This window comes from Sphingomonas sp., from assembly GCF_036402235.1.
Taxonomy (GTDB): Bacteria; Pseudomonadota; Alphaproteobacteria; order Sphingomonadales; family Sphingomonadaceae; genus Sphingomonas.
In genome coordinates, this window is record NZ_DASWTG010000068.1 from 1 (window position 1) to 96,256 (window position 96,256).

The following is a 96,256-nucleotide window of genomic DNA, read 5'->3' on the forward strand; positions in this document are numbered from 1 at the left end:
AGGTCGAAGCGGCGAGACGGCCGCAGGAGCGTGAGCGGCTCAATGCGCTGGCTGCTTTCGTCGAGGCCGCCACCTGTCGTCGGGCGATCCTGCTACGCCATTTCGGTGAGGACCCGCCCGAGGCTTGCGGCAATTGCGACAAGTGCCTGAACGCGCCGGGCGTGCGTGACGCGACCGAGACGGCGCGCAAGCTGCTCTCCGCGGTCTATCGTACCGGGCAGCGCTTCGGCGTCGGGCATCTGGAGAAGGTGCTGAGCGGCGCGCGCGACGAGCGAATTGAGAAATGGGGCCACGACCGGCTCACGGTGTTCGGGATCGCCGATGCCGAGGACATGGCGCTGGTCAAGCCGGTGGCGCGGGCGTTGCAGGCGCGCGGGGTGCTGGTCGCCAACGAGCATGGCGGGCTGGCGCTGGCCGGCGACGCACGCGCGATCCTGCGCGGCGAGGCCAAGGTCGAGGTGGTGCTCGCCGCCGAGCCGGAGCGCGGCCGCAAGCGCCGCAGCGACGCCGCCGCTTCGCTCGCACCCGAGGATGCGCCGCTGTTTGAAGCCCTCCGCGCCAAGCGCCGCGAGCTCGCCGAGGCAGCGAGCGTGCCGCCCTATGTTATCTTCCACGATTCGGTGCTGCGCGAGATGGCCGCGCGCCGCCCGCAGGATCGCGCCACCCTCGCCACCTTCTCCGGCATCGGCGAGCGCAAGCTGGATGCCTATGGCGACGCCTTCCTCCAGGTGATACGCGAGCAGGCCTGAGGAGATAGTTCATGGCCAGCATCCGCCGCATCAACGATCAGGTCTCGGTCGCCCCGCAACTCGACCCCGCCGATATTGTCGAGGCCGCGCGCGCCGGCTTCACCACCATCGTCAACAACCGGCCTGACGATGAGGAGGCCGGTCAGCCTGCCGGCGAAGCGATCCGTGCCGTCGCCGAGACGCTGAACCTCGCCTATCACGCCATCCCGATCACCCATGCCGGATTCTCGGCCCCGCAGGTCGATGCGATGCGCGCGGTGCTAGCCGACGCTGAAGGGCCGGTGCTCGCCTATTGCCGCTCGGGCACGCGTTCGGCGAACCTGTGGGCACTGGCCGAGGCAAGCCGCGGTGAGCATCCCGCTGGCCTGATCGAGGCGGCGGCGGGCGCGGGCTACGACCTCAACGGCCTTCGCCCGCTGCTCGACCAGCTTTCCGGGAAGGCATGAACTGGTGGCTGGCCGCAGGGTCGCTCGCGGCGGTGTTGGCACTGGCGAGCATTGCCTGGCTGCTCAGGCTTGGCGGCACGCAGAAGCTCGAAAGTGGCGACGACGCCATCGCCCTGGCCGAGGCGCTGAGCAGCGGCTTTGAAGGCAAGGCAGGCGTGGTGTCGGCCAGCGGCGAGCTTGGCGCCGCAGCCGGAGGACCGGGCGACCTCGTGCTGATCGAGCCGATGGGCGCACGGCACCGGGCGCGGCGGATCATGGGCGCGCGCGTCGCGATGCTGAGCGACGGCCAGGGCGGGACCGCGATCACGCTCCAGCTGTCGCCGGAGGAGATGTTCCGGATCACCGTCGCCGATGCCGCCGCGGCGCGCGTCTTCGCGCAGATTCTGGGCGACTGATCGCCCATTGCGCTTTCCTGCCCTGCGCGCTTATTTACAAGCGTGTAAGGAGAGTGATGCCCGACCTGCCCGATCCCGTCGATCTGGCCGTTCCCGCCTTCGTCGCACTGGTGCTGGCGGAGATGCTGGTCGCTCGCCTCAAGGATCGCAGCCGCTATTGCCCGCGCGACACGTTGACCTCGCTGATGCTCGGCTTCGGCAGCACGATCGCGGGAGTCCTCGCCGGGGGGATGGTATTCGGCCTCGCCACCTGGGTGCATCAGTTCCGGCTCTTCGACATCTCCTATGCCTGGTACTGGTTCGTGCTCGCCTTCGTGCTCGACGATCTCGCTTATTACGTCTTCCACCGCTCGGCGCATCGCGTGCGGTGGTTCTGGGCGAGCCATGTCATCCACCATTCGAGCCAGCACTATAATCTGTCGACCGCGCTCAGGCAGACTTGGACCGGCTTCTTCAGCCTCGGCTTCATCTTCCGCCTGCCGTTGTTCCTGATCGGCTTTCCGCCGGCGATGGTGTTCTTCTGCGCCGGTGTGAACCTGGTCTACCAATTCTGGATCCATACCGAGGTGATCGGGCGGATGCCGCGCTGGTTCGAGGCGGTGATGAACACGCCCTCGCACCACCGCGTCCATCACGCGACCAACGCGCGCTATCTCGACAAGAACTATGCGGGGGTGTTCATCGTCTGGGATCGCATGTTCGGGACGTTCGAGCCCGAGCGCGACGATGACCGGCCTCGCTACGGCATCGTCCACAACCTGCCCGACTTCAGCATTTTGCGCGCGGCGTTCCATGAGTGGTGGGGCATCGCCAGGGACGTCTGGGCGGCGCCGGGGATGAGGGCACGGCTCGGCTATATGTTCGGCCCGCCGGGGTGGAGCCACGACGGCAGCCGCGATACATCCGAGAGCATCAAGGCCCGCTGGCTGAAGCGGCAGAAACAGGGGGAGCAGTGGAAGAAGCCGACATCGTCGTCATCGGCGCCGGATCCGGAGGCAGCGCCGCCGCGGGCCGCCTGAGCGAGGACGACAAGTACAAAGTCGCCGTGCTCGAGGCGGGCGGCCGCAACGCCGGTTTCCGCACGCTGATGCCCGGCGCGATCGCGATGCAGACGCCCGCGACCAACTGGTCATACGAAACGGTGCCCCAGCCCGGCCTCAATGGCCGCCGCGGCTATCAGCCGCGCGGCAAGGGCCTGGGCGGATCGAGCGCGATCAATGCGATGCTCTACATCCGCGGGCATCCGTGGGATTACGACAATTGGGAAGCGCTCGGTGCCACCGGCTGGAGCTGGGCCGACGTCCTCCCCGTGTTCAAGCGCAGCGAGACAAACCAGCGCGGCGCGAGCCAGTGGCATGGCGGCGATGGCCCGCTGCAGGTGAGCGACCAGAGCTTCGTCCACCCGGGGAGCCAGGCCTTTGTCGATGCCGCGGCGTCGCTCCAGATCCCGCGCAACGACGATTTCAACGGCGTCCGTCAGGAAGGCGCCGGCATCTATCAAGTGACGCAGAAGGGCGGGGAGCGCTGGACCGCGGCCCGCGGCTATCTGACCCCGCGCGCCAATCTCGAGATCCTGTGCGACACCGCCGTCGAGCGCGTTCTGTTCGAGGACGGCCGCGCCTGGGGAGTCGCCTATTCGCGCGACGGCCAGTCGAAAGTGATCCGCGCGCGCCGCGCGGTAATTCTCGCGGGTGGGGTGTTCGGGACTGCGCAGCTGCTGATGCTTTCGGGCATCGGGCCGGGCGCGCATCTGCAGGAGCACGGGCTGACGGTACGCATCGATCGCGGCGAGGTGGGTGGAAATCTACAGGACCATCTCGACTATGTGGCGGCGTTCGAGACCAAGGGCAGCCTCTTCCTCGGCCGATCGCTGATCGGTTCGCTCAAAGGGCTTGGCGCGATGGCGCGCTGGTTCCGCACCCGCAGCGGACCCATGACGTCACCTTTCGCGGAGGCGGGCGCGTTCCTGCGCACCGATCCCGGCCTTCCCGCGCCCGACATCCAGCTACATTTCCTCGTCGCGATCGTCGAGGATCACGGGCGGGCCAAGGTCAAGGCGCACGGCTATAGCTGCCATGCTTGCGTGCTGCGCCCCGAGAGCCGCGGGACGGTGCGCCTCGGCTCCCCCGATCCCTCCGCGGCGCCGCTGATCGATCCCGGCTTCCTGACCGACCAGCGCGACGTCGACCTGCTGATCAAGGGCGTGCGGGCGATGTACCGCATCCTCGACGCGGAGCCGCTGACGGCGTTCGGCGGGCGCGACCGCTACCCGATCGACCGCAATGACGATGAAGCGCTCGAACGGCTGATCCGCGCACGCGCCGACACCATCTACCATCCCGTCGGGACCGCGCGGATGGGATCGGACGACGCGGCGGTGTGCGACCCCAAGCTGCGGGTACGCGGTGTTGAAGGCCTCTACGTCGCCGACGCGTCGGTGATGCCGCGGCTGATCGGGGGCAATACGAACGCGCCCAGCATCATGATCGGCGAACGCTGCGCCGATTTCATCCGAGCCGATCTGCTCTGAGCAAAAAAGGGCCGGTGGTCTTGCCACCGGCCCAGTCGTCCGCAGGAGGAACGAATTGAGGGGCCGCGCCGCAGCGCAGCCCCGATCTCATCAATAGTTGTAGGCGCGTTCGCCGTGCTCGTTGATGTCCAGACCTTCGGTCTCGACTTCCTTGCTCGGGCGAAGGCCGATCGTGTGCTTGAGCGCGAGGAACAGCACCAGGCTGACCACACCGGTCCACAGCACGGTGGTGCCGACCGCCCAGAGCTGGGTGATCACCTGTCCGACCATGTCGTATTCGCCGGCTTTGGCGACGGGCGCGGTATAGTCGATCCAGCCCTGACCGCCGAGCGCCGGATCGGCGACGATGCCGGTGCCGATCGCACCGACGATGCCGCCCACGCAGTGGATGCCGAACACGTCGAGCGTATCGTCATACTTCAGCTTGTTCTTCACCGTGGTGACGAAGAAGAAGCAGATCGCCGATGCAACCGCGCCGAGCAGGATCGCGGTGCCGGGGTGGGCGAAGCCCGCCGCCGGGGTGATCGCGACCAGGCCGGCGACGACGCCCGAGGCGGCGCCGAGCAGCGACGGCTTCTTGTGGATGACCTGCTCGATCACCGCCCAGGCAACGCCCGCCGCCGCGGTGGCGGTGAAGGTGTTGATGAAGGCCAGCGCGCCGAATGCGTTGGCCTCGAGGCCCGAGCCGGCGTTGAAGCCGAACCAGCCGATCCACAGCAGCGACGCGCCGATCATCGTCATGACCAGCGAGTGGGGCGGCATCGGCTCGCTCTTGTAGCCAAGGCGCGGGCCGATCACGAGGCAGCCGATCAGGCCGGCGATGCCCGCGTTGATGTGGACCACGGTGCCGCCCGCGAAGTCGAGCGCCCCCCAGCCCCACAGCAGGCCGCTGTCGTCCGGCGCCGCATGCAGGAAGTCCGGGCCAGCCCAGTACCAGACCATGTGCGCGATCGGGAAATAGGCGAGCGTCAGCCACGCGACCACGAAGATGATCAGCGGAGTGAACTTCACGCGCTCCGCAAAAGCGCCGACGATCAGCGCCGGCGTGATGCAGGCGAAGGTCATCTGGAAGATCACGAAGATATATTCGGGCAGATAGACCCCGTTGGAGAAGGTCGCTGCGAAGGTGGTCGGATCGACACCGGCGAGGAATGCCTTGTCGAGACCGCCGAACAGCTTCGGGAACGGCGTTCCGGTCGAGGTGAAGGCCATCGAATAACCCCAGGCGAACCACACCAGCGCCGCGACGCAGACGATGGTCAGCACCTGCATCAGCACCGACAACATGTTCTTGGTGCGGACAAGGCCGCCATAGAAAAGCGCGAGCGCCGGGACCGACATCATCAGCACGAAGGCCGACGCGACGAGCATCCAGGCGACATCGCCCTTGTTGACCATTTCGGCCGTGGGCGTGAACGCCGCGGCAGCGGTGGGCGCCGCATCGGTTGCGGCCTCGGCGACGTTGCCCGCCGCTTCCTGTGCCCAGGCGGGCAAAGCCGCGAGCAGCGTGGCACCCACGCCGGCGGCCAGTTTCAAGCCATTCTTCATCGATACCCCCTTCATCGGAGCTCCTGACATCACAGGGCGGTCTGATCGGTCTCGCCGGTGCGGATGCGCACCGCCTGGCCGACGTCGAGCACGAAGATCTTGCCGTCGCCGATCGCGCCGGTGTTGGCAGCGGCCTGGATGGCCTCGACCACGCGGCCGGCGAGATCGCTAGCGCAGACCACCTCGATCTTGATCTTGGGCACCATGTTGGTGCTGTATTCCGCGCCGCGGTAAATCTCGGTCTGGCCCTTCTGGCGGCCAAACCCCTTCACCTCGGTCACGGTCATGCCCGCAACGCCCAGCTCGGTGAGCGCTTCGCGGACGTCATCGAGCTTGAACGGCTTGATGATGGCGATGACGAGTTTCATTCCGCCCCCTTTCGCAGTTGACCGGAAGGCCATCAGCAAAGGGCGTGCCAGAGTCGGAATCGGGAGGAATCCGGCGCAGTTGGCGGCGGCCCGGGGTTACCCAAAGGTAAAAATTGTGCAGCCGCGAAGGATTGCCTAATTTTTAGGCTGCGCCCATCGCTGCCTGCGCAATAAGCAGATCGTCCTCATCGACCATTACCCGCACGGGGATCAGCGCAGCGATGCTGCCCTCCACGATGCTCGATCCGGCATCGAAGGCGATTGCGGGTATGCCTTCGGCTCCGAGCAGGCCGATGATGATATGCGCCTCGGGCGGCGGGTAGCGGCCGAGCTCGACCAGCGCCATTCAGGCGGCAGCCTGGCCGAGCCGCGCCAGCAACGCCGGGCGGTCCGGGACGCGGATGCCGAACTCGCGCTCGATGATCGAGACGATTTGCTCGGAATCCGTCAGGCTGCGGCGCTCGGTCGTGCCGTCGGACGAATGGGTCGCAAACTCGGCGCCGCGCAGGCTGATGCGCCGCCCCGGCAGCGCGCGTGCCAGCGTCAGTCCGTGGCGGAAATGCGAGCTGGGGTGAGTCGAGGTGTACCAGTTGGCTACAGCGTAATCGATCTCATGCTGGGGCGTCTGGTCCAGCCGATAGGTGGTGCGCCAGTCTTCACCAATGCGGATCTGCGCGCGCCATTCCTCACCCCGGCGGACGAAACGGAAGGGCTCGTGCGGCGTGGCCTGCTCGATATCCGGGATCAGATCGAGCGCGGCGGTCGGCACCGCGCTGCCGAAGCCGCTATCGATCAGCACCGGCCCTTCGGCCAGATCGACGCGCAGCACCATGTGCGTGCGTGCGGTGACCGTCTCGGGGTCCAGGTTCCACACCACCCGCCCCGACAGCGGCGTTACCGCGAACCCAATCTCCTCGAGCACCAGCCGCAGCAGCCCGTTCTGCTCGAAGCAATAGCCGCCGCGCCCGCCGCGAACCAACTTCGCGACCAGCGCTTCTGGCGTGAGATCGACGGGGCGATCGAGATAGGGGTCGAGATTCTCGAACGGGATCGCCGCCGGATGATGCGCGGCGATGGCGTTCAACGTCGCACGGTCCGGCGCCACCGGTCCGGACCAGCCGATTCGCGCAAAATAGGCGTCGATATCGGCGCCAGGCAGCGTCACGCCGCGGTGCCGCCCACCGTCAGCCCCTCGACCAGCAGGGTCGGCTGGCCGACGCCCGCGGGCACGCTCTGCCCGCCCTTGCCGCACATGCCGATGCCTTCGTCCAGGGCGAAATCGTTGCCGATCCCGGTCACCTTGGTGAGGCAGGTCGGCCCATCGCCGATCAATGTCGCGCCCTTGATCGGCGCGCCGAGCTTGCCGTCCTCGATCCGGTAGGCCTCGGTGCAGGAGAAGACGAATTTTCCGGATACGATATCGACCTGGCCGCCGCCGAAGCTCTTGGCGAAGATACCTTTCTTGACGCGACTGAGCAGTTCGGCGGGATCATCCTTGCCGCCCTTCATGAAGGTGTTGGTCATGCGCGGCATCGGCGCGTGCTGGAAGCTCTCGCGGCGGCCGTTGCCGGTCGGCTCGACCCCCATCAGCCGCGCGTTGAGCCGGTCCTGCATATAGCCCTTGAGGATGCCATCCTCGATCAGCACGGTCTCGCGCGTCGGCGTGCCCTCGTCGTCGATCGACAGCGAGCCGCGCCGGTCGAGGATCGAGCCGTCGTCGACCACGGTGACCCCCGGCGCCGCGACGCGCTCGCCGATCCGGCCGGAAAAGGCGCTGGTGCCCTTGCGGTTGAAGTCGCCTTCGAGGCCGTGACCGACCGCTTCGTGCAGCAGCACGCCGGGCCAGCCCGGGCCGAGCAGCACGGTCATCTCGCCGGCCGGGGCATCGACCGCTTCGAGATTGACCAGCGCCTGTTTGAGCGCCTCGTCGATCGCGCGATTCCAGGTCGCCGGCTCGAACAGCCGGTCGTAGAGCGCGCGGCCGCCGGTGCCGAAGCTGCCGGTCTCGCGCCGCCCATTCGCCTCGACCACGATCGAGACGTTGAGCCGCACCAGCGGGCGCACATCGGTGGCGACGAAGCCGTCGGGGCGGACGATCTCGACCACGCTCCACGATCCCAGCAGACTCGCCGAGACCTGCACCACGCGCGGATCACGCGCGCGGGCGGCGGCGTCGATCGCCTGGCAGAGGTTCACCTTGTCCGCGAACGGAACCAGATCGAGCGGATCGGCGTCGGTGTAAAGGTGCCGGTTGGTGCGGGCGGGCGGGCCGGCCTTCAGCCCTGCGGCGGGGTCAATCAGCGCCATCGTCTCGCCCGCGCGGCGGATCGCCGCTTCGCTGATCTCGTTGGCATGGGCGAAGGCGGTGGTCTCGCCGCTCACCGCGCGCAGGCCGAAGCCCGAATCGGTGTTGTACGACGCGGTCTTCAATCGCCCGTCGTCGAACCCGAACGCCTCGGACTTGCGATATTGCAGGTAGAGCTCGCCATCCTCGGCCTTGCCGAGAATGCTTGCGGTCAGGCGCTGGGCGGCGTCGGCATCGAAGCCGTCACGATAGAGGAAGCCACGGGGATCGCTGTACATGCGATCCGATATAGTGGCCTCAGACGCTCGCGCCAGCCGGGTGGTCCGGCAATTCGCTCTGGTCCGCGCCATCGGCGGGGCCGCCCGCCAGCACGAAGCGGCGGTCGCAATAGCCGCAATCGACATAGCCATGCTCGTCGATCTCGAGGAACACGCGCGGATGGCCGAGCGCGGCCGGGATGCCAGCATGCGCGCCGTCGCAGGCGACGCGGCGATGGGTGACGCGGGTGACTTCCGGAGGGGCGATCATGGGCGTGCGGTTAGCAAAGACGCGCAAGCGCGGCAATCGTTTCACTTGCCAAGCCGCGACCACGGTTCCAGATCAGCGCGCATGAGCGACGCGGCGATCGAGATCGAGGGCCTTTCCAAGGTCTACCAAGGCGGCAAGCAGGCGCTGGACGACGTCAGCTTCAGCGTGCCGCGCGGGCAGATCTTCGGGCTGCTCGGGCCGAACGGCGCGGGCAAGTCGACGCTGATCAACATCCTCGCCGGCCTGGTCAACAAGACCGGCGGGCGCGCGAGCGTCTGGGGATTCGACATCGACCAGCATCCGCGCAACGCCAAGCGCGCGATCGGCATCGTCAATCAGGAGATATTGTTCGACCCCTTCTTCACCCCGGTCGAGACGCTTGAGATCCAGGCCGGCCTGTACGGCGTGCCCAAGGCCGAGCGCCGATCGCTCGAGCTGCTGCGCGCGGTGCATCTGGAGGACAAGGCGCACGCCTATTCGCGCACCCTGTCGGGGGGCATGAAGCGGCGGCTGATGGTCGCCAAGGCGATGGTCCATTCGCCGCCGGTGCTGGTACTCGACGAGCCGACCGCTGGCGTCGACATCGAGCTTCGCCAGCAGCTCTGGGCCTATGTCCGCATGCTCAACGAGCGCGGCGTGACGGTGGTGCTGACCACCCACTATCTCGAGGAAGCCGAGGAGCTGTGCGACCGGATCGCGATCATCAACCATGGCAGGCTGATCGCCAACGAGCCGACGCGCGAGCTGGTCGGCAAGACGCAGGAGAAGGCGGTCGAGGTCACCGTCGATCGCGACATCGCCGCGGTGCCCGACAATCGCTGCTTCCAGAAGATCGAGGCCAAGGGCGAGCGCACGCTCGTCATCACCTATGCCAAGGACCGGACCAATGCCGGCGAGGTGCTGGGCGCGGTGCAGGCCGCGGGGTTCGGGATCGTTGATGTCTCGACCCGCGAGGCGGACCTGGAGGACGTGTTCCTGAGCCTGACAAGGGCGGCGAACACGGCGTGACGCGGAAGTTTACACTAGCTTGACACTATCGGCGCCGTTTCGCGCTTCGCGGCTGACCGCGCACGGTGTCGATGGATCGGAGAAAGGGCGCCCGAATCTCGCACCGGACCATCCACATATGCCGGATGGGGGCCTGTAGGAAAGTGCTAAATGATGCCGGCGCGGCCGGGCGTGCGCTGCCTAGCGCCGGTGCTGCGACAGGAAGCGCCACATCGCCTCATTGTCGGCGGTCCAGACATGGCCCGCGCCGCGGGTGATGTGGCCAGCGACTTCGGCCCGGACCCGGCATTGCGTATAGAGCTGCTCGTAGCGATCGGCGGCAAGATCCCTGCGTAGCGGCCCGGCGCGGCAGCCGTTAAGCTCGCTCCAGCGCGCCAGCGCGGCATCCATCGTATATTGCCAATAGCCCGCGCCGCCGCCCTGGACCGGGTTGGTGCCGTCCGCGTCGCCGGCAAAGGCGATCACCGGCATCGGCTTGGCGGGGCGGCAAGTCGCCGGATCGGGGCGCTGCGGATCGGCGGCGAGCGGATTGCCGGCGCGCAGCCCCACCACCGGCGCGATCGCCGCGAACCTGTCCGCGGCGACGCAACCCAGCCATGACGTCATCCGCCCGCCGCCCGACAGGCCGGTCGAATAGACGCGCGACCGGTCGGCGCAGCCCTGCGCGGCCAGCCAGTCGATCGCGGCGCGGATGAAGGCGACGTCGTCCGCGTCGCCCGGACCCGGCACCTTGCCGGTCACGGTCGGCACGCCCGGGATGTTCCAGACGAAGCCGCGCTCCAGCGGGATGCCGGCATCGGGCGCGGCGAGCAGGAAGCCGTGGCGGTCGCTGGTCGCCTCCAGCTTCGACTGGGCGAGGATCGCCGCGCCGTCGCCGCCGCTGCCGTGCAGTGCGAACAGCAAGGGCAGCGGCTTCCCCGCGCGATCGCCCGCGGGCACATGGAGCAGCATCGTCCGCCCCGTCTGACCGACCGTCACCCGCTGCGTGGTGCCCGGCGTCCCCAGCGCGCAGCGGGGCGCGGCACTGGCGGCGGGGACGAGCGCGGCGAATGCCAGCAACAAGGCGGGGAGGATCGTGAGGCGACGCATGGCGGGGCTTCTAGCGCGGCGACAAAAGCTTGGCGACCGCGGCGTTTGATTTCGGGCGCGTTTGCCGCATAGCGGGAGCCGCGCGCGAGAGGAGCGACGAGTGGCGAGTGAATCCAGGCAATCCGACGTGCTGATCATCGGCTCGGGCGCGGCGGGGCTGACCGCGGCGATCAACCTGGCCGACCGGTTCAAGGTGACCGTGCTGGCCAAGGGCGCGCTCGACGAGGGATCGACCGCCTGGGCCCAGGGCGGCATCGCAGCGGTGCTCGAGCCCGGCGACACGTTCGAGGCGCATATTGCCGACACGATGATCGCGGGCGCCGGCCTCAACGATCGCGCCACGGTGGAGTTCGTGGTCGGGAACGCGCCTGCTGCGATCGAGCGGCTCGCGCGGCTCGGCGTGCCGTTCAACGTCGATGGCGATGGCGACGGCTGGCACCTGACCCGCGAGGGCGGGCACAGCGCGCGCCGCATCGTCCATGTCGACGACGCGACCGGCTGGGCCGTGCAGGAAGCGCTGATCCGTGCCGCACGCGCGAACCCCAACATCACGCTGGTGCCGGACATGGTCGCGATCGACCTTGCCACCAGCCGGCACGAGGAACGCTATTCGGGCGCGGGCAATGTGTGGGGCGTCTATGCCGTCAACCGCGCCACCGGCCATGTCGAGCTGTTCACCGCCAACGCCACGATCCTCGCGACCGGCGGCGCGGGGCGCACCTATCTCTTCTCCACCGCGCCCAAGGGCGCGACAGGCGACGGCATCGCGATGGCGTGGCGCGCGGGCTGCCGCATCTCCAACATGGAGATGATGCAGTTCCACCCGACCTGCCTCTACAATCTCGAGGTCAAGAACTTCCTGATCACCGAGGCGGTGCGCGGCGAGGGCGGGCGGCTGATCAACCCGCAGACCGGCAAGCGCTTCATGACCTATTACGATGCCGAGCGGATGGAGCTGGCCCCGCGCGACGTGGTGGCGCGCGCGATCGACGCGGAGATCAAGCGCTACGGCCTCGACTATGTCCATCTCGACATCAGCCATATGCCCGCGCAGTTCGTGAAGGGGCATTTCCCCAACATCCATGAGAAGCTGATCGGCCTCGGCATCGACATGACCAAGGGCCCGATCCCGGTGGTGCCCGCGCAGCATTATACCTGCGGCGGGGTGGTCATCGATCTCGACGGGCGGACCGACCTGCCCGGCCTCTATGCCGCGGGCGAATGCACCGAGAGCGGGCTGCACGGCGCCAACCGCCTGGCCAGCAACTCGCTGCTCGAATGTTTCGTGTTCGGCGAGGCGGCGGCGAAGCATATCGCGGCGAACTGGGACAAGCTGCCCCCGCCCCCCGCGATCCGGCCGTGGGACGAGAGCCGCGTCACCGATTCCGACGAGGAAGTGGTGATCAAGCAGAACTGGACCGAGATCCGCCGCTTCATGTGGAACTATGTCGGCATCGTGCGCACGACCAAGCGGCTCGAGCGCGCCGCGCACCGCATCAAGATGCTGAACGACGAGGTCGCCGACTATTATGGCCATTTCCGCGTGACGCCGGACCTGATCGAGCTGCGCAACCTGCTGCAGGCGGCCGAGCTGATCGTGCGGTCCGCGCTCCACCGGCATGAAAGCCGCGGATTGCACTATACGCTCGACTATCCCGAAACCGCGGCGCAAGCGATCGACACGGTGCTGGTTCCCTAAGTCCTTACCGTCATGTTCACGCTTTGCCGCCATATTCGCGGCATTCGTCGCAGCTTCGCATCAAAGCGCTTGAACCGGACCGGCCCGAAGCGACATGATCACATTGGGCAAGGGGCGTTGGTAGCGTGTTGGTAATTCAGGATTTCACAGGTCTTCAACGGGCGTTGATGCTGGGCGGGATTGCGCCTGCATTGCTGGTCGGCGCCGCGGTGCATTCCCAGGACGGGCCGCAGAACCTTGTGCCGCCCAGCTATCGCGTCACGATCGGCGTGCCGCCTGCGCCACGGCCTTTCCCGGTATCCCCCGCCCCCGCCCCGCTCCAGAGCAATATCGCCGCGCTGACGCGCAATTTCGGCGGCGTGGTCGGCGTGTCGGTGCGCAGCCTCGACGACGGGTGGCAGATCGACGCCAACGGCACGCGCCGGATGCCGCAGCAGAGCGTGAGCAAATTGTGGGTCGCGATGACGGTGCTCGATGCACGCGATCGCGGCAAGCTGACGCTCGACGATCCGGTGACCCTGACGCGCGAGAATTTGACCGTGTTCCACCAGCCGATCGCGGCTTTGGTGGCCAAGAACGGCGTCTATCGCACGACGGTGCGCGAGCTGCTGCTGCGCGCGATGCAGCAGAGCGACAACACCGCCAACGACCGGCTGCTTCACCTGGTCGGCGGTCCCGAAGCGGTGCGGGCCATGATCCGTGACAAGGGGCTGGGCGATATCCGCTTCGGCCCGGGCGAGCGGTTGCTGCAGGCGGGGACTGCCGGCCTTGCCTGGAAGCCCGAATATTCGATGGGCCGCGCCTTCCAGCAGGCGCGCGCCGCGCTGTCGCCGGCCGTGCGGCGCGCGGCGTTCAACGCCTATGTCGCCGATCCGGTCGATGGCGCCGCCCCGGCGGCGATCGCGCTGGCGCTGGCGCGGCTCAAGGCCGGCGAGATCCTCTCGCCTTCCTCCACCCGCTGGCTGATGACCGTGATGGAAGCCTCGCGCACCGGGAAATACCGGCTGCGCGGCGCAGTGCCGCCGGGCTGGAGCTTCGGGCACAAGACCGGCACCGGACAGGATCTGGGCGGGCGCACGGCGGGCTATAACGATGTCGGCATCCTCACCGCGCCGGACGGCAAGGCCTATTCGATCGCGGTGATGATCGGCGACACGCCGCGCCCGATCAAGGAGCGCCAGGAGCTGATGCAGGGCGTGGTCGCCGCGATCGTCGCCAACCACCGCTGAATTCGAGCGCAAGCACCGGGAAGCCTGAAGCGCTGCCGCCCGCTAGGCGCCGGGCATGACCTGCACCCCCGCCCGCCACGACTGGATCGCCATCGAAGCCGCGCTCGACCGCGAAGGCTGGGCCGTGCTGCCCGGCCTGCTCGCGCCCGGCACCTGCGCGACTCTCGCCGCACTCTATGACGCGGATGCGCCGTTCCGCAGCACGGTGACGATGGCGCGGCACGGCTTCGGGCGGGGCGAGTATCGCTACTTCGCCTATCCGCTGCCGCCGCTGGTGTCGGCGCTGCGGAGCGCGCTCTATCCGCATCTCGCGGGGATCGCGAACCGCTGGCAGGCGCGGATGGGATTGGATCGCCGCTTCCCCGCGGCGCATGACGCGTTCCTGGCCGAATGCCATGCCGGTGGCCAGACGCGCCCGACGCCGCTGCTGCTGCGCTACGGCCCCGGCGACTATAACTGCCTGCATCAGGACCTGTATGGCGAGCATGTCTTCCCGCTCCAGGTCGCAGTGCTGCTCTCGGCGCCGGACGAGGAGTTCGAGGGCGGGGAGCTGGTGCTGACCGAGCAGCGCCCGCGGATGCAGTCGCGCGCGGCGGTGGTGCCGCTGGCTCAGGGCGACGCGGTGGTGTTCGCGGTCAACCAGCGGCCGGTGCGCGGCAGCCGCGGCGACTATCGCGTGACGATGCGGCATGGCGTCAGCACGATCCGGCGCGGGCAGCGGCACACGCTCGGCATCATCTTCCACGACGCGAAATAGGGTCCAGGGGCAATTGGATTTTCAATCCTCCCCCGCTAGGGGGAGGTGTCAGCGAAGCTGACGGAGGGGGCGGGCGGCGAAACATCGGCGGCTCGTGTCCTCCCCCTCCGTCGCGCTTCGCGCGCCACCTCCCCCTGGCGGGGGAGGATTTTTGACTCCCGCAGGTCGAGCCTGGTCCGCATATCGCCACCGCACCGCAAAACAGTTTGTCCACCCGCCGGCATGGGCTATCCCGTCGCCCATGCCCCATCTCTATCTCGTCGACGGCTCCGGCTACATCTTCCGCGCCTATCACCGGCTGCCGCCGCTCACCAACAAGCATGGCGAGCCGGTCGGCGCGGTCTATGGCTATACGACGATGCTGTGGAAGCTCGCCGACGAGCTCAACAAGGCCGATGGGCCGACGCACATGGCGGTGATCCTCGACAAGAGCGAGCATACCTTCCGCAACGAGCTGTACGACCAGTACAAGGCGCACCGCCCGCCCGCGCCCGAGGATCTCATCCCCCAGTTCCCGATGATCCGCGACGCGACGCGCGCCTTCAGCCTGCCGTGCATCGAGGAGCTGGGCTGGGAAGCCGACGACCTGATCGCAAGCTATACCAAGGCGGCGCTGGCACAGGGCTGGCAGGTTACCATCGTCAGCTCCGACAAGGACCTGATGCAGCTGATGACCGATCCCTCGGTCGATATGCTCGACACGATGAACAACCGCCGGCTGGGGCCGGAGGCGACGTTCGAGAAGTTCGGCGTCTATCCCGACAAGCTCGGCGAGGTGCTGGCGCTGATGGGCGACAGCGTCGACAACGTCCCCGGGGTCAAGGGCATCGGCCCCAAGACCGCGGCCAAGCTGATCCAGGAATTCGGCACGGTCGAGGGGGTGCTGGAAGCCGCACCGTCGATGAAGCCATCCAAGATGCGCGACAATCTGATCGAATATGCCGACATGGCGCGCCTGTCGCGCAAGCTGGTCGAGCTGTCGTGCGACGTGCCGCTGCCCGACCCGCTCGAGGAGCTGGAACTCAAGGGCATCCCCGACGCGCCGCTGCGCGCATTCCTCGAGCATCACGGATTCAAGACGCTGCTGTCGCGGCTCGGCAATGCCGGCACCAGCGTCGCCGACGCGCCGGTCGAGAGTCCCGAGCCGGTGCCGCTGCCCGACGATCCGCCGTGCGATCACGACAATTACGAGACCGTGGTCGACGAAGCGGCGCTCGACCGCTGGATCATCGCCGCCAGGCATCAGGGCTGGGTCGCGATCGACACCGAGACGACCGGAGTCGACGCCACCCGCGCCGAGCTGGTCGGCGTGAGCATGGCGCTTCACCCCAACCTCGCCTGCTACATCCCCGTCGGCCATGGCGGCACCGACATGTTCGCAGAGAAGCCGGTTCAGCTCGATCGCGGCCAAGTGATCGCCAAATTGAAGCCGCTGCTCGAGGACCCGGCGGTGCTCAAGATCGGGCACAACATCAAATACGACCTGATCGTGCTGTCGCGCGCAGGGATCGACGTCGCGCCCTATGACGACACGATCGTGATGAGCTTCGACCTCGATGCGGGCCTGCACGGGCATGGCATGGACGAGCTGGCCGCGACGCACCTGTCGCACAGCTGCATCGCGTACAAGGACGTGGTCGGCACGGGGAAGAAGCAGCTGGGCTTCCAGGAAGTCGATCTGAAAGCCGCCACCCGCTATGCCGCCGAAGATGCCGACGTCACGCTGCGGCTGTGGCGCCGCCTCAAGCCGCGCCTGCCGTTCGAGGGCGCGACGCGCGTCTATGAAATGGTCGACCGGCCGCTCGCCCGGGTGATCGCCGACATGGAGATCGCCGGGGTCAAGGTCGATGCCGGCGTGCTGGCCAGGCTCTCCGACGACTTCTCGAAGCAGATCGCGAGCCTCGAGGAGGAGATCCACGGCATCGCCGGGTTCAAGTTCACCATCGGCAGCCCCAAGCAGCTGGGCGACGTGCTGTTCGACAAGATGGGGATCAAGGGCGGACGCAAGGGCAAGTCGGGGGTCTATTCGACCGACGTCAACGAGCTCGAGCGGATCGCCGCGGACAAGGACTCCCCGGGGCGGGAGATGGTGGTGAAGGTGCTCGACTGGCGCCAGCTGACCAAGCTCAAATCCACCTATACCGACGCGCTGCAGGCGCAGATCAACCCGGCGACGGGCCGCGTGCACACCAGCTATTCGCTGACCGGCGCGCAGACCGGGCGCCTCTCCTCGACCGATCCCAATCTCCAGAACATCCCGGTGCGCACCGAGGTCGGGCGGCAGATCCGTGATGCCTTCGTCGCCGAGCCGGGCAACGTCATCCTCTCCGCCGACTATTCGCAGATCGAGCTGCGCCTCGCCGCGCACATCGCCGACGTGCCGCAGCTGCGCGAGGCGTTCGAGCGCGGCGACGACATCCACAACATGACCGCGACCGAGCTGTTCGGCGAGGTCAACCGCGACACGCGCGGCCGTGCCAAGACGATCAACTTCGCGATCCTCTACGGCATCTCGCGCTGGGGCCTGGCGGGCCGGCTCGACGTGACGCCGGACGAGGCGCAGGCGATGATCGACCGCTATTTCGAGCGCTTCCCCGGGATCAGCCGCTACATCGCCGACACGCTCAACGACGCCAAGGCGCGCGGCTATACCGAGACCTTGTTCGGCCGGAAGACGCACTTCCCGCGCCTCAAGTCCGCGACCCAGCATGAGCGCGCGGGCAGCGAGCGCGCCGCGATCAACGCGCCGATCCAGGGCACCAGCGCCGACATCATCAAGCGCGCGATGGCGCGGATGGGGCCGGCGCTGCGGGAAGCGGGGCTGCACGACGTCCGGATGCTGATGCAGGTGCATGACGAATTGGTGTTCGAGCTGCCCGCGGGCGACGTGGACGCGGCGACCTCGGTGATCCGGCACGTGATGGAGACCGCAGCCGAGCCGGCGGTCAAGCTGACCGTGCCGCTGGGTGTCGAGATCGGCACGGGTCCGAGCTGGGGCGCGGCGCATTGACGGTGGAAATTCCGTTCGTTTCGGGCGAAACCGGTAGCAGCATGGGGAGAGGAGAAACTTCGCGACGCGGCGTTGCGCGCTCGAACGGAGCATGCGCGTGACCTCCGACGCGCGCCCTGCGACTTCCGACGACATCGCCGCGCTCGCCAAGGGCGGGCGCACCAACATCCTCGGGTTCGTCCTGCGGCTCGCCGCGCGGCTGCCCTTCCTGTTCATCGCCGGCCGCCTGTACGGCCCGGAGATCGTCGGGCGCTTCGCGCTCGCGGTCGTGGTGGTCGAGCTGGCGGCGCTGCTCGCGACGCTCGGCCTCAAGCGCGGGCTGGCGCAGGCGCTGGCTTCGACCGACCGTCCGCACAGCCATGTCGTGTGGGACGGGATGGTCGTCGCGCTGGTGGTATCGATGATCACCAGCGCGGTGCTCTTCACCTTCCCGCAGATCATGTACGCCAACAGCCGGGTGACGGGGCTCGAGGGGCTGCTGCCGGTGATCGTCTTCGCGATCGCCTGGTCCGATGTCAGCCTCGCGGCGCTCGCCTATCGCGGCAACGTGAAGGCGGCGGTGACCGCGCGCGCGATCGTCGAGCCGTGGACGATCAGCATCGCCGCCTGGGCGCTCTACTACGCCTCGCCGCGCGACGGCCTGATCATCGCCTATGTCCTGTCGATGGCGGCCGCATTGATCGCCAGCCTGATCCCCTTCATCCGCAGCTATGGCCTGCCGCACGGCTGGTCGCCGCATGTGACGCCATTGCTTCAGCTCGCGCGGCGCAACGTGCCGCTGGCGGGGGCGGACGCGATCGAATGGGGCACGAGGAACATCGACCGCTTCATCCTCGGCCTGCTGTTCCCGCCGGCGATCGTCGGCATCTACTATATGGCGCAGCAGGTCGCCTCGATCCCGCAGAAGCTCAAGACCAGCTTCGACCCGATCCTGGGGCCGGTGATCGCGCGCAACCTGGCGGCCGGGAATCGCGCCGCGATCGCGCATCAGGTCAAGCAGGTCGCCTTCTGGATCATCACCGCGCAGGCCGCGCTGCTGCTGATGGGCGGGATACCGGCGGAGGGCGTGATGGGCGTGGTCGGCCCGCAATTCGTCGCCGGTGCCGGCGCGCTGTGCTTCCTGCTCGCCGCCGAAATGTTCGCTTCGCCGGGCGCAGTCGCCGAAGCGGGCCTCGTCTACATGGCGCGGCACCGCAATCTGATGGTTTCGATGCTGCTGCTCGGTTTCCAGGCGGCGCTGAGCTTCGCGCTGGTCTTCATCATGCGCGACCTAGGCTGGGACGTGAACCATCAGGCGGCCGGGCCAGCAGTGGCGCTCGCCGTCACGCTGGCGCTCGGCTCGACCATCAAATGCTGGATGCTGTCGCGCATGACCAGGGCATCGGTGTTCAGCCTGCGTCCCGGCTTCGTCGCCGCGGTCGCTGCGGGCGGGCTGGTCGGCTGGGGGTTCACCTCGCTTCCCCACCACCTCGAATGGGTCGAGCTGTCGATCGGCATCCCGGCGATCTTCGCCGTCTATTTCGCCGTGATCGGGAAATGGGCGTTCGGCGAGGAAGACCGCAAGCTGTTCAAGAAGCTGCCCAAGGAAAGCTGACCGTCACGCCAGCAAAAGCCGGGGCCTTCGTCCGCGGGCGCATTGCATGCGGCGCGAGGCCCCAACGCTGGCTTACGCCGCTCTTCCGGTCGCTGGGGTGACGATGGCAAGTCAGTGCCGGAAATGCCGCATTCCGGTGAACACCATCGCCAGGCCGGCTTCGTCTGCAGCGGCGATCACCTCGTCGTCGCGGATCGAGCCGCCGGGCTGGATCACCGCCGTGGCGCCGGCCTCGACCGCTGCGAGCAGGCCGTCGGCAAAGGGGAAGAAGGCGTCGGAGGCGACCGCCGAGCCGATCGTGCGCGGCTGTGACCAGCCGGCCTTGTCGGCCGCGTCCTTCGCCTTCCATGCGGCGATGCGCGCGGATTCGAGCCGGTTCATCTGCCCCGCGCCGATGCCCGCCGTGCTGCCGCCTTTGGCATAGACGATCGCGTTCGACTTGACGTGCTTGGCGACGGTCCAGGCGAAGCGGCAATCGGCCAGTTCCTGCGCCGTCGGCGCGCGCTTCGTCACCACCTTGAGCTCGCCGAGCTGGCCCCCGTCGCGCGACTGGACCAGCGCGCCGCCCGCGATCGTCTTGAGCATCAGTCCGGGTCGCGCGGGATCGGGCAGCGCATCGCAGATCAGCAGGCGCAGATTCTTCTTGGCCGCGAAGATCGCCTTCGCCTCGTCGCTCGCGCCCGGCGCGACCACGACCTCGGTGAAGATCTCGGTGATCGCCTTCGCCGTCTCGGCATCGAGCGGGCGGTTGAGCGCGATGATCCCGCCGAACGCCGATACCGAATCGCAGGCGAGCGCGGCCTTGTACGCCTCTACCAGCGTATCCGCAGTGGCGACGCCACAGGGATTGGCGTGCTTGACGATCACCACGGTCGGCGGGCCGTCGCGGAATTCGCTGACCAGCTCGAGCGCGGCATCGGCGTCGTTGTAATTGTTGTAGCTCAGCTCCTTGCCCTGGAGCTGCTCGGCCTGCGCGATGCCCGAAGCGGCAGGGCCGGCGGGAAGGTAGAGCGCAGCCGACTGGTGCGGGTTCTCGCCATAGCGCAGCGCCTCGCCGCGCTTGAAGACGAGCGGGAGGGTCGCCGGGAAGCGCTCGCCCTGGTCGGCGAAAGCGAACCAGTTAGCGATGGCAGCGTCATATTGCGCGGTCAGCGCATAAGCCTTGGCGGCAAAGCGGCGGCGGTCCTCGAGGCTGGTCTCCCCTTTGGCGACCACGTCATAGTCGGCCGGATCGGTGACGATCGCGACATAGGCGTGGTTCTTGGCGGCCGAGCGCACCATCGACGGGCCGCCGATATCGATATTCTCGATGATCTCTTCGCGGCTCGCGCCCTTCGCCACGGTCTGGGCGAAGGGATAGAGATTGACGACCACCAGATCGATCATGCCGATCGCATGTTCACCAGCCGAGGCCATGTGCCCGGCATCGTCGCGCACCGCGAGCAGGCCGCCATGCACCACGGGATGCAGCGTCTTGACGCGGCCGTCCATCATCTCGGGAAAGCCGGTGAGGTCGGAAATGTCGCGCACCTCCAGCCCCGCGTCGCGCAGCGCCCTGGCGGTGCCCCCGGTGGAGACCAGCTCGACTCCCCTGGCGGCGAGCGCGGTCCCGAGTTCGACGATGCCGGTCTTGTCGGAGACCGAGAGGAGGGCGCGGCGGATGGGGATGCTGGTCATGGGCGGGGCTTTAGTGTGCGGAGCTTGCGCTGCAAGCCCCGAGTTGCGGCACCGGCCCGCCCGATGCCGCCGGTTCAGCCTCGCTGGGCCGCCAAGCTAACGCGCCCTGTGGAAGAGCCAGGAGACGCTGGTGCCGCCCGCGGGCGACTCGCCGGTGAGCACAAGCTGCTGGGTTTCCCGCGGAATCCCGCGGCCGTCGACCCACACGCTCTCCTCGATCCCGAGCGCGGCACCATTGGCGCGGAATTGCCAGGCCGCGCCCGAAGGCGTGCGCAACAGTGCGCCCGCACCATCGGCGGTCGGCGAGACCTGTACGCCCGGATGCAGGTGGAAGCGGACGGCGAAGGGGATCGCCCCGGCCTTCTTGCGCCGCCCGGCCGGGGTCAGGCTGTCCTCGCCGCGCACGTCGCGCCCATCGGCACCGAGCGCGATGCGGCGGCGATGGACCACGCCGTGGCGGCGGACATAGCCGTCATGGCTGGCCTCGATCCGGCTGGCGGTGTCGGTCTCCTGCCGGCTCAGCTCCATTTCGCCGACCCCGCGGCCGAGCGTGCCGTCGGGATGGATCGCGGTCGAATTGCTGTTGTCCACCACCAGCGTCGAATGGGCAGCGGTGGTGCGAAGCCCCTCGGCGAGGTTGGCGGGCAGGCGCAGGTCCGCGCCGCGCGCGCCCCCGCAGCTGACCACGATCCGGTCGGGACCGTCGGAGAACTCGAAGGCGAGCGTCGAGGCGCAGCCGCCCTCCATCACCCGCGCGATCGGCGGGGGCGCCGCGTCCATGATCACGACGGTGCGCTGCTGGGCGAGGCGCTGATAACCCCATTCCAGCGCCTGGCGCAGCGGGCGGACCCGCGCGCCGGTCGCGGCGACGATCTCGCCCAGCGTATCCCCATCGACCGGCACGCCGCCCTGCCAGCTCGCGAGCCCGCGATCGCCATGGCACACGCCGAGCAGCGCCGAGACCATCCGGGTGAGCGCACGGCTCTGCACCTCGGGCGGATCGAGCCGGCGTGCGGCATAGGTCTCGCGCAGCAGCGTGAGCAGCATGATCGCATCGAGCAGCGCCGCCGGCGAACGGCCGCTGATCCCGCCATCCTCGCTCGTCGAAATCGCGAGCGCGCGGGCAAGGCCGGCCTCGCCAAAGGCGCGGCGCGGATCGCCGCCGGGGATCATCAGCCCGGCTGCGAGCACCCCGCACCACGCGGCGATGCGCGGCGCGCCGGGGGCAACGCGATCGGCATTGCGATCGAGATGCCGCGCGCCGCGCGCCAGCGTATGCAGCACCTTCGAGCGATAGACGAGGTCGGTGCTGGAGAGGATCAGCGGCGCATGCGCGGTCCAGAACAGGATCCGGCGGCCCCACAGGTCCGCGCGCCATGCCGGATCGGTGACCTTGTCGGCATGCACGTCCAGCCATTTGCGCATCAGCGCCTCGGCAACCGGCGCAGCCCCGGCGCGGGTGGTGACGGTCGAGAGGTCGCGCAGCCAGGCGAAGCTGTGGAAATAGTCGCCGAACGGCCTGGACCATGCGGGCCTGGCCGGATCGAGCGCGGCCAAGGCGTGGTTCTCGCCGCGGAACGAGAGCCTGCCGTCGAGCAGCGCGTTGCCGCGCGCCGGATCGCCGAGAAAGGGATCGTCGGCGACCGCGATCAGCTTGAGCGGATAGCGTCCCTTGAGCCGCAGCCCGTAGAGCGGGGTGCGCCAGGTGAGGCGGTGGAAATGCTCGGACAGCCGGTCGGCGAGCGAGAGGCCGCGGTCGCCGCCGATCCGGATCAGCCGCCGTCCCTGCTCGACTTCGCCGGCGTCAGGCGCTTCGGCGGCGCGATCGTCGTCGGGCGCCTTCACCCCGCGCGCAGTGCCCGGATATTGTCGGCATAGGCCGCCGGGCCGCCCTTGAACGCCGCGGTGCCGGCGACCAGCACGTCCGCGCCGGCGGCGATGACGCGCGCCGCATTGCCCTGATCGACCCCGCCATCGACCTCGAGGTCGATGTGGCGGCCGCTGGCATCGATCCTGGCGCGCAATGCCGAGATCTTGGCAAGCTGGCTCTCGATGAACTTCTGCCCGCCGAAACCGGGATTGACGCTCATCACCAGGATCAGGTCGACCAGATCCATGACATGATCGACCGTGTCGACCGGCGTGGCGGGATTGAGCACCACCCCGGCGCGCTTGCCGAGGCCCTTGATCGTCTGGAGCGTGCGGTGGAGATGCGGCCCGCTCTCCGGGTGCACCGACAGGCAATCGGCGCCGGCGTCGGCGAACGCCTGGAGCATCGGATCGACCGGCGCGATCATCAGATGGACGTCGAACGGCTTGGCACTATGCGGGCGAAGCGCCTTGATCACCGCCGGGCCGATCGTGATGTTGGGCACGAAATGCCCGTCCATCACGTCGATATGGATCCAGTCGGCACCTGCTTCGTCGATCGCGCGCACCTCCTCCCCCAGTCTGGCGAAGTCGGCGGACAGGATCGAGGGCGCGATGCGGACGGCGGTCATGCCAAGCCTTTATCACCTCCCGAATCGCCCGCAACCCGCATCAGGAAACGCGCATGAGCCTGGCCATGAAAAAGCCGTCGAGGCCGCCTTGTTCCACGAGCATGCCGGGAAGCGTGCGCAACCAGCCGCGCTCATGGGCAACCAGCCCCTCGGGAAGCTCGTCGGCGAGAACGCGGTCGATCGCGAACTCGGGATGCTCGGCCAGGAAGCGCTCGATCTGGCGCTCGCCCTCCTCGGGCTCGAGCGAGCAGGTGGCGTAGACCAGCAGCCCGCCGGGGCGCACCCAGCGCGCGGCGCGGGGGAGAAGCTGCGCCTGGAGCTCGGCCATCTCGGCGATGACGCGCGGGCGGACGCGGTGGAGCACGTCGGGGTGTCGGCGGAAGATGCCGGTGGCGCTGCACGGTGCATCGAGCAGCACGGCATCGGCCTCGAACCCCGGCTCCCATGTCAGCAGGTCGGCGGTGACGATCGTGGCCGGCAGGCCGGTGCGGGCAAGATTCTCCGAAAGTCGCGCCAGACGACTTTCCGAGATGTCGATCGCGGTGACGTCCCATCCCGACGCCGCCAGCTGGAGCGTCTTGCCCCCGGGCGCGGCGCACAGGTCGAGCGCGCGGCCGGTCCCGCCGGCGAGCAGGCGCGCCGGAAGCGAGGCAGCGAGATCCTGCACCCACCATGCGCCCTCGGCATAGCCGGGAAGCTCCGGAACAGGCGTGTGGCCGGTGACGCGCAGATGGCCGGGGAGCAGGCTTTCGCCGCGCAGGCCGGCGACTTCGGCGTGCAGCGTCAGGTCGAGCGGCGGCGGCGCGGCGATGGCGGCCGCGGCGGCAGCGGCGACACGCTCGCCCCAATTGCCGGCGATGCGGGCATGGACGTGATCCGGGAGCGAGGGGCTATCGGGCAGCGTCGCGCCCTTGCGGCTGAGCGCACCGAACACGCCATGGACCAGCTTGCGCGGTCCGCCGTCGACCAGCGGCAGCGCGGTGGAGATCGCCGCATGCGGCGGGGTGCCGAGGCGAAGCGCCTGAGCGAGGGCAATGCGCAGCACGAAGCGCGCCTTGGCGTCATCGGGCAGGCGCTGGCGCGTGGCGCTGTCGATCAGTTCATCGAGATCGGCGAGCCAGCGCAGCACCTCAGCGGCAATGGCATGGGCAAGGCCGCGATCGGGCGGCGCGAGCCCGGCCGTGGAGGCGTCGAGCGCCTGCTCGACGGCGAGGCCGCGGCGCAGCACCGCGTCGAGCAGGCGCAGCGCGGCGCGGCGTGCCGGGACGCCGGGCGGATCGGACGGAGGACGGCCCACTAGCTGCGCCGGTTCGGATCGAGCGCGCTGGAACGGCGCGGCACTGGCTTGATGCCGAGCGCCGATGGGCGAGCGGCTGACGAAGTTGACAGATTCGCAGGGTTTTCGCCGAACCTGTCAAGCGGGGCGCTCTGGCCCATTTCCTTGGCAATCGCTTCCAGCGCCGCGATACGATTGCCGGTGTCCGGGTGAGTCGAGAACAGGCTGTCGCCGCGGCGGGCGAGGCCGGGGACGATATAGAGCTGCGCCGCCGCCGGCACGCGCTCGGCGACCGGATTGGGCACCGCCGCCGCGCCGCGCGCGAGCTTGGCGAGGGCCGAGGCGAGCGCACGCGGGTTGCCGGAGATCTCCGCGCCGCCGCGGTCGGCGCCATATTCCCGCGTTCGGCTGATCGCCATCTGCACGATCATCGCGGCAAAGGGCGCGACGATCACCGCCAGCAGCGTCGCCACCATCGCGCCGCGATTATCGCCATTGCCGCGGAAGAACATGCCGAAATTGGCGAGCATCGAGATGGCGCCGGCGATCGTCGCGACCATCGTCATGATCAGCGTGTCGCGGTTGCGGACATGCGCCAGCTCATGCGCCATCACGCCGGCGATCTCGTCGCGGTTCAGCATGTCGAGCAGCCCGGTGGTCGCCGCGACCGCCGCATTCTCCGGGTTGCGGCCAGTGGCGAAGGCGTTGGGATGGGGCGAATCGATCACATAGACCTTGGGCATCGGCAGCGCGGCGCGCTGGGCGAGGCCGGCGACGAGGCTGTAGAATTCGGGCGCGCTCGCCGCATCGACCTGGCGAGCGCCATGCATCGACAGCACGATCTTGTCGGCGTTCCAGTAGGTGAAGAGGTTCATCCCCACCGCGACCAGCAGCGCGATGATCATCCCGCCGCGCCCGCCGATGGTGAAGCCCAGCGCCATGAACAGCGCCGTCAGCGCCGCCAGCAGCATCGTCGTCTTGAAACCGTTCACTTGATCCGCTCCTTCGCAGGCACAATGTGGGGGATCAGCGCCGTTGCTTCAATCAAGGATCGACCCATGGGCAAGCGCCCCGATCATGTGAAACCGCCCGCCTATCTCTCAAAGAGCCCGCCGGTGCCCAGGCCCGAGCCGGGCAAGAAGGCGGAAACCGATCCGCTGGGCGAGGATCCCACGCGCTATGGCGACTGGGAGCGCAAGGGGATCGCGGTCGACTTCTAAAGCGCGTCGCGTATCTTGAGCACCGTGTTCCAGTTGCGCGCGGTGTTGACCGGATCGAGCTTGGCCTTGCTCATCGCCGGGTGAAGGGTCGAGCGTCCCTGGCCGTCGGGAAAATCGATATAGAGCTCGCGTCCCTCGGCGTGCATCCGCTCGGGGCCGTCATGGCTCGCCGCGAGGCTCGCCACCGCCGCGGAGTCGACGGGCTTGCGATGGAAGCTGACGACGACGAAGCTGGGGCGCTCGGCCGTCGCATCAGGGAAGGGGTCGGCAGCAGCCACCGCCTTCATCTCCTCGGGCGAGCGCACGAAGATCTCGGACTTGAGGCCGGTCGCCTTGAAGAGGGCGTCGTGGAGCTTGCGTTCGAGCGCCGAAGCATCCGTCTCATCCGCAGTGAAGACGACATTGCCCGAGGCGAGCAGGGTCTTGACGTCCGTGAAGCCCAGGCCCTCGACCGCCGCCTTCAGCTCGGCCGATTTGAGCTGCCGCTTGCCGAGGTTGATCCCGCGCAGCATCGCCGCCCATCTCATGCATGCTCCTCCCGCAGCGGACGGCTGAGCAGCGCATCCACCACCTTGCCGACCGGCGTGCCCTCGAGCAACGCGCAGACTGCGTCCGTGACCGGCATATCGACCCCCGCGGCACGCGCCGCCTCGCGCAGCACCGGCGCAGTGGCAGCCCCTTCCGCAACGGTGCGGCGGTCGGCGAGCAGTTCGGCGGCGCTGCGGCCCTGGCCCAGCCCGACGCCAAGCGAAAAATTGCGCGAGTTGGTCGAGGAGCAGGTCAAGACGAGATCGCCCAGCCCCGACAGGCCCGCCAGCGTCTCCGGCCGTCCGCCGCGCGCGACGCCGAAGCGCGTCATTTCGGCAAAGCCGCGCGCGATCAGCGCGGCGCGGGCGTTGAGGCCGAGCCCCGCGCCCTCGACCACGCCACAGGCGATGGCGAGCACGTTCTTGACCGCGCCGCCGATCTCCGCGCCGGCCACGTCGGACGAGCCATAGGTGCGGAAGGCCGGGCCGGCGAGCCGCTCGGCGAGGCGATCGCGCAATCCTTCCTCTTCGCAGGCGAGGGTCACAGCAGTGGGGAGGCCCTTGGCCACCTCATGCGCGAAGGTCGGCCCGGACAGCACGGCAACGGGGGCATCGGGATGCAGCTCGCGCGCGACTTCCGCCACCAGCTTCTGCGTGCCCGCCTCGATCCCCTTGGCGCACAGCACCAGCGGGCGGCCCGCAACGGGGGTTCGGGTGAGGACCGAGCGGAGGAACTGGGCGGGAACGACAATCAGCAGCGCCTCGGCGTCCGCCAGATCGGCGAGATCGCCGGTGGCGCGGATCGAACGGGAGAGCGGCACGCCGGGGAGGAACAGGCTGTTCTCATGGGCGGCGTTGACCGACGCCGTGACGTCATCCTCACGCGCCCACAGCGTGACCGGCTCGCCGCCGCGCGCGGCGACCTGCGCCAGAGCGGTGCCCCATGCGCCGCCGCCGATGACTGCCAATCTCATGCCTTCACCCCCGCTCCCCTGACCTTTTCCGCATCCGGATCGAGCGGCCAGCGCGGGCGCGCGGGCAGATCGAGCGGATCGGTGAGCCCGAGCGCGAACCGCTCGGCCCCGGCCCAGGCGATCATGGCGGCATTGTCGGTGCAGAGCCAGAGGGGCGGGGCGATGAACGGCAGGCCCTGCTCCGCCGCCAGCGCGGTGAGAGCGGTGCGCACCGCGCTATTGGCGGCGACCCCGCCCGCGACGACGAGCGCCGTCGCCTGCGGCGCCTTGGCGAGCGCGATGCGCGTGCGATCGATCAGGCAATCGACCACCGCCTGCTGAAACGAGGCGGCGAGATCGGCGGGAGCGAACTTGCCGACTTTCCGCGCGACGTCGCTTTTCAGGCCGGCGAATGAGAAATGCGGCTCGCCGGAGCCGACCAATGGCCGCGGCAGCGGAACGGCGCGGGGATCACCCGCCAACGCTGCGCGCTCGACCGCCGGGCCGCCGGGGAAGCCGAGGCCCAGGAGCTTGGCGGTCTTGTCGAACGCCTCGCCTGCGGCGTCATCGATCGTGGTGGCGAGGCGGCGATAGCGGCCCACGCCCTCGACCAGCAGCAGCTGACAATGCCCGCCCGAGACGAGCAGCAGCAGATAGGGGAAGGCGAGGTCCGGCTCGGCGAGCCGCGGCGAGAGCGCGTGCCCTTCGAGATGATTGACCGCCACCAGCGGCTTGTTCGCGGCATGCGCCAGCGCCTTGCCGGTGACCAGCCCCACCATCACCCCGCCGATCAGCCCGGGACCCGCGGTGGCGGCGATGGCATCGACATCGGCGAGGCGCACCTTCGCCTCGTCCAGCGCCGCTTCGATCAGCGGGCCGAGCGCCTCGACATGCGCGCGCGCAGCGATTTCGGGCACCACGCCACCATAGGGGCGATGCGCCTCATCCTGGCGGGCGAGGCGGTGCGCGAGGATCTCACGATCGCCCGTCACCAGCGCGGCGGCGGTTTCGTCACAACTCGATTCGAGGCCGAGGATCAGCATGGGGCCGATCTAGGGAGTCGCGAGCAGCTTGTCGAAGGCTCAGCGATTCGCGTCCTTTCTGGAAACCAGGGCTAGCTTCTCGACGAGCGCGTCCGGGATCGGGCGGCTCGGCGAGAAGGTGACGCCGGTCTTGGTCGACTTGAGCCCGGCAGCGGCGATATCGTCGGCATGCGACGCGATGGCCGAAGGCGGGAGATAGAGGCCGCATTGCCTGCTGAACGCGGCATAGCCCGCGACGAGGGATTGTCCGATCCTGAAGCCCGGCATGTTATAGGCGATGACCTCCTCCGCGTCAGGCAGCGCGTGCGCAAGTTGCGCGCGCAATCGCACCAGCAGCGGGCGGAGGTCTTCAGGCGCCTCGGCGATATAGGCATCGTGGTCAGCAACCATGGCCGAAGCTCAAGACTGGGCGACCGCCGCCGCCACCTTCGCCTCCGACTGCACGTGGAGCGCCCAGAAGTCGCGCACCGGCTCGCCCTTGAGCAGGCCTTCGAGCACGGCGAGGTGCGAGTGCCAGCCGCCGCCGAAATTGGCCATCGGGCCAGGGCCGGTGATGCCGCTATGCGTGAGGACGAGCCGCGTCTTGCCGTTCCCGGCATCAGACAGTTCGAAGCGCGCCACGCCCTCCTTGCCCTCGTCCCAGCTGATCGCGAAGACGCGCGGCGGGTCGAACTCGACCACCTTCTCGCGCCCGACCGCGCCTTTGTATTTCGCATATTGCTCGGGATAGGGGACATCGTCGGCGGAGAGCTCGTCATGGTCGAACACCAGCTCGACCGTCTCTCCTGCGGCCGTGGCGTCAGTTCCGGCGGAGAACCATTTGCGGCGCAGCTCCGCCTTGGTGAGGTAGCGCCACACGGTTTCGGGGTCGGCGTCGAGGATGCGCACCATGCGCAGCGTGTCGGGGGCGAGGACTTCCATATCGCACATCGGATTCACTCCGTGATGCAAGGGGCCGGGGAGGAGTGGGCTATTGCAGGTTGAGCTGCCAGGAGATGCCGAAGCGGTCGCTGACCCAGCCGAAACGCGTGCTCCAGCCGTAATTGTCCGCGGGCATCAGCACGCTTCCGCCTTCGGACAGCGTCTCGAACAGCCGATCGAACTCGGCCGCGTTCGCACATTCGACGAAGAAGGACCAGGAAGGGGTGAAATCGAAGCCGTGCGTGACGAAACTGTCGTGCACCATCACGCTCTGGCCGGCGATCGTCGCATAGCCGCGCAGCACGGTGTCTTCGGGGCCTGGGCCTTCGGCACCGAACCGCTCGAGCGTGTTGATGCGGCTGTCGGGGACATGCTCGGCGTAGAAGCTCAAGGCCGCTTCGGCCTTGCCGCCCTGGAACATGAGGAAGGGGGTCGCCTTCGCCATCGGTCAGGCTCCCCTCTCGTCGACGATCGGCGTGAAACCGCCGTAGATCATGCGTTTGGGGTCCATGAGGTTCATCTCCTCGGGCACCTGCTCCATCCGCGGATCGGCGGCGACGGCATCGTTGCCCTTGTCGCGCGCTTCCTTCGACGGCCATTCGATGAAGGAGAAGACGACGGTCTCGTCCTCCTTGGCCTGCACCGCGCGGTAGAAATCGGTGACCTCGCCCTTGGGCACGTCGTCGCCCCAATTCTCGATCACGCGAAGCGCGCCGTGATCGGCGAAGATCTTCGCCACGCGCGACGCCATCGCACGGAACCGCTCGCGGTTCGCGGTGGGAACGGCGAGCACGAAGCCGTCGATATAGGTCATTGCGCCTCTCCTTTGGGGATGCTGCGAAGCAGGACTTCGAGATGGTCGAGCCGGGCGTTCCAGAGGCGCGCCCATTGCTGCAGCCATTGATTGGCCTCGGCGAGCGGTTCGGGCCGAAGCGTGCAGATCTGGGTGCGGCCGGCCTTGCGCCGCGCGATCAGGCCGGCGCGCTCGAGCACATGGACGTGCTTCGCGGCGCCCGCGAAGCTCATCGCATAGGGCTGGGCAAGCTCGCCGATCGATTTCTCGCCGAGCGCGAGGCTGGCGAGCATGCCGCGGCGCGTGGGGTCGGCGAGCGCGTGAAAGGTGGCGTCGAGTCGTTCAACCATATGGTTGAGTTACGACCTTGGCGCCGCAATTGTCAACCAAACGGTTTAACTTTTCGCGAGCACCGAATCCGCGACGAAGGGGTTGGTGCGGCGTTCCTGCGCGAAATTGCTCGGCTGGCCGTGGCCGGGGACGAACACGGTGTCGCCGCCCAAGGGCCAGAGCTTGCCGGTGATCGCATCGAGCAGGTCCTGGTGATTGCCCATCGGGAAATCGGTGCGGCCGATCGATCCCTGGAACAGCACGTCGCCGACGATGGCGAGCTTCGACGGCGGGTGGTGGAACACGACATGGCCCGGCGTGTGGCCGGGGCAGTGATAGACGTCGAGCGTGAGGTTGCCGACGGTCACGGTGTCGCCATCGACCAGCCAGCGGTCGGGCTCGAACGGCTTGCCGTCGATGCCGTATTTGCGGCCGTCATCGTCGAGGCGGCTGATCCAGAAGCGATCCGCCTCGTGCGGGCCCTCGATCGGCACGCCCAGCTCCTTCGCCAGCATCCCGGCCTGGCCGCAATGGTCGATATGGCCATGGGTGATCAGCAGCTTCTCGATCGTGACGCCATGTTGCTGCGCCGCGGCCTTTAGCCGATCGAGGTCGCCGCCGGGATCGGTGAAGGCGCCGCGCATCGTCTGCGTGCACCAGATCAGCGTGCTGTTCTGCTGGAGCGGCGTGACCGGCACGATCGCGGCGCGGAGGGGAGGGGTGCTCATGCCCCGCGAGATAGGCTGGCAAAGGAGCAGCGGCAACTGAGGGTTGCGATGCGGCGCGCGGGACTGCAAGGCGGGCCGATGCTTGGACCGGCCCCCTTCGTGCTGCTCGACGATGCCCGGCCCGGCGGCGCCGATGCGCGGCTGTACCGCAATCCGGTGCGGATCGTGACGGCGGATCGTCCTGAAGCGGTGCAGCCGGCTCTCGACGCGCTCGATGCGGCGCGCGCGGAGGGGCTGCATGCGGCGGGCTATCTGACTTACGAGGCCGGGCATGCGCTGGAGCCGAAGCTGGCGGCGCCAGCCACTTCCGGGCCTTTATTGTGGTTCGGACTGTTTGCCGGGTACGAAACCGTCCCGGCGGATGACGTGCCCGCGCTGCTGCCCGACCCCGCCGGGGCCTGGGTCGGGCGGCCGCGGCCGGGGATCAGCCGTGCCGATTATGACGCCGCTTTCGCCCGCGTGCACGACTGGATCGAGGCGGGGGACATCTATCAGGCCAATCTGAGCTTTCGCGCAGCGGTGCGCGTGCTGGGCGATCCGCTGGCGGCCTATGCCGCGATCCGGGTGCGCGCCGCGGCAGGCTATGGCGGGATCGTCTGGACAGGTGCGGACTGGCTGCTGTCCTTCTCCCCCGAATTGTTCTTCGCACTGCGTGAGGGCGAGCTGATCGCGCGGCCGATGAAGGGGACGACGCCGCGCGGTGCGACGCCGGAGGAGGACGAGTCGGCCAAGGCCATGCTGGCGGTCGATCCCAAGCAACGCGCCGAGAATCTGATGATCGTCGATCTGATGCGCAACGACCTGACGCGCATCGCCGCGCCCGGGAGCGTCAAGGTGCCCGAACTGTTCAAGGTCGAGACCTATCCGACGCTGCACACGATGGTCTCGACCGTCTCGGCACGGCTGGCCAAGGACACCAGCATCGGCGACGTGCTGGCGGCCGCCTTTCCGTGCGGATCGATCACCGGCGCGCCCAAGATCCGCGCGATGGAAGTGATCGGCGCGGTCGAGCCGGATGCGCGCGGGCCGTACACCGGATCGATCGGGCGGATCGACGCGAATGGCGACGCCGCGTTCAACGTCGCGATCCGCACGCTGCACTTGCCTGGCGGCGGCGAAACCGCGAGCATCGGCCTGGGATCGGGCGTGGTGGCGGACTCGCGCGCCGGGGAAGAATGGGACGAGTGCCTGGCCAAGGGCGCGTTCCTGACACGGGGGCAGCGGCAGGTGGACCTGATCGAGACGATGGCGTTCGACCCGGCGGAGGGGATCCCGCTGCTCGAACGCCACCTGGCGCGGCTGAAGGCGAGCGCGGAGGCGCTGGGCTTCGCGTTCGACCGGCACGCCGCGCGCAACGAGCTGCAGGCGGCGACCTTCCGGCTGCGCGGCCCCGCCCGCGTGCGCCTATTGCTGTCGCGCGCCGGCAATGTCGCGATCGGGACGGCGCCGATGCCGCCCGCGCCCGGGGGGCCGGTGACGGTGGCGATCCTCCCGCGCCAAGTTGCGCCGCGCGACTTCCGGCTTGCCCACAAGACCAGCGATCGTGCCGTCTATCCACGCAGCGAAGAGACGTTCGAGACGCTCTATGTCGACCCGCAAGGCTACCTCACCGAGGGCAGCTTCACCTCGATCTTCGTGGAGCGCGACGGCAGGCTGCTGACCCCGCCGCTCAGCCGCGGCGTTCTGCCCGGCGTGCTTCGCGCCGAGCTGATCGAGAGCGGCCGCGCGGTCGAGGCGGAGCTGACGCCGGACGATCTGAGGGGCGGCTTCTTCATCGGCAATGCCCTGCGCGGACTGGTTTCCGCGGTTACGGTTGCGAAACACGCCGTGCCGGACCTATAGGGCGCGCGTTCCTCCAGACAGGCGACCATCCATGCAGACCTCCGCCGCGCTCAACCGTATCCAGCCCTCCGCCACGCTCGCGATGACGAGCCGCGTGTTCGAGCTGAAACGGCAGGGCGTGGACGTGATCGGCCTGGGCGCGGGCGAGCCCGATTTCGACACGCCGGACTTCGTCAAGGAAGCGGCGATCGAGGCGATCCGCAAGGGCGTGACCAAGTACACGAACGTCGATGGCACGCCCGAGCTCAAGGCCGCGATCGTCGGCAAGTTCGCGCGCGACAACGGCCTCACCTATGCCGAGAACCAGATCAGTGTGAATTCGGGCGGCAAGCACACCTTGTTCAACGCCTTCTGCGCGACGATCGACGCGGGCGACGAGGTCGTCATCCCCGCGCCCTATTGGGTGAGCTATCCCGACGTGGTGGAGTTCGCGGGCGGCAAGCCGGTGTTCATCGCCGCGGGCGCCGAGCAGAACTACAAGATCAAGCCCGAGCAGCTCGAGGCGGCGATCACCGCGAAGACCAAGTGGGTCGTGCTCAACTCGCCGTCCAACCCGACCGGCGCCGCGTACAGCGCGGCCGAGCTGCGCGCGCTGGGCGAGGTGCTCGAGCGGCATCCGCATGTGCTGATCTATGCCGACGACATGTACGAGCACATCCTGTACGACGGCTTCGAGTTCGCGACGATCGCGCAGGTCTGCCCGTCGCTGCTCGATCGCACGCTGACAGCGAACGGCGTGTCCAAGGCCTATGCCATGACCGGCTGGCGCATCGGCTATGCCGGCGGGCCGCTATGGCTGATCAAGGCGATGGGCAAGCTCCAGTCGCAGTCGACCAGCAACCCGTGCAGCGTGTCGCAGGCCGCGTCGGTGGCCGCGCTCAACGGCGACCAGTCGTTCCTCAAGGATCGCGCCGCCGCCTTCCAGAAGCGCCGCGATCTGGTCGTGTCGATGCTGAACCAGATCAACGGCATGAACTGCCCGCGGCCCGAAGGCGCCTTCTATGTCTATCCCGAGTTCAGCCAGCTGATAGGCAAGACCACGCCCAAGGGGCTGGTGATCGACACCGACGAGACGATGGTCGGCTATCTGCTCGACGACGCCAAGGTGGCGGCGGTGCATGGCGGCGCGTTCGGCTTCTCGCCCGCGCTGCGCATCAGCTACGCCACCAGCGAGGACGTGCTGACCGAGGCGTGCGGCCGCATCCAGGAAGCGTGCGCGGCGCTGCGTTAGGTTGAGGCGCCGTGTGCACGGCGCGCGGCACCGGCCCGCTCCCCACCCGGCCACCCATAGAATGCACTGTCGTTGGGTGGCCGGGTGGGGGAGCGGGCCGGTGCCGCAACCTGAACGATGAATTACGCCGCAGCCAGCGCCCGTTCATCGCGATGAAGTAGAACTTCTCTTGGAATTTCGGGCGGCGATCCCATCTCCGCCTCAACCCAAGACAAAGGGCAATGTGATGCTTACGGTTTTGAAGTCGCAGTTCCTGCGGCGCTTTCTGGCCGGCTTCTCGCTCGGCGCGATCGGCATGGTCGCGCTCAATATCGAGCGCGTCGCCGCAACCCCCTTCTTCTGATGCGGATCGCCGCCCTCGCGCTTGCGGGGCTGGCAAGCCTGGGGTTCATGTCCGTCGCTGGCCTGACCCCGCCGATCGCGCCGGCCAGGGCCGAGAAGGCGATCGCGATTCCCCCCTCCACCATTGATGTTGCACCCGCGCCCGGCGATCAGGTCGCCGTCCTCGCGGGCGGCTGCTTCTGGGGCGTCGAAGCGGTGTTCGAGAGCGTGAAAGGCGTGCGCGCCGTGACCAGCGGCTATGCCGGTGGTAGCAAGGCGACCGCGACCTACGATCAGGTTTCTACCGAACGCACCGGGCACGCCGAGGCCGTGCGCATCGTCTACGACCCGCGCGTGGTGAGCTATGCCACGCTGCTGCGCATCTATTTCGCGGTCGCGCATGATCCCACGCAGCTGAACCGGCAAGGGCCGGATATCGGCCCAAGCTATCGTTCGGCGATCTTCCCGCAGAATGCGGGGCAGGCGCGGGTGGCGCGGGCGTATATCGCGCAGCTCGGCAAGGCGGGGGCCTATGGCAAGCCGATCGTGACCAGGGTCGAGCAGGGCCAGTTCCATCTCGCCGAGGCCGCGCATCAGGACTTCGCGCGGCGAAATCCTAACCATCCGTATATCGTGCGCTGGGACAAGCCCAAGATCGCGGCGTTCCGTGCGGCGTTTCCGTCGCTCGCGCGCTAGACGATCCCGAGTTCGGCCAGCTTTCCTGCCAGCTCGGGCGGAAGTGACGCCATGTCGCCGGTGCCGAGATCGGGCGGCGCGTCCTTGCCTTCGAGGTAGCGCCAGCCCTGATGTGCGCGTTTCGGGCGCGGCTGGACCAGGATCAGCTCGGGCGCGAGATGGATCGCGACTCGCCCGCCTTCGGCCTCGCCGAAGCGCAGGATCGGCGAGCGCCCGACGAGCTGGTGCTTGATGATCCAGAACAGCGATCCGCTCTCGACGCCCTCGGAAGCGATCTCCTCGTGGCGTTTGGGCAGATAGCGCGTCGTCAGGAACGCCGTGGGGCCGTGCGCGGCGCGCAGCGCCAGGCGCTCGCGCAGATAGTCGATGCTGTCGCAGCCATAAGCGACCTTGGTGAGATGAAGCGGCATCACGGCGATCTGGGCGCAAAGCGCCGCAGGTTCAACCGGCAAGCCCGCTCGCGCTGGCGAGGCCGAGGAAGACGAGGAAGCCCATCGAATCGGTGGTCATCGTCACGAACACCGATGAGGCGACCGCAGGATCGGCACGCAGCCGGGCAAGCGTCAGCGGCACCAGCACGCCGGCGCAGCCTGCGATGACGATATTGGCGAGCATCGCGGTGGCGATCACCGTGCCGAGAAGCACATTCTGGAAGACGAGGCCGACCCCGCTCCCGAGCACTGCAGCGATGGTGAGGCCGTTCAGCAATGCCACCTGGATCTCACGCCGGATCGCGCGCCAGGTGTTGGATTCGGTCAACTGGTTGGTGGCGAGCGCGCGCACCGTCACGGCCATGGTCTGGGTGCCGGCGTTGCCGCCGACGCCCGCGACGATCGGCATCAGCGCGGCGAGCGTCACCATCCTGGCGATCGTGCCCTCGAACATGCCGATGATCGTCGCAGCGACCATCGCGGTGCCGAGATTCGCGATCAGCCAGCGCACGCGCACCTTGTACGAATCGACCACGGGCTCGTTGATGTCGCCTTCGCCCGCGCCTGACAGCAGCAGCGCGTCCTCGCCCGCTTCCTCGGAGATGATGTGGACCACATCGTCCACCGTGATCATGCCGACCAGCCGCCCGCTGTCGTCGACCACCGCGGCGGAGATCAGCGCGTATTTCTGGAAGATCAGCGCGACTTCCTCCTGGTCCATCCCGACCGGGATCAACGTCTGCTCGCGCTTCATGACGTCACCGATCCCCACCGCGCGCGGGGTGCGAAGGATCCACGACAGCGCGCAGGTGCCGACCGGCTTGTGCGCGGGATCGACGACGAAGATCTCCCAGAAATCGGTCGCCAGCTCCTCGTCGCCGCGCAGATAGTCGAGCACGTCGCCGACGCTCCAATGCTCGGGCACCGCGATCAGCTCGCGCTGCATCAGGCGGCCGGCGGATTCCTCGGGATAGGAGAGCGCTTCCTCGATCGCGGCGCGATCGTCGGGGTCGAGCGCACGCAGCACCGCGCGCTGATCCTCCTCCTCCATGTCCTCGATGATCGCGACGGCGTCGTCGGTATCGAGCTCGGCGGCGATGTCGGCGACCTCGTGCGGGTCGAGCGCATCGATCAGCTCGTCGCGCACCCAGTCGTTCATCTCGGCGAGCACGTCGCCGTCGATCAGCCCGGCGATGGCGGCGGCGAGCGCATGGCGCTGCTCGCCCGGCGTCAGCTCGACCAGATCGGCGATATCGGCGGGATGAAGCGGCTCGACTTTCTCGCGCGCCGCCTCGACCTCGCCGGCTTCGACCAGATCGAGCACGTTGCGGACGAAATCGGGGCTGAGATGATCGTGCGAGTCGCGCGCGCTGCTTTCGGGCGCGGTCTGGGTGGTGTCGGTCTCGTCGGTCATCGAGCCTTCCCCTGCTTCGCGCCTGCGCCCCCTCTAACGCGCTCGAATCGCGCTGCCAATCCGGGGTGACGCGCACCCCGATTTGCAACCGGGCGTGCTTGTGCCTAGGTGACGCGCAACCAGTATCCTTTGGAGTTGTAGTTCAAATGGCCGACCTTCCCAGCCGCCTCGTGATGACGCTCGACACCGGCGACGTGCACATCAAGCTTCGTCCCGATCTTGCGCCCCAGCATGTCGAGCGGATCGCCAAGCTGGCCGACAGCGGCTTCTATGACGGCGTGGTGTTCCATCGCGTGATCGACGGCTTCATGGCGCAGGGCGGCGACCCGACCGGCACGGGCATGAGCGGATCGAAGGAGCCGAACCTTCCCGCCGAGTTCAGCCGCGAGCCGCATGTCCGCGGCGTCTGCTCGATGGCGCGCACCAACGATCCCAACAGCGCCAACTCGCAGTTCTTCATCTGCCTCGACGACGCGACCTTCCTCGACGGCCAATACACCGTGTGGGGCGAGGTGACCGAGGGCATGGAGCATGTCGACGCGCTGCCCAAGGGCGAGCCGCCGCGCACCCCCGGCAAGATCGTCAAGGCGCGCAGCGAGGCCTGACACGCCGGTTCACGGGACATTCAAGGCGGAACCGACAGAGGCTTGGATATGTTTGGCAAATCCATGATTATCCGGCCTCTGGCGGTCGCCGCCGCACTTACCGTCACCCTGCCCGCCACTGCGCAGCAGCAGGGCACGCTCGCCCAGGTCCAGCAGCATCTGCGCGCCGCACAGACCATGACCGCGGCGTTTGCGCAGACCGACCGGGCAGGCAAGACGCTCACCGGCACGCTCACCCTCAAGAAGCCGGGCAAGGTCCGCTTCCAATATGAGAAGGGCGTGCCGCTGCTGATCGTCGGCGACGGCAGCTCGCTGTGGTTCATCGACTATTCGGTGAAGCAGGTATCGCGCTGGCCGGTCAAGAATTCGCCGCTCGGCATACTGCTCAACCCGGATCAGGACATTTCGCGCTTCGCCAAGGTGATCCCGACCGGCAACCCCGATGTCGTCAGCATCGAGGCGCACGATCCCAAGCGGCCCGAATATGGCCGGCTGACGATGGTGTTCGCGCGCAACGCGGCGGCACCGGGCGGGCTGATGCTCCAGGGCTGGGTGGCGCTCGACAGCCAGAACAACCGCACCACCGTCCGCCTCACCAACCAGCGCTTCAACGCGCCGGTCAGCGACGGAGCGTTCCGCTGGAACGACCCGCGGAACCGCGGCGGGCGCCGCTGACATCTCCATTCATGTTGGCGACAGCTTCGGCGCGCTAACACCCATAGTGCGGACGGGGCTTTCGGGATTTTTCCCCCTGTTGCCCGAAGCCACCCTGTCCCGCCTGCGTGACGAACGCCAGGTCGGCCCTCGCTCCATGCCCCCGGAGCGGGGGCCTTTGGCGTTTTTGGGCTGGCCGCTTCGCGGCTCGGCACCGGCCCGCTCCCCCACCCGGCCACCCATCGAAGATACCTTGAAGTGGGTGGCCCGGTGGGGAGCGGGCCGGTGCCGCCAGCGCCGTCAGGCGCAGAATGACTCTCTGGCGCAGCGCGGCTTCCCCGACTACATCCCCGATCGCATGAAGATCGCGTCCTGGAACATCAACTCCGTCCGCTTCCGCATGGAGATCGTCGAGAAATTCCTCCGCGAGGAGGCGCCCGATATCTTGTGCCTTCAGGAAACCAAGGTGATCGACGGGGATTTCCCCCACGCCCCGCTGCGCGCGCTGGGCTATGACCACATCATCATCCACGGCCAGCGCATGCACCACGGCGTCGCCATCGTCAGCCGCGTGCCCGTCACCGAGGACGACCGGCTGGACTGGCAGGCGAACGGCGAGGCGCGGCATGTCGGCGTGCGGCTGCCCAATGGCGTGCGGCTCGAGAATGTCTATGTGCCGGCCGGCGGGGATATCCCCGACCGCGAGGTGAACCCCAAATTCGGCCAGAAGCTCGATTTCGTCGAGCGCATGACGCGCTGGTCCGAAGGGTTGGGCGATCTGCCCGTGATCGTGACCGGCGATTTCAACATCGCGCCGCTGGAATGCGACGTGTGGAGCCACAAGCAACTGCTCAGCGTCGTCAGCCACACCCCGGTCGAGGTCGAGGCGCTGGCTCGGCTTCAGGCAGCGAACGACTGGGTCGATCTTGGCCGCCATTTCATCCCCGCGCCGGAGCGCTGCTTCACCTGGTGGAGCTACCGCGCCAGGGACTGGGCAGCATCCGATCGCGGCCGCCGGCTCGATCATATGTGGGCGAGCCGCGACGTCGCGGCGAAGGCGACCGCGCATCGCGTGTGCGAGCCATGCCGCGGCTGGCTCAAGCCGTCGGACCATGTCCCGATCGTCACCGAGTTCGACTTTTGAGCGATCCGCGCGCCGTCGCCCGCGCGATCGACGCGCTGCGCCGCGGATGGCCGATCGCGATCCGCGGCGAGGCCGGCACGCTGGCGCTGCTGGCGATCGAGACCGCCGATGCCGAACGTCTCGCCGCGTTCGATCCGGCATGGACCGCGCCGGTGCTGCTCTCGGCCGGCCGTGCGGCGACGCTCAAGCTCGCCAATCAGCGCGACGCCGCGACGCCCGATGCGCCGGTCGCGGTCGAACGCGCGCCCTGGCTCGATTTCGACGGCGCAGTCGCTCTCGCGGATCCGCAATTCGACCTGGCGACTCCGCTGAAGGGGCCGTTCCGCGCAATTTCGGTGCCCGCGACCGATGCCGCCGCCGCGGCGCTGCGGCTTGCCCGGATCGCGGGGCTGGTGCCTGCCTTCTTCGTGCGCCCGGATGAAGCGGCGGACGCGATCACCCCTGCCGATATCGATGCGCACGAGGATCCGGTGCGGCTGCGCATCGTCACGCGCGCCCGGCTGCCGGTGGCGGGCGCCGAGGACACCGAGATCGTCGCCTTCCGCACGCCCGAATCGCCCGACGAGCATGTCGCGCTGCTGATCGGCCAGCCCAATGGCCAGCCGCCGCTGGTGCGGCTGCACAGCGAATGCCTGACCGGCGACGTGCTGGGCAGCCTCAAATGCGATTGCGGGCCTCAGCTCCAGGCCGCGATCCACGCCATCGCCGACAGTGGCTGGGGCGTCCTCCTCTATCTGCGGCAGGAGGGGCGCGGGATCGGCCTGATCAACAAGCTGCGCGCCTATGCCCTGCAGGATCAGGGGTTCGATACGGTCGACGCCAATACGCGGCTGGGATTCGCCGTGGACGCGCGCGATTTCGGCGTGGCCGGGCGAATGCTCGGGCTGCTCGGGCAGGATCGCGTCCGGCTGCTGACCAACAACCCTGCAAAGGTCGCGAGCCTCGAAGCGGCGGGGATCGCCGTCGCGGAGCGCGTCCCCCACAGGCTCCCGCCCAATCCCCACAATGAACGCTACCTCGCCACCAAGCGCGACCGCACCGGGCACCAGCTCTAGTGCGCTACTATCTGGATGCCGAGTTCAACGGGTTCGGCGGAGCGCTGATCGCGCTGGCGCTGGCACCGGAGGATGGGAGCGCGCCTTTCTATGCTGCGCTCGACTGCCCCGATCCGACTCCCTGGGTGGCAACACATGTCCTCCCCGTGCTCGGCACCACACCGGTGACGCGCGAGGCACTGGGCAGCGCGCTCGCCACCTTTCTCGCCGGTGATCCCGATCCGGTGGTGATCGCCGACTGGCCCGAGGATATCGCCCATGCCGCAATGGCGCTGATCGCGCGACCGGGATACCGCCACCCGGTCGCGCGGATCACCTTCGAGCTGTGCGATGCGCCGGGATTCGATGCCGCATCCGCCAGCGCGGTGCCGCACAACGCGCTGGCGGATGCCATCGCGCTGCGCGAATTCATGCTCTCGCACAGCTAAGCCAGCAGCCGGGCGACCTCGCCGAAATCATGCGCGATGTCGTGGACGCCGATCGCGCGCAGCCGCTCGTCATGCCCGACGCCGCAATGGCTCCCCGCGCACAGGCCGATGACATGCGCGCCCGAGGCGACCGCCCCGGTCGCGCCGACCGGCGAATCCTCGAGAATCGCGCAGCGAGTGATGTCGACGCCGAGCGCATCAGCCGCGTGGAGATAGATGTCCGGCGCCGGCTTGCCGCGCGTCACATGCTCGCGGCCGCTGAAGATACGGCCCTCGAACGCATCGCGGATGCCGAGATGGTCGAGATGCCCGTTGATCCACGACGTCCTGCTCGATGAGGCGATCGCGCGCGGAAGCTCCTCGGGAAGCGAGCGGACGAAGGCGACCGCGCCGACTACCGCCTCGATCCCTTCCTCGAGCGCGCGCTGGTCCTCGACAGCGCGTGCCGCGTAGAAGTCCTCCGTCAACGGGCGGCCGATCCAGCGCTCGATCGCGTCGAGAAACTCGCGGCCCGACAGCCCCATGAAATTGGCCATCGACTCTTCCGGCGTGGTTGGATGCCCGATTCCCGTGAGATATTCGGCGACCTGCTTGTTGCCGGCATATTCGCTTTCCAGCAGCACACCGTCGAAATCGAAGATCAGCGCGTCGAAACGGATCGGCAGGCTCATGCACGCATTCCGAACAGGGCAGTTCCGACGCGGACATGCGTGGCGCCGAGCGTGACCGCGGCCTCGAAATCGTCCGACATGCCCATGCTGAGGCCGGTGACGTCATGGTCGCGGGCGAGCTTGGCCAGCAGCGCGAAGTAGGGCGCCGCGTCGACCCCGAAGGGCGGGACGGCCATCAACCCGGCAACCGGCAGGGCGGCAGCGCGCGCCTCGCCGAGCAGCGCCGGAAGGTCGGCGACCGCGCAGCCGCCCTTTTGCGGTTCGTCCCCGATATTGACCTGGATGAAGCAGGGCGGGCGCCGGCCCGCCTTGTCCATCGCTCTGGCGAGCGCGGTGACGAGCGAAGGGCGGTCCACCGAATGGATCGCGTCGAACAGCGCCACGGCGTCTTCCGCCTTGTTCGACTGGAGCTGGCCGACGAGGTGAAGTGCGATCCCCGGCGTCTCCTCACGCAGCGCCGGCCATTTGACCGCGGCCTCCTGCACGCGATTCTCGCCGAACACGCGCTGGCCCGCAACGATCAGCGGGCGGATCGCATCACCCTCGTGCGTCTTGGAGATGGCGATGAGCGTGACGTCATCCGGATCGCGGCGCGCGATCTTCGCGGCGCGGGCGATTCGGTCACGGATGGCGGAAAGGCGCGAGTCAGCGGTGTCGGATGCCATGGGCGCGGCTATAGGAGGGGCGATGCGCCGCCGCCACCCCTCCCTTGCCACGGAATTGCCCCGGCGCTGGCTGATGACCGACGAGCGGCTGGGGGAAGGGCTTTGGGACGCCCTTGCCGCATTACCAAAGGGGTCGGGCGTGATCCTGCGCCACTATGCGCTGCCGCCGCCCGAACGCCGCGCGCTGTTCGCACGGGTGGCGCGACTCACGCGGCGGCGGAACTTGATGCTGGTCGTCGCCGGCACGGACCGGCTGGGTCATGCGCCTGCCCATGGCCGTCACCGCAGCGCCCTGACCGCACCGGTTCATTCGCGGCGCGAGGCGATCGCGGCGATTCGGAACGGCGCAGCGATGCTGTTCGTCTCGCCGGTGCATCCGACCCGCTCGCACCCGGGCGCGCGGACGCTCGGACCCGCACGGCTCGGATTCCTGATTCGCGGACTGAACGCTCCCGTCATCGCTCTCGGCGGAATGAACGAACGCCGCTGGCGCGCGCTCAGGCCGCTAGGCGTTCATGGCTGGGCGGGTATCGACGCCTGGGCGGATCAGAAACGGATCGCGGTGCCGACATAGACCGCCTGGCTGTCGCGGCGGTTGTCGGTCAGCTGCGGCAGGCGGTTCTCTTCGGACTTGTAGCGCACGCCCGCGGTCAGATCGAGGTTGCGGGTCAGCGAATAGGAGCCCCCGACATCGATCGAATAGCTGGGATCGGCCGCGATCAGGCGCGGCGCACCGTCAAGCGGACGCTCGGCTCCGGCCTTGATCCGGCCCGACGCGCGCTTTCCGGTATAGCTAAGACCCAGATCGACCGCTTCGCGGCTGCCGGGCTGGCCTGCCAGATCAAGCTTGGAGAGATCGCCCGAGACGGCGAAGCGCTTCCACCCCACCGAAACGCCCAGATTATACGCGATCGGCTGGAGCGTGACGGCGGCGGGCGCCGCTGCACCGCGATCCGCCAGCGCGGCAGCCGGACGCGCGGTCCGTGCGCGCACCGCGACGGTGACGCTGCGGCCGGTCGCACGCGCCGAATCGGCCGGCGTGAACCGGAAGCCGCTGCCGCTCAGGCCGCTACGCGCAAGGACTGCAGCAAGCTTGGGATCTGCGGCGGCAGGAGTGAAGGTGCCAATGCTGCCGATCGACGTGGCGCGCTTCGCAGTGGCGATTCGCTGCTGCGGCGCGGTTTGTGCGAGAAGCGCAGGCGCGACGACCAAGCCGGCTGCGCCCAGCGCGCCGATCCCGAAGCCAGTCATGAGTCGCCGAACGCTCATTTCATCCCCTACCGTGACTCAGCGCCTACCATGATTCCGCCGCAATGTTCCACCGCCGGAATCGCTTTTCGTCATATGTGTTGCACAAGGCGCACATAGGGGGCCTCGAGAGGCGCACGGCGGCTTGCGCTTGCGGCGGGCGCATGACGATCTATAGATGCTCGCCACCCTTAGAGTTTCCCATAGGAAGATGCCGATGAACCGCCTGTTGCGCACCGCGATCCTGGGCAGCGTTGCCCTGAGCCTCACGGCTCCGCTCGCCGCATGCGGCGGCGGCAAGGATCGCCCCCGCGCGGATCTCGCCGCGTCGAAGGTGACCACGATCGGCGTCAACGCCTATCTGTGGCGCGCGGCGCTCGACACCGTTTCGTTTGCGCCGATCATGCAGACCGACTCGAACGGCGGCGTGATCGTCACCGACTGGTATGTGAACCCGAACCTCCAGACCGAGCGGACCAAGCTGACGGTGGCGATCCTCGACCAGGATCTTCGCGCCGATGCGCTTCGCGTCAGCGCGCAGCGTCAGGTGAACCGGAACGGCCAGTGGGTCGATTCGCCGGTCGAGGCGTCCACGGTGCAGAAGATCGAGGATATCATCCTGACCCGCGCCCGCGACCTGCGCCGCGCGGCGATCGTCGAGGATTAAGGAAGGGCGGGATGGCCCGCCGCTCCGAAATGTAAGGAATGAATGTGTCGCGGTTCAACGCGCTGAAAGCCGATTCTGCGTGGCAGAAGCTGTGGGAGGAACGCGGCACCTTCGCCGCGGACGACAGCTCGCCCAAGCCCAAGTCCTACGTGCTCGAGATGTTCCCCTACCCCTCGGGGCGCATCCATATGGGGCATGTCCGCAACTATACGATGGGCGACGTGCTGACGCGCTATCGCCGGATGCGCGGCATGGAAGTGCTCCACCCGATGGGCTGGGACGCGTTCGGCATGCCTGCCGAGAATGCGGCGATGGAGAAGAAGGTCCACCCTGGCGGCTGGACCCGCGACAATATTGCGACGATGCGCGCGCAGCTGAAGCGCCTCGGCCTCGCCATCGACTGGAGCCGCGAGCTGGCAACGTGCGAACCCGATTATTACGGGCACGAGCAGGCCTTGTTCCTCGACCTGTTCGTCAATGGCCTCGTCTATCGCAAGGAATCGACGGTCAACTGGGATCCGGTCGACATGACCGTGCTCGCCAATGAACAGGTGATCGACGGCCGCGGTTGGCGCTCGGGCGCGCTGGTCGAGAAGAAGAAATTGAACCAGTGGTTCCTCAAGATCACCGATTTCGCCGACGAGTTGCTCGACGGCTTAAGCACGCTCGACAAGTGGCCCGACAAGGTCCGGCTGATGCAGGAGAACTGGATCGGCAAGTCCGAGGGACTGCAGTTCCGGTTCAAACTTTCTGGCGATTTCAAGGAGGTGGAGGTCTTCACCACCCGGCCCGACACGATCTTCGGATCGAGCTTCGTCGCGATCGCGGCGGACCATCCGATCGCGCGCAAGCTAGCTGAGACCAGCCCCGAGGCCGAGGCGTTCATCGCGCAGTGCAAGCTCGGCGGCACCACCGCGGCGGAGCTGGAGACGCAGGAGAAGCTCGGCTTCGACACCGGCATCCGTGCGGTCCATCCCTTTGATCCGGCTTGGGAATTGCCGGTCTATATCGCGAACTTCGTGCTGATGGACTATGGCACCGGCGCCGTGTTCGGCGTGCCCGCGCACGACCAGCGCGACTTCGAGTTCGCCACCAAATACGGCCTGCCGATCCGCCGCGTCGTCGCGGAGGGCGAAAACACAAAAGTGGAACAAGTAACGAACGAAGTTTGGTCCGGCCCGGGAACGCTTGTCCATTCCCGCTTCCTGGATGGCCTCAATGTGGACGCGGCCAAGCGCGAGGTGATCCGCCGGGCCGAGACGGAGGGCTGGGGGACCGGAACGACCGTGTGGCGCCTGCGCGACTGGGGCGTGAGCCGCCAGCGCTATTGGGGCACGCCGATCCCGATCATCCATTGCGAAGCGTGCGGCGTGGTGCCGGTGCCCAAGAAGCAGCTCCCCGTGGTGCTGCCCGAGGACGTCAGCTTCGACATTCCCGGCAACCCGCTCGACCGGCACCCGACCTGGCGGCACGTCGATTGCCCAAGCTGCGGCAAGCCGGCGCGGCGCGAGACCGACACGCTCGACACCTTCGTCGATTCGAGCTGGTACTTCATCCGCTTCGCCAGCCAGCCCGGCGACAAGCCGTTCGACCGCGCGGTCGCCGAGCAATGGCTGCCGGTGAACCAGTATATCGGCGGGGTCGAGCATGCGATCCTGCACCTGCTCTACGCCCGCTTCTGGACGCGCGCGCTCAAGCGGATCGGCATGATCGACATCGCCGAGCCGTTCGAGGGGCTGTTCACCCAGGGCATGGTGACGCACGAGACCTACAAGTCCGCCGACGGCCGCTGGTTGTCGCCGGGCGAGGTGGTGCGCAAGGGCGAGATCTGGATCGAGGAATCGAGCGGCAATCCGGCGAGCGTCGGCCGCATCGAGAAGATGTCCAAGTCCAAGAAGAACACCGTCGATCCCGAGCCGATCGTCGACCAATATGGCGCGGACGCGGTGCGCTGGTTCGTGCTGTCGGATTCGCCGCCCGAGCGCGATCTGGAGTGGACCGAGAACGGGATCGAGGGGGCATGGCGCTTCGTCCAGCGGCTGTGGCGCCTGTTCGACGGCCTCGGCGACTGGCAGGGCGAGGACAAGCCACTCGACCGCATCCTCCACCAGACGATCGCCGGCGTCGCGTCGGATATCGAGGGGCTTCAGTTCAACAAGGCCGTCGCCAAGCTCTATGCGCTGGTCAACGCGATCGAGAAGGCGCCGGCCAGCGCTTCGCGCGCCAATGCGGTCCGCACGATCATCCTGCTCGCCGCGCCGATGACCCCGCATCTGGCCGAGGAAGCCTGGGCCGCGATGGGCAATGACGGGCTGATCGCCGATGCCGAATGGCCGCAGGCCGATCCCGCGCTGCTGGTCGATGACGAGGTGACGATCGCGATCCAGGTCAACGGCAAGCTGCGCGACACGGTGAAGGCCGCGAAGGGCGAAGCGAAGGACGCCCTTGAGGCGATGGCCTTGGCAAACCCGAATGTGCAGCGCATTCTGGACGGTGCCGCTCCGAGGAAGGTGATCGTCGTGCCCGACCGTCTGGTGAATATCGTCGCATGAGGATCGCCCCCGCCCTGCTCGCGCTCACGGCGCTCGCATTGAGCGGCTGCGGCGGGTTGCGTCCCCTTTATGGCGGCGGCGTCGACGGGCCGGTGCAGACGATGCTCTCGGGAGTCGAGGTCGCGCCGATCGAGGGCGAATCCGGCTGGCTGGTCGCCAACGCGGTGCGCGACCGGATCGAGGCGACGCGCAGCGGCACCCCCGCCTACCGGCTCGACATCAAGCTCGACGACCGCATCGAGGGCCTGGGCGTGCGCCGCGACGATGTGGTGACGCGCGAGCGGCGCACCTTGCGCGCACGCTACCAGCTGGTCGAGCTGGCCACGGGACAGGTGGTGCTCGACGCCACCGCCGGCTCCGACGCCGGCATCGACGTCGCGGGTTCGGAATATGCGACGATCGCAGCCGAGAAGAGCGCGCTCGAGCGGCTGTCGGGCATCGTCGCCGACCAGATCGTCGCGCGCCTCGCCCGCTACGCGCGCGCCGCCGAAGCCAAGTGAAGGCCAGCGAAGCGCAGATCCGTGCCCGGCTGGACAAGCCCGGGCCGGATATCCGCCTGTTCCTGGTCTATGGCCCGGACGAGGCCGGCGCCAACGACCTCGCCGCGCGGCTGGGCCGGGCGATGGGCGCCGAGGCCGAGCGGGTCGATATCGAGGGTTCCTCGCTCAAGGGCGATCCCGGGCGGCTGGCAGGGGAAGCGGCGTCGCTCTCGCTGTTCGGCGGCGCGCGGTACGTTCGCGTCGCGGGGATCGATGATGACGGGGCCGAGGCGATCCGGCTGCTGCTGGAAGCCGAGGTGGCGGGCAATCCGGTGGTCGCCGTCGGCGGCGCCCTCAAGGGGACCGGACGGCTGCTGAAGCTGGTCCTTGCCGCACCCAATGCGATGGCGCACGCCTGCTATGTCCCCGACGCGCGCAACGCCGCCCAGCTTGCCGCGGGAATCGCGCGCGAGAACGGGCTTCGGCTGGTCAACGGCACCGCCGAGCGGCTGGCGGCGCTGTCGGGCGGCGATCGCGCGGTGCTGGCGCGCGAGATCGAGAAGCTCTCCATCTATCTCGACGCAGCGCCCGACCGCCCGCGCGAGGCGGGGCTCGCCGCGCTGGAGGCGATCGGCGCCGATCTGGGCGACGCCGAGATGCAGAGCGCGATCGAGGCGGTGGTCGAGGGCCGCACGGCCGAGATCGGCGTCGAGCTCGCCCGGCTCGAGCAGGCCGGGGTCTCCGCGATCCCGCTGCTGCGCCAGCTCGTCCGGCGCCTGATGAGCCTCGCCGAGATGCGCGCCGATATCGATCGCGGCGCCTCTGCCGACGAGGTGGTCAAGAAGCACCGCGTCTTCTTCAAGGAAGAGATGAGCACCAAGATCGCGCTGCGCCGCTGGACCAGCCCGATGCTTGCGCGCGCCGTGGAGCGCGTGCGCGAGGCCGAGCGCGGCATGACGCGGGCGGGCGGCAATGCCGGGCAAGTGGTCGCCGACGAGGCGCTGGTGACGCTGGCGCGGGCGGCGGCAAGGGGGCGGTGATGGGAATGCGGATCGTGGCAATCCTGCTGATGCTCGCTCCGCCCGCCTCCGCGCAATCCGCACCCGAGATTGGCGACGCTTATGAGATCACGCGGAGCTATCAAACCGCGTCGGAGACGACCGATGGCGGGTCCGGCAGTTCGCAGGGCAGAGCTTCCATCGTCGAGCGCGTGATCGCGACGCATAGCGATGGCATCGAACTGGAATATGATCTGCCGCCCAGCGCCACGGCCGAGGATCGTGCGCGTGAATGGCAATTCCCCGCACGGGTGCTGAAGCCGTTGAACGGCCCGGCCGAATTGCGCAATCGCCCGGAGATCGAGGCCCGCATCACGGCCTGGCTGAAAGCCGCAGGCCTGACACGCACCGATTGCGGGCGCTGGATCTTCACCTGGAATGCGTTTCGGATCGAATGCGACCCGCAATCGGTGCTGGCCACGATCGAAAGCTATGATCTGCGGTCGGTCGCGCTGCGCGAAGGTGCGCCATACCGGGAACCGCACGCACTTGGACCGGGAACGCTGAGCCGCACCCAAACCCGGCCGGATGGCGCGATGTTTGCCGTGATGCTGCAGATCGATCCCGACGCCGTGCGCCTCGGCCGTGCCGAATCCGACGTGGTGGTAGGCGAGATCACCGGAAAACCGGAGACGCTGGAAGCGGCGCAGCGCAAGCGTGCCCAGGAGCAGATTTCCGGAACCATGTCGGTGACGTTCGAGACGGATTCGGCTGGAGCGGTTCTGCGAAGAACCGCCATCACCACGCTGGAGACCAAACACGCCGATGGCGAAACCGAACGTGAAACACGGACCGAGATCACGGAGCGGCGGAGGATATCATCGGTCAGCGGCGGGTAGCGCCCGGTCAGCCTTTGCTGGCCGCAGGCACCTCAAGCTGATCAAGACCTGAGGGTTGAAACGCCTCACCTTCAATCAAATATCTGATTTAATTATATTTTCTCACCCGTCAGCCGCTGGCAGATCATGTCGAGCTGGTCGAGCGTCGAATAAGCCAGCGTCATCGCTCCGCCCTTGTCGCCATAGCTGATGCGGACGTTAAGCCCGAGCACGTCGCCAAGCTGGCGCTCCAGTGCGGCGATATCGGCATTGGCGCCGAGATCGGCGGATGCGCCCCCCTTCCCCGCCATGCGCGGCTTGGCCTCGCGCGCGAGCTTCTCGGTCTCGCGCACCGACAGGTCGCGCTCGACGATGATGCGCGCGAGCTTCTCGGGATCGGGTGCGCCGATCAACGCGCGGGCATGGCCCATGGTCAGTGCGCCCTCGACCACCCGCTGGCGCACGCTTTGCGGCAGATCGAGCAGGCGCAGCAGGTTGGCGATGTGGCTGCGCGATTTGTGGACGATCTTCGCCAGCACTTCCTGCGTGTGCCCGAACTGGCCGATCAGCTTGGCATAGGCCTCCGCCTCCTCGATCGCGTTCAGATCCTCGCGCTGGATATTCTCGACGATCGCGATCTCGAGCGTCTCGGCCTCATCCAGGTCGCGAACGATGACCGGCACCTCGTGCAGCCGCGCGCGCTGGGCGGCGCGCCAGCGGCGTTCGCCGGCGACGATCTGGTATTCCTTGCCGTGCGGCCGGACGACGATGGGCTGGATCAGCCCGCGGGCGGCGATCGACTTGGCGAGCTCGTCGAGCGCATCCTCGTCGAAATGGCGGCGCGGCTGCTCTGGGTGCGGGGCGAGCGAGCTGACCGGGAGCATCCGCACGCCCGGCGAATGCTCGGCGCCGGGGCGGACCGGCTCCTCACGCTCGGCATCGCCCAGCAGCGCACTGAGCCCGCGGCCGAGGCCGGGGCGCGGCTTGCGCAGCGGGGTGACGGAAGCGGATGCGGGGGTTTCGTCGGTCATGCGGCCTTCCTCAGCCTGGGCAGTCGATCGATCACTTCGCGGGCGAGCGCGATATAGGCTTCCGATCCGGCGCAGCGATGATCGTAGATCAGCGCGGGCAAGCCATGGCTTGGCGCCTCGGAAAGCCGGACATTGCGCGGAATCACCGTGTCGAACACCACCCGGCCCAGCACCGCGCGCACATCGTCGGCGACCTGGTCCGTGAGGCGGTTGCGCCGATCGTACATGGTGAGAACGACGCCGAGGATCGACAGGCCGGGGTTGAACCGGCTGCGGATGCGCTCGACCGTGTTGAGCAGCTGGCTCAATCCTTCGAGCGCGAAGAACTCGCACTGCAGCGGCACCAGCAGCGCATCCGACGCGACCATCGCGTTGATCGTCAGCAGCCCCAGCGATGGCGGGCAATCGATCAGGATCACGTCCCAGCGCTGCTCGCTGCGGTCGATCGCATTGTCGAGCCGATGAGTGCGCGCGTCGAACTCGATCAGCTCGATCTCCGCGCCGGAAAGATCGACGGTGGCAGGTACGATATCGAGTCCCGGCACGCGCGTAGCGACCGCGACCTCCTCCAGCGTCACGTCGCCGACCAGCAGATCGTAGGTCGAGCGCTCACGATCGGCGCGGCTGATGCCGAGCCCGGTCGAGCAATTGCCCTGCGGGTCGAGGTCGAGCAGCAGCACCCGCTGGCCCGTCGCGGCGAGCGCGGTGCCGACGTTGATCGCGCTCGTGGTCTTGCCCACCCCGCCCTTCTGGTTCGCGATGGCGATGCAGATCATCTCGGGCGCACCTCCCTGGCGACGACGATGAGTGAATCGGGAGCCGTAATGCTCGGTTCCACGTGGAACGAACCATGCCATTTGCGGCGTGCCTCTTCCACCTCCGATTGCGCGTTTCGGCCCTTTGGCAGCAGCCAGACTGTGGAAGACGTGGATCGATGTGCGGCCATGCGAAACAGATCGGCGAGCTGCGCAACCGCCCGCGCGGAAATCACCGCTGCGGGGCCTGCGGAGCGCTCGATCTTGGCGGTGTGGACGGTGACATTGGCGAGGCCCAGCAAGGTCGCGACGTGCGACAGGAACTCGGTGCGCAGCTTGCGCGGTTCGACCAACTCGACTGGCGCGTCACGGAGCAATGCGACGACAAGTCCAGGCAGCCCGGCCCCACTGCCGATATCGAGCCATGCCCCCTCTTCAGGGGCATATGCGAGGAGCTGGGCCGAATCGACAATGTGCCGCGACCAGATCTGACCGAGCGTCGACGGCGCGATCAAATTCTGCCTCGCCGCCTCGTCACGCAGCAAATCGACGAAGGCGGCGAGCTGTGTTTCACGTGAAACACCGTAGCGTTCACGAATCCACGCCTTCGCCTCCTCCTCGGTCATGCGGCACGCCGGATGTGCAGCATGATCGCGGTGAGCGCTGCCGGAGTGATCCCGCGCACCCGCGCCGCATCGCCGACCGTCGCCGGGCGGGCGAGCGACAGACGCTCGACCATTTCGTTCGACAGGCCCGGAATCGCGGCATAGTCGAGTGCCGCCGCGATCGGCGTGGCGTCGGAGCGCGCCATCGCTTCCTGTTCGGCCGCCTGTCGCTCGAGATAAGGCGCGTAACGGGCATCCTCGATCAACTCGGCGAGCAGATCGGGGTCGTCCCCGCTGACGTCGATCCCGAGATGGCCGATGGTAACGCCCGGGAAACGCAGCCATTCAAAGGCGCTGCGGCGCGCGCCATCCTGCGACACCGGAGCACCCGCCTTGCCAAGTTCATGCGCGGTGCGCGGTTCGGCGAACTGCATATCCAGCGCGGCGCGCCCCGCCCGGCGGCGGGCCAGTTGCACGCGGCGTTGTTCACCGATGCATCCCGCCGCCTCACCGATCGCGCCGAGCCGGGTTTCGGCATTGTCGGCTCGTAGGCGCAGCCGGTACTCGGCGCGCGCGGTGAGCATGCGATAGGGTTCGGTCACGCCCTGCAGCGTCAGATCGTCGATCATCACACCGATATAACTGAGTTCACGCGGCAAGATCACGGGCGCACGATCCAGCGCCAGTGCCGCGGCGTTGATCCCGGCGACGAGTCCCTGCGCGGCAGCTTCCTCGTAGCCCGTCGTGCCGTTGATCTGACCCGCACAGAACAAGCCGGGCACGTCGCCGCTCTCGAGCGACGTCTCAAGCGAGCGCGGATCGACATGGTCATACTCGACCGCATAGCCCGGCGTGACGATCGCGGCACGGGCGAGGCCCGGGATCGACGCGATCATCGCCGCCTGCACATCGACGGGGAGCGACGTCGAGAGGCCGTTGGGATAGACCAGGTTGGTGTCCAGCCCTTCCGGCTCCAGAAAGACCTGATGGCCGTCACGATCGCCGAAGCGGAAGATCTTGTCCTCGATCGACGGGCAGTAGCGCGGGCCGCCCGCCTCGATCGCCCCGCTGAACAGCGGCGAGCGGTCGAGTCCCCCGCGGATGATATCGTGGGTTTGCTGCGTGGTGCGGGTGATCGCGCATGCGAGCTGCGGCAGACGTGGCGTCGCGGTGAGCGGCGACATGCGCCAGGGTTCGGAGTCGGAAGGCTGCTCCTCGAGCGCTCCCCAGTCGATGGTGCGGCCATCGAGCCGCGGCGGCGTTCCGGTCTTGAGGCGCGTGACCGGCAGCCCGAGCTCGCGAAGCTGCATGCCCAATGCCGTCGCCGCGCGCTCTCCCACCCGACCGCCAGCCTCACGTTCCTCGCCGCGGAAGATGCGGCCGCCCAGGAAGGTTCCGCTCGCGATGACGACCGCGGCGCAGATCAGGCTCTCACCGTCGGCGAGCCGGATACCGGTCGCCCGCCCCCGCTCAACGATCAGCCCGATCGCCTCGCCGGCAACGATATCAAGGCCCGGCTGCTGCGCGAGCATGGCTTGGATCGCGGCGGCATAGCGCTTGCGATCGGCCTGGACGCGCGGCCCCTGAACCGCCGGCCCCTTGGAGCGGTTGAGCAGGCGATAGTGGATCGCGGCCTGATCCGCAGCGCGGCCGATCAGGCCATCAAGGGCATCGGCCTCGCGGACGAGATGACCCTTGCCCAGCCCGCCGATCGCCGGATTGCAGGACATCGCACCCAGCGTCGCGGGATCGAAGGTGATAAGCGCAGTGCGCGCGCCGCAGCGCGCAGCCGCAGCCGCCGCTTCGGTGCCGGCATGCCCGCCGCCGATCACGATCACATCCCATGTCCGCATGGCTGTCGAAATAGCGCCGTGCGGTGCTGCGGTCAAAAGCGTTCCACGTGGAACATCATTTGCCGATGCAGAAGCGCCCGAACAGCGTGTCGAGCATCGCTTCGACATCGGCGGCGCCAGTGATGCGGTCGAAGACGCGCAATGCTTGGCGCAAATCCTCGGCTACCAGGAGCGGATCCCTCTCCTCCCCTGCACTGCGCAAGGCAGCTGAAGCGCGCGCAGCCAGGTCGCGCTGGCGGCGGTTGAGGGGGATCGCGTCGCTCGCAGGCAGCATCGCGCGCGCCGCGCCAGCGATCCGATCCCACAGCCGGGCGATCCCTTCCCCGGTATGCGCGGACACGGCCAGCCGGCCCGCGACCGCAGTCGCACGCGCCGAATCATCCGCGCGCGCATGGATCAGGATGTGCGGCGCCGTCAGCGCTGGCGGGGATGCGTCGTCGAGCCACAGGATCAGGTCCGCCTGGTCGAGTGCCTCCTGCGCGCGCGCGATGCCGATCTCCTCGACCATATCCGATGGTGCATCGTGCAGCCCGGCGGTGTCGGTCAGCAGATAGGCGACGCCTCCGCGCATCACCGGCGCCTCGATCCTGTCGCGCGTAGTGCCGGCGAGCGGCGAGACGATCGCCGCCTCTCGCTCCGCCAGCGCGTTGAGCAAGGTCGACTTGCCGGCATTGGGCGGCCCCGCGAGCACGACGCGAATCCCGTCGCGCAACCGCTCGACTCCCGGCTCGGCGAGCACGGCGTCGATCTCGCCCGCGAGTGCCCGCGCGCCCTCCCCCAACCGGTCGAGCATTCCCGCTTCCGCCGCGACATCCCCTTCATCGGCATGATCGAGCAACGCCTCCACCGAAGCAGAGAGCTGCAGCGTCCGCGCCGCCCAGCCTTCGATCCGCTGGCGGATGCCGCCTTCCGCCACGCGCATCGCGGCGCGCCGCTGCGCCTCGGTCTCGGCGGCAAGCAGGTCGGCAAGCCCCTCGGCCTCGGTCAGGTCGATCCGGCCATTGGCAAGTGCACGGCGGGTGAACTCCCCCGCCTCAGCGCCCCGCAGGCCGGGGATCGCCGCCAGCGCCGCCTCTACCGCACGCACCACCGCGCGGCCGCCATGAAGATGCAGCTCGGCCAGATCCTCGCCGGTCGCGGTTTCCGGTCCCGGAAACACCAGCACCAGCGCTCGGTCGAGATGCGTCCCGTCTGTGGGCGACCTTCGCAAGCTTCGCAGCGAAGCGCGGCGCGGCGGCGGCAAATTTCCCGCCAGCGCCTCTACCGCCGCGAACGCGTCCGGTCCTGAAATGCGGATCACGCCGATCGCCGCGGGCGGCTGCCCGCTGGAAAGCGCAAAGATCGTGTCGGTCACTCGCCGCGCTTGCCGCCTTCGAACTTGGTCATGTCGAACATCCCGCGCCAGAAATTCATCCCGGCCTCGCCCATCGGCATCCAGCCCTTCATCATCGTCTCGATCATCTCTGGGTTCACCATCCCCTTGTCCATCGAATCGAGCAGCAGCTTGATATAATGCTCATGGACGGGCGTGAAATCGGGCAGACCCATCGTGCGCCGGGCTTCCTCGGGCGTGCAATCGATTTCGACATTGATCTTCATAGGCTCTTCTCCGCTTGAGCCGGACGCTTGCCCTGCCCTACGCTGCACTCATGTATGCGCGCGACCATGCCCTGATCGCAACGCCCATCGGTCCGATCCTGATCGAAGGCGATACGACATCGCTGTTGCGCATTCACCTGGGCGCCGAAGGCTCGCCCCGATCCGGCGACACCGTCGCGGTTCGTGAAGCCTCCGACCAGCTTCGCGCCTATTTCTCGGGTGATCTCAAGATGTTCGACCTTCCGCTCCCAGCGATCGCATCGCCGCGCGGACGCGTGCTGCGTGACGGGCTGATCGCGCTGCGCTACGGTGAAACGGCGAGTTACGGCGCACTCGCGCGGCGGCTCGGCTCTGGGCCGCGTGCGATCGGCCAGCTCTGCGCGCGCAACCCGTTCCCGATTGTCGTTCCCTGCCATCGCGTTCTGGGTGCAGGCGGGGCATTGGGTTCCTATTCAGCGGGCGAAGGCCCCGCCACCAAGCAATGGCTGCTCGAACATGAGCAGCGCCATCTTTGACGGGAGATCAGCATGGCGACCACCACGATCCGCAGCCTCGCCGACACCGGCAGCTTCACTGCCTACCGCGCCGATCCCGAAGGAACCGCGCGCGGCGCGATCGTCGTGATCCAGGAAGTGTTCGGGGTGAACGAAGGAATCCGCCGCAAATGCGATTATTGGGCGTCGAAGGGTTACGTCACCTTCGCGCCCGACCTGTTCTGGCGGATCGAGCCAGGCATCGAGCTCGACCCCGACCTGCCCGACCAGTTCCAGCGCGGGCTCGACCTGTTCGGCAAGTTCGATCAGGACAAGGGAATCGAGGATATCGAGGCGACGATCCGCGCCGCCCGCGCCGCAACCGGCGGCAAGGTCGGCGTCACCGGCTACTGCCTCGGCGGCCGCCTTGCCTATATGACCGCGGCGCGCACCGACAGCGATGCCAGCGTGGGCTATTACGCGGTCGGGATCGACGGGCTGCTCAATGAGAAGCACGCCATCGCCAGGCCGCTGATGCTGCATATCGCCGGTGACGACGGCTTCGTGCCGCCCGCGGTCCAGGCGAAGATGCACGAAGGGCTGGACGATCACCCGCGGGTGACGCTGCACGACTATCCGGGCGAGGATCACGGCTTCGCGACCGAGATGGGCAAGCGCCGCTCGGAAGCCGCCGCCCAGCTCGCCGACAGCCGCACCGAGGCGTTCTTCGCCGAGCATATCGGCTGATAGGAAAAGGGCGGCGCCTGCAATGGACGCCGCCCCTTCTTGTTCCAGATCAATAGCTTACTGGAACAGCTGCAGGATCCCGATGTCCTTGTCGACGACGCCGGAATAGATCATCGACCCGGCGACATAGAGGATCACCAGCAGGCCGATCCACGCGATCCAGCGATAGCGCTCGATATATTTGGCGATGATGTTCGCTGCGACGCCCATCAGCGCGACCGCGATGACCAGGCCAACCATCAGGATGCCCGGGTGGGCGCGTGCCGCGCCTGCGACCGCCAGGACGTTGTCGAGGCTCATCGACACGTCGGCCACCGCGACCGCCCAGGCCGCACCTGCGAAGCTCTTGGCCGGCTTCACGCCCGAATGCTCGTCGCCCTCGATCTCCGGCGATCCCGGGCTGTGTCCGCCCGTGACGATCTCGCGGTACATCTTCCACGCCACCCACAGCAGCAGTACGCCGCCCGCGAAGACGAGGCCGATCACCGCCATCAGCTGAGTCACCACCAGCGCAAAGCCGATGCGCAGCACCAGCGCGGCGACGATGCCGATCAGGATCACCTTCTTGCGCTGGTCCGCGGGCAGGCCCGCCGCCAGCGCGCCGATGACGATGGCATTATCGCCCGCCAGCACGATATCGATCAGGATCACCTGGCCGAACGCGAACCATGCGCTGGCATTGCCCGCGAACAGCCCGGCGAAATCGTGGACGATGTGCCCCCAGAGTTCCGACATGCCCTGCTAAACCCCCGAAGCCGCTTACTGGTTCATCGAATCGAAGAAGTCCTCGTTGGTCTTCGAATCCTTCATCTTGTCGAGCAGGAATTCCATCGCATCGACGGTGCCCATCTGCATGAGGATGCGGCGCAGCACCCACATTTTGCTGAGGGTGCCCTTCTCGACCAGCAGCTCTTCCTTGCGGGTGCCCGACTTGCCGACGTCGAGCGCCGGGAAGATGCGCTTGTCCGCGACCTTGCGGTCGAGCACGATCTCGGAATTGCCGGTGCCCTTGAACTCCTCGAAGATCACCTCGTCCATGCGGCTGCCGGTGTCGATCAGCGCGGTGGCGATGATCGAGAGCGAGCCGCCCTCCTCGATGTTGCGCGCGGCACCGAAAAAGCGCTTGGGCCGCTGGAGCGCATTGGCGTCGACGCCGCCGGTCAGCACCTTGCCCGAGCTCGGCACGACGGTGTTGTAGGCGCGGCCAAGGCGGGTGATCGAGTCGAGCAGGATGACGACATCCTTCTTGTGCTCGACCAGCCGCTTGGCCTTCTCGATCACCATTTCGGCGACCTGGACGTGGCGCGTCGCGGGCTCGTCGAAGGTCGAGGACACGACCTCACCCTTCACCGAACGCTGCATGTCGGTGACTTCCTCGGGCCGCTCGTCGATGAGCAGGACGAGCAGGAACACCTCGGGATGATTGTCGGTGATCGCCTTGGCGATGTTCTGGAGCATCACCGTCTTGCCGACGCGGGGGGGGGCGACGATCAGCGTGCGCTGGCCCTTGCCCTGCGGCGAGACGATGTCGATGACGCGCGCGCTCTTGTCCTTGATCGTCGGATCGGCCGGGTCGAGCGTCAGCTTCTGCTCGGGATAGAGCGGCGTCAGATTGTCGAAATTGACCCGGTGGCGCACCGCATCGGGATCGTCGAAATTGACGCTGACCAGCTTGGTGAGCGCGAAATAGCGCTCGCCGTCCTTGGGCGCGCGGATCTCGCCTTCGACCGTATCGCCGGTACGCAGGCCGAATTTTCGCACCTGGTTGGGCGAGACATAGATGTCGTCGGGCCCGGCCAGGTAATTGGCCTGCGGGCTGCGCAGGAAGCCGAAGCCGTCCTGCAGCACTTCGATCGTGCCCTCGCCCATGATCTGCTCGCCATTCTCGGCCTGGGCCTTGAGGATCGCGAACATCAAATCCTGCTTGCGGAGCGTCGAGGCGCTTTCGACGCCGAGCTCCTCGGCCATCGTCACCAGCTCGGCGGGGGGAGTTTTCTTGAGGTCTTTCAAATGCATTTGGGGAGTCCGTGTGGCGATCGCTCTAAGGGTTTTCGGGCGTTGGGACGCGCAGCGATGGCTTGAGGAAAAAGGAAGGATGCCGCGGCCGCCGGGAGGGCGGCACGACAGTTGCGCGTTAGGTTCGGGCTTGATTCAAGTCAAGCGGTCAGAGGGGGCGGACCACGGCCAGGATCACGATCAACGCGACGAAGATCGCGGGGATCTCGTTGATCATCCGCAGCTGGCGCGAGCTGAGGCTGCCCTGTCCGGCGGCGAGGCGCTTCGAATAGCCCACCGCCCAGCCATGATAGCCCGAAAGCAGAACCACGAGCAGCAGCTTGGCATGCAGCCAGCCAAGGCCCGTGCCGCCCTCGAGCAAGCCGAGATTGATCGCCAGTGCGAGGCCGAGGATCCACACCAATGCCATTGACGGCACCAGGATCACGCGGCGCAGCTTCGCCTCGCGGTCGGCCCAGGCCTTGGCCTGCGCCGGATCGCCGAGCGCTTCCTGATGATGCACCAGATAGCGCGGCAGGATGAACAGCCCGGCCATCCAGAAGATCACGAAGATGATGTGCGCGGCCTTGACCCAAAGCCATGCGGCGCCCAGAAATCCGGTCATCCCCCTGTCCCCCGCACGATCCCAATCAGCTGCTCGACATGGGCGATCGGCGTATCCGGCTGGATGCCGTGCCCGAGATTGAAGATATGGGGGCGATCGGACAGCGCATCAAGCACGCGGCCTGCCGCCGTCTCCAGCGCCGCGCCGCCGGCGATCAGCGCGAGCGGATCGAGATTGCCCTGCACCGGCATGTCTGCAGGCAGTTCGCGATGCGCCCAGGCCGGATCGACCGTCTCGTCCAGGCCGATGGCATCCACCCCGGTCTCCCGCGCATAGGCGGCGAGCTTGCCGCCGGCGCCCTTGGGAAAGCCGATGATCCTCGCTTGCGGGCAGCGCGCCCGCAGCCCGGCGACGATCGCCGCGTTGGGCGCGATCACCCAGCGCTCGAACTGAGCCGGCGACAAGGAGCCGGCCCAGCTGTCGAACAGCTGGACCGCCTCGACCCCTGCCTCGATCTGCTTCGCCAGATAGTCGATCGACATTTCGACGATCCCATCGATGATCGCACCGAACGCACCCGGATCGGCATAGGCCATGCGGCGCGTCTCGCCCTGGTCGCGGCTGCCCTGCCCTGCGACCATATAGGTCGCGTTGGTCCAGGGGCTGCCTGCAAAGCCCAGGAAGGTGGTTTGGGGCGGCAGCGCGGCTGCGACCCGGCGGACGGTCTCGTACACCGGATTCAGCCGCTCAGGGGCCGCTGTGAGGCTTTCCAACGCATGATCCACAAGTCTGGGCGCCAGTCGCGGCCCCTCGCCCGCCTCGAACCACAGATCCTGTCCCAATGCATGCGGTACGACGAGGATGTCCGAAAACAGGATCGCTCCGTCGAAGCCGAAGCGCCGGATCGGCTGGAGCGTGACCTCGGCCGCCGCTTCGCTGTCGTTGACCAGCTCGAGAAACCCGCCCTTCTCCGCCCGCAGCGCGCGATATTCGGGAAGATAGCGCCCGGCCTGCCGCATGAGCCACATCGGCGGGGCGTCGATGCGCTTCCCTGAAAGCACATCGAGAAGGGGTTTGGTGGGCTGGGGGTTCAACTTCACAGGACCGCTCATTCCATCTTCTAGAAGAAGAAAAGATTCAAAGAAGGATGTTGTTGTATGTTGGTGCGTGGATGCCGGGGCTTAGGCGTTCGTGCCCATTCTGCCAACAGATTGACGGCGCAAATGCCCGCGATTCGCTGCAGAGTCGCGTCGCCTGTCCACGTCATCCACAGGCTGTGCGTGCATCGGAAGGCGTGTGGAACGCGTTGTGGATGACCTTGCCGGATCGTTGGCCGATCGGGCCGCTTGGCGCGCCCTTGCCGTTGCGCTAGCGATTTTCCGCATGTTTTCCACAGATCCGTCCAACTGATGCGGCTTCACCTCCATCTGCTCTCCGATTCCACCGGCGAGACGCTGGAGAATATCGCCAAGGCGGCGCTGGCGCAGTTCGACGATGTCGAGGTGCTGCGCCATTTCTGGCCGATGGTGCGCAGCGAGACGCATCTCGAGCGCATCCTGGGCGAGATCGCGCAGAATCCCGGCCTGGTGATCTTCACCCTGGTCAATCCCGAGATCCGCCGTACGCTGGAGGCGCGCTGCCGAGCGATCGGCCTGCCCGCGGTGGCGCCGCTCGATCCGGTCAACCATGCGCTCTCCAGCATGCTGGGGCAGGAGATGAAGGCGCGCCCGGGCCGCCAGCACACGCTCGACGCCGCCTATTTCGCGCGCGTCGATGCGATCCAGTTCAGCATCGCGCACGACGACGGGGTCAATTGGGAGAATTGGGAGGAGGCCGACATCCTGCTTGCCGGCGTGTCGCGCACCTCGAAGACGCCGACCTCGATCTATCTCGCCAATCGCGGGTACAAGGTCGCGAACATCCCGATCGTCCCCGAATCGCCGCCGCCCTCGACGCTGTTCGCCCTCAGGCACCCGATGGTCGTCGGCCTCACCACCAGCCCCGAGCGGCTGATCCAAGTGCGCCGCAACCGCCTGCTCTCGCTCAACCAGCAGGACGAGACCTCCTATGTCGAGCAGGAAGCGGTGCAGCGCGAAGTCGCCTATGCCCGCCGCATGTTCGCCGACAATGGCTGGCCGGTGATCGACGTCACCCGCCGCTCGATCGAGGAGACCGCCGCGGCGATCATCACCCTGTGCAACGAGCGCGAGACAGGGTCCGGGACCCGCGCCGAATGATCGTCCTCGCCTCCACCAGCGCATCGCGCCGCGCGATGCTCACCGCCGCCGGCGTGCCGCACGAAGCCCTGCCTGCGCATGTGGACGAGGATGCGGCCAAGGCGGCGATGCAGGGAGTCGCGCCGCGCGACTTGGCCGATGCGCTCGCCGAGCTGAAGGCATTGAAGGTCAGCCAGCGCGTGCCGGGGACACTGGTGCTCGGCTGCGACTCGGTCGTGGCGATCGAGGACGGGACGCTACTCGACAAGCCCGCCGACCGTGCCGAAGCCGAACGGCACCTGCGCCTGCTCTCGGGCAGGCGCCACGATCTCTACAGCGCCGCGGTGTTCGCCGAGAATGGCCGCCCCGTCTGGCGCCATGTCGATCGCGCGCGCTTGGCTGTGCGCCCGCTCTACGACAAGTTCATCGCCGAATATCTCGACGTCGAATGGCCGGCGATCGCGGGCTGTGTCGGCTGCTATCGGGTCGAGGGACCGGGCGTGCAGCTCTTCTCCCGCATGGAGGGCAGCCATTATACGATCCTCGGCATGCCGCTGCTCAATATCCTCGATTATCTGCGCACGAGAGGCGTGCTGACGTCATGACAAACCCCTATGCGGAAGTGATCGGCGATCCGATCGCGCAATCCAAATCGCCGGTGATCCACGGCTTCTGGCTCGACCGGCTCGGCCTCGCCGCCGCCTATCGCAAGACGCATGTCACCGCAGAAGGGCTGGCGGTCTTCTTCGCGTCGCGACGCGACGATCCCGCCTGGCGCGGCTGCAACATCACTGCGCCGCACAAGGTCGCCGCGCTCGATCATATCCCCGATCCGGGTGGTGTGCGCGACACGATAGGCGCGATCAACACGGTGTTCCGTGGCGCGGATGGCCAGCTCATCGGCACAAACACCGATGCCGCCGGATTCTATGCCCCGCTCGCCGAGTTCGACCTCGAAGGCGCGCCCGTGGCCGTGGTGGGCGCGGGCGGTGCGGCGCGGGCGATCCTGTTCGCTCTGGCACGCGCCGGGGTCGAGCGCGTGACGATCCTCAACCGATCGCCGCTCAAGGCGATGGGGCTGCTCGCGACCTTCGGCCTCAAGGGCGATGCCGTGCCGCTCGACGCGCCGGTGCCGCCGGTGGCGCTGCTGGTCAATGCGAGCTCGCTCGGCATGGCGGGCCAGCCGCCGCTCGATCTCGATCTGGCAAATTTGCCGGACGATGCGGTGGTCTATGACGCGGTCTACGCCCCGCTCGAGACCGGGCTGCTCGCCGCGGCGCGCGCGCGGAACCTGGAAACGGTCGACGGGCTGGAGATGCTGATCGGCCAGGCCGCGCTCGCCTTCGAGCTGTTCTTCGGCAAGCCCGCCCCGCGCGAGCATGACGCCGAGCTGCGGGCCTTGTTGACGTCCTGATGCTCGTCCTCGGCCTCACCGGATCGATCGGCATGGGCAAGTCGACCGTCGCGGCGATGTTCGCCGGCGAGGGCGTGCCGGTGTTCGATGCGGATGCAGAGGTCCACAAGCTGCAGGGGCCGGGCGGACGGCTGGTCGCGGAGATCGAGGCGGCCTTTCCCGGGACCACCGGCGATTCGGGCGTAGACCGGGCGCGTTTGGGCAAGGCCGTGTTCGGTAGTCCGGATGCGCTCAGGCGGCTGGAGGCAATCGTCCATCCTGCAGTGGCCCGGGAACGCCGCGCATTTCTGGACGCGAATCGCGGTTCTGCGCTGGTAGTGCTCGATATCCCGCTGCTGTTCGAGGCCGGCGGCTGGCGGCAGGTGGATCGAATCGCGGTGGTTTCTGCCCCCGCCGAGGTGCAGCGCGCGCGCGTCCTCGCCCGGCCGGGCATGACGCAAGCGCGCTTCGAGTCGATTCTGGCCAAGCAGATGCCCGATGCGGAAAAGCGCGAACGGGCCGATTTCGTGATCCCGACGGGCGGCACGCTGGAGGAGACGCGCGCGTCGGTTCGCGCGGTCATCGCTTGCTTAGCGGGCGCGGAAGGCCGATAACCAGCGCATGCGGGAAATCGTGTTCGATACCGAAACCACCGGGCTCAGCTACAATGCAGGGCACCGGCTGGTGGAGATCGGCTGTGTGGAGCTGGTCAATCGCGTGCCGACGGGGCGCAGCTTCCACCGCTACCTCAATCCGGACCGCGACATGCCGGCCGAGGCGTTCGCCGTGCATGGCCTGTCGGCGGCGTTCCTGGCCGACAAGCCGCGCTTCCACGAGATCTGCGACGAGCTGATCGAGTTTCTGGGCGATTGCCCGCTGGTCGCGCACAATGCGATGTTCGACTTCGGCTTCATCAATGGCGAGCTGGGCGCCTGCGGCAAGCCGCTGCTCCAGGTCGAGCGGATCGTCGACACGCTGACCATGGCGCGCGCGCGCCATCCCGGCGCCAAGCACACGCTCGACGCGCTGTGCGTGCGCTACGGCATCGATCTCTCGGCGCGCGAGCTGCACGGCGCATTGCTCGATGCGCAGCTGCTGGCGCAGGTGTTCATCGAGCTGACCGGCGGCCGGCAGATCACGCTCGGCCTCGCGGTCGAGGCGGCGGCGACGGCGAGCGGGCGGGTGGAGGCCGCCGCGGTGAAGAGCAACGCGCGCCCGGCACGGATTTTTGTGCCGAGCGATGAAGAACTGGCCCGCCATTCGGCGTTTATGGCCGGGTTCGAGGAGCCGCTTTGGGGCAATCCGGCGTCCGGTTGACGGCTGCCGCGTGCGTTCCTAGCTGCTCCTCATATTGACGGAGGAAGATATGGATATCCGGGTTTCGGGTCATCGGGTCGATACGGGCAACGCCATCCGGCAGCACGTTGAAGGCCGGCTCCAGGGTATCGCCGACAAATATTTCTCCCGCGCAATTTCGGCTCAGGTGACGTTCGGCAAGGGGCCGCATGATTACGGATTCACCTGCGACATCGTGGCGCATGTGATGCAGGGGCTGGTGCTCAAGGGATCGCACGCCGCGCAGGAAGCGCATCTCGCGTTCGACGGCGCTGCGGACAAGATCGAGAAGCAGCTGCGCCGCTACACGCGCCGCCTCAAGGATCGTAACAACGGTCATGCCCAGGCGGCGTTCGATGGCGCCTATGATGCGGGCTACACCGTCTTCCAGCTCGACGAGGATGAGGATGAGGTCGCCGACGCGCCCCCGGTGATCGCCGAGACGCGGGTCGACGTGCCCGATGCCAGCGTGTCCGATGCGGTGATGATGCTGGACCTGCGCAACACCAATGCGCTGCTGTTCAAGAACAGCGGCACCGGCAACTACAATATGGTCTATCGTCGCGCGGACGGAACGATCGGCTGGGTCGAGCCCAACCGGGCCGCCTGACCGCCGCACGATGAACGATCTCAGCGATCTTTTGAAACCCGAAGCCGTGCGCTCGGGAACCCCGGCCGGCAGCAAGAAGAAGCTCTTCGCGCTGCTCGGCGAAGCCGCGGCCGCGGCCTACGGGCTCGATGCGGCGGAGGTCACCGGGCGGCTGGCCGCGCGCGAGAAGCTCGGCTCGACCGGCTTTGGCGGCGGCATCGCGATTCCGCACGGCAAGATCGCCGGGCTTGCGGGCGTGCGCGGGCTGTTCGTGCGGCTCGACAAGCCGCTGGACTTCGCCTCGGTCGACGATCTGCCGGTCGATCTGGTGTTCGCCCTGCTCTCGCCGCCCGACGCCGGGGCCGAGCATCTCAAGGCGCTGGCGCGCGTCTCGCGGCGGCTGCGCGATCGGGCGTTCACCGCCAAGCTGCGCGGCGCGGGATCGGCCGACGCGCTCTATGCGCTGTGGGCGGGGGCGGAATCGCGTGACGCCGCCGCCTGAGCTGGCCCAATCGGCTGTCGGGGCGGAGGCGCATTATCGCGCGCTCGAATCGCTCTACGTCGCCGCCCCGATCAACCGCTTCTTCGATTCGCGGCTGGAGATTCCGGCAAGCGGGCAGGCGCGCATCCACTTCACCATCGACGAACGGCATTTCCACGCCGGCGGCGCGGCGCACGGCACCAGCTATTTCAAGATGCTGGACGATGCCGCCTTCTATGCCTGCAACAGCCTGGTGACCGACCGCTTCCTGCTGACCACCGCGTTCAACCTGCTCTTCACCCGGCCGCTCGGTCCGGGGCCGGTGGTCGCCGAAGGGCGCTGGGTGAGCGGCCAGCGACGCGTGTTCGTCGCCGAGGCGCGGCTGATCGATGCCGCGGGCGAGGAGGCGGCGCGCGGCACCGGCACCTTCATGAAATCGCGCATCCCGCTCGCCGGGCTTCCCGGCTATCGGCCTTGATGGCGCGGCTCGCGGCGAGCCTCCTCGTCAACGCGCTCGTGCGGCGGGTCAACGCCGCGGGCGGCAGCGCGATGGTGCTGGCGAAGGGCGATGCGGAGGCCGGCGCGATCCTGGTCCTGGCGCTGGAGCGCGGCGGCGATCCGGGCTTTTTCGAGCGCGGAATCGGGCCGGATGGCACGCCCGCGCTGGTCCGCTCGGGCCCGGCCGAATTTGCCGATGCGGCCGCGGTTTGGGACTATTGGCAGCGCCGCCGCAGCCGTGATTCCGACCTGTGGGTGGTCGAACTGGATATCGCGGGGGCGGAACGGTTCGCCGCTGAAACACTGGCAACTGGTTGACACTCCGTAACCATTTGGCCAAAGCCGCGCGCACGTTAAGTAGCGTTGTGCCGTCGGGGTGTGAGACCGCCGGTTACGCAGTCGGGGGGAATGCCCGACCGGTCCTTTGTTCAGAACAAGGAAACGGACCGGATCGCGCGCCAACCGCATAGTATCGAAGTTGAATGTCCTTTTCCGCTCGCGCCGCGATCATCGCGGCTGTGACCCTTGCCTTTGCCGCGGGCATTGGCGCGACCGCTCCGGGTGTGGCCCGGCAGGCCGAGACCGCGCCGTCCTCCAGCAACAACACCCCGGACCCCGCACAGGTTCCGACCATGGCCGAAGCGCTCGCCGATCTCGAAGCGGATGCGCCGGCCGCGCCCGAGGCCCTCGTCCAGGACGACGCCGACTATGCGACGCTTGCCGCCGCGGTCGCCGCGCAGCCGCTCGTCGTCGACGACGAGGAACTCAACTGCCTCGCCATCGGCGTCTATTATGAATCGAAGGGCGAGCCCCTCGAAGGCCAGCTTGCGGTGGCGGAGGTGATTCTCAACCGCACCGAATCGGGCCGGTTCCCGCGCAGCGTGTGCGGCGTGCTCAAGCAGCGCGGCCAGTTCTCCTTCGTCCGCGGCGGCCAGCTGCCGCAGCCGCCAGAAAGCGCGCGCGCATGGAAGACCGCGCTCGCCGTCGCCAAGGTCGCGCGCGGCGACATGTGGGACAGCAAGGTCTCGAACGCGCTCTACTTCCACGCGCGTTACGTCTCGCCAGGCTGGCGCCGCGCACGCGTGGGCAGCGTCGGCAACCACGTCTTCTACCGCTAAGACGGTTCGGGATGCGCAAGGCGCATTCCGCCGGCTGGTGCCGCACGCCCCAAACGAACGCCGAACCTTCCGTTCGTTCGATAAATGTTCTAGGCAGCGGGCATGGCTTCCACCGTTCCCGCTGCCGAGTCGAATCCGGATCTGACCCCGCCCACCGCCGCGCAGCTCACTGCTGAGGTGACGCGCGGCGTGTGCCGCATGCTGCTGCGTCACGATTGCACGGCGATGGCCGAAGTGCCGCTCGGCGATGGCCGCCGTGCCGATCTGATGGCACTCAACGCGCGCGGCGAGATCGTGATCGTCGAGGTCAAGGTGTCGCGCGCCGACCTGATGGGCGACGGCAAATGGGCCGACTATCTCGCGCATTGCGACCGCTTCTTCTGGGCGGTGCCCGCGGGGTTCGACCTTGCGCCGTTCGAGACGCCGGGTTTCCTCCCCGACCGGTGCGGGGTGATCGTCGCCGATCGCTACGACGCGGCGATCCTGCGCGAGGCGAAGACCGCGCCGCTGGCCAGCGCCACGCGGCGCAAATGCACGCTCGCCTTTGCCCGCCGCGCCGCGCGCCGGGTGATCGCGCTCACCGATCCCGATGCGGAAGGCCTGGCCTGGGGCGGATAGAAGCGCTCTAGAGTTTGGTTCAGCAAAAGCTGAACCCGACTCTAGAAGCTCGGCCCCGAAACCGCGCGCTTCTGCACCGCGGGCGCGTCCTTGAGCAGCTGCCCGATCAACGGCGAGCGCGTGTCGCGCGCCGCATAGTCGCGCGCGTTCATCCCGGCGAGCCGGTCGCGCTGGTCGGGGTCCGCCTTGGCGTTCAGCAGCGTGCGGACCAGGTCGCCGTCGCGGCGCTGCACGGCGCGGATCAGCGGGGTCTCGCCGCCATTGTTGCCGAGGTTGACGTTCGCCCGCTTCGACAGCAGCAGCGTCACCCCCTCGGGCCAGTTCACCTCGACCGCGAGCATCAGCGCGGTGTTGCCCGCGCCGTCCTGCAGATTGACGTTGCCGCCGCGCGCGAGGACGAAATTGAGATAGGTGCGGTCGCGGCGCTTGGTGACGATGTGGATCGCGGCCTCGCCCTTGTCGTCGCGTGCGTTGACGATCGTCTGACCGGGCTGGTTTAGCATCTCGGTCACCTTGTTGCCGTCCTGCTCGCGCACGGCCTTCAGGAAATTGTAGCTCTCGGAAAATTGCTGGGCGGCCACTGGAAGTGCCAGCGCAAGCAGCGCCGCGGCGAAAACAGGCCGGGACGGACGGAAAGTCATGGTCGGACGATGCCCCTGATGAATGGGAAGCCTTGCAACCCGCCCCGTATCAGATCATTGCGGGCGGCGCCATGAACAGGTTGCTTGTCCCCGCATTCGCCCTCGCTTTTGCCCTTGCCGGTTGCGGCGCGGGCACACCCGGCGAGAAGTCCACCGCCAACGCGCCGCTGGCCGGCGCCTCGATCGGTGGGCCGTTCACGCTGGTGAATGGCGATGGCAAGACGGTGAAGGACACCGACTTCGCCGGCAAGTACCGGATCATGTATTTCGGCTATACCTTCTGCCCCGACGTCTGCCCGGTGGACGTCCAGAATATCGGCGGCGCGATGAAGCTGCTCGATACGAGCAACCCCGGGCTGTCGGCGCAGATCGTGCCGATCTTCGTGACCGTCGATCCCGCGCGCGATACGCCCAAGGTGGTCAAGGAATTCACTGCCGCCTTCTATCCGCGCATGGTCGGCCTCACCGGCACGCCGGCGCAGATCGACGCTGCGGCCAAGGCCTATCGCGTCCCCTATGCCAAGCGCGAGACGCCGAGCGGCTATTTGATGGATCATGGCCGCCAGGCCTATCTGATCGGCCCCAGGGGCGAGCCGATCGCGCTGCTGCCGCAGGATCAGAGCCCGCAGGCGATCGTCGCGGAGATCGAGCGCTGGATCGGGTGAAGCCCTTCTGGGAGCAACCGCTCTCCACCCTCGACCGCGCGCAGTGGGAAGCGCTGTGCGACGGCTGCGGCAAATGCTGCCTGCACAAGATCGAGGACGAGGATAGCGGCGAGCTCTACGCCACCAACGTTGCCTGTCGCCTGCTCGATCGCCAGACCGGCTTCTGCAGCGACTACAAGCACCGCCACGCCTATGTCGCCGAATGCGTTCGGCTGAACGCCAGCAATGTCGACGACATCGTGTGGCTGCCGCGCACCTGCGCCTATCGCCTGCGCGCGAACGACGAGCCGCTGCCCGCCTGGCATTATCTGGTGAGCGGCGACCGCGAGGCGGTGCACCGCGCCGGGGAATCGGTGCGCGGCTGGACGATCTCCGAGGATCTTGCCGGCGATCTCGAGCACCATATGGTCGACAGGCTGTTGTGACGCACGAGATCGAGGTCGTCCGGCATCCGCGCGCGCGGCGGATGAAGCTCTCGGTCGATAATGCCACCGGTCAGGTTCGCCTCACCCTCCCGCCGCGCGCGCCGGTGGGCGAGGCGATGCGCTGGGCGCAGCAGCAGCATCAATGGATCGCGCGGGCGCTCGAACGCCGCACAGCGCCGGTGCCGTTCGTGCCGGGTGCGACGATCCTCTATCTTGGCGAGGAGGTCGGCCTCGGCTGGGACAGCGGCTTCCCGCGCACGCCGCTGCTCGACGACGGCCAGCTGATCGGGGGCGGCCCGCGCGAGGGCTATGAGCGCCGCATCGAACGCTGGCTGCGCAAGATGGCGCTCGACACGCTGAGCGCCGAGACCGCCGAATTCGCCGCGCGGGCCGACGTCACCGTCGCCCGCGTCGCGATCGGCGATCCCAAGGGCCGCTGGGGAAGCTGCGCTTCGTCAGGCGTGATCCGCTACAGCTGGCGGTTGATCCTTGCCCCGCCTGCGGTGCGCCGCGCCACGGTGGCGCACGAAGTGGCGCACCGCGTGCATATGAACCACAGCCCGGCATTTCACGCCGTGGTGCGCGACATCTATGGCAAGGAGCCGACGCGCGAGCGCGCCTGGCTGCGCGCCAATGCGATGCGGCTTCACTCGTACGGCCGCGATTCTTGAAGCGGGCGCTGCTGGTCGCGGGGCGGATCGCGCGGTGACTCGCGTGGCGGCAAGCGCTGCGGCTCGCGAGGCAAGGCGCGGTCGATCGGCTCGCGCCGCGGCGGGGGCAGCTCACGCGGGTTGCGGCCGGTCATCCGGTCGAGCCAGTCCTGGTCGATGGTGCCGTCGCCTTCGCCGTCGATCGGCCCGTCCGGTCCTTGCAGGGCGTCGGGATTGATCTCCTCGCGCGGAACCGGGTTGCCGTCCTCGTCGACGAAGACGCTGTTGTCCGGCGCGCCATAGACTTCCTCGTCGGGCTCGATCTGCCACTCGGGCAGCGTCACCTCGGTTTCGAATGCCTCGACCGGGCGACCGGCGACCGCGGGGCGCATGAAGGCGGCGAAGGCGCGGGCGGGCGCGGTGCCGCCCTGCAGCCCACCGACGCGCTTGGCGTCGTCGCGGCCCATCCACACGCCGGTGGTGAGACCCGAGGAGAAGCCCAGGAACCAGCCATCCTTGTTCGAGCTGGTGGTGCCGGTCTTGCCCGCGACCGGCCGGCCGATCTGCGCGGCCTTGCCGCTGCCGGTGGCGACCGCGGTCTGCATCAGGTCGGTCATCTGCGCCGCGACATAGGGGGCGACCAGCACGCGCGAGGTATCCACCTCATGCTGGTAGATCACCGCGCCGTTGGCGGTGACGCGGGTGATCGCATAGGGGGTGACGCCGACGCCCTTGTTCGCGACCGAGGCGTAGGCCCGGGTCATGTCGATCAGCCGCACGTTGCTGGTGCCCAGCACCATCGCCGGCTGGGTGTTGATCGGGGTGGTAATGCCGAAGCGGCGCGCCATGTCGGCGACCGTGCTGAAGCCGACTTCCTGGCCCAGCTTGGCCGCGACGGTGTTGATCGAATAGGCAAAGGCCGAGCGCAGCGACATCTCGCCCGAGAAACGGCCCGAATTGTTGCGCGGGCTCCAGCCGCCGATCGTCACTGCCTCATCGACGACCTGATCGTCGGGCTTGTGCCCCGCCTCGAGCGCGGCAAGATAAACGAACAGCTTGAACGCCGATCCCGGCTGGCGCGTCGCCTGAGTCGCGCGGTTGTAGATCGACGAGACATAGTCGCGCCCGCCCACCATCGCGCGCACCGCGCCGTCACGGTCGAGGCTGACCAGCGCGCCCTGCGCCCCGGCGGGCGTGTTCGCCTGGATCGCCTGAGTCGCGGCGTTCTGCATCTTGAGATCGATCGTCGTCCAAACGTCGAGCGGCGCTTCGGTCTCGTCGATCAGCACCTCGAGCTGGGGCAGCGCCCAGTCGGTGAAGTAGCGCACGCTGTTCTGCTTGGGCGCGGCAGCGAGCTTGACCTCGGCCGGGCGCGCGGCGTCGGCCTGCGCGCGGGTGAGCGCCCCGGTCTCGACCATCACGTCGAGCACCACGCTGGCGCGGCCGATCGCGGCCTCGGCGTCGGCGGTCGGCGAATAGCGTGACGGCGCCTTGACCAGGCCCGCAATCACCGCGGACTCGGACAGCGTCAGGTTGGTCGCCGGATGGCCGAAAAAGGTGCGCGAGGCGGCGTCGATGCCATAGGCGCCGCCGCCGAAATAGACCTTGTTGAGGTAAAGCTCGAGAATCTGATCCTTGGTGAACTTGCGCTCCAGCGCCAGCGCCAGCACCATCTCGCGCAGCTTGCGGCCGATATCATATTTGTTGGACAGGAAGATGGTCCGCGCGACTTGCTGCGTGATCGTCGACGCGCCCTGCAGGCGGCGGTCGGTGCCGCGATTGTCGAACGCGAATTTGGTGACGCGTGCCAGCGCGACCGGATCGACGCCCCAGTGCGAGCGGAAGCGGCGATCCTCGATCGACACCATCGCATCGCGCATCGGCGCAGGAATCTTGGAATATTCGATCCACTCGCCATAGCTCGGCCCGAGCGAGACGATCACCGTGCCGTCGGCGGCATGGACACGGATCATCTGGCCGTTGGGCGAGGATTTGAGTTCCTCGAAGCTCGGCAGATTGGCGCGCGCGGTATAGACCGCGATCGTCAGCGCGATGATGCCGGCGAGCGCGAGCGCGACGCCGCCGATCAGCACCCATTTCAGGATGCGGCGAAACTTGCCGGGGCGGGCGGGGGATTTTCTGGGCATCGGAAGTGACGCGAACCTACCGACGAACCGCGCGGCTCACAAGCTGGTCGATGGGCAGGCCGATCGCTTGCGATTCAGGCGTCGCCGCCCTCGCCGCGCGGCCGGAATTCGAGCGCGACTGAATTGATGCAATAGCGCCGCCCCGTCGGGGGTGGCCCGTCGGGGAAGACATGGCCCTGATGCCCGTCGCACCGCGCGCAGCGCACCTCGGTGCGGACCATGCCGTGGCTCTGGTCGCCATGCTCGCTGATATGATCGGGCGCGACCGGCCGTGTGAAGCTCGGCCAGCCCGATCCCGAATCATATTTGTCGTCGCTGTCGAACAGTTCGAGCTGGCAGCCGGCGCAGCGATAGACGCCGTCGGCCTTGTTGTCGGTGTAGTGGCCTGAAAAGGCGCGTTCGGTCCCGGCTTCGCGCAGCACGTGATATTGTGCCGGGGTGAGCCGTTGGCGCCACTCCGATTCGGAAAGATTGAGCTGATCCATGACCCCGATGTGATGCGGCAGGGCGCCGTCGTCAATCGGCGGCTTCGTCCTTCCACGCCCACCAGAGCTGTGCGGGCGGCACGTTCCACCACTCCATCTCGGCGTCGATGCGCGGGAAGTGCGGAGTCAGGAAATTGCGGACGTTGGGATTGAACTGATAGACCAGGAACGCGCCGCCCGGCTTGAGCACGCGCTGCGTCGCTTCCGCGATCACGTCGCCCACGCCCGCCGGCAGGGTCGAGAAGGGCAGGCCCGACAGCACGTAATCGGCATGGTCCTCGCCATGATCGGCGACGATCGCGTTCACCTCCGCGGCCGATCCGTGAATCGCCGAAAAGCGCGGGTCGACGATCGTCTGGCGTAGATAGGCGACGAAATCGGGGTTGGTGTCGATCGCGATATATTTCGCGTCCGGGCCCAGCCGGTCAAGGATGTGGCGGCAGAAGGTGCCGACGCCCGGGCCGTACTCGACGAACACCTTGGTGTTCTCCCAGTCGACGCGCGACAGCATCTTGCGGATCAGCTTGCGCGACGAGGGGATGATCGATCCGACCATCACCGGATGCTTGAAGAATCCCTGGAGAAACAGCGCCTGCGGCGAGAGGGGGCGCGAAGGCTTGCGCTTCGCGCGGGCAATCGTGGTCGAACCGGTCATCAACTTCCCTCTGTCGGTGTCACGTTCCTGTAGGACAGTTGCCACCGCTCTGTCATCAGGTACGTGCGCATCTTAACGTTCTTCGCGCCGCGACGGTTGCGCGCGCCGCCGAAACGTTTCATCCAGCAACCCATGGAGCATGCGCGCGAAGGCCTGGTCGCGGTGATCTTCGTCTCGCAACGCACGGACGAGGATGCGGAGGGCTATGCCGCGGCGGCCGAGGCAATGGGCGCGCTTGCGGCCGCGCAGCCTGGCTATGCGGGGGTCGAGAGCGTACGCGACAGTGGCGGCCTCGGCATCACGGTCAGCTATTGGGCGGACGAGGCGAGCGCGAAGGCATGGCGCGACAATCCCGAACATGCGCGGATCCGCGATCTCGGCCGGGCGCGCTGGTACGACTGGTATGCGCTGGAGGTGACTCGGGTGGAGCGCGGCTATCGCTGGTCGCGCGCATGAGTGCGGCGGCATGAGCTTCTCACGCGACCGCACCTTCGTGATCCTGTTCATGGTGATGTTCACCATCGCCGCCGGCAATACCGCCCTGCAATCGGTGCTGCCCGCGCTCGGCCGCTCGCTCGGCGTGCACGATGCCGCGGTGGCGGCCGCCTTCTCGGTCTCGGCGCTGCTGTGGACGCTCGTCGCGCCCTTCTGGGCCAACCGGTCTGATCGGCACGGGCGGCGCAAGATGGTCCTGCTCGGGCAGATGGGGCTCACCGGATCGCTGTTCTTCTGCGGCTTGTTCCTCGCCGCCGGGATCAATGGCTGGATCGCGCCTGCCACCGCCTTCGCCTTCTTCGTCGCGGCGCGCATGCTCTATGGCGGCTTCGGCTCGGCCGCGCCGCCTGCGGTGCAGGCGATCGTCGCTGCGCGCACCAGCCGCGAGGAGCGCACCAGGGCGCTCACCCTGCTCGGCTCCGCCTTCGGCCTCGGCACCATCCTCGGCCCGGCGATCGCGCCCTATCTGGTGGTCGGCGACCTGTGGCGCGGCGGCCCGACGATCGGCCTCGCCGGCCCCGCGCTGATCTTCAGCGTCGCGGCATTCGCGATGATGCTCACCGTTGCGCGCTTCCTGCCGCGCGACGTCGATGCCCCGGTCAGCCACGGCGCGGCGTCGAGCTATCCCTCGATCGGCGGGCAGGCGAGCGGGGCGAGCGTCACCGCCGCCACCGCCGACAAGATCGAGCCGGTCGGCTTTCTCGACCCGCGGGTGCGTGCATGGATGATCTGCGGGCTGATCCTCGGCCATGCCCAGGCGATGGCGGGGCAGGTGATCGGGTTCCTGATCATCGACCGGCTGGGCGTCCCGCCGATCGAGGCGATCGAGGCGACCGGCCTCGTCCTGATGCTCGGCGCTGGATCGGCCCTGCTCGCGCAATGGGGGATCATCCCGTTGCTCAACCTGAACCCGCGCCAGCTGATGCTGATCGGGCTGGTGCTGAGCGCCCTGGGCTCGTTCGCCACGGGCAACGCGACCTCGCTCTACGGCATCGCCACGGGCTATGCGCTGGCGACGCTCGGCTTCGGCTTCTCGCGGCCCGGATTCACCGCGGGCTCCTCGCTCGCGGTGGGGCAGGCGGCGCAGGGATCGGTGGCGGGCAAGGTGACGTCGATCAACGGCGCGGCCTTCATCCTCGGTCCGTCGATCGGCGTCGCGCTTTACGGCGTGTGGCGGCCGCTGCCCTATTTCGCTGCGGCCGCCGCACTAGCGCTCCTCGTCCTCTACGGCTGGTTCAGTCTCCGGACTTGGGGCGAGCCTGAAGCATCCCCGGAGCAATGAACCCGATCGGGTTCAACGCCACCGCATCCTGCTTCATCCGCGCGACGAGCTGTGCGTATTCCGCCTCCATCTCCGGCGTCACGGTCGCGCGCGAATCGGCGAGTGCCGCCTCGAAATGCGCCATGGTGACGTTCCGGTTGGTGAGCGATTCGCGCAGCGCGGCAAGGCCTGCCCGGCGCACCACATCCTCCAGATCCGCGCCGGTGAAGCGCTCGGTCCGCTCGGCGATGGAACTCAGGTCGACATCATCCGCCAGCGGCATCTTGCTCGTCTGGATCCTGAGGATGCGCTCGCGCCCCGGCGCATCGGGCACGCCGACATAGATCAGCTCGTCGAGCCGGCCCGGCCGCATCAGCGCCGGATCGATCAAATTCGGCCGGTTCGTCGCGCCGATCACCACGACCGACTGAAGTTCCTCCAGCCCGTCCATCTCGGCCAGGATGGTGTTGACCACCCGCTCGGTCGCCTGCGGCTCGCCCAGGCCCGAGCCGCGCGCCGGCACCAGCGAATCGAGCTCGTCGATGAAGATCACGCACGGCGCCACCTGCCGCGCACGCGCGAACAGCCGTGCGATCTGCTGCTCGCTCTCGCCATACCATTTGGACAGCAGGTCGCTCGACTTGGTGGCGATGAAGTTCGCCTCCGCCTCTCGCGCCACCGCCTTGGCGAGCAGCGTCTTGCCGGTTCCGGGCGGGCCATAGAGCAGGAAGCCCTTGGCGGGACGGATGCCGAGGCGCCGGAAGGCGTCGGGATCCTTCATCGGCAGCTCGACGCCCTCCTTCAGGCGCATCTGCGCGTCGTCTAGGCCACCGACATCCTCCCAATGGACATTGGGCTTCTGAACCATCACCTCGCGCATCGCGCTGGGCTGGACGCGCTTCAGCGCCTCGACGAAATCCTCGCGCGTGACCGCCAGTGTCTCCAGCACCTCGGGCGGGATCGTCTTCTCCTCGAGATTGAGCCTGGGCATGATCCGGCGCACCGCTTCGATCGCTGCCTCGCGCGCCAGCGCCGCGATGTCCGCGCCGACAAAGCCGAAGGTGGTCCGCGCCAGTTCGGTCAGATCGACCTTCTCGCCCAGCGGCATTCCGCGGGTGTGGATGCCCAGAATCTCGCGCCGCCCGCGCTCGTCCGGAACCCCGACCACGATCTCGCGGTCGAACCGGCCTGGCCGGCGCAGCGCCTCGTCGAGCGCTTCGGGCCGGTTGGTCGCGGCGATGATCACCACATTGGCGCGCGCCTCCAGCCCGTCCATTAGCGTCAGCAGCTGCGCGACGAGGCGCTTCTCGGCCTCGCCGGTCACCTGGCCGCGCTTGGGCGCGATCGAATCGAGCTCGTCGATGAAGATGATCGCGGGCGAATTGGCGTTGGCCTCCTCGAACACCTCGCGCAGTCGCTTCTCCGACTCGCCATAGGCGCTGCCCATGATCTCGGGTCCGTTGATCAGGAAGAACTGCGCATCGCTCTCGTTCGCCACGGCGCGCGCGAGGCGCGTCTTGCCGGTGCCGGGCGGGCCGTGGAGCAGCACGCCCTTGGGCGGGTCGACGCCCAGGCGCTGGAACAGCTCGGGATAGCGCAGCGGCAGCTCGACCATCTCGCGCAGCTGGTCGATCGTCGCGGCCATCCCGCCGATATCGTCATAGGTGACGTCGGCGCGGCGGAATTCCTTCGCCTCCTCATAATCGGCGCGCAGCTCGATCTCGGTATTCTCGTCGATATGGACGATGCCGCGCGGCGCCGCCGACACTACGGTCAGACGGATCTCCTGCAACGCATAGGCGGGCGCGCGCAGATGCTGCAGCACGTTGGGCGGCATGTCCGCCACGCGCTGCTGCCCGACGGTGGAGACGGTGTCCCCCTGGCACAGCGGGCGGCCGATGAAGGTGCGCTTCAACGCATTGGCGGAGCCTTCGAGGCGCAGATCCTTGCGTGCCGGTGCGAACACCACCCGCGTTGCCGGACGCGATTCGCCGCGGCGGATCTCGACGAAATCGCCCGATCCGACTCCGGCATTGGCGCGTTGCAGCCCGTCGATGCGCAGCAGCTCCAGCCCCTCATCCTCGGGATAGGGAAACACGGCGCGCGCGGGGGTGGTGCGCTTGCCGACGATCTCGATCACGTCGCCCTGCTGTAGCCCCAGCTCGGCCATCAGCGTGCGCGGCAGGTGCGCCAGGCCGCGCCCACTGTCCTCGGGCCGCGAATTGGCGACCTGGAGCTTGCGTGTCGGGGTTTCGGTATCGGCCATCGGCTCTCCTTCCCTGCGGACTGCGGGTGAGCGCGCCAGATAGGCACGCAGTTCCGGATCGCCTAGGAGCTAAACGTTTCGCGCGCGATTCGGGCAAAAAAAAGGGCCGGCCCAAGGGAGCCAGCCCATGAAAGGTTTAGGAGAGGATGCCTGAAAGGCACGCCCTATGTGCAGTGCGGCGAATTTTTGTGCAAGTGCGAAAAGATCGTATGATGATTGCAGTTTCTGCAATCTGTAACAATCGCGGTTTACTGCCAATGTAACCGTTGTCAGGTTGGTTACCCTGATAACCAGTTGCAAACGGATACGCTGCACCACACAAAAAGACATGCGAAGGCTGCCACCCCTTACCGCCATCGAGGCGTTCGTTCAGGTCGCGCGGCTCGGCTCGGTCAAGGCCGCCGCGGAAGAGCTTGCGCTCTCCTCGCCTGCGCTCAGCCGCCGCGTGCAGGCGCTGGAGCGTTTCATCGGCAAGCAGTTGTTCGAGCGCCGGCACCAGGCGATGAAATTGAATGCCGAGGGCGAGCGGCTGCTCGGGCTGATAGCGCCCGCACTCGATTCGATGAGCGACGCGATCGAGGGGATGACCAGCGGGGTCGAGCTGCTGCGCCTTCGCCTCGGCACACCGGCGTTGTTCGCGACGCAACGGCTGCTCCCGCATCTGGGTGCGTTGCGTGCGATGCATCCGCAGCTCCATCTCGACATCGACACCGGGGGCCATGGCATGTCGCGCCTCGGCGACGGACTCGATGCGGCGATCGTGCTCGCGCGCGACATCGATACGCTGCTCTACGGCCGCCGCCTCGACCGCAACCGCATCCGCCTGGTCGCCGCGCGGCATCTGGTCGAGGGGCCGCAGGCGATCACCCGGCCCGAGCAGCTCGACGGCATGACCGTGATGGTCCATCGCGATATGGCCGACAGCTTCGAGATCTGGCGCGACGCGCTCGGGCTCCCTGATGTCGAGCCGGTCGCCGTCGATCTGTTCGATTCGGGCTCGCTGCTGCTCGAGGCCGCGGCGCAGGGGGTCGGCATCGCCTTCATGCTCGATTCGCACGTCGTTCCCAAGGACGATCCCCGCATCGCCACGCTGTTCGAGCCGGTGGTGAAGAGTCCCTATTCCTACTGGTTCGTGTGCCGCCCGCGCGCGCTGGAGCAGCGCCCGGTCAAGCTGTTCCACGACTGGATGATCGGCACGATCGAGCTGGAGGACTAACGTCACCCCAGCGAAAGCTGGGGTCTCCGTCCGCGAGTCCAGCACTTGTGGCACGAGACCTCAGCTTTCGCTGGGGTAACGGGTGGGATCACAGCGGCCGCCCGTCCTGATCCATCAGCACCTCGCGCCGCCCGACATGGTCGGGACGCGAGACGAGGCCGTCCTTCTCCATCCGCTCGATCAGGCGGGCGGCGCTGTTGTAGCCGACGCGCAACTGGCGCTGCAGCCAGCTGGTCGAGGCCTTCTGGCTCTCCGCGACCAGCTGCACCGCGCGGCGATACAGCTGCTCCTCCGGGCTGTCCTCGCCGTCGGGCGCGCCGTCCAGCGCGAACTCCTCGCCCTCGGGTTCTTCGGTGACTGCCTGGATATAGTCAGGCGCGCCCTGCGCGCGCCAGTGATCGGCGACCGCCTGCACTTCCTCGTCAGACACGAACGGGCCGTGGACGCGCGCGATCTGCTTGCCGCCGGGCATGTAGAGCATGTCGCCCTTGCCCAGCAGCTGTTCGGCGCCCTGCTCGCCCAGGATCGTGCGCGAATCGATCTTGCTGGTGACGTGGAAGCTGATTCGCGTCGGCAGATTCGCCTTGATCACGCCGGTGATGACGTCGACCGACGGGCGCTGGGTCGCCATGATCAGGTGGATGCCCGCCGCGCGCGCCTTCTGCGCGAGGCGCTGGATCAGGAACTCGACCTCCTTGCCCGCGGTCATCATCAGGTCGGCGAGCTCATCGACGATGATCACGATCTGCGGCAGCGGGTTGAGGTCGAGCGTCTCCTCCTCGTACAGCGGCTGGCGCGTCTCGGGATCATAGCCGACCTGCACCTTGCGCCCGAGCTTCTGGCCCTTGGCCAGCGCCTGGCGCACCTTGTCGTTGAAGCTGCCGAGGCTGCGGACGTTGACCGAGGCCATCATCCGGTAGCGCTCCTCCATCTGCTCGACTGCCCATTTGAGCGCGCGCACTGCCTTGGGCGGGTCGGTCACCACGTCGGCGAGCAGGTGGGGGATGTCCTTGTACATGCTGAGTTCCAGCATCTTCGGATCGATCATGATCATCCGGCACTGGTCCGGGGTCAGCCGGTAGAGCAGCGACAGGATCATGCAGTTGAGGCCGACCGACTTGCCCGATCCGGTGGTGCCCGCGACCAGCAGATGCGGCATCGGCGCCAGGTCCGCGATCACCGGATCGCCGGCGATGTTCTTGCCGAGCACGATCGGCAGCTGCGCGCCCATGTCCTCGAAGCTGTCGCTGCCGATCAGTTCGTGCAGGCTCACCGTCTCGCGCTTGGCGTTGGGCAGCTCGATGCCGATCACGCTTCGGCCCGGGATGGTCGCGACGCGCGCGGACACCGCCGACATGTTGCGCGCGATGTCGTCGGCGAGCTGGATCACGCGGCTCGCCTTGATCCCGCTCGCGGGTTCCAACTCGTACATCGTCACGACCGGACCCGGCCGCACCTCGACGATCTGGCCCTTCACGTGGAAATCGTCGAGCACGCTTTCCAGCAGCCGCGCGTTGCGCTCCAGCCCTGCCTTGTCGACCGCCGCGCTGCCGCTCTTTGGCGCGGGCTTGAGCAGGTCGAGCGGGGGGAGCTTGTAGCTACCCTTGAAGTCGAGGCTGGTCTGCACCGGCTTCGCCTTGGGCGGACTCGGCGGCGGCGCGGGATCGGCGATCACCGGCCCCGGCCGCGTGTCGGGCAGCGCCATCTTGCGCGGCTTCGGCGCCGCGGCGGGCGTGAACAGGTCGGGGGCATCGTCGATGCCTTCGTCCGTCTCGCCGTCAGCGGCGCCCGTCCGCTCGCGCCGCGGCAGGCGCAGCTGCGACACTTCGAGCTGCACGCTGCGTGCCCAGACGATCGCGCCCGCAATTCCCGCGATCAGCCCGAGCGCGCGGCCGCCCCACAAGGCAATTGCCGGTTCGCCGGCAAGGTTCAGGCCCCAGCGCAGCAGGTTCGCGATCGAGAGCCCGACCACGCCGCCCCAGCTGCCGGGCAGCTCCCAATCGAGCACGGGCCGGCTCGAGACAAAGGCGAAGGCGGTGCCCATCAGCGCGACGCCGAGTGCCGCGCCGCCCAGCATCCGCCCCCAGGCGCCGACCGGGTTGCCCTTCCACAGCCGGGTCGCGACGATCAGCCCGACCGGGGCGAGCAGCACCACCGGCAGGCCGCCGATCGCGAGGAGCAGATCGGCGAGCCATGCGCCCGGTGCCCCGAGCAGGTTCTTGGCAGGCCCGCCCGCGGCCGTGTTCAGCGAGGGATCGCCGCCGCTATAGGTGCCGATCGCCAGCACCGCGGCCAGCGTCAGCACGAACAGCGCGATCGCGCCGATCAGCGCGCCGCTGCGTTTCGCCCCCGCCTTCATCGTGTCACGCCACAGCATCGGCTGCACCCGGCTCGCCATCGAATGTCCCTGAAAGTCCCGAATTCCCGCTTGCCCGGAATCATCCACCCTGCGGACTCTGGCGTCAAGGCAGCCGCTGGCGTAATGCGGCGGCATGAGCCAGGCAGACCTTCTCATCCTCGGTGGCGGGCTGGTGGGGAGCGCGCTTGCGGTCGCCCTCGACCGCCATGGTATCTCCAGCATCGTGATCGATCCGGCGGACCCGGCGGTGATCCTGGCCGCGGCGCATGACGGCCGCGCCAGCGCGATCGCCGCCGCGCCGATGCGCATGCTCGAGGCGATCGGCGTCGCGGATCGCCTCACCGGCAAGGGCTGCCCGATCCAGAGCATCCGCGTGAGCGACGGGCTCGAGCCGGGCAAGCTCGACTTCGATCCGCTCGACGGCGAGGGCGCGCTCGGTACGATGTTCGAGAACCGCCATCTGCGCGCCGCGCTGATGGCCGCGGCTTCCGAAGCGCCGTTAGCCGACATCCGCATGCAGACCCGCGCCGTGCACGTCGAACGCGGCCCGCACGGCGTCACCGCCACGCTCGGCAGCGGTGAGGTGATCAAGGCCCAACTCCTGATCGGCGCCGAAGGCCGCAACTCGCCCACCCGCGACGCCGCGCACCTCAACGTCGCGCGCTGGACCTATGATCACTCGGCGATCGTCACCTCGCTCCATCACGAGCACAGCCACGAAAATACCGCGTTCGAGATCTTCTACCCCCAGGGCCCGTTCGCGATCCTGCCATTGGTCGATGACGATCGCGGCCACCGCTCGGCGATCGTGTGGTCGGTCAAGCGGCACGAGGAAGCGGGGATGATGAAGCTCTCCGAGCGCGGCTTCCTCGGCGAAGCGGAAAAGAAGATGGGCGGCTTCCTCGGCAAGCTCGGCCCGCTCGGCCCGCGCTTCAGCCATCCGCTCGGCTTCCACCATGCCGCGAAGATCACCGCCGGCCGCCTCGCTCTGGTCGGCGACGCCGCGCACGGCATCCATCCGATCGCGGGCCAGGGCGTCAACGTCGGCTTCCGCGACGTGGCGGCACTGGTCGAGGTGCTGGTCGAGGGCAAGCGCCTCGGCCTCGACATGGGCGATCCCGCCTTGCTCGCCCGCTACCAGCGCTGGCGCAGCCTCGACACCTTCATGGTCAGCGTCGCCACCGATGCGCTGACGCACCTGTTCGGCATCCCCGGCAAGACCGCCCACGCTGCGCGCCGCTTCGGCCTGTCGGCGGTCGACAAGCTGCCCGCGCTCAAGAACTGGTTCATGGCCGAGGCGCGCGGCGAGAGCGGCGCGACGCCGAAGCTGCTGCATGGGGAAATGGCGTAACGCCTATTGCAGCGTCCCCTCGTCGCTGTCGTGGCGGCCGAAGAACTGCATCAGCTGCACCGTCAGCTCGGCGCGGCCGCTCAGCGTGTCCGCCTCCAGCAACGCCTGCTTCGCCGCGGGATCGAATGGCGCGATCTGGGCGATGCCGTTGACCAGCGCCTCGTCGTCGAGCCGCGACACCGCGTTCCAGTCGACCGCATAGCCCTGACGTTCGGCGAAACGGCGTGATTCGAGCTCGAGCGAGGCGCGCTCGCCCATCGCCAACACCTCGTCCTCGGGATCGGCGATCAGTTCGGCCTCGACCTGCCGGAACGGCGTCGTGACCTCCAGTTCGCGAATCATGCGGAATCGCGACAGCCCTTCCAGCACGATGTCGAACTTGCCGTCGTCGAGCGCCTCGACCTCGGCGATCCGGCCGACGCAGCCGATCTCGAACAGCGGCACCGGTTGGCCCGGCGTCTCGCGAAAGCCCGGGCGCGGCTGGATCATCCCGATCCGCCGGTCGCGCGCGAGGCTGTCGGTCACCATCGCGCGATAGCGCGGCTCGAAGATGTGCAGCGGCAGCTGCATCCGCGGGAACAGCAACGCCCCCGTCAGCGGGAAGATCGAAAGCCGCCCAATCTTCCCCAACTCGCTCATCCGAACAGGATGGCGGAAAGCTTGCGGCGCTGCGCCGAGACCCACGGGTCCTCGAGCCCCACCGCCTCGAACAGCTTGAGCAGGCGCGCGCGCGCGGCGCCGTCATTCCATTCCTTGTCCTCGGCGATCATCGCCAGCAGCGTCGCTGCCGCACCGTCGCGGTCGTTCGCCGCCATCTGCGCCCCGGCCAGCTCGTAGCGCGCGTCCATGTCCTGCGGATTGGCGGCGGCGCGTTCGCGGATCGCGGCCAGCTCGTCATCGGCCGGCGCCTCGCGCGCCAGCGTCAGTGCGGCCTGCGCGCGCTCGACCTCGGGAGCCTTTGCGGCATCGTCGGGCAGCACGTCCAGCGCGGCCTGCGCCTCGTCGAGCCGTCCCAGCGCGATCAGCGCCTGCGCGCGCCCCGCCGCGACCTGCGGATGCTCGGGCGCCATCTCGCCGATCTGGTCGTAGATCACCAGCGCGCGCTCATGCTCGCCGCCCGCCAGCACCTCGGCTGCCATTGCCAGCAGCGGCTCCAGCTCCGCCTCCTGCGCCGCGGCGTCGCTCTCGACCGGGATCTGGCGGAGAATCTGGTCAAGATTGGCGCGCAGCTGGGTTTCGGTGCGGGCATTGGTCAGGTCCGCGACCAGCTGCCCCTGGAACATCGCATAGACGGTGGGGATCGAGCGCACCTGGAACTGCGCCGCGATGAACTGGTTGGCGTCGACGTCGATCTTGGCGAGCACCACGCCCTTGTCGGCATAGTCGGCCGCGACCTTCTCCAGGATCGGCGCCAGCGCCTTGCACGGCCCGCACCACTCCGCCCAGAAATCGAGGATGACCAGCTTGGTCATCGAAGGCTCGACAATGTCCTTGCGGAACGCCTCGACGGCGTCCTTGTCGGCGGCGGAAAGTCCCAGCGTGGCCACGGCGAATCCCTATTACGAAAAACCGGCGCCCTATGTGGGCGCTGGCAAGGCTCTGGCCAACCCTTTTCGGCTGCATTGGCGGCGGCACCAGCCCGCTCCCCCACCAGTGTGGGGTGAACAGCGCCCCGCGCTGTTCAGGTCATGCCGGGGGCATGACCGACCTCACACTCCCATCAAGATACACTCGCGTGGGTGGCCGGATGGGGGAGCGGGTCGGTCCGTTCGCATTCAGGCGCGATTGGGGGCTTGCGGACCCCGGAACCCGCTGCTAGAGGCCGCCACCTTGCCCCGCCCCCTCGGTTCCCGAGCGGGCACACAAGGCGCCAGAGAGCGGGCGTAGCTCAGGGGTAGAGCACAACCTTGCCAAGGTTGGGGTCGAGGGTTCGAATCCCTTCGCCCGCTCCAGGCCGCCATGGCGGCAAATCGATCCGACATCGCGAATCGAGACACATCCGCAAGCGGGCGCGTGTACCAAAGCCTTGAATTGCTTCGCCGCATTTCTGAACCGATCGTTTCGGAAATTGCCCCCTTCCCGCCCTTTTCCGGCCCTGCCCCCTACCTATCTGACCCCCTCGAAGGAATGTCCCCTGTGTATCGGGGACTTAAGGTACAGGAGGTTCAACCATGCAGAGCAGGGATCAGGTGCGGCGCACTTCGCGTCCGCTTCGCTGGATGGCCGCGTTGGCCGGTGCCATGATGATCGCGGCCCCGCTCACCGCGCAGGCGGGCGGCGGCGCCATGCTCGCGGCCGCGAGCGAATGGCGCAACCCCAAGGACAGCGTGCGCATCCGCTTCGCCCCCTGCGGGCAGGACCGGATGTGCGGCGTCGTCACCTGGGCGAGCGAAAAGGCCAAGGCCGATGCCCGCCGTGGCGGCACCGACCAACTCGTCGGCACCAATTTGTTCCGCAACTTCAAGCGCGTGGCGCCCGGCGAGTATAAGGGCCATGTGTTCGTGCCGGACATGAACCGCACCTTCTCCGGCCATATGGAGATCAAGGGCGATTCGATGATCGGCAAGGGCTGCGTGCTCGCCGGGCTGATCTGCAAGCAGCAGGTTTGGACGCGCATTTCGTGATGCGCTTTGCCGCGCGGGCGCTAGTCTCGTCCGCATGGCAAGCAAGCACAACCAGGCACCCATTCGAATCGGTATCGGCGGCTGGACCTTCGAGCCCTGGCGCGGCGGGACCTTCTATCCCGAGGACCTCAGCCAAAAGAAGGAGCTGGAGTATGCCAGCCGCCAGCTGACGGCGATCGAGATCAACGGCACCTATTATTCCGGTTTCAAGCCCGCGACGTTCGCCGGCTGGGCCGCGACCGTGCCCGACGGCTTCGTCTTCACGGTCAAGGCCTCGCGCTTCTGCACCAACCGCAAGGTGCTGGCGGAGGCCGGCGAATCGGTCGCGAAGTTCGTCGGGCAGGGGATCGTCGAGCTGGGCGACAGGCTCGGCCCGATCCTGTGGCAGTTCATGGCGACCAAGAAGTTCGATCCGGACGATTTCGGCGCCTTCTTGAAGCTGCTCCCGGCCAGCCGTGAGGGCGTGAAGCTGCGCCACGCGATCCAGGTGCGGCACGACAGCTTCCATGTCCCCGAATTCGTTGCGATGTGCCGCGATGCCGGCGCCGCGATCGTCTTCGCCGATTCGCCCGAATATCCGGGACTCGCCGACATCACCGGCGACTTCGTCTATGCCCGGCTGGAAAAGGGCGAGGACGACAACCCGCTCTGCTATCCGGAGGGCGATATCGACCGCTGGGCCGATGCCGCGAAGCTATGGGCCTCGGGTGGCCGCCCGGAAGGCCTGCCCTATGTCGAAGACAAGGCACCGCCCAAGACGCTGCGCGAGACCTTCGTCTTCTTCATCCATGGCGGCAAGGTCCGCGCGCCGGCGGCGGCGAAGGCACTGATCGAGCGCACGTCCTGACGATCGCGCCTTTCCGCGGCGTCAGCCCGCGGGCCGCGCCGGACTCGGCAAGTCGGAGACCATCCGCTCGCCGTCGATCACGATCGGGCTGGCGACGCCCGGCAGTCCGCCCGCGGCGATCTGCATGCCGCGCGCCACCACCTGCGGATCGGCGAACACCTCCCCGACGTCGTTGATCGGTCCGGCGGGCACGCCCTGCGCCTCGAGCGCGTCCGACAGCGCCTGCTTGGTCCAGCCCGCCACCGCCGCCTGGATCGGCGCGATCAGCCGCGCACGGTTGCGCACCCGCGCCGGGTTGGTCGCGAAATCGGGATCGGTGTGAAGATCGAGGTCGAGCACGCTGCACAGCTTCGCGAACTGCCCGTCATTGCCCACCGCGATGATCAGGTCACCGTCGCTGGCGGTGAACGCCTGATAGGGGGCGAGGTTGGCATGGCCGTTGCCCATGCGGTGCGGCACCTTGCCCGACGCCATCCAGTTGAGCGCCTGGTTGGCGAGCACCGCGACCTGGGTGTCGAGCAACGCCATGTCGATATGCGCGCCGTCTCCGGTCGCGTCACGCCGCCGCAGCGCCGCCAGGATCGCCACTGCCGAATAGACGCCGGTGAAGATGTCGGCATAGGCGATCCCCGCCTTTTGCGGCGCGCCGTCCGGCTCGCCGGTCAGCGACATGATCCCGCCCATCCCCTGGATGATGAAGTCGTATCCGGCGCGGTGGGCATAGGGTCCGGTCTGGCCGAATCCGGTGATCGAGCAGGTGATCAGCCGCGGGTTGACCGCCAAGAGGCTCTGATGATCGAGCCCGTACTTCACCAGCCCGCCGACCTTGTAGTTCTCGATCACCACGTCCGCCTCGGCGACCAGCGCGCGCACCGCGGCCTGGCCGTCGGGCGTGGCGATGTCGATGAAGCGCGCGGTCTTCCCCCGGTTCGCGGCGTGATAGTAAGCGGCGTCGCGGTCCTTCCCGTCTGCGTCGTGCAGGAAGGGCGGCCCCCAGTGCCGCGTGTCGTCTCCCGCGCCCGGCCGCTCGATCTTGATCACCTCGGCGCCGAGATCGGCGAGCAGCTGCCCGCACCACGGCCCGGCAAGGATGCGGGCCAGCTCGACCACCTTGATGCCTGCGAGGGGTCTCACCCGCGAAAGCCCCCGCGGCGGATGACGTAATAGCAATGGCCGGGCAGCATATGGCCGTTGCCGCGCTCGACCCGGCCTTGTTGCAGCACGCCGCCGATCTTCTCCATCGCCCGGCGCGAGCGGTGGTTGTTCTCGCCCACCACGAACACCGCGCCGCCGACATATTGGTGGATATGATCGAGCATCAGCCGCTTGATCTCGCGGTTCCACATCCCGCCCCAATAGGTCCGCGCGAGGAAGGTCCAGCCGATCTCCACCTCGTCACGCGCCGCGTCGGGGAAGGCATAGCGGCTCGCGCCGATGATCGCGCCGCTCGCCTTGTCGAGGATGGTGAGTCCGCCCCCGCTCGCCAGCGCGTCGTCGAAATAGGCGCGGAACACCGGCTCCTGCCAGCGATTGTGGAAGGGGTGCTGCTCCCAGATCAGCGGATCCGACGCGACCGCGAACATTTCTTCCCAATCCGCCGGCACGGTCGGCCGAAGGATCGCAAGCTCGCCGGTCAGCGTCGGCTGGAAGTCCATCAGAACGCCGCGATGCCGGTGATCGCCCGGCCGAGGATCAGGCCGTGCACGTCGTGCGTGCCCTCATAGGTGTTGACCGTCTCGAGGTTGATCGCGTGGCGCATCACATGGAATTCGGCCGAAATGCCGTTGCCGCCATGCATGTCGCGAGCGATGCGCGCGATCTCCAGCGCCTTGCCGCAATTGTTGCGCTTGATGATGCTGATCGCCTCGGGCGCCAGTTCGCCCTCGTCGAACATCCGCCCCGCGCGCAACGCCGCCTGAAGGCCGAGCGCGATCTCGGTCTCCATATTGGCGAGCTTGAGCTGGACCAGCTGGGTCGCGGCGAGCGGCCGTCCGAACTGCTGACGATCGAGCGTATACTGCCGCGCGGCGTGGAAGCAGGCCTCGGCCGCGCCCATGCTGCCCCAGGCGATGCCATAGCGCGCGTGGTTGAGGCAGCCGAACGGCCCCTTGAGCCCCTGCACGTCGGGCAGCAGCGCGTCCTCGCCCACCTCGACGCCGTCCATCACGATCTCGCCAGTGATGCTGGCGCGCAGGCTGAGCTTGCCCTCGATCTTGGGCGCCGACAGGCCCCTCATGCCCTTTTCGAGGACGAAGCCCTTGATCCCGCCGCCATGTGCATCGCTCTTCGCCCAGACGACGAAGACGTCGGCGATCGGCGAATTGGTGATCCACATCTTGGAACCGGTGAGGCGATAGCCGCCGTCGATCTTCTCGGCGCGGGTGCGCATGCTGCCCGGATCACTGCCCGCGTCCGGCTCGGTCAGCCCGAAGCAGCCGACCCATTCGCCGCTCGCGAGCTTGGGGAGGTACTTCCGCTTCTGCTCCTCGGTCCCATAGGCATTGATCGGGTGCATCACGAGGCTCGACTGTACGCTCATCGCCGAGCGATAGCCCGAATCGACCGCTTCGACCTCGCGCGCGACCAGGCCATAGGCGACATAGCCCAGGCCCGCGCCGCCATAGGTTTCCGGAATGGTCGGGCCGAGCAGGCCGAGCTGGCCCATCTCGGACATGATCGAGCGGTCGAAATCCTCGTCGAGGAACGCGCGGGTGACGCGCGGCAGCAGCCGCTCCTGCGCATAGGCGCGCGCGGCGTCGCGCACCATCCGCTCCTCGTCGGTCAGCTGCGCGTCGAGCGCGAACGGATCGGCCCAGTCGAAACGGCCCATCGCGGCCATGACATCTCTCCCTGAATTGATCTTACTGCGTGGGCGCGGGTTGCGCGGACGGCTGCTGCGCCCCGGCCGCCGGCTTTACCGGCCCGCGGATCGCCGCGGTCTCGAGCGTGTCGAGCGCGCCGCGGGTCTCGACATAGCGGCTGGCGGCCGCCATCCAGCTTTCCGCGCCCTGCGCACCGGGCAACCGGGCGACTTCGGCGAGCGCCGCCTCGACATGGCCTTGCCCCAGCAGCCGGCGTGCGCGCGCCAGCCGGGCGCGGGGGTGCGGGCTGGCCGCATTCTCCTTACGCACGATCACCAGCGTGGCTGCCTCGCGACGCAATCCGTCCCACCAGCTCTCGCCGGGAACGCCGGTCGACAGTCTCGGGGCAATCTGGTCGAAGGCAAGACGCAGCTCCTCGAGCGTCACCGGCTCGTTCGCGCCGCGAATGACGGTGGCGACCGCGCGTCCGTCGATCTCGCCGAACCGGGTGCGCAGCTCGCCGGCGATCGGGCCGAGCGGCTGGCCGCGCTCGATCGCGCGGCGTGCGCCGAACACCAGCATCATCGCCTCGGCGCGCCCGGCATAGCCTGCTGCGGTCCGCGCGTCCGCGTCGCTCGCCTGGATGCGGTTGTCGAGCGTGTCGAGCTTTGCCGCGAGCGCCTGCTCGCGGGCCGCCAGCGTCGCAAGGTCGGTGGCCGGAGCAGCTGGCGCCGACGTGCGCGCGGGCGGGGTGGGATCGGCGATCGGCATGGTGCCGGTGCCCCACCAGCCGCCGAAGCGGAAGATCGCCGCCATCACCGCGAGGCCCGCGAGAAAGGCGATCAATCCGGCGATCAGTGCGACGGTCAGCGTGTTGCCGCGGGGGGGCGCCGGAACCGGCGTCTCAATCGGCGTATCGGAGATCATGGGTCCGCTTATTCTCCCGATGCGGTCAGGGGTCAATCGCGAGCGGGCGTGCTGCCGCGATCAGCGCATCGTCATCGGGCGTGATGGCGATCGCGCCTGCGCTCCAGCCCGGCCCCGCGGCGATCGCAGCCTTCCTGCTGATCGCCGCGATCCGGATGGTGGCGGGCGAAATCCGGTGGCGCGCCAGCTCGGCAGCCAGCTGCATGCCGGCGCGCGCGGAATGGATCAGCGCGACGCTTCCCGCGAGTTGCGCGGCGCCGGCGGCCGCCAGCACCCGCGGCTCGCTGGCATAGATGGGGACGATCGCGGCGAGTGCCGGATGTTCGATCGCGGTCCGGTCCCGCCCCGCCAGCCATAGCAGGCGGGTGAAATCCGGCGAATCGCGCAGCAGGCTGGCAAGGTCGGCCGATCCGGCGCGGGCGACTGCGAAGCCGGCGGCGCGGGCCGCGTCGGCGGTCGCGCTTCCCACCGCCAGCACGGGCATGCCACGCAGCGAAGCGAGCGCGGCCCCGCCATGACGCACCGCATTGGCACTGGTGAGGAGCAGGCCGTCGAAGCCGGTTGCATCGGGCGGCGTCCAGGCCAGCGGCCGGACCTCGAACAGGGGGGAGGCGAGCGGCTCAAGGCCGGCATCGCGCACCCGCTCTGCGGTGGCGCTGTTGCCCGGTTCGGGCCGCAGGATCGCGATGCGGCGGCTCAATGCCCGAACAGCGCGCGCAGGCGCGGGCTAGCGGCGGCGAGCAGATCGTGCGCAATTGCCGCGGCTTCGTGCGCCGTGCCTTCGAGCCCGGGCCGATCGAGACGGACATGCTCGCTGCCGTCCTCGCTCAGGATCTCGGCGCGCAGACGCAGTCCCTCCGCCTCGATCGTGGCAAGCGCGGCGACGGGGGAGTGGCAATCGGCGGACAGCGCGGCGAGCAGCGCGCGCTCGGCGAGGACGCAGCGCTCGGTCTCGGGATCGCCGATTGCGGAGACCAGCATGCGGGTCGCGACATCGTCCGCACGCACCTCGATCCCGACCGCGCCTTGCGAAGGGGCGGGGAGGAGCCGGTCGAGCGGGATCGGAGCGCCCACTTCGGGCCGGTCGAGCCGCTCGAGGCCAGCGGCGGCGAGCAGGGTCGCATCGGCTTCGCCGTCGCGCACCTTGGCCAGGCGCGTATCGACGTTGCCGCGCAGCGGCACGATCGCGAGGTCGGGGCGAATGCGGCGCATCTGGGCGGCACGGCGCGGAGAGCTGGTGCCGATCCGCGCGCCGTGCGGCAGCGCCTCGATCGAGTCCGCGCCGATCAGCCGGTCGTGCACGTCCTCGCGCGGCAACATCGCGGCGATGGCGATGGTGTCGGGGCGGATCGTCTCGACATCCTTCATCGAATGGACGGCGAGGTCGATCTCACCGTCGAGCAAAGCGCGGTCGAGCTCCTTGGTCCATAGCGCCTTGCCGCCGATCTCGGCGAGGGGGCGGTCCTGCACCTTGTCGCCGGTCGTGCGGATCGGGACGATCTCGACCCTCTCCGGCGCCCAGCCATGCGTAGCGAGCAGCGCGTCACGCACCAGATTGGCCTGGACGAGCGCGAGCGGCGATCCGCGGGTGCCGAGACGAAGCATGCGCGGCGCTCTAGCGGCTCGAATTGCTGCTGTCGAACGCCTCAGGGAATCTCGAATAGCCCAGCCGCGCCCATCCCGCCCGCGGTGCACATCGAGACGACCACCCAGCGCACCCCGCGCTTGCGCCCCTCGATCAGCGCATGGCCGATCAGCCGCGCGCCGGTCATGCCGAACGGATGGCCGATCGCGATCGCGCCGCCATTGACGTTGTACTTTTCCGGATCGATGCCCAGCGTGTCGCGGCAATAGAGGCACTGGCTCGCGAACGCCTCGTTGAGTTCCCACAGACCGATGTCGGCGATGGTGAGGCCCGCCCGGTCGAGCAATTTGGGAATCGCGAAGACCGGGCCGATCCCCATCTCGTCCGGCGCGCAGCCTGCGGCCTGAAAGCCGCGATAGACGCCCAGCACCTCCCTGCCCTCGGCCTGCGCCATTGCGCGGTCCATCACGATCTGCGCGGCCGCACCATCGGACAGCTGGCTGGCATTGCCTGCGGTGATATGGCGGCCTTCCTTGACGACCTGCCCGTCCTTCCACACGGTCTTGAGTCCCGCCAGCGCTTCGACGGTGGTGCCAGGGCGGATGCCCTCGTCCCGACTCACCGTCACCGTCTCGCTGCCGGTGCGGTTGCCTTCCTTGTCGAAGACCGCCTTCTCGACCGTGATCGGCGCGATCTCCTCGGCGAACGCGCCTCTGGCCAGACCCGCTTCGGCGCGCTGCTGGCTCATCGCGCCATATTCGTCCTGGGCGGCGCGCGTGATGCCATAGCGTTCGGCGACGATCTCGGCGGTCTCGATCATCGGCATATAGGCGTGCGGTTCGCTCGCCAGCACCGACCGGTTGGCGAAGCGCGGCGCGTCCTTGTTCACCGTCAGGCTGACCGATTCCATGCCGCCCGAAAGCGCGACATCGATATCCCCGGCGACGATCGATCGTGCCGCCAGCGCGAGCGCGGTCAACCCCGACCCGCATTTTCGGTCGAGGGTGAAGGCGGGCACGCTCCGCGGCAGCCCCGCGGCGAACACCGCCATGCGGCCGGCGTTGCCGCCCTGCGTGCCCCACTGGTTGCCCACGCCCCAGAAGATGTCGTCGATCCGCTTGGGGTCGATTCCAGCCCGTTCCACCACCGCGTTCATCACATGCCCGGCAAGCACCGGCGCTTCGGTCGCGTTGAACGCCCCCCGATACGCCTTGCCGATCCCGGTCCGGGCGGTGGAAACGATCGCGGCCTCGCGCATGTCATCCTCATTCGTATTTTGGGTATGGCTTCTCCGTAATCCGCATTGGTCAACATTGGAAGATTCAGTCGGTAAATTTCGGCGGTCGCTTCTGGATGTTGGCCATCACCGCCTCCATCTGATTGGGAGAGCGCATCAACTGCGCCTGCTCCGCGCTCTCCGCGGCAAGGATCGCGGGTGCCTGCGCTTCGGCGGCAAGGTTGGCGAGACGCTTGGCGGCGCGAATCGCATGCGGGTTCCGTCCAGCGATCGCGCGCGCCAGCGTCATCGCGTCGGCATGCGGATCCTCCGCCAGGCGCGTCGCGAAGCCCAGCGCCAGTGCCTCCTCGGCGCCGAACTCGCGTGCGGTGTAGGTCAGCTCGCGCAGCACGTCGTCACGCACCGTCGTCCGCCACAGCGCGAAGCCCGCCATGTCGGGGACGATTCCCCATTTCATTTCCATGATCGAGCAGCGCGTGCCTGGCGCCAGAATGCGAATATCCGCGCCGGACAGGATCTGGAATCCGCCGCCAAAGGCGATGCCGTGCACTGCGGCGATCACCGGCACGGGCAGCATGCGCCAGCCCCAGGCGACCTGCTGGAACAGATTGGCGTCGCCATGGCTGCGCTCGCCCAGGTCGAGCCCCGTGCCGCCGCCTGCCATGCTCGCCATGTCGAGCCCGGCGCAGAATGCGCGGCCTTCCCCCGACAACACCACCGCGCGCAGCCCGGCCATGCCATGCAGCTGCCCGATCGCATCGGCGATTCCCGCGAACATCGCGGGGTCGAGGGCGTTCATCTTGTCGGGCCGCGTCAGCCGCACATCGGCGACGCCGTCATGAAATTCGATCGAAACGCGTTGCTCGCTCATTGGCCATCCTCTCGGCTTTTGCGCACGCTAGACCGCGTCGAGGCGATAGCCGAGTCCCTTGGCGCTGCGGATCATCGGGCTGGCGAAGCCGCGGTCGATCCGCGCGCGCAGCTTGGAGACGTGCACGGCGACGACATTGGTCCCCGGATCGAACCGCAACCCCCACACCTGCTCGAGCAGTTCGCGGCGCGAGACGAACTCACCGCGCCGCTCGGCGAGATAGAGCAGCAGCGCAAACTCGCGGGGAAGGAGCGGGATCGGGAGGCCGGCGCGCTCGACTATGCGGTGCACCCGATCGATGCGCAGCTCGCCGATGCGCGTGTCGCCGGGCATATGGCTGCGCACGCGCACGTCGACGCGCGCAGCGAGCTCATAGGGATCGACCGGATGCGAGACCGCGTCGGCAGCGCCGGCATCGAGCGCCGCGGTCAGCCAGGCGTGGCAGCTGGCGACGGCGATCTCGGGCACATGGGTGCTGCGGATGCGGATCCCGGGTCCCCATGCGCGCAGGATCGCGGCGACCTCCCGGTCGGGGGCGGCGCACGGCTTGCCCAGGACGAGCGCATAGCCCCGCTGGGCAATGGCTTGATCCAGCAGGGGTATATCGATTTCGGAGAGAATCTTATGCCCCACGCCTCGGGAATCTACGCGCCACACCTCCTGAGTCTGCCGGAAACTGGTCCGCATCGGATCGATTATGCGCGCCGGATTCGAGTTCGCTGTGGACAGTGAGCCGGACCTGCGAGTCGCGGTCTCCCGCCGTCAGCTCGAGCAGCGCGCGGCGGTCCGGCGCGCTTGCGTTGGCCGAGACAAGCGCGGCGGCAGCGGTGCGGCGCATGCGCGGATGCGGGTGATGGCGCAGGAGGTGCGCGGCGAGGTCGAGGCCGTTGCCGCCGCCAAGATGGACGGCGAGCGTGACCAGCCCCTCGGACGGCGCGGTGGTCAGCCCCTCGGCGATCGTGCCGCGGGCGATATCGAACCGGTACTGGTCGATCCACGGATGGCTGGGATGCTGGCCCAGGACGTTGAGCGATACCGAGAAACGGTCGGGCGGCAGCTGGACGTGCACGTCGCGCTGCATGCGGTAGAGCATCAGCTTGCCGGGATCGAGCCGGCTGCGCTCGACGAAGCGCAGACCGGCATCAATTCCGGCCGCGCCGGACACGGCCCGTCCGTCATATTCGAAATAGTCGCTCCAATAGCCCGGTCCCAGATAGCCGTAGGTGAGGAACGGGAAGTTGTGATCATGCGGCAGCCCGTAGAAAAAGGGTGCGGTGCCGCTCGCCTGCACGACAGCATCGTCCGCCGCGGGCCAGAAATTGGCACGGATCACATAGCGGCCATTGGGCGGGCGCAACAGGAAGACCTGCGGGCCATAGCCGTTGGCGGCGCTTTGTCGCGCGCAGCGCAGCTTGAGCTCCTCGATCGCCAGGTCGGCCAGGAAATGGCGGTTGCGGCCAAGTCGCGCGAGCAACGGGCCGAGCGCCGCGAAGCTTTCCTCGTCATGCGGATCGAACGGTGTCGAATCGAGCCTATCGGCCAGTTCTTCGAGGGTGATCGCCGCGTCCTCGCCCGGCTCGATCAGGCGGGGCATGACGGCTCCAGCCGCTGGTCGAGAATCGGCAAGGTCGCCGCGGCTGCCGCGCGGATCTCGGCATTGGCGTCGTCCGCGCACATTTCCGCAAGTCGGCTGCGGGCACTGCGGCCATCGAGCATCAGCCATTCGCGCATCGCTGCCCAGCGCAGGTGGAAGGCCGGATGGTGCGAGGCATTGTCGAACAATGTCGTGGCGTCGGTCCGTCCGCTCACGCGCAGGAAGGTGAGCAGCATCTCGATCCGCGATGCTGTGTCGTCTGCGCAGGCTGCGCGAACGAACGCGCCATCGGTCACGGAGTACTCGCGCATCAACGGGTCTGCATCCGGCTTGATCGTCGCGGTGAGCGTGACGATGTCGCGCTTGGCATCGGTGAGCAGATGGCCGGTGGTCCGCCCGTCCTGACGGATCAGCGTGCCGTCCTTCAGCGTGAGCGGCGTGATCTCCCGGGCAGGCGCAGCCGTAGCCGCGCTGAACGCCCGCCCCGCCGCTTCCGCGCGCCAGCGCCGCATTCGTGCTTCGCCTCCCCGGACATAGCAGGTGAGCGTCACCCGTCCCGGCAGCACCACGGTGGCGGGCGCCGCGAGCTGGTTGAGGTCCGCCGCGCGGGTGACCGTGGCGGAGATCGTGACTGCGGCGCAATCGAGCAGCACCACCCCCGTTCGAAGGCGGTCGCGGCTGGCCTTGAACGGAGGCTCGAACCACGGATCGGCGCGCAATGCGTCGGTGAGCGGAGCCAGCAGCGCCGCCACCCGGCGTGGATCGGTGATCCACGCCGCTGCGCGCTGCTCGATCGCGGTGGCATCCTGAAGTTCCGCGAACGTCTTCACGGCCTCTGCGGCCGGGCCCGCGAGCCAGCGCGCATTGACGGCTGCCGACCGGACGCGCGCACCGGCAAGGCCGCGGCATTGTACGGCCGCGAACGATGCGGTCACTGCAGCGGGCTGGGATAGGTTTCGTACACCAGGATCGCGATCGCGATCAGCGTCTCGAAGATATCGTCGCCGGCGATCTCGGTGGCGCGGATCGCGCCATGCGTGGCGACCTGCGTGCTAAGAGCGGCGATTTCGGCCAAGGGTAAGGTGATCATCGCATGTTCCCCCGTGCTGGATTGCCGCACGCTACGCCCGGGGCAACCGGCGGCAGAGTTAAATCGAATTTACGTTGCGCCGCGGCACGCCCGCTTGCCGGGGTTCTCGCCGCCCGCTACGCCGCCTGCAATGGAATCCCAGCCGTTCCCGTTCGATCCGGCCGCATTCTTCGCCGCCTTGCCTGCGGGGCATGGCCGGCGGCTGGGCATTCGCTACGATTCGCACGGCGCGGACTGGTGCCAGCTCGTCCTGCCCTGGCGCGACGATCTGATCGGCGATCCGGCACGCGGCGTGATCGCCTCGGGGCCGATCGTCGCCTTGCTCGATATGGCGACCAGCGTCGCCGTATGGATGAGGCGCGGCGGGTTTCTGCCGCACGCGACGCTGGACCTGCGCGTCGATTATCTGCGGCCCGCGACGCGGGGGCGCGAGGTGATCGGGCGCGGCGAATGCTATCGGGTGACGCGCTCGGTCGCGTTCGTGCGGGGCATCGCGCATGATGGCGATCCGGACGATCCGGTCGCGCACGTCGCCGGCACGTTCATGTTCACGGGCGTGCCCGCATGACGCTGCCGCCCTATGCCGACCTGCTCGGGATCACGCGGGAGCCCGAAGAGGGGGCGCCGGTCCTCGCGATGCCCTTCGGCGCCGATGTCGTCGGGCGTCCCGGCTTCGTCCATGGCGGCGCGCTCGCCGGGTTGCTCGAGATGGCGGCGATCGTCGCGCTCAAGCATGCGCTGGAGGCCGACGGCCGTGCCGAAGCGCGGATCAAGCCGATCAACGTGACCGTCGACTTCATGCGCGGCGGGCGTGAGAAGGTCACCCGCGCGCAAGGGCATGTGTCGCGGCTCGGCACGCGCGTCGCCAATGTCGAGGCGATCGCCTGGCAGGACGACCGGGACCGCCCGGTCGCCGCCGCGCGGTTGAACTTCCTGCTCGTCGATTTCTAGAATCTGGATTCACCTTCGCTGAATTTCGGTGCCAGCCCG

Annotated in this window: 106 protein-coding genes and 1 tRNA gene; 51 read left to right on the top strand and 56 right to left on the bottom strand. The window is 68.1% G+C overall.

The window, feature by feature from the left end:
- The 5 genes from VGD28_RS13835 to VGD28_RS13855 form a co-directional block, all read left to right on the top strand.
- Positions 1-749, top strand: a 749-nt coding sequence (locus VGD28_RS13835; protein WP_331028932.1) for an RQC domain-containing protein, incomplete at its 5' end; no start/stop codon positions are given.
- A gap of 11 nt (positions 750-760) precedes the next feature.
- On the top strand, positions 761-1,195 hold the full coding sequence (locus tag VGD28_RS13840) for a TIGR01244 family sulfur transferase (RefSeq protein ID WP_331028933.1): 435 nt from the start codon (positions 761-763) through the stop codon (positions 1,193-1,195).
- Positions 1,192-1,590, top strand: coding sequence for a hypothetical protein (locus tag VGD28_RS13845; RefSeq protein ID WP_331028934.1), 399 nt, complete (start codon positions 1,192-1,194; stop codon positions 1,588-1,590). Before VGD28_RS13840 ends, VGD28_RS13845 begins: the two co-directional genes overlap by 4 nt.
- 56 nt (positions 1,591-1,646) lie before the next feature.
- The gene (locus VGD28_RS13850; protein WP_331028935.1) at positions 1,647-2,609 is read left to right on the top strand and encodes a sterol desaturase family protein; all 963 of its coding nucleotides are present in this window, start codon (positions 1,647-1,649) and stop codon (positions 2,607-2,609) included.
- Positions 2,543-4,120 carry a GMC family oxidoreductase gene (locus VGD28_RS13855; RefSeq protein ID WP_331028936.1) on the top strand — a complete coding sequence of 526 codons (1,578 nt, stop codon included), beginning with the start codon at positions 2,543-2,545 and terminating at the stop codon, positions 4,118-4,120. Before VGD28_RS13850 ends, VGD28_RS13855 begins: the two co-directional genes overlap by 67 nt.
- 90 nt (positions 4,121-4,210) lie before the next feature.
- Here VGD28_RS13855 and VGD28_RS13860 read toward each other — a convergent pair whose 3' ends face one another.
- The 6 genes from VGD28_RS13860 to VGD28_RS13885 form a co-directional block, all read right to left on the bottom strand.
- Positions 4,211-5,683 (bottom strand): ammonium transporter, encoded by a 1,473-nt coding sequence (locus VGD28_RS13860; protein WP_414714500.1) that lies wholly within the window; start codon positions 5,681-5,683, stop codon positions 4,211-4,213.
- Positions 5,684-5,697: 14 nt separating this feature from the next.
- The gene (locus VGD28_RS13865) at positions 5,698-6,036 is read right to left on the bottom strand and encodes a P-II family nitrogen regulator (protein WP_066578278.1); all 339 of its coding nucleotides are present in this window, start codon (positions 6,034-6,036) and stop codon (positions 5,698-5,700) included.
- A gap of 142 nt (positions 6,037-6,178) precedes the next feature.
- Complete coding sequence (locus tag VGD28_RS13870) at positions 6,179-6,382, bottom strand: DUF2007 domain-containing protein (RefSeq protein WP_331028937.1); 204 nt, start codon at positions 6,380-6,382, stop codon at positions 6,179-6,181.
- On the bottom strand, positions 6,383-7,201 hold the full coding sequence (locus VGD28_RS13875; protein WP_331028938.1) for an arylamine N-acetyltransferase: 819 nt from the start codon (positions 7,199-7,201) through the stop codon (positions 6,383-6,385).
- Positions 7,198-8,619, bottom strand: coding sequence for a metalloprotease TldD (gene tldD / locus VGD28_RS13880; protein ID WP_331028939.1), 1,422 nt, complete (start codon positions 8,617-8,619; stop codon positions 7,198-7,200). The genes VGD28_RS13875 and tldD overlap by 4 nt, the downstream gene beginning before the upstream one ends.
- A 19-nt stretch (positions 8,620-8,638) precedes the next feature.
- Positions 8,639-8,869, bottom strand: a complete 231-nt coding sequence (locus VGD28_RS13885) for a zinc-finger domain-containing protein (RefSeq protein WP_331028940.1) — start codon at positions 8,867-8,869, stop codon at positions 8,639-8,641.
- Between the two features lie 81 nt (positions 8,870-8,950).
- On the opposite strand from VGD28_RS13885, the gene VGD28_RS13890 reads away from it, so the two are divergent.
- Complete coding sequence (locus tag VGD28_RS13890; protein WP_331028941.1) at positions 8,951-9,877, top strand: ABC transporter ATP-binding protein; 927 nt, start codon at positions 8,951-8,953, stop codon at positions 9,875-9,877.
- Positions 9,878-10,057: 180 nt separating this feature from the next.
- Here VGD28_RS13890 and VGD28_RS13895 read toward each other — a convergent pair whose 3' ends face one another.
- Complete coding sequence (locus VGD28_RS13895) at positions 10,058-10,966, bottom strand: alpha/beta hydrolase family esterase (protein ID WP_331028942.1); 909 nt, start codon at positions 10,964-10,966, stop codon at positions 10,058-10,060.
- A 100-nt stretch (positions 10,967-11,066) separates the two neighbouring features.
- Here VGD28_RS13895 and nadB point away from each other — a divergent pair, with 100 nt between their 5' ends.
- From nadB to VGD28_RS13920, 5 genes are all read left to right on the top strand, one after another.
- Positions 11,067-12,665, top strand: coding sequence for an L-aspartate oxidase (nadB, locus tag VGD28_RS13900; RefSeq protein WP_331028943.1), 1,599 nt, complete (start codon positions 11,067-11,069; stop codon positions 12,663-12,665).
- A gap of 167 nt (positions 12,666-12,832) precedes the next feature.
- Entirely contained in the window at positions 12,833-13,894 is a 1,062-nt protein-coding gene (locus VGD28_RS13905) for a serine hydrolase (RefSeq protein WP_331028944.1), read from the top strand.
- A gap of 55 nt (positions 13,895-13,949) precedes the next feature.
- Positions 13,950-14,651, top strand: a complete 702-nt coding sequence (locus VGD28_RS13910; RefSeq protein ID WP_331028945.1) for a 2OG-Fe(II) oxygenase — start codon at positions 13,950-13,952, stop codon at positions 14,649-14,651.
- A gap of 241 nt (positions 14,652-14,892) precedes the next feature.
- Positions 14,893-17,661, top strand: a complete 2,769-nt coding sequence (gene polA / locus VGD28_RS13915) for a DNA polymerase I (RefSeq protein WP_331028946.1) — start codon at positions 14,893-14,895, stop codon at positions 17,659-17,661.
- A 91-nt stretch (positions 17,662-17,752) separates the two neighbouring features.
- Entirely contained in the window at positions 17,753-19,255 is a 1,503-nt protein-coding gene (locus VGD28_RS13920; RefSeq protein WP_414714501.1) for a lipopolysaccharide biosynthesis protein, read from the top strand.
- 111 nt (positions 19,256-19,366) lie between these two features.
- Here VGD28_RS13920 and purH read toward each other — a convergent pair whose 3' ends face one another.
- From purH to htpX, 5 genes are all read right to left on the bottom strand, one after another.
- Positions 19,367-20,932, bottom strand: a complete 1,566-nt coding sequence (gene purH, locus VGD28_RS13925; protein ID WP_331028948.1) for a bifunctional phosphoribosylaminoimidazolecarboxamide formyltransferase/IMP cyclohydrolase — start codon at positions 20,930-20,932, stop codon at positions 19,367-19,369.
- A 96-nt stretch (positions 20,933-21,028) separates the two neighbouring features.
- Positions 21,029-22,777, bottom strand: a complete 1,749-nt coding sequence (locus tag VGD28_RS13930) for a heparinase II/III family protein (protein ID WP_331028949.1) — start codon at positions 22,775-22,777, stop codon at positions 21,029-21,031.
- Positions 22,774-23,433, bottom strand: a complete 660-nt coding sequence (gene rpe / locus VGD28_RS13935) for a ribulose-phosphate 3-epimerase (protein WP_331028950.1) — start codon at positions 23,431-23,433, stop codon at positions 22,774-22,776. The genes VGD28_RS13930 and rpe overlap by 4 nt, the downstream gene beginning before the upstream one ends.
- Before the next feature lie 40 nt (positions 23,434-23,473).
- On the bottom strand, positions 23,474-24,730 hold the full coding sequence (locus VGD28_RS13940) for an RsmB/NOP family class I SAM-dependent RNA methyltransferase (protein ID WP_331028951.1): 1,257 nt from the start codon (positions 24,728-24,730) through the stop codon (positions 23,474-23,476).
- Positions 24,730-25,701 carry a zinc metalloprotease HtpX gene (gene htpX, locus VGD28_RS13945; RefSeq protein ID WP_331028952.1) on the bottom strand — a complete coding sequence of 324 codons (972 nt, stop codon included), beginning with the start codon at positions 25,699-25,701 and terminating at the stop codon, positions 24,730-24,732. Before htpX ends, VGD28_RS13940 begins: the two co-directional genes overlap by 1 nt.
- Positions 25,702-25,767: 66 nt before the next feature.
- Between htpX and VGD28_RS13950 the strand changes: the two genes are divergently transcribed.
- Positions 25,768-25,929 (top strand): DUF1674 domain-containing protein, encoded by a 162-nt coding sequence (locus tag VGD28_RS13950; RefSeq protein ID WP_331028953.1) that lies wholly within the window; start codon positions 25,768-25,770, stop codon positions 25,927-25,929.
- On the opposite strand, the gene VGD28_RS13955 is transcribed toward VGD28_RS13950, so the two are convergent.
- The 9 genes from VGD28_RS13955 to VGD28_RS13995 are packed head-to-tail and all read right to left on the bottom strand — an operon-like array spanning position 25,926 to position 31,224.
- On the bottom strand, positions 25,926-26,456 hold the full coding sequence (locus VGD28_RS13955) for a DUF1697 domain-containing protein (protein ID WP_331028954.1): 531 nt from the start codon (positions 26,454-26,456) through the stop codon (positions 25,926-25,928). The two genes, VGD28_RS13950 and VGD28_RS13955, sit on opposite strands and share 4 nt — an antisense overlap.
- Positions 26,453-27,430, bottom strand: coding sequence for an NAD(P)H-dependent glycerol-3-phosphate dehydrogenase (locus VGD28_RS13960; RefSeq protein ID WP_331028955.1), 978 nt, complete (start codon positions 27,428-27,430; stop codon positions 26,453-26,455). Before VGD28_RS13960 ends, VGD28_RS13955 begins: the two co-directional genes overlap by 4 nt.
- Complete coding sequence (gene tsaD, locus VGD28_RS13965; protein WP_331028956.1) at positions 27,427-28,452, bottom strand: tRNA (adenosine(37)-N6)-threonylcarbamoyltransferase complex transferase subunit TsaD; 1,026 nt, start codon at positions 28,450-28,452, stop codon at positions 27,427-27,429. The genes VGD28_RS13960 and tsaD overlap by 4 nt, the downstream gene beginning before the upstream one ends.
- Before the next feature lie 39 nt (positions 28,453-28,491).
- Positions 28,492-28,842 carry a DUF1801 domain-containing protein gene (locus VGD28_RS13970; RefSeq protein WP_331028957.1) on the bottom strand — a complete coding sequence of 117 codons (351 nt, stop codon included), beginning with the start codon at positions 28,840-28,842 and terminating at the stop codon, positions 28,492-28,494.
- A gap of 9 nt (positions 28,843-28,851) precedes the next feature.
- Complete coding sequence (locus VGD28_RS13975) at positions 28,852-29,382, bottom strand: SRPBCC family protein (RefSeq protein WP_331028958.1); 531 nt, start codon at positions 29,380-29,382, stop codon at positions 28,852-28,854.
- A 40-nt stretch (positions 29,383-29,422) separates the two neighbouring features.
- Positions 29,423-29,818: a VOC family protein gene (locus VGD28_RS13980; RefSeq protein WP_331028959.1), complete on the bottom strand. Its 396-nt coding sequence runs from the start codon at positions 29,816-29,818 to the stop codon at positions 29,423-29,425.
- Between the two features lie 3 nt (positions 29,819-29,821).
- The gene (locus VGD28_RS13985) at positions 29,822-30,187 is read right to left on the bottom strand and encodes a DUF1428 domain-containing protein (RefSeq protein ID WP_331028960.1); all 366 of its coding nucleotides are present in this window, start codon (positions 30,185-30,187) and stop codon (positions 29,822-29,824) included.
- Entirely contained in the window at positions 30,184-30,516 is a 333-nt protein-coding gene (locus VGD28_RS13990; protein WP_331028961.1) for a metalloregulator ArsR/SmtB family transcription factor, read from the bottom strand. Before VGD28_RS13990 ends, VGD28_RS13985 begins: the two co-directional genes overlap by 4 nt.
- A 45-nt stretch (positions 30,517-30,561) precedes the next feature.
- Entirely contained in the window at positions 30,562-31,224 is a 663-nt protein-coding gene (locus VGD28_RS13995; RefSeq protein ID WP_331028962.1) for an MBL fold metallo-hydrolase, read from the bottom strand.
- A 78-nt stretch (positions 31,225-31,302) separates the two neighbouring features.
- Between VGD28_RS13995 and pabB the strand changes: the two genes are divergently transcribed.
- The 3 genes from pabB to msrA all read left to right on the top strand — a co-directional run bounded on the left by pabB (position 31,303) and on the right by msrA (position 35,314).
- A complete protein-coding gene (gene pabB / locus VGD28_RS14000; protein WP_331028963.1) occupies positions 31,303-33,066 on the top strand; it encodes an aminodeoxychorismate synthase component I in 1,764 nt (587 codons plus the stop codon).
- Positions 33,067-33,097: 31 nt separating this feature from the next.
- The gene (locus VGD28_RS14005; protein ID WP_331028964.1) at positions 33,098-34,297 is read left to right on the top strand and encodes a pyridoxal phosphate-dependent aminotransferase; all 1,200 of its coding nucleotides are present in this window, start codon (positions 33,098-33,100) and stop codon (positions 34,295-34,297) included.
- 342 nt (positions 34,298-34,639) lie between these two features.
- Positions 34,640-35,314, top strand: a complete 675-nt coding sequence (msrA, locus tag VGD28_RS14010) for a peptide-methionine (S)-S-oxide reductase MsrA (RefSeq protein ID WP_414714502.1) — start codon at positions 34,640-34,642, stop codon at positions 35,312-35,314.
- On the opposite strand, the gene VGD28_RS14015 is transcribed toward msrA, so the two are convergent.
- The gene (locus VGD28_RS14015; RefSeq protein ID WP_331028965.1) at positions 35,311-35,724 is read right to left on the bottom strand and encodes a DUF1489 domain-containing protein; all 414 of its coding nucleotides are present in this window, start codon (positions 35,722-35,724) and stop codon (positions 35,311-35,313) included. The two genes, msrA and VGD28_RS14015, sit on opposite strands and share 4 nt — an antisense overlap.
- 31 nt (positions 35,725-35,755) lie before the next feature.
- Positions 35,756-37,159, bottom strand: a complete 1,404-nt coding sequence (gene mgtE / locus VGD28_RS14020; protein WP_331028966.1) for a magnesium transporter — start codon at positions 37,157-37,159, stop codon at positions 35,756-35,758.
- A 146-nt stretch (positions 37,160-37,305) separates the two neighbouring features.
- Here mgtE and VGD28_RS14025 point away from each other — a divergent pair, with 146 nt between their 5' ends.
- From VGD28_RS14025 to VGD28_RS14045, 5 genes are all read left to right on the top strand, one after another.
- Complete coding sequence (locus VGD28_RS14025) at positions 37,306-37,764, top strand: peptidylprolyl isomerase (RefSeq protein ID WP_331028967.1); 459 nt, start codon at positions 37,306-37,308, stop codon at positions 37,762-37,764.
- A 63-nt stretch (positions 37,765-37,827) separates the two neighbouring features.
- Positions 37,828-38,439: an outer membrane lipoprotein carrier protein LolA gene (locus VGD28_RS14030; RefSeq protein WP_331028968.1), complete on the top strand. Its 612-nt coding sequence runs from the start codon at positions 37,828-37,830 to the stop codon at positions 38,437-38,439.
- A gap of 337 nt (positions 38,440-38,776) precedes the next feature.
- On the top strand, positions 38,777-39,562 hold the full coding sequence (locus VGD28_RS14035) for an exodeoxyribonuclease III (RefSeq protein ID WP_331028969.1): 786 nt from the start codon (positions 38,777-38,779) through the stop codon (positions 39,560-39,562).
- On the top strand, positions 39,559-40,617 hold the full coding sequence (ribA, locus tag VGD28_RS14040) for a GTP cyclohydrolase II (protein ID WP_331028970.1): 1,059 nt from the start codon (positions 39,559-39,561) through the stop codon (positions 40,615-40,617). Before VGD28_RS14035 ends, ribA begins: the two co-directional genes overlap by 4 nt.
- Positions 40,617-41,045, top strand: a complete 429-nt coding sequence (locus tag VGD28_RS14045) for a hypothetical protein (protein ID WP_331028971.1) — start codon at positions 40,617-40,619, stop codon at positions 41,043-41,045. Before ribA ends, VGD28_RS14045 begins: the two co-directional genes overlap by 1 nt.
- On the opposite strand, the gene VGD28_RS14050 is transcribed toward VGD28_RS14045, so the two are convergent.
- Both VGD28_RS14050 and VGD28_RS14055 read right to left on the bottom strand, forming a co-directional pair.
- Positions 41,042-41,716, bottom strand: coding sequence for an HAD family phosphatase (locus VGD28_RS14050; protein ID WP_331028972.1), 675 nt, complete (start codon positions 41,714-41,716; stop codon positions 41,042-41,044). The two genes, VGD28_RS14045 and VGD28_RS14050, sit on opposite strands and share 4 nt — an antisense overlap.
- Positions 41,713-42,381: a YggS family pyridoxal phosphate-dependent enzyme gene (locus tag VGD28_RS14055; RefSeq protein ID WP_331028973.1), complete on the bottom strand. Its 669-nt coding sequence runs from the start codon at positions 42,379-42,381 to the stop codon at positions 41,713-41,715. Before VGD28_RS14055 ends, VGD28_RS14050 begins: the two co-directional genes overlap by 4 nt.
- 22 nt (positions 42,382-42,403) lie before the next feature.
- Between VGD28_RS14055 and VGD28_RS14060 the strand changes: the two genes are divergently transcribed.
- Positions 42,404-42,955 (top strand): thiamine phosphate synthase, encoded by a 552-nt coding sequence (locus VGD28_RS14060; RefSeq protein ID WP_331028974.1) that lies wholly within the window; start codon positions 42,404-42,406, stop codon positions 42,953-42,955.
- On the opposite strand, the gene VGD28_RS14065 is transcribed toward VGD28_RS14060, so the two are convergent.
- Positions 42,928-43,650, bottom strand: coding sequence for a hypothetical protein (locus VGD28_RS14065; protein ID WP_331028975.1), 723 nt, complete (start codon positions 43,648-43,650; stop codon positions 42,928-42,930). The genes VGD28_RS14060 and VGD28_RS14065 overlap by 28 nt on opposite strands.
- A gap of 196 nt (positions 43,651-43,846) precedes the next feature.
- Between VGD28_RS14065 and VGD28_RS14070 the strand changes: the two genes are divergently transcribed.
- The 5 genes from VGD28_RS14070 to VGD28_RS14090 are packed head-to-tail and all read left to right on the top strand — an operon-like array spanning position 43,847 to position 49,224.
- Positions 43,847-44,296 (top strand): DUF3576 domain-containing protein, encoded by a 450-nt coding sequence (locus tag VGD28_RS14070; protein WP_331028976.1) that lies wholly within the window; start codon positions 43,847-43,849, stop codon positions 44,294-44,296.
- 44 nt (positions 44,297-44,340) lie between these two features.
- Positions 44,341-46,848 (top strand): leucine--tRNA ligase, encoded by a 2,508-nt coding sequence (gene leuS, locus VGD28_RS14075; protein ID WP_331028977.1) that lies wholly within the window; start codon positions 44,341-44,343, stop codon positions 46,846-46,848.
- Positions 46,845-47,348, top strand: coding sequence for an LPS assembly lipoprotein LptE (gene lptE, locus VGD28_RS14080; RefSeq protein ID WP_331028978.1), 504 nt, complete (start codon positions 46,845-46,847; stop codon positions 47,346-47,348). Before leuS ends, lptE begins: the two co-directional genes overlap by 4 nt.
- Entirely contained in the window at positions 47,345-48,367 is a 1,023-nt protein-coding gene (gene holA / locus VGD28_RS14085; RefSeq protein ID WP_331028979.1) for a DNA polymerase III subunit delta, read from the top strand. Before lptE ends, holA begins: the two co-directional genes overlap by 4 nt.
- A complete protein-coding gene (locus tag VGD28_RS14090; protein ID WP_331028980.1) occupies positions 48,367-49,224 on the top strand; it encodes a hypothetical protein in 858 nt (285 codons plus the stop codon). Before holA ends, VGD28_RS14090 begins: the two co-directional genes overlap by 1 nt.
- Positions 49,225-49,316: 92 nt before the next feature.
- Here VGD28_RS14090 and VGD28_RS14095 read toward each other — a convergent pair whose 3' ends face one another.
- The 6 genes from VGD28_RS14095 to VGD28_RS14120 are packed head-to-tail and all read right to left on the bottom strand — an operon-like array spanning position 49,317 to position 55,046.
- Positions 49,317-50,234, bottom strand: coding sequence for a ParB/RepB/Spo0J family partition protein (locus VGD28_RS14095; protein WP_331028981.1), 918 nt, complete (start codon positions 50,232-50,234; stop codon positions 49,317-49,319).
- Positions 50,231-51,010 (bottom strand): AAA family ATPase, encoded by a 780-nt coding sequence (locus VGD28_RS14100; RefSeq protein ID WP_331028982.1) that lies wholly within the window; start codon positions 51,008-51,010, stop codon positions 50,231-50,233. The genes VGD28_RS14095 and VGD28_RS14100 overlap by 4 nt, the downstream gene beginning before the upstream one ends.
- A complete protein-coding gene (rsmG, locus tag VGD28_RS14105) occupies positions 51,007-51,615 on the bottom strand; it encodes a 16S rRNA (guanine(527)-N(7))-methyltransferase RsmG (RefSeq protein WP_331028983.1) in 609 nt (202 codons plus the stop codon). Before rsmG ends, VGD28_RS14100 begins: the two co-directional genes overlap by 4 nt.
- On the bottom strand, positions 51,612-53,447 hold the full coding sequence (gene mnmG / locus VGD28_RS14110; protein WP_331028984.1) for a tRNA uridine-5-carboxymethylaminomethyl(34) synthesis enzyme MnmG: 1,836 nt from the start codon (positions 53,445-53,447) through the stop codon (positions 51,612-51,614). Before mnmG ends, rsmG begins: the two co-directional genes overlap by 4 nt.
- Before the next feature lie 55 nt (positions 53,448-53,502).
- A complete protein-coding gene (mnmE, locus tag VGD28_RS14115; RefSeq protein WP_331028985.1) occupies positions 53,503-54,801 on the bottom strand; it encodes a tRNA uridine-5-carboxymethylaminomethyl(34) synthesis GTPase MnmE in 1,299 nt (432 codons plus the stop codon).
- Positions 54,798-55,046, bottom strand: a complete 249-nt coding sequence (locus VGD28_RS14120) for a DUF6489 family protein (RefSeq protein WP_331028986.1) — start codon at positions 55,044-55,046, stop codon at positions 54,798-54,800. Before VGD28_RS14120 ends, mnmE begins: the two co-directional genes overlap by 4 nt.
- A gap of 14 nt (positions 55,047-55,060) precedes the next feature.
- On the opposite strand from VGD28_RS14120, the gene VGD28_RS14125 reads away from it, so the two are divergent.
- Together VGD28_RS14125 and VGD28_RS14130 are read left to right on the top strand one after the other, a co-directional pair.
- Positions 55,061-55,561 (top strand): methylated-DNA--[protein]-cysteine S-methyltransferase, encoded by a 501-nt coding sequence (locus VGD28_RS14125; protein WP_331028987.1) that lies wholly within the window; start codon positions 55,061-55,063, stop codon positions 55,559-55,561.
- A gap of 12 nt (positions 55,562-55,573) precedes the next feature.
- Entirely contained in the window at positions 55,574-56,266 is a 693-nt protein-coding gene (locus tag VGD28_RS14130; RefSeq protein ID WP_331028988.1) for a dienelactone hydrolase family protein, read from the top strand.
- Positions 56,267-56,323: 57 nt separating this feature from the next.
- Here VGD28_RS14130 and VGD28_RS14135 read toward each other — a convergent pair whose 3' ends face one another.
- The 4 genes from VGD28_RS14135 to hemE form a co-directional block, all read right to left on the bottom strand.
- Positions 56,324-57,001, bottom strand: a complete 678-nt coding sequence (locus VGD28_RS14135; protein WP_331028989.1) for a TerC family protein — start codon at positions 56,999-57,001, stop codon at positions 56,324-56,326.
- Positions 57,002-57,025: 24 nt separating this feature from the next.
- Positions 57,026-58,282 carry a transcription termination factor Rho gene (gene rho, locus VGD28_RS14140; RefSeq protein WP_331028990.1) on the bottom strand — a complete coding sequence of 419 codons (1,257 nt, stop codon included), beginning with the start codon at positions 58,280-58,282 and terminating at the stop codon, positions 57,026-57,028.
- A gap of 148 nt (positions 58,283-58,430) precedes the next feature.
- Complete coding sequence (locus tag VGD28_RS14145) at positions 58,431-58,886, bottom strand: CopD family protein (protein ID WP_331028991.1); 456 nt, start codon at positions 58,884-58,886, stop codon at positions 58,431-58,433.
- Positions 58,883-59,938: a uroporphyrinogen decarboxylase gene (hemE, locus tag VGD28_RS14150; RefSeq protein ID WP_414714503.1), complete on the bottom strand. Its 1,056-nt coding sequence runs from the start codon at positions 59,936-59,938 to the stop codon at positions 58,883-58,885. The genes VGD28_RS14145 and hemE overlap by 4 nt, the downstream gene beginning before the upstream one ends.
- A gap of 297 nt (positions 59,939-60,235) precedes the next feature.
- On the opposite strand from hemE, the gene VGD28_RS14155 reads away from it, so the two are divergent.
- From VGD28_RS14155 to VGD28_RS14205, 11 genes are all read left to right on the top strand, one after another.
- Positions 60,236-61,063 carry a pyruvate, water dikinase regulatory protein gene (locus VGD28_RS14155; protein ID WP_414714504.1) on the top strand — a complete coding sequence of 276 codons (828 nt, stop codon included), beginning with the start codon at positions 60,236-60,238 and terminating at the stop codon, positions 61,061-61,063.
- The gene (locus VGD28_RS14160) at positions 61,060-61,647 is read left to right on the top strand and encodes a nucleoside triphosphate pyrophosphatase (protein ID WP_331028992.1); all 588 of its coding nucleotides are present in this window, start codon (positions 61,060-61,062) and stop codon (positions 61,645-61,647) included. The genes VGD28_RS14155 and VGD28_RS14160 overlap by 4 nt, the downstream gene beginning before the upstream one ends.
- Positions 61,644-62,456, top strand: coding sequence for a shikimate dehydrogenase (locus tag VGD28_RS14165; protein ID WP_331028993.1), 813 nt, complete (start codon positions 61,644-61,646; stop codon positions 62,454-62,456). The genes VGD28_RS14160 and VGD28_RS14165 overlap by 4 nt, the downstream gene beginning before the upstream one ends.
- Positions 62,456-63,049: a dephospho-CoA kinase gene (gene coaE, locus VGD28_RS14170; protein ID WP_331028994.1), complete on the top strand. Its 594-nt coding sequence runs from the start codon at positions 62,456-62,458 to the stop codon at positions 63,047-63,049. The genes VGD28_RS14165 and coaE overlap by 1 nt, the downstream gene beginning before the upstream one ends.
- 7 nt (positions 63,050-63,056) lie before the next feature.
- Positions 63,057-63,752, top strand: a complete 696-nt coding sequence (gene dnaQ / locus VGD28_RS14175) for a DNA polymerase III subunit epsilon (RefSeq protein WP_331028995.1) — start codon at positions 63,057-63,059, stop codon at positions 63,750-63,752.
- Positions 63,753-63,801: 49 nt separating this feature from the next.
- A complete protein-coding gene (hpf, locus tag VGD28_RS14180) occupies positions 63,802-64,380 on the top strand; it encodes a ribosome hibernation-promoting factor, HPF/YfiA family (RefSeq protein ID WP_331028996.1) in 579 nt (192 codons plus the stop codon).
- Between the two features lie 10 nt (positions 64,381-64,390).
- A complete protein-coding gene (locus tag VGD28_RS14185) occupies positions 64,391-64,861 on the top strand; it encodes a PTS sugar transporter subunit IIA (protein ID WP_331028997.1) in 471 nt (156 codons plus the stop codon).
- Positions 64,818-65,318 carry a PaaI family thioesterase gene (locus VGD28_RS14190; RefSeq protein WP_331028998.1) on the top strand — a complete coding sequence of 167 codons (501 nt, stop codon included), beginning with the start codon at positions 64,818-64,820 and terminating at the stop codon, positions 65,316-65,318. Before VGD28_RS14185 ends, VGD28_RS14190 begins: the two co-directional genes overlap by 44 nt.
- Entirely contained in the window at positions 65,318-65,656 is a 339-nt protein-coding gene (locus VGD28_RS14195; protein WP_331028999.1) for a DUF1491 family protein, read from the top strand. The genes VGD28_RS14190 and VGD28_RS14195 overlap by 1 nt, the downstream gene beginning before the upstream one ends.
- Positions 65,657-65,820: 164 nt before the next feature.
- Positions 65,821-66,456: a cell wall hydrolase gene (locus VGD28_RS14200; protein WP_331029000.1), complete on the top strand. Its 636-nt coding sequence runs from the start codon at positions 65,821-65,823 to the stop codon at positions 66,454-66,456.
- A gap of 102 nt (positions 66,457-66,558) precedes the next feature.
- A complete protein-coding gene (locus tag VGD28_RS14205) occupies positions 66,559-67,074 on the top strand; it encodes an MmcB family DNA repair protein (RefSeq protein ID WP_331029001.1) in 516 nt (171 codons plus the stop codon).
- Positions 67,075-67,115: 41 nt separating this feature from the next.
- Here VGD28_RS14205 and VGD28_RS14210 read toward each other — a convergent pair whose 3' ends face one another.
- Positions 67,116-67,715 carry an ankyrin repeat domain-containing protein gene (locus VGD28_RS14210; protein WP_331029002.1) on the bottom strand — a complete coding sequence of 200 codons (600 nt, stop codon included), beginning with the start codon at positions 67,713-67,715 and terminating at the stop codon, positions 67,116-67,118.
- A 71-nt stretch (positions 67,716-67,786) separates the two neighbouring features.
- Between VGD28_RS14210 and VGD28_RS14215 the strand changes: the two genes are divergently transcribed.
- Genes VGD28_RS14215 through VGD28_RS14225 form a run of 3 tightly spaced genes read left to right on the top strand, consistent with a single transcriptional unit; the run spans position 67,787 to position 69,476 of the window.
- Positions 67,787-68,380, top strand: coding sequence for an SCO family protein (locus VGD28_RS14215; RefSeq protein WP_331029003.1), 594 nt, complete (start codon positions 67,787-67,789; stop codon positions 68,378-68,380).
- Positions 68,377-68,805, top strand: a complete 429-nt coding sequence (locus tag VGD28_RS14220; protein ID WP_331029004.1) for a YcgN family cysteine cluster protein — start codon at positions 68,377-68,379, stop codon at positions 68,803-68,805. The genes VGD28_RS14215 and VGD28_RS14220 overlap by 4 nt, the downstream gene beginning before the upstream one ends.
- Positions 68,802-69,476, top strand: coding sequence for a SprT family zinc-dependent metalloprotease (locus VGD28_RS14225; protein ID WP_331029005.1), 675 nt, complete (start codon positions 68,802-68,804; stop codon positions 69,474-69,476). The genes VGD28_RS14220 and VGD28_RS14225 overlap by 4 nt, the downstream gene beginning before the upstream one ends.
- On the opposite strand, the gene VGD28_RS14230 is transcribed toward VGD28_RS14225, so the two are convergent.
- The 3 genes from VGD28_RS14230 to VGD28_RS14240 all read right to left on the bottom strand — a co-directional run bounded on the left by VGD28_RS14230 (position 69,452) and on the right by VGD28_RS14240 (position 72,742).
- Positions 69,452-71,602 carry a PBP1A family penicillin-binding protein gene (locus VGD28_RS14230; RefSeq protein WP_331029006.1) on the bottom strand — a complete coding sequence of 717 codons (2,151 nt, stop codon included), beginning with the start codon at positions 71,600-71,602 and terminating at the stop codon, positions 69,452-69,454. The two genes, VGD28_RS14225 and VGD28_RS14230, sit on opposite strands and share 25 nt — an antisense overlap.
- A gap of 74 nt (positions 71,603-71,676) precedes the next feature.
- A complete protein-coding gene (gene msrB, locus VGD28_RS14235) occupies positions 71,677-72,087 on the bottom strand; it encodes a peptide-methionine (R)-S-oxide reductase MsrB (protein ID WP_331029007.1) in 411 nt (136 codons plus the stop codon).
- 31 nt (positions 72,088-72,118) lie between these two features.
- Positions 72,119-72,742 (bottom strand): class I SAM-dependent methyltransferase, encoded by a 624-nt coding sequence (locus VGD28_RS14240; protein ID WP_331029008.1) that lies wholly within the window; start codon positions 72,740-72,742, stop codon positions 72,119-72,121.
- Between the two features lie 132 nt (positions 72,743-72,874).
- Here VGD28_RS14240 and VGD28_RS14245 point away from each other — a divergent pair, with 132 nt between their 5' ends.
- A complete protein-coding gene (locus VGD28_RS14245; protein ID WP_331029009.1) occupies positions 72,875-73,198 on the top strand; it encodes an antibiotic biosynthesis monooxygenase family protein in 324 nt (107 codons plus the stop codon).
- Positions 73,199-73,208: 10 nt separating this feature from the next.
- Complete coding sequence (locus VGD28_RS14250) at positions 73,209-74,519, top strand: MFS transporter (RefSeq protein ID WP_331029010.1); 1,311 nt, start codon at positions 73,209-73,211, stop codon at positions 74,517-74,519.
- Here the strand turns inward: VGD28_RS14250 and VGD28_RS14255 are convergent.
- On the bottom strand, positions 74,473-76,764 hold the full coding sequence (locus tag VGD28_RS14255; RefSeq protein ID WP_331029011.1) for a CDC48 family AAA ATPase: 2,292 nt from the start codon (positions 76,762-76,764) through the stop codon (positions 74,473-74,475). The genes VGD28_RS14250 and VGD28_RS14255 overlap by 47 nt on opposite strands.
- A 328-nt stretch (positions 76,765-77,092) precedes the next feature.
- Here VGD28_RS14255 and VGD28_RS14260 point away from each other — a divergent pair, with 328 nt between their 5' ends.
- Positions 77,093-77,980 carry a LysR substrate-binding domain-containing protein gene (locus tag VGD28_RS14260; protein WP_331029012.1) on the top strand — a complete coding sequence of 296 codons (888 nt, stop codon included), beginning with the start codon at positions 77,093-77,095 and terminating at the stop codon, positions 77,978-77,980.
- Positions 77,981-78,068: 88 nt separating this feature from the next.
- On the opposite strand, the gene VGD28_RS14265 is transcribed toward VGD28_RS14260, so the two are convergent.
- Positions 78,069-80,378 carry a DNA translocase FtsK gene (locus VGD28_RS14265; RefSeq protein WP_331029013.1) on the bottom strand — a complete coding sequence of 770 codons (2,310 nt, stop codon included), beginning with the start codon at positions 80,376-80,378 and terminating at the stop codon, positions 78,069-78,071.
- A 94-nt stretch (positions 80,379-80,472) separates the two neighbouring features.
- Here VGD28_RS14265 and VGD28_RS14270 point away from each other — a divergent pair, with 94 nt between their 5' ends.
- A complete protein-coding gene (locus VGD28_RS14270; RefSeq protein ID WP_331029014.1) occupies positions 80,473-81,690 on the top strand; it encodes an FAD-dependent monooxygenase in 1,218 nt (405 codons plus the stop codon).
- Positions 81,691-81,693: 3 nt separating this feature from the next.
- Here the strand turns inward: VGD28_RS14270 and VGD28_RS14275 are convergent, their stop codons facing one another.
- The gene (locus VGD28_RS14275) at positions 81,694-82,329 is read right to left on the bottom strand and encodes an LON peptidase substrate-binding domain-containing protein (RefSeq protein WP_331029015.1); all 636 of its coding nucleotides are present in this window, start codon (positions 82,327-82,329) and stop codon (positions 81,694-81,696) included.
- On the bottom strand, positions 82,326-83,237 hold the full coding sequence (locus VGD28_RS14280) for a tetratricopeptide repeat protein (protein ID WP_331029016.1): 912 nt from the start codon (positions 83,235-83,237) through the stop codon (positions 82,326-82,328). The genes VGD28_RS14275 and VGD28_RS14280 overlap by 4 nt, the downstream gene beginning before the upstream one ends.
- Positions 83,238-83,567: 330 nt before the next feature.
- Between VGD28_RS14280 and VGD28_RS14285 the strand changes: the two genes are divergently transcribed.
- The 3 genes from VGD28_RS14285 to VGD28_RS14295 all read left to right on the top strand — a co-directional run bounded on the left by VGD28_RS14285 (position 83,568) and on the right by VGD28_RS14295 (position 85,161).
- A tRNA-Gly gene (locus VGD28_RS14285) sits at positions 83,568-83,642 on the top strand.
- Positions 83,643-83,861: 219 nt separating this feature from the next.
- A complete protein-coding gene (locus VGD28_RS14290; RefSeq protein WP_331029017.1) occupies positions 83,862-84,314 on the top strand; it encodes a DUF2147 domain-containing protein in 453 nt (150 codons plus the stop codon).
- Between the two features lie 34 nt (positions 84,315-84,348).
- A complete protein-coding gene (locus VGD28_RS14295) occupies positions 84,349-85,161 on the top strand; it encodes a DUF72 domain-containing protein (RefSeq protein ID WP_331029018.1) in 813 nt (270 codons plus the stop codon).
- A 21-nt stretch (positions 85,162-85,182) separates the two neighbouring features.
- On the opposite strand, the gene VGD28_RS14300 is transcribed toward VGD28_RS14295, so the two are convergent.
- The 12 genes from VGD28_RS14300 to VGD28_RS14355 all read right to left on the bottom strand — a co-directional run bounded on the left by VGD28_RS14300 (position 85,183) and on the right by VGD28_RS14355 (position 95,266).
- Positions 85,183-86,295: a CaiB/BaiF CoA-transferase family protein gene (locus VGD28_RS14300; RefSeq protein ID WP_331029019.1), complete on the bottom strand. Its 1,113-nt coding sequence runs from the start codon at positions 86,293-86,295 to the stop codon at positions 85,183-85,185.
- Positions 86,292-86,816 carry a GNAT family N-acetyltransferase gene (locus VGD28_RS14305; protein WP_331029020.1) on the bottom strand — a complete coding sequence of 175 codons (525 nt, stop codon included), beginning with the start codon at positions 86,814-86,816 and terminating at the stop codon, positions 86,292-86,294. The genes VGD28_RS14300 and VGD28_RS14305 overlap by 4 nt, the downstream gene beginning before the upstream one ends.
- Positions 86,816-88,000, bottom strand: a complete 1,185-nt coding sequence (locus VGD28_RS14310) for an acyl-CoA dehydrogenase (protein ID WP_331029021.1) — start codon at positions 87,998-88,000, stop codon at positions 86,816-86,818. Before VGD28_RS14310 ends, VGD28_RS14305 begins: the two co-directional genes overlap by 1 nt.
- Before the next feature lie 22 nt (positions 88,001-88,022).
- Positions 88,023-88,889 carry a hypothetical protein gene (locus tag VGD28_RS14315; RefSeq protein ID WP_331029022.1) on the bottom strand — a complete coding sequence of 289 codons (867 nt, stop codon included), beginning with the start codon at positions 88,887-88,889 and terminating at the stop codon, positions 88,023-88,025.
- A 25-nt stretch (positions 88,890-88,914) separates the two neighbouring features.
- The gene (locus VGD28_RS14320) at positions 88,915-89,589 is read right to left on the bottom strand and encodes a uroporphyrinogen-III synthase (RefSeq protein WP_331029023.1); all 675 of its coding nucleotides are present in this window, start codon (positions 89,587-89,589) and stop codon (positions 88,915-88,917) included.
- Positions 89,586-90,494, bottom strand: a complete 909-nt coding sequence (hemC, locus tag VGD28_RS14325; RefSeq protein WP_331029024.1) for a hydroxymethylbilane synthase — start codon at positions 90,492-90,494, stop codon at positions 89,586-89,588. Before hemC ends, VGD28_RS14320 begins: the two co-directional genes overlap by 4 nt.
- Before the next feature lie 41 nt (positions 90,495-90,535).
- Positions 90,536-91,732: an acetyl-CoA C-acyltransferase gene (locus VGD28_RS14330; protein WP_331029025.1), complete on the bottom strand. Its 1,197-nt coding sequence runs from the start codon at positions 91,730-91,732 to the stop codon at positions 90,536-90,538.
- Positions 91,733-91,796: 64 nt separating this feature from the next.
- Entirely contained in the window at positions 91,797-92,582 is a 786-nt protein-coding gene (locus tag VGD28_RS14335; RefSeq protein ID WP_331029026.1) for a crotonase/enoyl-CoA hydratase family protein, read from the bottom strand.
- Positions 92,583-92,609: 27 nt separating this feature from the next.
- Positions 92,610-93,215, bottom strand: coding sequence for a response regulator transcription factor (locus VGD28_RS14340; protein WP_331029027.1), 606 nt, complete (start codon positions 93,213-93,215; stop codon positions 92,610-92,612).
- A complete protein-coding gene (locus VGD28_RS14345) occupies positions 93,205-94,176 on the bottom strand; it encodes a transposase (RefSeq protein ID WP_331029028.1) in 972 nt (323 codons plus the stop codon). Before VGD28_RS14345 ends, VGD28_RS14340 begins: the two co-directional genes overlap by 11 nt.
- Positions 94,164-95,006: a hypothetical protein gene (locus tag VGD28_RS14350; RefSeq protein WP_331029029.1), complete on the bottom strand. Its 843-nt coding sequence runs from the start codon at positions 95,004-95,006 to the stop codon at positions 94,164-94,166. Before VGD28_RS14350 ends, VGD28_RS14345 begins: the two co-directional genes overlap by 13 nt.
- 101 nt (positions 95,007-95,107) lie before the next feature.
- Positions 95,108-95,266 carry a hypothetical protein gene (locus VGD28_RS14355; protein ID WP_331029030.1) on the bottom strand — a complete coding sequence of 53 codons (159 nt, stop codon included), beginning with the start codon at positions 95,264-95,266 and terminating at the stop codon, positions 95,108-95,110.
- Between the two features lie 130 nt (positions 95,267-95,396).
- Here VGD28_RS14355 and VGD28_RS14360 point away from each other — a divergent pair, with 130 nt between their 5' ends.
- Positions 95,397-95,834, top strand: coding sequence for a PaaI family thioesterase (locus tag VGD28_RS14360; RefSeq protein ID WP_331029031.1), 438 nt, complete (start codon positions 95,397-95,399; stop codon positions 95,832-95,834).
- The gene (locus VGD28_RS14365) at positions 95,831-96,217 is read left to right on the top strand and encodes a PaaI family thioesterase (RefSeq protein ID WP_331029032.1); all 387 of its coding nucleotides are present in this window, start codon (positions 95,831-95,833) and stop codon (positions 96,215-96,217) included. The genes VGD28_RS14360 and VGD28_RS14365 overlap by 4 nt, the downstream gene beginning before the upstream one ends.
- Positions 96,218-96,256 lie beyond the last annotated feature (39 nt).

Coding starts and splice junctions, on each gene's coding strand:
- VGD28_RS13840 (WP_331028933.1), top strand. CDS start 761: ATGGCCAGCATCCGCCGCATCAACGATCAGGTCTCGGTCGCCCCGCAA.
- VGD28_RS13845 (WP_331028934.1), top strand. CDS start 1,192: ATGAACTGGTGGCTGGCCGCAGGGTCGCTCGCGGCGGTGTTGGCACTG.
- VGD28_RS13850 (WP_331028935.1), top strand. CDS start 1,647: ATGCCCGACCTGCCCGATCCCGTCGATCTGGCCGTTCCCGCCTTCGTC.
- VGD28_RS13860 (WP_414714500.1), bottom strand. CDS start 5,683: ATGAAGGGGGTATCGATGAAGAATGGCTTGAAACTGGCCGCCGGCGTG.
- VGD28_RS13865 (WP_066578278.1), bottom strand. CDS start 6,036: ATGAAACTCGTCATCGCCATCATCAAGCCGTTCAAGCTCGATGACGTC.
- VGD28_RS13870 (WP_331028937.1), bottom strand. CDS start 6,382: ATGGCGCTGGTCGAGCTCGGCCGCTACCCGCCGCCCGAGGCGCATATC.
- tldD (WP_331028939.1), bottom strand. CDS start 8,619: ATGTACAGCGATCCCCGTGGCTTCCTCTATCGTGACGGCTTCGATGCC.
- VGD28_RS13885 (WP_331028940.1), bottom strand. CDS start 8,869: ATGATCGCCCCTCCGGAAGTCACCCGCGTCACCCATCGCCGCGTCGCC.
- VGD28_RS13890 (WP_331028941.1), top strand. CDS start 8,951: ATGAGCGACGCGGCGATCGAGATCGAGGGCCTTTCCAAGGTCTACCAA.
- VGD28_RS13895 (WP_331028942.1), bottom strand. CDS start 10,966: ATGCGTCGCCTCACGATCCTCCCCGCCTTGTTGCTGGCATTCGCCGCG.
- VGD28_RS13905 (WP_331028944.1), top strand. CDS start 12,833: ATGCTGGGCGGGATTGCGCCTGCATTGCTGGTCGGCGCCGCGGTGCAT.
- VGD28_RS13910 (WP_331028945.1), top strand. CDS start 13,950: ATGACCTGCACCCCCGCCCGCCACGACTGGATCGCCATCGAAGCCGCG.
- polA (WP_331028946.1), top strand. CDS start 14,893: ATGCCCCATCTCTATCTCGTCGACGGCTCCGGCTACATCTTCCGCGCC.
- VGD28_RS13920 (WP_414714501.1), top strand. CDS start 17,753: ATGCGCGTGACCTCCGACGCGCGCCCTGCGACTTCCGACGACATCGCC.
- purH (WP_331028948.1), bottom strand. CDS start 20,932: ATGACCAGCATCCCCATCCGCCGCGCCCTCCTCTCGGTCTCCGACAAG.
- rpe (WP_331028950.1), bottom strand. CDS start 23,433: ATGACCGCCGTCCGCATCGCGCCCTCGATCCTGTCCGCCGACTTCGCC.
- VGD28_RS13950 (WP_331028953.1), top strand. CDS start 25,768: ATGGGCAAGCGCCCCGATCATGTGAAACCGCCCGCCTATCTCTCAAAG.
- VGD28_RS13955 (WP_331028954.1), bottom strand. CDS start 26,456: ATGAGATGGGCGGCGATGCTGCGCGGGATCAACCTCGGCAAGCGGCAG.
- VGD28_RS13960 (WP_331028955.1), bottom strand. CDS start 27,430: ATGAGATTGGCAGTCATCGGCGGCGGCGCATGGGGCACCGCTCTGGCG.
- tsaD (WP_331028956.1), bottom strand. CDS start 28,452: ATGCTGATCCTCGGCCTCGAATCGAGTTGTGACGAAACCGCCGCCGCG.
- VGD28_RS13970 (WP_331028957.1), bottom strand. CDS start 28,842: ATGGTTGCTGACCACGATGCCTATATCGCCGAGGCGCCTGAAGACCTC.
- VGD28_RS13975 (WP_331028958.1), bottom strand. CDS start 29,382: ATGTGCGATATGGAAGTCCTCGCCCCCGACACGCTGCGCATGGTGCGC.
- VGD28_RS13980 (WP_331028959.1), bottom strand. CDS start 29,818: ATGGCGAAGGCGACCCCCTTCCTCATGTTCCAGGGCGGCAAGGCCGAA.
- VGD28_RS13985 (WP_331028960.1), bottom strand. CDS start 30,187: ATGACCTATATCGACGGCTTCGTGCTCGCCGTTCCCACCGCGAACCGC.
- VGD28_RS13990 (WP_331028961.1), bottom strand. CDS start 30,516: ATGGTTGAACGACTCGACGCCACCTTTCACGCGCTCGCCGACCCCACG.
- VGD28_RS13995 (WP_331028962.1), bottom strand. CDS start 31,224: ATGAGCACCCCTCCCCTCCGCGCCGCGATCGTGCCGGTCACGCCGCTC.
- pabB (WP_331028963.1), top strand. CDS start 31,303: ATGCTTGGACCGGCCCCCTTCGTGCTGCTCGACGATGCCCGGCCCGGC.
- VGD28_RS14005 (WP_331028964.1), top strand. CDS start 33,098: ATGCAGACCTCCGCCGCGCTCAACCGTATCCAGCCCTCCGCCACGCTC.
- msrA (WP_414714502.1), top strand. CDS start 34,640: ATGCGGATCGCCGCCCTCGCGCTTGCGGGGCTGGCAAGCCTGGGGTTC.
- VGD28_RS14015 (WP_331028965.1), bottom strand. CDS start 35,724: ATGCCGCTTCATCTCACCAAGGTCGCTTATGGCTGCGACAGCATCGAC.
- mgtE (WP_331028966.1), bottom strand. CDS start 37,159: ATGACCGACGAGACCGACACCACCCAGACCGCGCCCGAAAGCAGCGCG.
- VGD28_RS14025 (WP_331028967.1), top strand. CDS start 37,306: ATGGCCGACCTTCCCAGCCGCCTCGTGATGACGCTCGACACCGGCGAC.
- VGD28_RS14030 (WP_331028968.1), top strand. CDS start 37,828: ATGATTATCCGGCCTCTGGCGGTCGCCGCCGCACTTACCGTCACCCTG.
- VGD28_RS14035 (WP_331028969.1), top strand. CDS start 38,777: ATGAAGATCGCGTCCTGGAACATCAACTCCGTCCGCTTCCGCATGGAG.
- VGD28_RS14050 (WP_331028972.1), bottom strand. CDS start 41,716: ATGAGCCTGCCGATCCGTTTCGACGCGCTGATCTTCGATTTCGACGGT.
- VGD28_RS14055 (WP_331028973.1), bottom strand. CDS start 42,381: ATGGCATCCGACACCGCTGACTCGCGCCTTTCCGCCATCCGTGACCGA.
- VGD28_RS14060 (WP_331028974.1), top strand. CDS start 42,404: ATGCGCCGCCGCCACCCCTCCCTTGCCACGGAATTGCCCCGGCGCTGG.
- VGD28_RS14065 (WP_331028975.1), bottom strand. CDS start 43,650: ATGAGCGTTCGGCGACTCATGACTGGCTTCGGGATCGGCGCGCTGGGC.
- VGD28_RS14070 (WP_331028976.1), top strand. CDS start 43,847: ATGAACCGCCTGTTGCGCACCGCGATCCTGGGCAGCGTTGCCCTGAGC.
- lptE (WP_331028978.1), top strand. CDS start 46,845: ATGAGGATCGCCCCCGCCCTGCTCGCGCTCACGGCGCTCGCATTGAGC.
- VGD28_RS14090 (WP_331028980.1), top strand. CDS start 48,367: ATGGGAATGCGGATCGTGGCAATCCTGCTGATGCTCGCTCCGCCCGCC.
- VGD28_RS14095 (WP_331028981.1), bottom strand. CDS start 50,234: ATGACCGACGAAACCCCCGCATCCGCTTCCGTCACCCCGCTGCGCAAG.
- VGD28_RS14100 (WP_331028982.1), bottom strand. CDS start 51,010: ATGATCTGCATCGCCATCGCGAACCAGAAGGGCGGGGTGGGCAAGACC.
- rsmG (WP_331028983.1), bottom strand. CDS start 51,615: ATGACCGAGGAGGAGGCGAAGGCGTGGATTCGTGAACGCTACGGTGTT.
- mnmG (WP_331028984.1), bottom strand. CDS start 53,447: ATGCGGACATGGGATGTGATCGTGATCGGCGGCGGGCATGCCGGCACC.
- VGD28_RS14120 (WP_331028986.1), bottom strand. CDS start 55,046: ATGAAGATCAATGTCGAAATCGATTGCACGCCCGAGGAAGCCCGGCGC.
- VGD28_RS14130 (WP_331028988.1), top strand. CDS start 55,574: ATGGCGACCACCACGATCCGCAGCCTCGCCGACACCGGCAGCTTCACT.
- VGD28_RS14135 (WP_331028989.1), bottom strand. CDS start 57,001: ATGTCGGAACTCTGGGGGCACATCGTCCACGATTTCGCCGGGCTGTTC.
- rho (WP_331028990.1), bottom strand. CDS start 58,282: ATGCATTTGAAAGACCTCAAGAAAACTCCCCCCGCCGAGCTGGTGACG.
- VGD28_RS14145 (WP_331028991.1), bottom strand. CDS start 58,886: ATGACCGGATTTCTGGGCGCCGCATGGCTTTGGGTCAAGGCCGCGCAC.
- hemE (WP_414714503.1), bottom strand. CDS start 59,938: ATGAGCGGTCCTGTGAAGTTGAACCCCCAGCCCACCAAACCCCTTCTC.
- VGD28_RS14155 (WP_414714504.1), top strand. CDS start 60,236: ATGCGGCTTCACCTCCATCTGCTCTCCGATTCCACCGGCGAGACGCTG.
- VGD28_RS14160 (WP_331028992.1), top strand. CDS start 61,060: ATGATCGTCCTCGCCTCCACCAGCGCATCGCGCCGCGCGATGCTCACC.
- VGD28_RS14165 (WP_331028993.1), top strand. CDS start 61,644: ATGACAAACCCCTATGCGGAAGTGATCGGCGATCCGATCGCGCAATCC.
- coaE (WP_331028994.1), top strand. CDS start 62,456: ATGCTCGTCCTCGGCCTCACCGGATCGATCGGCATGGGCAAGTCGACC.
- dnaQ (WP_331028995.1), top strand. CDS start 63,057: ATGCGGGAAATCGTGTTCGATACCGAAACCACCGGGCTCAGCTACAAT.
- hpf (WP_331028996.1), top strand. CDS start 63,802: ATGGATATCCGGGTTTCGGGTCATCGGGTCGATACGGGCAACGCCATC.
- VGD28_RS14185 (WP_331028997.1), top strand. CDS start 64,391: ATGAACGATCTCAGCGATCTTTTGAAACCCGAAGCCGTGCGCTCGGGA.
- VGD28_RS14190 (WP_331028998.1), top strand. CDS start 64,818: ATGCGCTGTGGGCGGGGGCGGAATCGCGTGACGCCGCCGCCTGAGCTG.
- VGD28_RS14195 (WP_331028999.1), top strand. CDS start 65,318: ATGGCGCGGCTCGCGGCGAGCCTCCTCGTCAACGCGCTCGTGCGGCGG.
- VGD28_RS14200 (WP_331029000.1), top strand. CDS start 65,821: ATGTCCTTTTCCGCTCGCGCCGCGATCATCGCGGCTGTGACCCTTGCC.
- VGD28_RS14205 (WP_331029001.1), top strand. CDS start 66,559: ATGGCTTCCACCGTTCCCGCTGCCGAGTCGAATCCGGATCTGACCCCG.
- VGD28_RS14210 (WP_331029002.1), bottom strand. CDS start 67,715: ATGACTTTCCGTCCGTCCCGGCCTGTTTTCGCCGCGGCGCTGCTTGCG.
- VGD28_RS14215 (WP_331029003.1), top strand. CDS start 67,787: ATGAACAGGTTGCTTGTCCCCGCATTCGCCCTCGCTTTTGCCCTTGCC.
- VGD28_RS14230 (WP_331029006.1), bottom strand. CDS start 71,602: ATGCCCAGAAAATCCCCCGCCCGCCCCGGCAAGTTTCGCCGCATCCTG.
- msrB (WP_331029007.1), bottom strand. CDS start 72,087: ATGGATCAGCTCAATCTTTCCGAATCGGAGTGGCGCCAACGGCTCACC.
- VGD28_RS14240 (WP_331029008.1), bottom strand. CDS start 72,742: ATGACCGGTTCGACCACGATTGCCCGCGCGAAGCGCAAGCCTTCGCGC.
- VGD28_RS14245 (WP_331029009.1), top strand. CDS start 72,875: ATGGAGCATGCGCGCGAAGGCCTGGTCGCGGTGATCTTCGTCTCGCAA.
- VGD28_RS14250 (WP_331029010.1), top strand. CDS start 73,209: ATGAGCTTCTCACGCGACCGCACCTTCGTGATCCTGTTCATGGTGATG.
- VGD28_RS14255 (WP_331029011.1), bottom strand. CDS start 76,764: ATGGCCGATACCGAAACCCCGACACGCAAGCTCCAGGTCGCCAATTCG.
- VGD28_RS14260 (WP_331029012.1), top strand. CDS start 77,093: ATGCGAAGGCTGCCACCCCTTACCGCCATCGAGGCGTTCGTTCAGGTC.
- VGD28_RS14265 (WP_331029013.1), bottom strand. CDS start 80,378: ATGGCGAGCCGGGTGCAGCCGATGCTGTGGCGTGACACGATGAAGGCG.
- VGD28_RS14270 (WP_331029014.1), top strand. CDS start 80,473: ATGAGCCAGGCAGACCTTCTCATCCTCGGTGGCGGGCTGGTGGGGAGC.
- VGD28_RS14275 (WP_331029015.1), bottom strand. CDS start 82,329: ATGAGCGAGTTGGGGAAGATTGGGCGGCTTTCGATCTTCCCGCTGACG.
- VGD28_RS14290 (WP_331029017.1), top strand. CDS start 83,862: ATGCAGAGCAGGGATCAGGTGCGGCGCACTTCGCGTCCGCTTCGCTGG.
- VGD28_RS14295 (WP_331029018.1), top strand. CDS start 84,349: ATGGCAAGCAAGCACAACCAGGCACCCATTCGAATCGGTATCGGCGGC.
- VGD28_RS14305 (WP_331029020.1), bottom strand. CDS start 86,816: ATGGACTTCCAGCCGACGCTGACCGGCGAGCTTGCGATCCTTCGGCCG.
- VGD28_RS14310 (WP_331029021.1), bottom strand. CDS start 88,000: ATGGCCGCGATGGGCCGTTTCGACTGGGCCGATCCGTTCGCGCTCGAC.
- VGD28_RS14315 (WP_331029022.1), bottom strand. CDS start 88,889: ATGATCTCCGATACGCCGATTGAGACGCCGGTTCCGGCGCCCCCCCGC.
- hemC (WP_331029024.1), bottom strand. CDS start 90,494: ATGCTTCGTCTCGGCACCCGCGGATCGCCGCTCGCGCTCGTCCAGGCC.
- VGD28_RS14330 (WP_331029025.1), bottom strand. CDS start 91,732: ATGCGCGAGGCCGCGATCGTTTCCACCGCCCGGACCGGGATCGGCAAG.
- VGD28_RS14335 (WP_331029026.1), bottom strand. CDS start 92,582: ATGAGCGAGCAACGCGTTTCGATCGAATTTCATGACGGCGTCGCCGAT.
- VGD28_RS14345 (WP_331029028.1), bottom strand. CDS start 94,176: ATGCCCCGCCTGATCGAGCCGGGCGAGGACGCGGCGATCACCCTCGAA.
- VGD28_RS14355 (WP_331029030.1), bottom strand. CDS start 95,266: ATGATCACCTTACCCTTGGCCGAAATCGCCGCTCTTAGCACGCAGGTC.
- VGD28_RS14360 (WP_331029031.1), top strand. CDS start 95,397: ATGGAATCCCAGCCGTTCCCGTTCGATCCGGCCGCATTCTTCGCCGCC.
- VGD28_RS14365 (WP_331029032.1), top strand. CDS start 95,831: ATGACGCTGCCGCCCTATGCCGACCTGCTCGGGATCACGCGGGAGCCC.